Below are 115343 nucleotides of genomic sequence, written 5' to 3'. Positions count from 1 at the left end.
TGTCGTTGGCATGACGTTACCGATTGCCCGTGAATTTGCTAGAGACGGCATTCGTGTTATGGCGATTGCCCCAGGTCTAATCGAAACGCCGTTGTTCGAAGGTTTGCCTGAACCAGCACGAGTCTCCTTGGCAAGTTCCGTGCCATTCCCGAATCGTTTAGGAAAGCCGAGTGAATATGCGCAATTAGTAGAAAGCATTTTAATAAATCCAATGCTTAACGGCGAAGTAATTCGTTTAGATGGTGCCATTCGTATGCAACCAAAATAAGGAGGAGTCTTGATGGGGAAATACCGTTTTGAGACTGATGAGCACGTAATGTTCCGCAAGTCGCTTCGCAAATATTTGGAAAAAGAAGCGACTCCTCATTATGAACAGTGGGAAGAAGACCGTATGATTCCTAAATCTTTTTGGCGGAAGCTTGGCGACATGGGCTATTTAAGCCCACAAGTTGAAGAGAAATATGGCGGACTTGAAGTTGATTTCCGATACGCTGTCATCATAGGTGAAGAGATGGAACGTGTTGGAGCGAGCTTGACAGGAGTTGGATTGCACAACGATATCGTGGTTCCTTATATTGAAGCGTATGGAAACGACGAACAGAAAGCTCGCTGGCTGCCGGGATGTGTAACAGGCGAGCATATAACCGCTATTGCCATGACTGAACCAGGGGCCGGATCTGATTTGGCGGCGATTCAAACAACTGCTGTTCTTGATGGTGATACGTATATTGTGAACGGTTCCAAAACCTTCATTACGAATGGCATCAATGCGGATCTAGTTGTAGTTGTCGTGAAAACCGATACACAAATTGAACCGAAGCATCGCGGAATCAGCTTGCTGGTAATCGAGGAAGAAATGGCTGGGTTTACACGTGGACGCAAGCTGAACAAAGTCGGCATGCACGCGCAGGATACAGCAGAGCTGTACTTTGAAGATTGTCGAGTGCCCGCTAAGAACCTGCTTGGCGAAGAAGGAAAAGGTTTCACTTATTTAATGGAGAAGCTCCAACAGGAAAGGTTGATGGTGGCGATTTCAGCTCAAACCGCTTCTGAAGACATGGTCGAGATGACACTGGACTATGTGAAGTCTCGTAAAGCATTCGGCAAGCCAGTTGGAGCGTTCCAGAACACGCAATTCAAGTTAGTTGAAATGAGCACCGAAGTTGAACTTGGTCATTCATTCCTTGAATCGTTGATTGAAGATCATATGGCAGGGAAAGACATTGTCTCAAAAGTGTCCATGGCGAAGTATTGGCTGACGGAAACTGCAAAGAAGATTTCCGGTGAATGCTTGCAATTACACGGAGGCTACGGCTATATGGAAGAATATAAAATTGCAAGGCGTTATCGAGATATTCCAGTCGCTTCGATTTATGCAGGCAGCAATGAAATCATGAAAGTGATTGTCGCGAAGAAAATGGGGCTGTAGATGAGGGCAAAAGGATCCATGAAGATGATTAAAAGAGGTTCAAAATGAAATTATCAAATGAACTAGAAATTGTAGAAGCCATTTTTAATGACGAGTGGATGATGAATGTTATCAGACAAGCAGCTACACTAGAGTTACCCGACTGGTGGATATGTGCTGGATTCATAAGAACAAAAGTATGGGATGAATTACATGGATTTTCTGAAAAAACCATACTTCCAGATGTGGATGTCATTTATTTCGATTCGGGAAATTTGGACGAACACATTGAAAAACTCTATGAAAAAGAACTAATTAAATTAGACTCAACCATTCCTTGGTCCGTTAAAAATCAAGCAAGGATGCATACTTTGAACAAGGTAGAACCCTATATATCCTCAATAGATGGGATGTCAAAATTTCCAGAGACAGCCACAGCTATTGGCATAACTTTTGATGACAAAGGGGAACTTCATTTATGCGCTCCACATGGAGTCAGAGACTTATTAGCAATGAAAATCTCTCCCACCCCTTATTTTGAAGGATCACAAATATATTTTGATAGAGTTAAGCAAAAGAACTGGTCAGCAACATGGCCCTTAGTGAAAGTAGAGTAAGCGGCAGGGCTTTTTCTGTTGCTTTTTCAATTACTACTATTGTTATCGAATGAATTATCCGTAGCATTCTGACTGCGCGTTGAACGATATTCTAGAATGTTTCAAAGAATGGAATCGCCTTGTCTTTCATACAACGTATCGCAAAGGGATTTAACGCATATCATGATATACTTTCCAAAAACAACGAGGAGGTGTCTCTTATGCCGACCAATATCCCAGCGAGCCTGACGAAAGACTTGGCGCTGACGATTTACAATGCTGGTTTTGCATTAATTCAAGAAATCCGCTCCATTCCTCCACTTTCAGACGATCATATCATCTACTATTCGGACGTACCACAACGGATTGAATCGAATTCCGTTCAGGTGAAAGGTCTAAAAGTCACAGAGCTTACTTACGAATATGACTTGATGGATCGACTCAAGTTGCTGGAGAAATATGTTGGGCATCAAATCAGAATCGTCAATAAGAAAACAGGCGAAGAAAAGACATACCTTCTGTTAAGCGTCCAAAATGGTTTGGTCCTTGCAGACATGCTGACAAGAGAAATCGTTCTTGATGCAGAAGGGGAGATCCGCTTGCCGGACGGTCCGGAAGAAGTGATGTTAAAGCCCACACTCGTTTGGCGTTTTGAAGAACAAACGGCAGAAGATGTACGGGTTACGTATTTAACGCGGGGGCTAAGTTGGGAAGCGGACTATGTGGCACAAGTTAGGGAGAATGATTTTGATTTGACAGGCTGGGTAACGATGACGAACAACTCGGGCATGACGTTTGACGATGCGACAATAAAACTAATGGCGGGGACAGTGAACCGAGCGCCAATTCGTATGCAAAAAACGATGAGTTTTGAGCAGGGTGCCATGGCCGAAGTGGAACCGGAACGTCAGGCATTTGGAGAGTACTATCTATATACGCTCCCTGAAAGACTGACGCTGGAGAATCGACAGCAAAAGCAAGTTCAACTTTTTTCTGCCTACAAAATCAAATCGCACACGGTATATGAAGTGGATGCGTACAGTGCCCATCCAACAGTGTACTTAACGTTCCGAAATGATGCGGAAAACGGCCTTGGATTCCCACTTCCAAGAGGGAGATTCAAATTGTACAAAGAAAATCCAAAGGACGGTTCTTCTGAATTTATCGGAGAAGATTACATCCCGCATACGGCTGCGGGCGAACTAGTCCGCATCAAATCAGGGGAAGCGTTTGATGTCACGGTGGAAAGTGATGTTGTGGCTAAATACAAGAAAGACGGCTATGAGTATGAGGAAGTCGTATACTTGATTCGCAATCAAAAAGACCACCCAATTGAACTTATCATCAATCATGGCACCAGCTATAGCATATTTGATGTAGTTGAATCAACACACGCTTGGAAACGGAAAGATAACGATATACAAATCTTTGTACCGGTTCCTGCAAAATCTGAAGTGAAAGTGGCATTTACGATTCGGTATGACCGGAGAAAAGATGTAAAGGTGAATTAGCATCATGAAACGTATCAGTATGGGCACTCTTATTCTAGCAATTTATACACTACTTGTTTTTTATTTTGGCTATAACACGTATCAGTGGCTACAAACGTGGGCCATGCCGGTTCATCCCGTGTTGTTCGGTCTCTTCTGGTTTGTCTGTGCTTTTGGCTACATCATCGGCAAGTTTAACCATGGACTAAAATATTTCAGTATCATCGGGTCGTACTGGTTCATTGTGATGCAGTACGGCTTGATTTTATTTCCTCTGGCAACGCTTGTTTATTTGATATGGCCTTCCAAGCAAACGATTTTTATTACAGGAAACATCGTGGCGTTTATTTTTCTGATTATTTTCATCGCAGGGACATATATGGCATTTTCACCGGTTGTTCGCTATAAGTCAATACATATCAACAAGGATTCTGGTTCGCTTCGCGAGTTAAAGTTGGTACTAGCATCTGACTTTCACTTAGGTCTTCTTTCCAACAAAAAGCACTTGCAACGTTTTGTGAATTTGGCTAACGCAGAGCAGCCGGATGTGGTGTTGCTTGCGGGTGATTTGGTCGATGATGATCCGATTTGGTTTGTAAAAGACGGGATGTCCGAGGTCATGAGACAGTTGAAGACGACATATGGTGTTTACGGAGTTGTCGGTAATCATGAGTATTACGGACGTAAAATTCCGCTTCTTGTGGAAGAAATGAGGGGAGCGGGCGTCCGCATGTTACTGGACGAAACCATTTGTGTGGAAAATGCGTTCTATGTAACGGGCAGGGAAGATGCGACGAATGGGAAGCGACAGTCTTTGGAGAGTTTGAAGCCAAAGTTGAATGAGCTTCCATGGCTTGTGATGGACCATACGCCTTTTGATTTAGACACGCCTGCTGAGCTCGGAGTGGATGTACATGTATCAGGGCATACGCACCGGGGGCAGATGTGGCCAAATCATTTATTCACACGTCGTTTATTTGAGCTTGATTATGGGTATAAACTTAAAGGTCAGTTGCACGCTTTTGTGTCATCTGGCTTTGGGTTTTGGGGTCCGCCGCTTCGATTGGGTTCGCGTTCGGAGCTTTGGTCAATCAAAATTACAGTATCGTCGAAATAAATATTGGGAAAAGCCCATTAATCTTGTTACGATAGAAGTTGGAAAGAAATTGTTGCTTGGAGGCTGGACATGGAAAACTGGATTACTGATATTATGAGCCAGTACGGCTACATAGGTATATTTTTACTAATCATGCTTGAAAATATTTTCCCACCTATTCCGTCAGAAGTGATTTTGACGTTTGGTGGTTATATGACAACGCAATCGAGTATGACGGAAATGGGTGTCATTTTGGTTTCGACTGCAGGTTCTATCGCAGGGGCTGTGATTCTTTATGGAATCGGTCGAATGTTGGATGTAAAACGCTTGGAGAAAATCGTGGATCGTTATGGACGTGTTTTACGTTTAACGAGAAAAGATATTTACAAAGCAGATAGCTGGTTTGATAAATATGGCATTTGGACTGTATTGTTTTGCCGCTTGATTCCATTGATTCGCAGTCTGATTTCGATTCCTGCCGGGATGTCGAATATGAAATTTGGATTGTTTTTGTTATTTACGACATTAGGAACACTTATTTGGAATACGATTTTAGTATCGGTCGGAGCAGCAGTGGGCGATAACTGGGAATCAATCGTTGGCGTAATGGACGTGTATTCAAATATTGTTTACGTCTTGCTTGTACTTGCAGGACTTGCCGTAATCTGGTGGTATTTACGATTCCGAAAAAGAAGAGCATAAGGAGATATTATGGAACTATTTGATTTGCTTAAAGCGTTAATATTAGGATTTGTGGAGGGGATGACGGAGTTTGCACCCGTTTCTTCTACCGGACATTTAATTATTGTGGACGATATGTGGTTAAAAACATCTGAGTTTCTTGGGAAACCTTCGGCTAACTCGTTTAAAATCTTTATTCAGCTTGGATCGATTTTGGCGGTAATTGTGGTGTTCTGGAAACGTTTATTCAGTTTGGTTGGTCTTTATAAAATGAAAGATACAACTACAGGCTCAAAGTTAAAATTGACGCATGTAATCGTAGGTTTAATCCCGGCTGGTGTGCTGGGGGTATTGTTCGAAGACTTTATTGATGAACATTTATTCCGTACCGAGACGGTATTAATTGGCTTGGTTATTGGTGCGATTTTAATGATTGTGGCTGATAAATTCGGACCTAAAAAACCGAAAACACAGACGTTGGATCAAATTACATACAAGCAGGCATTCACTGTTGGGCTTGTGCAATGTTTATCGTTATGGCCAGGTTTTTCTCGTTCGGGTGCGACCATTTCAGGTGGTGTATTGTTCGGGATGAGTCACCGGACGGCAGCTGATTTTACATTTATCATGGCTGTTCCGATCATGTTCGGTGCTAGCTTCTTGTCCCTTTTGAAAAACTGGGAGGATATAAATCCAAGCGATACTTCGTTTTATGTCGTAGGATTTATCAGTGCTTTCGTATTTGCGCTGATTTCCATCAAGTTCTTCCTGAAGTTAATCGAACACGTGAAATTGACGCCATTCGCAATTTATCGATTGGTATTGGCGGCAGTGTTGTTCGTGATTTATGTTCTATAATGGATTCGAAAACGGTCTCAATATGAGGCCGTTTTTTTGTTTGTGGAAAAGAGGAGAATCCGCGAGTTTTTCTGTGATGCGCAAATAGAATGGTGGAAACAGCGAATAGAGTTAATTTAAGGCTTGAAAGGAAGCAGACTGTTTCTGTCGAATATAATTGGTTAGACTAGCAAACACATTTACATAGGATACGAAATAACGTCTAATTTGCCCCATGGGTAATAAGTGAATACAAAGAATTGAGAAAAGGGGATAGACAACATGACTGAGACGATAAGTATCGATCACCGTACAATCGCGGTTCGATTGTTTAATGAAACATGGGATTTGATGGAGAAGAAAGACCGAACAGGTGATGAGGATTCACAAATGCTGGAGAAGGCATATGCTTCGCTCTATCATTGGCGCCAAATCGGCACAAAGCTTAATTTGGCTAGAGGCTATTGGCAAGTGTCCCGTGTCCATGTCATTCTCGGACAAGGTGATACAGCATATTTTTACGGCGTGGCGGGTACAGAACTATGTGAAGCGGAAGGATTTGGCGATTTTGATTTAGCCTTTGCTTATGAATCCATAGCACGTGCAGAAAAGTGTAGGGGCAATTCTGAGTCAATGAATATTTGGTTGGCACGCGGGCAAGTAGCGGCCGAAAATATCGCGAAAGAACCAGACAAAAAATATTTTTTAAGCGAATTGGCTAGTGTAGATAAGGGTTGAACGAATTCAGCGATGATTCATCGGTTGTAAGAAAAAACACTATATGTTAGATTGGATATTATGTAAAACACAATATATAGTGTACAAACGAAAAAGAGGTACCAGTAATGGTTTAAAAGGGAATTCGGTACATGCCGAAGCTGTCCCCGCAACTGTAAGTGTAAACGACTGTACAAAGTCCACTGTGCATCAGCATGGGAAGGGTACGGAAGGATAATGCACGAGCCAGGAGACCTGCCTTTTTTTTCGATGAAGCAACACTTTCTTCGGGGGTTGAGGAGTGGAAGCGAGCTATTTGTAGCGAGCGAAATTCCATTTTCTCGCAAACCAATTCTACTCCTTTCCATTCTTTCAATCTTGAGCGATGGCTCAGCCGAAGAGGCTGTTCCATCGCTTTTTTGTGTTTCTGAAATTGTTGAATTGGAGTGGGTATACATATGGTACAAAAGGTATTAACAGACAAAGAAATACTGATAGATCAACTGCTGGAGCAGTTTAAAGAGAATGAGTTGGCTCCCTTGTTGCGTGCCCATGAAAAATGGCTGAAGAAAAATCCACAAGCAACCGATGAACAGTGGTCAAAAGCCATGGTAATGGAGTCACTTAGTCATCTAGATGAAGAGCAACCATACTGGACTTTCGTCGCTGCACGTGTTTACTTGGCACAAGTTTACAGCGAACTCGCTGTAAGTCGAGAATGTTCAAGTCAAAATGTGTATAAGGATTTTGAGAAACACCTTCAGCGCTTATCGGACAAGGGTTTATATAATGCCCGTCTCCTGAAGACCTATAGTAAAGAAGAAATCAAAGCATTAGGTGAAGTGCTTGAACCGGAACGCGATGGACTATTCACATATATTGGATTAAAGACATTGATGGACCGTTACGTGGCAAGAGATTACGACCTTTCACCCGCAGAGCTACCGCAAGAACGATGGCTCATCATTGCTATGACGTTAATGCAAAACGAAACCGTGAATCGCTTGGAGAAAGTGAAGGAAGCGTACTGGGCAATGAGTAACTTGTATATGACCGTTGCAACACCAACCCTTTCCAATGCAGGGAAGCCACATGGGCAATTATCGAGTTGCTTCATCGATACAGTTGACGACAGTCTGCAAGGGATTTATGACTCGAATACAGATGTTGCCACGCTATCGAAATATGGCGGTGGTATAGGCATTTACATGGGGAAAGTGAGAAGCAGAGGTTCCTCAATCCGAGGATACAAGGGAGCATCGAGCGGTGTGCTGCCGTGGATCAAGCAATTGAATAATACAGCGGTCAGCGTCGATCAACTCGGTCAACGACAAGGAGCGATTGCCGTATATTTGGATGTGTGGCATAAGGACATCTTGCCTTTCCTAGATTTGAAGCTAAACAACGGGGATGAACGATTACGCGCACATGATATTTTCACAGGTGTGTGCCTACCGGATATTTTCATGGAGAAAGTCGAAGCACGCGAAGAATGGACACTATTTGACCCGCATGAAGTACGTACTGTCATGGGTTATTCTCTAGAAGATTTCTACGATGAAACCCGGGGGGAAGGTGCTTTCCGAGATAAATATGAAGAGTGTGTAGCGAACGAACAGTTATCGAGAGAAGTAATGCCGGCCATTGATATTATGAAACGCATCATGCGCAGCCAACTGGAAACGGGTGTGCCATTTATGTTTTATAGAGACGAAGTAAATCGAAGAAATTCAAATAAACATGAAGGCATGATTTACAGCAGTAACTTGTGCACGGAAATTTTTCAAAATATGAGTGCGACAGAATTTGAATCGATCACGTTGGAAGACGATGTCATAGTCACACGCCGTAAGCCTGGTGATTTTGTCGTGTGTAACTTGTCCTCCATCAATTTAGGAAAAGCAGTTCCAGCTGGTGTGTTGGAAAGATTGATCGAAGTACAAGTACGCATGCTCGACAATGTCATCGATCTGAACATGATTCCAGTGCCACAGGCAGAACGAACAAACGCAAGATACCGTGGAATCGGACTTGGAACATTTGGCTGGCATCACTTATTAGCGCTGAAAGGAATTCGATGGGAATCTGACGAAGCGGTAGAATTTGCGGATGAATTGTATGAGGAGATTGCTTATTTGACAGTGCAAGCATCCATGAATATCTCTCGTGAAAAAGGACCTTATCCATTATTCGTTGGATCAGCATTCCATACGGGAGAGTACTTTGAATCCCGTGGTTACGATTCATTGAAATGGCGTGAACTTCGTCTGGATGTTGCCATGAATGGCGTGAGAAACGGGTATCTCATGGCCGTCGCACCGAATTCTTCCACGTCGATATTGGCAGGAAGTACAGCAAGCATCGATCCTATATTCCAAAAAAGCTATTCGGAAGAGAAGAAAGACTACAAAATTCCGGTAACAGTACCTGACTTGAATCAAGAAACAACATGGTTTTATAAGTCCGCGTACTTCATCAATCAGCATTGGACATTAAAACAGAACGCTGCACGACAACGCCATATCGATCAAGGCGTATCGTTGAATTTATATGTACAAAACACAATTAAGGCGAAAGAATTGCTGGACTTGCATCTGGATGCGTGGGCAAGTGGTTTGAAAACGACCTATTATGTGCGCTCCACATCGGTGGAAATGATGGAATGTGAGTCTTGCTCAAGCTAAGGAGGAAATTGAATGACAACGATTGAAAAACGAAAGCTCATGGATAAAGAGGCACCAAACCGTTCTACCGGCATCGTCAATGGGGCTTCATCGAATGTACTGAACTGGGATGATGTCCGGTTCAGTTGGGCGTATCCGAAATATAAAAGGATGCTCGGAAACTTCTGGACCCCTTTTGAAATTAATATGGGTTCGGACGTGAAGCAGTTCGGCGGGTTGAATGATGCGGAGCGGGAAGCATTCTTGAAAATCATCGGCTTATTGGCATTGCTCGATAGTATTCAAACTGATTTCGCAGGGAAAGTTGCTGATTATTTAACGGATTCCAGTTTGAATGCGCTTATGATAATTTTGGCACAACAAGAAGTGATTCATAATCATTCGTATTCGTATGTGCTGTCGAGCTTGGTGTCGAAACAAGAGCAAGACCGGGTGTTTGATTACTGGCGCACGGAACCGGTCCTGGCAAAGCGAAACGAATTCGTCATGAAAGGGTATGAAGCTTTTTCAGATGAGCCAAATGTTGATTCATTATTGACTGCGATTGTCTATGATGTCATTTTGGAAGGGTTATTTTTCTATTCTGGATTCGCTTTCTTCTATCATCTCGCACGTCATCAAAAAATGGTCGGCACGAGCACAATGATCAACTACATCAATCGAGATGAACAAATTCACGTCGATTTGTTCGTGAAAATTTATCAGGAATTGTTGCGAGAATATCCTCAGTACGATACGCCAGAAAGAGCTCGTAAAGTTGAAAATATTTTCAAAGAAGCGGCTGCACTTGAAATCGAATGGGCACGTGAAGTGATAGGGGATCGAATTGACGGTCTGGACGTCGAGGATGTGGAAGAATACATTTGCTTCTATGCAAATGTCCGCTGTGCTCAACTTGGCTATGAACGACCATTCCCGGCGTATCGCAAAAATCCATTGAAGTGGATCAAAGCCTACGAAGAAGTGGATTTGGGCAAAACCGACTTTTTTGAGCAAAAGTCTCGTCAATATGTAAAAGTCAATGTGCAAGACAATGGGTTTGATGATTTATAGGAAGTTTAGGAAGAACGCTGTTTCATAAGGCGAGTTGAATCTGTAGTGCGATGAGTTTAAGCGATAAATTTGTACAAGTGACCTTTAAATAATCAAAAGAGTAAAAAATAAACATTTTAAGATGTAAAAGGATAATAAAGAAGTCTGGCGAATCCTATAAGAGATACTTAATTTTCATTAAGGAGATGTATAGAATGAAACCAGTACTTCCATATTTAACGTTTTACGGAAATGCCAAAGACGCAGCTGCATTTTATGAAGTAACATTCAGTTTAGAGAACCAAGGGATGCTAAAATATGGGGATAGTGATTTTCCATCACCGCCTGAAGCGGCAGATTACATTATGCATTGTCACTTAACAAATGGAAACTTCAGCATTATGCTTGCTGACTCCTCAACCCCTGGCGAATCAGGTACGACAAATGTTTCATTGATGATTGAATGTGAAAGCGAAGAAGAAGTGAATCGTCTGTACAATGCATTATTAGTGGGCGGTCAGGCAATCATGGAACTTCAGGACACGTTTTGGGGAGCCAAATATGCTAAAGTGCGCGACCAGTTTGGGTACACATGGGATCTGAATTTCGAAAAAGGACAAGCTGAATAACAAACTGTGAAAGATAGTAGGGGCTGCCGATGTTACTGGCAGCCTTTTTTGTTGGGGAAAAATGGGTGAATGGGAATAAAGCTCGCTCAAGTGTTGCACCGGCTCCAGGAAGAACGCCAATGAAGAATCCTAACAAGGAACCCCTAAGTTCATTCATGCCGAATAAAACCGGCAACTCCGATAAAATCCAAGTTCATGCCGAATAAAACTCTGATTAATTTACCCACACCAAATCCGCTCTTCTGTACCAAAAAAAACCATGACAATATTCTGAATAGAAATTATAATGAATAAAGTTTTAGAAAGGGAGAGATAGCATATGAAAAGAACAACATTGGCTTCAGCATACAAATTGGAGGGCATGTTGGGATAAAATGTGAACTCCGATTTGATTTTAACCCAAATCAAAAAATCGGAGGAAATTAGAATTGAGTATACAAAATTTTTATTACACTTTAACAAGTTCACGGTCGTTTTTCATTCAGATGGTGTTCACATTAAATGCCATTTACTATGTAACTCAAGCGGAATTGAATGCTTTGCAACTCGTATTGATCGGTACGATTATGGAAGTGTCTGTTTTGCTGTTTGAAATGCCCACCGGTTTATTTGCGGATCATTTCGGACGGAAAAGGTCACTTGCTTTCGGAACACTCGTCATCGGGTTAGCACATGTTTTGGAAGGCAGTACGCCTGAGTTTTGGGCAATTGCGGTAGCTTCTGCGATGTGGGGAATCGGCTGGACATTCATCAGCGGGGCGGAACAAGCTTGGATTGCTGATGAACTGAACGATAAAAATTTGGAAAAGACGTTCTTACGTGGATCGCAGTTTTCATCCTTGGCTCGCTTTGCGGCGATTCTGGCAAGTGTGACAATCGCAGCGATTTGGTCCGTACAAATTGCAATTATTGTTGCGGGAATCATGCTCATTGTCATGGCGGTATGGGCTTTCATCAAGCTGCCTGAAACAAAGTTTGTTAGAGTTACTCGTGAAAAAGGTGTCTCGGGTGTCACGCATATGGTGAACACCATCAAAGCTGGTATTTCTCAAATTCGCGGGAACACCGTGTTGGTCAGTATTGCGATGGTTACATTGTTTTGGGGGCTCGCCAGCGAAGGCTTCGATCGTTTGTACGGCGCACATTTCATTGTGGACTACCAGTTGTCAGAAAGTGAGACCGTTTATTGGTTCGGTACATTTTATGCGGTCGCGTTTTTACTGAATATCGTGGTCCTTCGTTTCGTCGAGAGACATGTCAAAGGACGTTATGCACATGTATTATTGATTACTAACACCGTGTTGATTGCAACGATGATTGCGTTCGCTTGGACAGGTCATTTCTGGGTGGCGGTAGCCATGTATTGGGTGACAAGTGCACTGAGAAACGTAAACTATCCATTGATGAGCATCGTTACAAATGAACGCATAGAATCAAAAGGGCGTGCCACAACGCTTTCCATGTTTGGTCAGCTTGATGCATTCGGACAGATTGCCGGTGGACCACTCGTTGGCATGCTGGCATTATACACGTCCATTGCAGGAGGGATTACTTCTTCTGCATCGTTAATCCTGCCGGTGCTTTATTTCTTATGGCGGATGAAAAGGAAAATGAAAGTTTCATAGATTGATTAAGTGCCTGGTGCGAATACGTATCAGGTTTTTTATTTTCACAGCGAAGCGAAAAGAGCAAATCAGAAGGTAAATATATGGGGAAATACGGGTGAAAGGGAATAAACGCTGCACGAAAAGGGACAATTCAAAATGCAAGGGAATAAATGACGCAACTACAAAAAAACAGTGCACCATTAAAGGCACACTGTCATTAACTTTATTTATTTCCCGCCTAATATATCAAATAGACCGCCTGCCAAGCTACCTTCACCTTTTGAGCTGCCGCCAGGAATTTGCGGGGCTGCTGCAAAGACTCGGCTTGCCAATCGACTGAATGGCAACGATTGTATCCATACGGTTCCTGGACCACGCAATGTAGCGAAGAACAATCCTTCTCCGCCGAACAACGCCGTTTTTACGCCCGGCACCATTTCAATGTTGTAATCTACTTCCTTCGTCATTGCCACTAAACATCCTGTATCGACACGTAATACTTCGCCAGGTTGTAAGTGTTTCTTATGAATAGTACCTCCAGCATGAACGAATGCGAGTCCATCACCTTCAAGTTTTTGCATGATAAAGCCTTCACCACCAAAGAAACCAGTCCCAAGTTTACGTTGGAATTCAACGCCGACCGATACTCCTTTAGCCGCTGCCAGGAACGCATCTTTTTGACAAATGATTTTGCCGCCCATTTCACTCAAATCCATTGGAATGATTTTTCCTGGATATGGGGAAGCGAAATACACATGTTTTTTGCCAGATCCGTTATTAGTGAATGTCGTCATGAATAAACTTTCTCCTGTAAGCATACGCTTACCGGCACCCATCAGTTTGCCCATGATTCCTCCTCCACCTGAAGAAGAGCCATCTCCGAAAATAGTTTCCATAGAGATGCCGTCTTCCATCATCATTAAGCTGCCTGCTTCTGCAACAACCGTTTCTTTTGGATCGAGTTCTACTTCCACAAACTGCATATCGTCACCGTGTAATTTGTAATCAATTTCGTGGTTGTTCATGCGTCACATTCCTCCAGTAATTTAAATCTACTCATTCATACGCTTCTCGCAACAAAAAGTTTCATCAAACGTCACTATTTATAAATAATCCGTTTTTTCAAAAAATTGAAAGGTTTAAACGACCATGTGTCGAATAAGTAAAGTGAAAGCGTTCTCAAATCGAAAGGGGTAAGGTACATGCAATTGAACAATTACATCGGTGGAAAGTGGCAGGAAGCTGGAGATGCAAAGTACGTTCCTGTGACTAACCCTGCTAATGGAGAAGAGTTAGCGCAAGTGCGATTATCAACTAAAGAAGATGTGAATTCAGCTGTCTTGGCAGCAAAGGAAGCGCAGAAAAAATGGGCGCTGGTCCCTGCACCGAAGCGGGCAGATTATTTATATGAAATTGGTCGTATTATGAAAGAAAAGAAAGAGCATCTTGCACAAGTGTTGACAAAAGAAATGGGAAAAGTCATTGAAGAAGGTCGCGGAGAAGTGCAGGAAGGAATCGATATGGCATTCTACATGGCAGGTGAAGGCCGCCGTTTGTTCGGCGAAACGACGCCATCGGAACTGGCTGACAAGTTTGCGATGAGCGTACGTGCTCCAATCGGTGTGGTTGGACTCATTACGCCTTGGAACTTCCCGGTTGCGATTGCCACGTGGAAATCATTCCCTGCGATAGTTGCTGGCAATACGTTTTTATGGAAGCCAGCAACGGAAACACCGATGATGGCTTATGAAATGGCGAAAGTATTTGAAGAAGCAGGACTACCTGCAGGCGTTGCGAACATTGTATTCGGATCAGGGGCAGAAGTTGGAACTGCGATGATCGAACATCCGGACGTGAAAGTCATTTCATTTACTGGGTCGACTGAGACAGGTCGTTCGGTTGCTGAACGTGGCGGTCGTCATTTGAAGAAAGTATCACTTGAAATGGGTGGTAAAAATGCCGTCATCGTAATGGACGACGCAGATCTTGGATTGGCGGTTGAAGGGATTTTGTGGAGTGCTTTCGGAACAGCGGGTCAGCGTTGTACGGCATGCAGCCGCGTCATTGTGCATAAAGATGTGAAAGAAGAACTTGAAATGCGGCTTCAGGAAGCGATGAAAGGTTTGGCTATCGGTGACGGTATGGACGAATCCGTAAAAATCGGCCCAGTCATTAACAAAAAAGCACTGGAAAAAATCCATAATTACGTCCAAATCGGAAAAGAAGACGGTGCTACATTGCTAGCGGGTGGAGAGATTCTATCTGATGGCGATTTGGCATACGGAAACTACTATGCTCCGACTCTATTCACAAACGTCGCGAGAGATAGTCGCATTGCACAGGAAGAAATTTTTGGACCGGTCGTTTCACTGATTGAGGTTTCGAGTTTAGACGAAGCAATCGAAGTGAATAACAGCGTCTCATTCGGTTTATCCAGTAGTATTTTCTCGCGTGACGTCAACACTGTTTTCAAAGCACAGCGTGATCTGGATACAGGGATTGTGTATGTAAATGCCGGCACTACTGGTGCTGAAATTCATTTGCCCTTCGGCGGGACAAAAGGGACAGGTAACGGACACCGTGACTCCGGCGTGGCAGCACTTGACGTTTATACAGAATGGAAGAGCATTTATGTCGACTTCAGCGGTAAGTTACAACGAGCTCAAATTGATAATTAAGTAGTTTTGAATGAAAGACTGTCAGCATCACATATACATGCAAAGAAAACGTTTTACAAAGGGGATGTAAGAATGAAGGTTGTTGTATTAGGTGCAGGATTAATGGGGAAAGAAGCGGCGCGTGATTTAGTCAAAAGTGAAAACGTCGAAAAAGTGTTTTTAGCAGACGTGCAAGTGGAGCAAGTGCAGGCTTTTAAGGATAAAATTCAATCCGATAAAATAGAAGCAGTTCGGTTAGATGCCAATGATGATGCGCAATTGAAAGAAGTCATGAGCAAAGGCGACGTTGTCATTAACGCATTATTTTATTCATTCAACGAAAAAGTAGCGCGTACAGCAGTTGAAGTGGGCGTTCATTCAGTGGATCTAGGAGGTCACATTGGAGGAGCGACGGATGCGGTGTTAAGTTTGGCTGCTGAAGCACAAGCGAAAGGCATTACTCTCATTCCAGACTTAGGGGTAGCTCCAGGAATGATCAATATTTTATCTGGATATGGTGCAAGCAAGTTAGATGAAGTCAAATCGATCAAACTGTTTGTAGGTGGGATTCCAGTTGAACCGGAAGGTCCATTGAAATACAACATCGTCTTTTCATTGGACGGGGTGATGGACCATTATACGGACACATCACACGTTGTCCGAAATGGTGAATTGATCGAAGTGCCATCCCTTTCCGAAATCGAGCCGATTCATTTTGATGAATTCGGTGAACTGGAAGCTTTCCATACATCAGGTGGAACTTCTACATTGACAAAAACGTTTCCGAACGTGGAAACACTCGAATATAAAACAATACGGTACCCAGGCCACGCAGAAAAATTTAAAGTATTGGTGGATCTAGGCTTAACAAATAAAGCGACAAAAGTTGAAGTGGATGGAAAAACAATCAGTACGCGTGAAGTGCTGAAAGCCGCTTTGACGCCTGGTTTATTACTTGGTGATAAACAAGATGCCGTACTGTTACGTGTAATTGTGTCCGGTGACAAAGATGGGGAACTGGTTAAATATGAATACGAACTCGTGACGAAGAAAGATATGACGGATCAAGTAACCGCAATGGCGCGTGCAACGGCAAACACGATTTCAATTGTTGCACAGATGATCGGCAATGGGGAAATCACAAAACGAGGCGTATACGCACCTGAGCAAATTGTGCCTGGCGATACCTACATTAATGAAATGAAAAAACGAGGCGTACAAATTCAAGAATCCATACAACAATCAACTACGGTTGGTAACGGATAACAGGAGGCACTCATCATGAACTTCGATTTTTCGGAAGAACAACAATTACTTCGTAAAACGGTCCGCCAATATGTGGATGCAGAAATTATTCCCCATATGGCTGAATGGGATGCAACGGGTGGATTTGATCAAAAAGTATGGAAAAGATTAGCCGAACTAGGTTTCATGGGCGTTTGTGTCCCTGAAGCATACGGTGGAAGCGGCATGGACTACAATTCACTTGCAATCGTTTGTGAAGAATTAGAACGGGGAGATACAGCGTTTCGAACAGCTGTCTCCGTGCATATCGGATTGAACTCCATGACGTTAATGCAGTGGGGCACCGAGGAACAAAAGCAAAAGTATTTGGTACCGCAAGCGAAAGGTGAAAAAATCGGTGCTTTCGGTCTTACGGAACCGGGCGCTGGTTCGGACGTAGCCGCAATGGCAACAACAGCGACTCGCGACGGGGAAGATTACGTTTTAAAAGGTCAAAAAACTTGGATTTCCCTTTGTGATAAAGCGGACCATTTCATCGTTTTTGCATATACTGATAAATCGAAGAAACACCACGGCATCAGTGCGTTTATTGTGGAACGCACGATGGAAGGCTTCAGTTCGAAAGCGATTAAAGGGAAGTACGGCATTCGTGCAGGAAATACGGGAGAAATTTTCTTTGATGATATTCGAGTGCCGGCTACAAACCGTTTAGGGGAAGAAGGCGAAGGGTTTAAAATTGCCATGTCGGCTTTGGATAACGGAAGATTTACAGTTGCTGCAGGCGCTGCAGGTTTAATCATGTCGTGTATTGAAGCAAGTGTGAAATATTGTAACGAGCGCGAAACGTTCGGCAAGCCAATTGGTAAACACCAATTGGTACAGCAAATGGTTGCGAAAATGGAAGCTGGCCTTCAAATGAGCCGTCTCCTTGTCTACCGTGTTGGTGAACTGAAAAATAAAGGCGTGCGTAATACGCGCGAGACCTCATTAGCGAAATGGCAAGCATGTGATTTTGCGAACCAAGCAGCAGATGACGCTGTGCAAATTCACGGTGCGTATGGCTATTCGGATGAATATCCAGTCGCAAGATACTTGCGCAACTCAAAAGCACCTGTTATTTACGAAGGAACGCGCGAGATCCATACAATTATGCAAGCGGAATATGTACTTGGGTATCGTGAAGATAAAAAATTATCGAACATGCTGCCAAAATGGCCATTTGAAATCGATAAATAAATGTGTTAGAATATTCTCAACTTGAATGAACGGAGGTGAAGAAAGAATGAAGAACGCTGTGAATGCACGTGGTTTTATACTGGAATTTTTATCCACATCATGTGCGATTACTCATGAAATTTCTAACAACGGGACGGGTCTGTCCAATTTTAGAAAATTACATGCACATCACAGCTGACAAGACATTCTTTCTTCTCCATATGAAAAAGCGCAAAGCGCCGCTCTAGCCCAACACCGGCGCTGTTCGGTAGAAAGGCAATTGCCTTTCTGACCCCTTTTAAGGGGCACACGGGCTGGCGCTTGGAGCTAGACATCGAGAAAAGACTGCTTGCTTTTCAGGCAGTCTTTTTTTGTACGCAAAAATAGATCGACTGCAAATGAAGAATGGATTGCTTCCAGCTGAAATCGAAAGGAAGCGGAAAATATGATATGTACAATACAGGAAATCAGTAAAATGCTAGGTGGAAACATCATTTTTGAGGACTTATCACTGGCAATCAAAACAGGTGATAAATTAGCCGTTGTAGGACGTAATGGTACAGGGAAAACTACACTATTTAAATTGTTAGCTGGTGTAGAAAGTCCTGATTCGGGAAGCATTCATTTCAAAAAAGGAAATCGGACTGGCTACTTGGCCCAGATTCCTTCCTACTCAGAGGAAGTGACGGGGCTCGATGTTCTGACAATGGCCTTTGAAGAACTGCTCAAGATGCAAACGCAAATGACGGACCTTGAAATGAAAATGGCCAGCGCAACGTCTGAAGAAATGGAACGATTGCTTCGTCAATATGGAAATATCCAGGAACAATTCACGCTGCGTGACGGATATTCATATGAATCGGAAATTGATAAGGTCATACAGGGTCTGCAATTGGAAAACTTTGTTGATCGGTCATTCCCATCGTTGAGTGGTGGAGAACAAACAAAAATCATGCTCGGTCAATTGCTACTGACGAAACCAGATTTATTGTTACTCGATGAACCGACGAACCATTTGGATTTGTTTGCCGTGGAATGGCTTGAACAGTATTTGGTTGATTATGAAGGTACGGTCGTCATCATTTCGCATGACCGTTACTTTCTGGATCAGGTCGTCACGAAAGTTGCAGATCTCGAAGAAGGCGAATTGATTTTATATCATGGCAATTATTCATCGTTTGCCATCCAAAAAGAAGAACGCATCATGCGGGAGTTCCAGGAATACGAGGAACAGCAGAAAAAAATCAAGAAAATGCGCGAAGCCATCAAGCGCCTAAAACTTTGGGCAAATGAAGCAGTTCCACCGAATGCTGCTTTGCACCGTCGTGCACGCAATATGGAAAGGGCTTTGGAACGCATGGAGAAAGTACGGAAGCCGCTGATTGATCCGAAAAAAATGACTCTATCATTTGAAGCAGCTCCACGAAGTGGCAAGGAAGTGGTGGTCATGGAACAAGTGTACAAATCTTTCGGTGACAATGTGTTGCTTGCAGGAGCTGACTTTAATGTTAGGTGGAAAGAACGCGTTGCAATCGTCGGTCGAAACGGAACTGGCAAGTCCACTATTCTGAAATTACTGCGGGGAGAACTCGAAGTCGATGCAGGTACTGCACGTCTTGGCAGTAATGTGCGAGTGGGATTCCTGTCTCAACATTTCGAGATTGCCAACCCGAAAGCGCGCCTCATTGATGTCTTCCGAGCGGAAGTCAATGTATTTGAAGGGGAAGCGCGCCACATTCTCGCGAAGTTTATGTTCTATGGACCCGACGTTTTCAAACGGGTTGGAGATTTAAGCGGAGGAGAACGGATGCGATTGCGTCTTGCGCAACTCATGCACCAGAACATCAATTTATTGATGCTTGATGAACCAACAAACCATTTGGATATCGATTCGCGAGAAGTGCTAGAAGAAGCGCTCGAAGATTTCCAAGGGACCATAGTGGCTGTCTCCCACGATCGCTACTTCCTGAATAAACTTTTCCCTCGCACCGCTTGGCTGGATCGGGGAACATTCATTACCTTCGAAGGAGCCTATGAATGGGCACGATCGAAATGGGCAGAGCGTCAGACCTCGTTTGAAAAAGAAGAAGCGGTCAAAAAGGAAGAACGAGTCAAAACTATCCGTGAACGGGAGGAACAACCTCGTTCTTTTGAAAAGGAAATTGCCGATGTTGAAGAAGAACTGGCGACTCTCACTGCTCAAATTGAAGCTGAAGCGGATTGGCAAGAATACGAAAATTTATTAGTGATAAAGAAATCACTAGAAGAACGTTTGGAAGAACTAATGACGGATTGGTTTAAAAACGAGGCGTGAATTAAAAGAGAAGGGAAAGAGTGAGTCAGATGAAATATGGATGTGTCTTGTTTTTGCTAACATGTTGTTTCGTACTGACTGGATGTTCTTCAGCTGCCACTAAAGTTGAGCTTACTGCATCAAGCAAAGCGAGTGAGGATGCATTCATATTGGAGTTGACTTCAATTGCCAAACAGTACAAAGAACATGAAAAAGATTCAATTACTGCCCGTCTGAAATATACTGGGCCGGATAATGAAGTAAGGATTTCGCATGGTGGTTTTACGCCAATCGAATTCTCGGTAAAGGAATTGAACAAAAATAAAGACATAGGCGGAGTTTCTCAGACTATATTAAGCTCCACAACTTTAAAAAAGGATGTGTGGCTAGAAGTTCCTTTTTCGAAGTCCGGGGAAATAACGAAGGATGAATTCATAAAAGAGTATTTCAACAAAGATGGGTTCCCAAAGGGTAAATACGAAATCATCGCAACCACTGATTTTGAAGTCGAGCAGACCGGAGAAAATGTAAAGTTAAAGACAGTTATTGTAATAGAAGTGAACTAGAGAAACGGAATCGCCTTCAGCGGTTCCGTTTTTGTTTCGCTTACTGGTCAATTAAATTGTTTAGAAAACATGAATTTTAGATAAGTGATGCCGAATACTTGATATCCGATTGCGAAATCCAGATATCCTTTCCCGAAATGGAGATATCCATCCGAGAACCCCCGATATCCCCATACGGATTCTCGATAAATCCCCCACCCAGCCCTCATCAGAATAAATAACAATCTATCCCCGTCGAGTATCAGCTTGTCCTAATTGCAAGAATTGCGTTATGCGATTTAATAAGAAATTCATTAAATAAATTATTTTCAAACAATTGAAACTAAATAACACTTTATCGGTCTAATGAAATAACTAGCTTAAAAAAAGAGGAGAGATGGTATTGAAAAAAAGAAGTGTTTGGCTCATGGTCGCTGCTGTGATCGCAGGAATAGTCCTATCGTTTGCGTTTTATATTGATAAAGTAACAGTCAGTGCTTCATCGATTGCGTTGTCTGAGCAAGGATGGAAAGCGAATTTTTCGGAGCCGTTAAAAGCTTCAGCCATATCGGATGGAACGATATATTTGGTTGATCAGCAAGGAAAGAAAACGAATGCGAAATTGCAGCTTACACAAAACGGTCATTCAGTTAAAGTGACCGAAATCAAACCGGGTTCGTATATATTGCACATCAAGAAGGAAGCTATTCAAGGCGGATTCTTCAAATCCATGTCGACCAGTAAATTATCGTTTACTGTTCACAAAGATTTGCAAACTGTAAAATCGGAAAAGCAATTGAAAGATTACTTCGCTAAGTTAAAGAAACAAATGAGTCAGATGTATTCAAGGGAAGAGTCAGCTGAAAGCAAAAACTCGATGGATTCAAGCAGTAAATCTGCTCTTTCAAGCAGTGGAGGAGAAGCTGACCACTCGGAAACGAACAATCAAGTGGAAGGCGTAGATGAATCGGATATGGTGAAGACAGACGGGAAATTTATTTACTCTATATTAAATGGACGTGTAATCGTTACGGATATTCAAAATCCTGCAAACATGAAGAAAATGGCTGAACTGCCATCCGATCCAGAGTTCAATCCAACGCAGTTATTCTTACATGAAAATACATTGATTGTGCTTGGAGATCGGCATGTACCATATGATTATGAGGAAACCTCAGGAGAAGTCTCCAGTAAAATGATGATGCCTGTTAACAGTTCCACAAATGTACGTTTCTATGATGTGAAAAATGCGAAGAATCCGAAACTGATACGGGAAATCGGTGCGGAAGGATACTTGAACGGGGCTAGAAAAACAGGAGACATGTTGTATTTCGTGACCAATGTGATGCCAAACTTCTGGGCAATGGAAGGGGCAAAAGATGTAGAGTTGCGTCCTTACACATTTGACAGTAAGAAAAAGGATAAAGTATCATCCATGGCGCTTTCTGATTTATCCATCTTGCCGGGAACACTGGAGGGGACGTATAGCGTCATTACGGCTATGGATCTTGAGGATCCAGAGCAATCCCAAGTTGTAACGAAAGGGTATCTGGGCGGAAGCAATGCCATGTATATGTCTAAAGAGGCATTGTATTTAACTGCACCTATCTATGTACCTTCAAAGAATGATGATAACAATAATGCCATTGATCGAATTTGGAATCCCCAGGAAACCAATACGGAAATATTCAAATTCAGTTTAGATGGTACTAAAGTTGAGTTTGTATCATCTGGAGAAGTGACGGGCATGCTCCTAAATCAGTTTTCGATGGATGAGCATGAAGGTTATTTCCGTGTCGTCACTACGAAAGGCTTTGCGTGGAATACGGATGAACTTTCTGAGAACAATCTATATATTCTAGATGCCGGTATGAAAAAAGTGGGTTCCATCGAAGGACTTGCGAAAGGGGAGCGCATTTACTCAGCTCGTTTTATGGGAGACAAAGCGTATATGGTGACGTTTAAAGAAACTGATCCGCTGTTTGTGATGGATGTCTCTAATCCATCGGCGCCAAAAGTACTAGGGGAGTTGAAAATTCCAGGTTTCAGTAATTACTTGCACCCATTGGACGAAAATCATCTAATCGGTTTCGGTTACGATACAAAAACGATTCCAGGCGAAAATGGCAGTCAACCTCGAATCATTACTGGCGGCATGAAAATCTCATTATTTGACGTTACAGATTTTGCTAATCCGAAAGAAAAAGACGTAGAAATTTTGGGTGGTCAAGGCACTTACAGCCCATTGCAATACGATCACAAGGCATTATTCCAACACCGAGGCAAAGATTTATACGGTTTTCCTGTGACGTTGTATCAGGGTACTAATAAGGATGGATACGGCCAGTATGCAGGCGAAGGTGCAATGATGTATGAAATAACGGCTGAAGAAGGAATCCAGCAAGTGGCCAACATGATTAAATCATCCAAGCAACAAAACGAAGATTGGGAGCAGCTCGTTCAACGGATGGTTTATGCCGGAGATACACTTTATACTATTTCAATGAAAGAAACGAAGAGTTATGATTTAAATACGTTTAAAGAGATTGGTGTAGTCACATATTAATAACAAGGCAGGCCACTAACGCGATTCGCTTAGTGGTCTGCTTTTTCGTTCGTATTCGCGTCAATTCCGATATGCTGGAATGTGGTGACATCGAATAATCCCGTATCGGTTAATTTAAGTGATGGAATGACTGGCAAACTTAGAAATGATAAGGTCAAAAACAAATGAAAATCGAGCTTCGGATGAATGGTATGGATTGCTTCATGCAAGTTTGCCAGTGATTGTACTGCTTCCTCGAGAGGAACTTTCGTCATCAATCCGGCTATAGGCAATGCAAGCGAAGCCATGATTTGACCATCATGGACAACGACCAATCCACCCTGCATATCCTGCAACGCCTGTACAGCCGCAATCATGTCTTCATCATTCGTACCCAGAACAATCGCATTGTGCGAATCGTGAGCAATGGATGTCGCGACAGCCCCTTTTTTTAGGCCGAAGCCCTTCACAATGCCCAATCCAATGGTGTGTAATTGATGATGCCGTTCAATTACAGCCAGTTTCAATTGATCCCGTTCCATGTTTTGCACGAATGCGCCATCTATAGTTTCAACTTTTTCAACCACTTTGTTGGTAACAATCTGGTCTGGTATGATTTCCATAATATTCGCTTCGGCACCTTGCGGGAGCGGGATAGCCAAATCTTCGACCGTCAAAGTAGGCAAATGAACGGAATGGCGAATTCGAACGGTACAATCCGTTTGAGTTTCAGTAGCTTTTATCATGCGGCCATGCTCCGCCACCTTGACTCCTTTCTTGAATACAGCAGCTACTTTGAAAAGTTCAAGATGATCGAGCAATAGAAAATCTGCTTCGAAGCCCGCTGCCAATGCACCTTTTTGAGACAAACCATAACATTCCGCAGCATTCAGCGTGGCCAATTGAATCGCTTGAAGAGGTTCCATTCCTGCTTTAATGGAGAGACGTATAGCATGATCGATGCTGCCTTCGTCCACCAGTTCATCTAGGTGTTTGTCGTCTGTACAAAATAAAAATCTTCTTGCATTGTGAGGTGTTACCGCAGGAAGCAAATCATGTAGATTCTTCGCAGCAGAGCCTTCACGTATCAACACATACATGCCTTGGGTAATGCGGTCACGTGCTTCATCCGCTGTCACACATTCATGGTCTGTCTGAATGCCGGCTGCGCGATATCCTCGAATCTGTTCGCGTTGCAATCCCGCTCCATGCCCATCAATTCGAAGACCCGCTTCCTTGGTCATCAGGAGCTTTGAAAGCATGCCTTCGTCTCCGCGCAAAACCGCTGGATAATCCATTACTTCTGCAAGTCCGAGTACGGAAGGGTGGGAGAGAAGCGGTTGTAAATCTTCTGCTTCCAGTCTTGCACCTGCATGTTCAAAGGATGTGGAGGGTACACTCGAAGGGAGCATGACAAAAATATCCATTGGGCTTCTTTCTGCATCCTTCAGCATGAATTGGATGCCCTCAACTCCTGCAACATTTGCAATTTCATGTGGATCGGTCACAACAGTCGTTACGCCGTGGGGCAATAAAACATCACCAAAAGCAGATGGGGTGAGCATCGACGATTCAATATGGATATGTCCGTCAACCAAGCCGGGTACGACATAGCGTCCCCCTGCATCCATTTCTTCAATGGCTTCAAATGAGCGAGTAGAATCAATTGCGACAATAAAGCCGTCCGAGACAACGATATCTGCGTTCACCCAAACAAGTGAAAATACATCCGCTACACGTGCATTGCGCAAAATGAAATCAGCAGGCTGTTTTTGTTGGGATACCGCGATGATTTTTTTGAGTGTATCGATTGAACCTTGCATGAAATTTCCCCCTTTATGAAAAGAATTTACTTATAGGTATTGTACTGTCGTATATACGAAATGAATAGTTTATAGAACCGGAAAAGTGAATATGTAATGGATGGCTACTCACGTTTATATCATTGTACTCGGTATGAGCAATAGATTCATGTAAAGTACCAACAATATTTGTTTTTTACTGCACATTTCGTTAAGATTGTGCAAAGGTGATAAGTGAAAGGAGTGGGCAAAGACGTGCTAAATGAGAAGAATGATTTGGCAATAGATTGTTGCCTGCTTGCGGGTCGACTAATGATTGAGAGTGGTGCGGAAACGTATCGGGTTGAAGATACAATGACCCGTATGGCGATTTCACAAGGTCTGATAGGGACCCAAAGCTTCGTCACACCAACAGGAATCATGTTTTCGCTTGGAAAAGATGGCTCGACACGGTTGATGACCATTCGGGACAGGGTGACAGATTTAGAGAAAATAGCACTTGTGAATCAAGTATCAAGAAAACTGGCCACCACTGAACTGACTATCGAAGAAGCATATGAAGAATTACAACGAGTTGCCAGTGCCAACTTAATGTTCCCTTTTCTATTACAGTTTATAGCAGCTGCAGTTGCGAGCGGGTGTTTTCTTATCCTGTTCGATGGTGTCGTGAAAGATGTTCCGGCAGCGACCATTGCAGGTGGAATGGGGTTCGTTGTGGTCACACTAATACATGAATTGACCCGTGTTAAGTTTTTCGCGGAATTCATTGCTGCCTCAATCGTTGGAACCCTGGCTTTTTTAGCGGTTCTGCTGCAAGTTGGGGAAGACTTGAACACTATCATTATCAGTGGTGTCATGCCATTGGTACCAGGATTGCTCATTACAAATGCAGTACGCGATCTTATGGCCGGGCATTTTGTTTCCGGGGTATCAAAAGGTGCAGAAGCATTGTTGACAGCATTCGCAATCGGTGCAGGCGTTGCACTCGTACTATCATTTTAGGAGGGGTGTCATGATTTGGATCGTAAAAGCGGTGTTAAGTTTTATTATCGCAATGTCATTTGCCATTATATTTAATGCCCCTAGAAAAAAACTAGTTGCAGCCGGCTTAGTAGGGATGTGCGGTTGGGTAATTTACAGTGGTTTTACAATGGTTTCAGGTGATGCAATTCAAGCATCCTTTGCAGGAGCTTTTATCGTAGCGCTGGCATCACATATTTTATCTAAACGTTTCCGTATGCCGATGATCATTTTCAGTGTACCGGGCATCATTTTACTCGTTCCCGGAGGACTTGCATACAATGCGATGCGCAACATTGTGGAAAATGACTATTTAACCGCCATCTCTTACGCTTCCAAAGCATTTATGACATCAGGCGCGATCGCAATGGGTTTGGTGTTTGCTGAAGTTTTGATGCAGTTGATATTTAGGTATTTAAGTAGAAAAAAGGCGGCTTCTCAGAATGTTTGAGAAACCGTCTTTTTTATGTCTGAGCAAGGTGTCAAGCTAAACAGGCATTTTGCGCATTTATTTTATAAATTTTCAATTTCGCCAGCAGATACAGGATGACTGATATAGAAACCTTGAATGGCGTCACAGCCGAGTTTTGTCAATAAATCCTGTTGTTCTTTTGTCTCAACACCTTCAGCCAAGACGCGTATCTCCATTGATTTTCCAAACTGAATCATGCCGTGTACTAGTTTTTGCAATTTCTCTTGTTTCGTAATGGACGCGATAAATGATTGATCGATTTTAAGTTCGGTAATCGGTAGCATCTGCATATAACGGAAAGACGCATAGCCTGTCCCGAAATCATCGAGAACAAACCTGATGCCCTCACTTTGAAGCTGATGCATTTGGCGAATGATGGATTGTTCCGATTCCGCTTCCAGTGCAAACTTCTCAGTAATCTCAATTTGCAGTAGATGAGCAGGACAGCCAAATTTCTCTAATGTCTGTCTAACTTGCTTTACCATGTTTTTATCACGGAATTCGCGAATGGAAGAGTTTACGCTCACTTTCATCGGCTTGCCGTTTTTTGCCCAAAGTGCGGCTTGCTCGCATGCCTTCTCCAACATAAAGCTCCCAATATCATGAATCATGCCTGTCTCTTCTGCAACTGGAATGAGATCGTTCGGTGTAACGGTTCCCAGTACAGCGTCTTCCCAACGAACCAGTGCTTCCACTGCATCAATCTTGCCAGTCTTTAAATCAACTTGTGGTTGATACATAACAGTTAAATCTTTATGGTGCAACGCCTCAATCAAACGTTTTTCAATCATGGCCTTTCGGCTTAACGCGACATGATTGGCTTTTGAAAGGCTGACGATATTTCCTCCGCCTTCTTGCTTCACCTTATGGATGGTCGCACTAGACGCTCTCATCATATGTAAAAATGTTGATTGATCTTCTGGGTATCTCGTAATCCCGCCACTGATCGAAATCGGGATAGCTTTGTTGCGAATGTAAATCGGATGCTGCTTCAAGTAACTTAAGAAACCTTGAATAAACCAATCACTCAAAGGCGTCAACACCACAAATTCATCTTCACCCACGCGTGCGATATCACTATCCTGGAAATACATTTTCAGGCGTTTTGCAAATTCCAGTAATAGAGTGGTTTCAGACTCTTCATCGTGCATGTCTCTCAATGTGTAAAACTTATCGATATCTAAAAAGATGAAAGAAAAGTGACGTTCTTCTGCAATAAGTCCGGACACGATATTTTCAAGACGATGGCGATTCATTAATCCTGTCTCTGAATCCACATAAGCAATTTGCTCAAGATGCAATTGCAGGCGTTTTTTATCCGTGATATCTTTTTCCAAAATGGCAAAGTACATAGGCTCATCATTCGTCGCCAAAACAGGGATGGCCGTCATATCTACCCAGTATGTTTCTCCATCTTTAGTCAGTTTTTCAACAGACCCTTGCCAAACGCGGTTGCTATTCAGTGTGTACCATATTGGGTTGACCGATTTCTCAGCTGACTCTTCGGGGAAAAGCTGCCAAAATGACTTACCAATAATACGTTTTGGCGTCCATTTACTTGTTTTCAAAAACAATGTATTTGCATATGTAATTAGCCCATCTGGGTCCAAATAAGTGAGCATAAAGGTTTCATCGATTCCCATTTTAAAGCTAGCTAATTCTTGTGTACTTGATGTTTGATCCATTGTTGGAACATTATTAACTTCAAATAAGAACATGACGCATTGTTCATTATCGATTGTCATTGAATTTAAAACAGCCGAAACATGAACAGCTTTGCCATGTTTTGAATGAATAATGAAATTTTCAAAACGAATTGGGATCTCACTTTGAACCACTTGACCCCACGTTGATTTATGTATGGCTGAACGGTTTTCTTCGAAAAAAGGATAGAATTTTCCAACGATTTCGTCCGCAGTAAAACCAAATGTTCTCTCAGCTTCTCTACTCCACCAAAGTACCGTTGCGTCACTCGCAGTCAGTATCATCGGAAAAGGAACATGGTCCAATATACTGCTACCATTTTCCAATACTTGTTGCATACCTTTCATTTCGCAGGACTCCTTGTTTGTATACTAATAACTCCTATTATAGAGAAGTCTTGGCATCAAGTCATTAAAATAAATAATGTTTTATTCTGAAAAATAAAGGAAAATTCAAGGAGATTTATTGGAGGTGGAAATGAAATGTTTGCAAGTTTTTCATTGAATTCAACTTGAACAATAGTAAGATGAAAAGTAGACTTGTAGATAAAGAGGTGAGTAAATGAATCGCGCAAAAGGAATCGTCTTAATTATTACCGGAGCCATGTTATGGGGAGCGACGGGTCCATTGATGGAATGGATATTATCGAACTCAATGCTGACAGTTCCGTTTATGTTGACGATTCGGTTACTTGTTGCAGGAGTTGTTTTGCTCGCTTTTCTAAAATTAACAGGAAATCAATTAAGACCAATTTGGCGACAGCCATATTGGGTCAAGCGATTGATTATCTTCGCCATGTTCGGCATGCTAGGGGTTCAATATTCATTTGTAGCAGCAATTGAATCAAGCAATGCGGTAGTTGCGACGTTGCTTCAATTTTTAGCACCTATTTTTGTGGTTATATTTGTATCTTGGAGTATGAAGAAATGGCCACCGAAATATCAGTTGATTGGAATTGCCGGAACGTTGATCGGCTTATTCTTCTTATTGACGAATGGTTCATTCACCAAATTACTGTTAAGCCCGGAAGCGTTGGCATGGGGAGTCGCTGTCGGCCTGAGCTTTGCATTTTATACGTTATATCCCGGTTCTCTCATGAAAGAATGGGGTGTTTTGCTAGTGGTTGGTTGGTCGATGCTGATCGGCGGTCTGGTACTGGGAAGTATAAGTCGCGTGTGGCAATCCGACGAATGGGCTTTATTATTGGATTGGAAATTGTCCGTTCTTTTATTGACAGTCATCGTTATAGGCACAGTGGCTTTCATTTTATTTTTGAGCAGTATGAAATACATAAGTGCGATAGAGACCAGTATTTTATCAAGCATGGAGCCACTCACTGCTATGATTATCTCTGTTATTTGGCTGCAACAAGTGTTAGGGAAATGGCAGCTGATGGGGGCTCTCATCATGCTGATTTGTGTCACGTGGCTATCGATTGCAGGCGATCGGAACAAGAAATAAGTTTGCTAGAGTATCATCTATCCTTTTGGGGATAGGTGATTTTTTTTTTTGCCCTTGGCCGAGTGTCAATTCGGGGTGATTCCAACTAAGCAATCGCTCACCCAAAACTCGTATCCAACAGAGAACATTTCATCACAATGAATGATACCTTTTACTCATTCATTGTGGCATAATAGTGAACAATCAGATAATTAATTCGTTTAACGAAGAAGTTTCAGGGGGGCATCTAGTGAAAACCGTATTTTCTTATGTCAGACCATATAAATGGCCAATTGCCATTGCGCTTTTCCTCATGCTAATCGAGCTTTCTGTCGAACTTGTACAGCCACTCATTATAGCCAAAATAATAGATGATGGCATTATGCAAGGAGATCAGTCAGTTATTTGGACGTGGGGAGGAGTCATGATGCTCATGGCTTTCGTCGCTTTCTTGTCTGGCGCGACAAACTCTTTCTTTGCATCGCATGCATCACAAAGTTTTGCTTTTGATGTCCGCAGTGCTTTATTCAAGCAAGTACAGCAGTTTACAGTTGCCACGTTTACGAAGTTCCCGACTGCCGGCTTAATCACGAGGCTTACAAGTGATGTCACCATGGTGCAAAACGTACTCTTTATGAGTTTGCGCATTATGTTGCGGGCGCCTTTACTCGTACTCGGCAGTGTCATTATGGCGTTTATCGTCAATGCCTACCTCGCGATGTTCCTTGTAATCGGGGCACCATTCCTACTGATTTTTCTCTATATTATGGTGAAAAAAGGGGTCAGTTTTTTTGCACTTGTGCAAGTTCGACTCGACCGTGTGAACCGTGTCCTACAGGAAAACCTCCAGGCAGTACGGTTGGTTAAAGCATATTTGCGCGGTACGTTCGAGTCTTCTCGTTTTGAAAAAGTGTCGAACCTCCTCAAAATGGATACAGTGAAGGCGCTTCGCATTATGGAAATCATTCTTCCACTTCTTCTACTCGTCATGAACATCAGTTTGCTGGCAGTTCTTTGGTTTGGTGCTCTTGAAATCCAATCGAACAATGCCCAAATTGGCGAGTTGGTCGCAATCGTCAACTACGCAATGCGTATGACGGGGGCTTTCTCGATGTTCGCCTTTATTATCATGGCATTTGCCCGTGCGAAAGCTTCTGCAGAACGCATGGAAGAAGTGTTACTGGTCAATGAAGGGCTGGAACGCGATGAAGAAACAGGTAAAATGCATGAAGCCCTTGAAGGTGAAATCAGTTTCAACAACGTGACGTTCAGCTACCCGAATTCTTCTGAACTAGTGCTGAACAATATTACATTTGATGTGAAATCTGGCGAGAAATTGGCCATCATGGGAGCTACCGGTGCCGGTAAATCAACTTTGATGCAACTCATCCCGCGCTTTTTTGAAGTAACCTCGGGTTCCATTACAGTTGACGGGAAAGACGTTAACAAATGGCCGTTGGATCAATTACGACAAGCCATAGGGCTCGTTCCCCAGCAGTCACTGTTGTTTACGGGAAGTATTTATCAAAACTTGGCATGGGGCAAAGTCGAAGCATCAACAAAAGAATTGCAACAAGCTGCCAAGCAAGCGCAAATTCATTCTTCTGTTGAACAGTTCGCGAAAGGCTATGATACACGTGTTGGTCAAAAAGGTGTAAATTTGTCTGGCGGTCAAAAACAAAGACTGTCCATCGCACGCGCGTTGGTCCGAAAGCCAGAAATTCTTCTGTTGGATGACAGCACCAGTGCGCTAGATGTGAAAACTGAAGCATTGCTATGGGAGGCATTGGATAAAGAAGAAGCAACCATGCTCGTCATTACGCAAAAAATCCGAACTGCAAAAGGCGCAGACCGTGTCCTTTTACTCGACAATGGACGGATTGCTGCTTATGGCTCTCATCAGGAACTGATAGAAACGTCCGAATTATACCGTCAAATTGCGGAGTCGCAACAAGAACAGGAGGTGGAAGCAAATGCGACAGATGTTAACTAAACCATTTGGCTACGAGCCGGTTCTGACGAAAGAAGATATTACCCCTGTCAAAAAGAAAAAAGGAGAACGGGCAGGGGACTGGCAAGGTGTATTGAAGCGAATTTGGCACCTCGTGGATGAACAACGTGCACTATTGATTACGGTTTTGTTGCTAGTCGTTGTCAGTTCCACTCTAGCTTTAGTTGGGCCTTATCTACTTGGGAAAATTATCGATGAGTATATCGTGCCGGGTCAATTTGCAGGTATGCAAAACATGATGATGTGGTTGATAGGTATTTATTTCTTCCTCTCGGTGTCGATGTTTTTCCAAAACTATTGGATGATCGGCGTTGCGCAGCAAACCATTTATCGGATGCGAACGAATCTCTTCTCCCATTTTCAAAAGTTGCCTGTATCTTTCTTTGATAAACGTCAGCATGGGGAACTCATGAGCCGTGTGACGAACGACATTGAAAACGTCAGTGCCACTTTAAATAGTTCATTTATTCAAGTGTTCTCGAGTATTTTAACGCTAACCGGAACCGTCATTGTCATGCTGACGTTAAGTCCTTTACTGACATTGCTGACCATGACAATCATTCCGGTCATGTTTTTCTCCATGAGATGGATTACAAGACGAACAGGGATACTATTCAAACAGCAACAACAGGCGGTTGGGGATTTGAACGGCATGATTGAAGAAACAATCTCGGGTCAGCGAATCGTCAAAGCTTTCTCACAAGAGGAACGCGTCACTGATGAGTTCATTGTAAAAAGTGAACGCCTACGCCATACCGGATTTTGGGCGTTGACTTATTCAGGTTTCATCCCGAAAGTAATGAACATGTTGAACAATGCCAGCTTTGCCATCGTTGCAGGTGTTGGCGGTTTGCTTGCCCTGAACGGTCACGTATCGATTGGTACTATCGTAATTTTTTCTGAATATGCTCGTCAGTTTACCCGCCCCTTGAATGACCTGGCGAATCAATTTAATACCGTCCTTTCTGCAATTGCCGGAGCGGAGCGGGTATTCGCCATTATTGATGAACCGATTGAAAAAGATGAAGCCACGACTCAATTAGATACTGTGTTAAAAGGAAAAGTCGAGTTCGATCGTGTCTCCTTTAAATATGAACAAACAGATGCTGAACATACGATTCGAAATGTCAGTTTTATCCTGAATCCTGGAGAAACAGCCGCATTGGTCGGTGCAACCGGTGCAGGAAAAACGACCATCATGCAGCTACTGGCCCGTTTTTACGAAACGAATGATGGTCAAATACGGATTGATGATATCCCGATTGACCAATTGGCTCGCCAAACATTGCGCAGTCAAATTGCATTTGTCTTGCAAGATCCATTTTTATTCGAGGCTACAGTAAAAGACAACATCCGTTACGGCCGATTGAATGCAACGGATGAAGAATTGATAGAAGCCGCCAAACAAGCAAATGCACACGACTTCATCATTAAGTTACCAGAAGGATACAACACGGTCCTGACCGCAGATGGAGGGGAAATCAGTCAAGGCCAGAAACAATTGCTGTCAATTGCACGCGCTCTGGTAGCGGATCCCGTCATTTTGCTGTTGGATGAAGCAACTAGCAGCATCGATACAGTGACCGAAATGAAAATCCAGGAAGCACTCGAAAGATTGATGAAAGACCGGACGAGTTTTGTTATCGCTCATCGATTGAATACCGTCAGAAAGGCAGACGTTGTCTATGTAATGGATCAAGGACAACTCGTCGAATCTGGAAGTCAACAAGAGCTCGTGAATCAAAAAGGGCTGTATTACAACATGTTGACGGAATCGCATATATAAAAAAGCTGAGCCTCTAGTATTGAGGCTCAGCTTCTTTTAATTTCACTGGTTTAGCAACTTTGCGTTTTTTCGGCGAAAAACCGCCTAGGAACAATCTACCGTAAGGGACCAGTTTTTGAATGAGTATTGATGCAACAATCGGTACCAACAATCCAAATGCCGTGAATCCAATAATTCCGTAATTGAAGTAATCATTCAATACGATATCTGTGAAAATGTGGAGATACATAATGGCAATTGAGTGCTTTTCAATTTGTTGCAGCCACTTCAATGACATGTGGGAAGCAACCCATTGAAATACTCCGACAATAACCAGAGTCATGGAAATCGGAATGACTAAATCCAACACCACATGTTCATAGCGCAGGAACTTCATACTCAAGTGATAATCCATTACGCCGAACCAATCGAGCGAAATGGCGGACACCGTTCCGATAAGCCCTGTAATCAACCAAGGCTTCGTAACATTCATCCAAATATTCTTCATATAATATCCAAGTGCAAAATAGACAACCGCCATTAGTGCTACGTCGATATTCCAAATCATAGGAATGGTTTGAGAGGCTTTATCAGGCGCACCACCAATTACTTGCATCGCAAACAAACTTTCCATATGAGCGATTAAGTAGAAGACAGTTAAAATCACAATCTGTTTCGTACGATTGAAGTATTTTGTCATCCATAAGAAGAACAAATACGTAAAGAACAACGTTGTGACAAACCAGAAAACTCCGTAAGCACCACGAGCAAATCGTCCTCCAATTACAAGTGTCCAAATATCATTCAAATACCATGATAAATCCATGTTTCCTGAACCGATTTCCATTCCATAGCGAATGACTGTAATCGTTACAAGGAAAAACAAATATGGTACGATTAATTGCATAAAACGTTTATGAATGGCTTGTTTTGAAAGCCCTTTTTCCAGAACAGGTTTAAAAAACATCCCGCTTAAAATAAAGAAGGCAGGCATGTGGAACCAATATATATACTTCCCCAGAGGGAAATCAAGTTGACCTGGGTAATGGCCGATTACGACAAGAATCATTAAAAATCCTTTTGTAACGTCCACCCAGGATAATCGTTTCTTATCCATGATTTAACTCCTCCATAAATTCACACTTTCGCTATTATATAACCGATTGTGAGAGGAAATAAACAGTTGTTACCATAATGAAACACGTTAGTCACAACAATGAAAGAAAGGTGGAAATACTTGTGGACATTGCCATATTGACAGTTTCGTTCCCTTTAGATGTAGAAACATCGAGTGAAATACAGGGACTCCTGCGTGCAAGTGAAGAAATAGAAGGCACCAATTACGACCAAGTCTTAAATATTCCCGTCATGACGGATCCAGTAACTAAAGGCTTTGCAGTGCTTGCATATGCAGAAGACGATGTGGTCGGAGTTGTTTCGGCCATTGATATGATTGGCATTCACTCCTATGAATGGAGTGGACTGGTCCACCCGGAATATCGCAGACAAGGGCTCGGGCAGGCGTTGATAAAAGAATTGCAACATAATTTGGAAGTACGAGGCGCTGAAGGTGAGCTTGCATTGAATATGAAAGAATCCCAAGCCGGTGCAACTTTTCTGCAACACTCAGGCTATGAGTGGAACTTCACTGAAGCGACATTGAAAGCAGACGTGAATTCAGTAGCAGAAAGTCCTGCGGTGGATGTCGTACCATTAACGGATGAAACTCAGGAACTTACACGTATTTTAATGAATGCATTTGGTGATACAGAAGACGAAGTACAAACACTGCTGGATTACAATGCATCCAATCCTTCACGACATGTTTTTGTAGCGAAGCAACAGGGGCAAGTCGTCGGTACTTTAACACTTGTGGAAGATAGAAAAACTCTTTGGGTAACTGCATTGGCTACAGATTCCGAAAGACAAGGTCAAGGCATTGGTTCCGCATTGTTGGCCTTTTCACAAGTAGAAGGAAAGCGAAGAAATTGTGAATCCGTTAAGCTCGATGTGGAAATTGACAACGACAAAGCATTATCGGTTTATAAAAAAGCAGGTTTTAAACCAGTATTGCAAGTTGATTATTACGTGAAAAACCCCATTGCAAATTAAGTTGCAGTGGGGTTTTTCGGTTTTTAGTAACATTATTTTGAATAGAGTCCCTGCATTAATTAGCAGCCACAAAAGGTGGTAATGGGTCTGCAAATGTGGACCAATCACTAGTCATTTCTTCATCTGTCAGCAAACAGGAATCCAGCTGTGCTTCAATAATCTCGCGGTCCATATCGAGACCAATCCAAACCATTTCCGTTTGTCGATCTCCATGTTTTTCGTCCCATCTTGAAGCAACAGATTCATCATCTTGCATGATCATTCTTTGTTCAGCTCTTGGAAGGGAAGCAATCCAATATCCAGCCCCTTGGAATTGGAGGGAATTGCCTGCTTGTGACAGTAATCCAGCCATTTTATTACGTGTGGCGAGCCAGAAAAATCCTTTAGAGCGGACAATTTCCTGTGGGAATGCACTTAACCAAGCATGCCATCTTTCGGGGTGGAAAGGACGTTTTCGTTTGTAAACAAATGAAGTGATTCCGTATTCTTCAGTCTCTGGTACATGCTCTTCATTTAACTCCTTAATCCATCCTGCTGATTGACTGGCTTGCTCGAAGTCAAATAATCGTTGATCCAAAAGCATTGAAGGGTGAACATCACCTTTTTTAATTGGGATTAAAATGGCGTCGGGATTCATTTTCTTCAGGAACGATTGGAACCCAAGTACATATTCTTCAGTCACCAAGTCAGTTTTACTGATCAAAATAATATTGGCAAATTCAATTTGGTCAATCAATAAATCGGATACGTCACGGACATCGTGTTCATCATCCGTTTGTTTGCGTTCAAACAAAGAGTCGCCGCTTTCGTAATCACTCCAGAAACGGAAGGCATCCACCACTGTAACCATGGCATCTAAGCGACAATACAGAGAAAGATCAATTCCCACTTCTTCATCGATATATGTAAAAGTCTGTGCAACTGGAATCGGCTCTGAAATACCTGTCGATTCAATTACGATGTAATCGATATCACCTTGTTTCGCCAATTTTTCCACTTCAATCATTAAGTCTTCACGCAGGGTACAGCAAATACAGCCATTCGTCAGTTCTACCAATTTTTCTTCCGTACGTGAAAAACCTCCGTCCTGAATCAGTTGAGAATCAATATTAATCTCGCTCATATCATTGACAATTACCGCGATTTTCTTTCCCTCTTTATTAGCAAGTAAATGATTCAATACAGTTGTCTTGCCCGCGCCAAGATACCCACTTAACACGGTAACCGGAATTTGAGTTTGCATATGTTCGCTCCTTCATGGTTTAATGTAAATAGTAATGATTACGATTTAAACGATACATGGAATTGTCGAATGATGCAAGGGGAAAAGAAAAAACGTTTCTCTTGGGTAAGAGAAACGTCAGAATAGATTTCACGATTTAGTTGATGTAGCGGGCAATAAAAAATGTTCCCGATTTGGTCCGACTAAATGTAGCTCATGCATCGGACGGGTCATCGCGACATACAAAAGCTTGCGGTCGATTGCATGTTCGCGGAACGGGTTGTTAAACGCCACAACAATAACTGCATCGAACTCAAGACCTTTTGCTAGATGGCTCGGGACAATGAGTAGCTTTTCCTGGTGTATATCCGAATGATCACTCAGCAACTGAATCTCAAGGAAATCATCAAGGTGCTTCGCAACAGCTTTTGCCTCTGTCGTCGTTTTGCAGATAAGAGCAATCGAACGATGACCACGACTTCGGACTTCGTCCATTAAAGTGACAATCCGATTGCCATCAATCATCTTCATCTCGTGGAACTGCGGATCGATGCCATGACGGACGACGGGTTCCACCAATGGTAAGTCTTCGTCCATCTGCATCAAAATACTATTTGCCATTTCCATGATTTCAATTGTCGTTCGATAGCTTTTTTGCAAAGTCGTGTAAGTGGCACGTGGGAATAATTCAATAATCGGCTCCCAGGAAGTGAGGGCCCGGTAACTATGAATGCCTTGAGCCAAATCTCCAACCATTGTAAACATATCCGTCTCCAAGCCTTCTTTGAGGGCGGCCAGTTGAAATACGCTGTAATCCTGGACCTCATCAATGAAGACGACACGCATTTTCCACTTGTCCGAAATGCCTTTAATCTTGGCGTGCATGTAATAAAGAGGTGCCAAGTCTTCTATTTCCCATGACTCCATAGAATGGCTTCGCAGAAACGAGTCTTTCTGTTCCGCTGTCCAAAGTGTGGCATGTTCGTTTATTAACTTTCCATTTGTGACAAACTCACGATACATATTTTTGATGTTGGCTTTTTTAAAACGTTTCATGTAAACATTGGCCGTGGTCTTGGATTCTTTTTCGATTAATGGAATTCGGCGATCGCGCTCATCGATGAATTTCGTCACTTCCGCTTTGCGTTTTGCATCATCACGAACGACCAACGCTTTATCAAGGGCATCTTCGTATTTCTTGTTTAATACATTCAGGATTTCTTTTTTCTTTTGTCGCACATGCGATTGCAAGATCGTCTTGATTCGTTCCAACCGTTTTTCTAGTGGCATATAGGCAAAATCGGACAAGAATAAGTTTCTTAATTTCGAACCACGCATAATGCAGTATTTCTCAATATATATATCTTCGAACTGGTTGGCTATCAATTTTTCATATTCATATAGAAAGGCGTCTACTAACAGTGTATAGGAAAGAGAGCCTTTCATCTGAGATATCCAAAGCATCATTTCATCAGGGTTTTCTTGTTCAGTTAATGCTGAAAGCTTCAAATTCACATCTTTAAGTTTCACTTTTATACCCGTGGCGTTCAAGACATATTCAGAGTAGGTTGTCTGGCATATTTGACCTACACCGAGCTCAGGTAATACATCTGCTATGTAGTCCATAAACAGTTTTGATGGGGCTAAAATCATTAACTTTTCGGCTGGGAAATGTTCGCCCATCGTATAGAGGAAATAGGAAATTCGATGTAATGCAATGGTCGTTTTTCCACTGCCTGCCGCGCCTTGCACAATAATGGGTTGTTTTAAATGAGCACGAATAATTTCATTTTGTTCAGCTTGAATGGTCGACACAATTTCAGTCAAGCGAACATCTGCTTTACCTGAAAGTGCTTCTTGCAAAAGCTCATCATTGGTCGTTAAATCGATGTCGCGTACGGACTGCAATTCGCCTTTTTCAATGGTGTATTGGCGTTTTGAAAATAGGTGACCGGTAAAAGTGTCTTCCCGTACATCGTATTCGATATTCCCGAGTCGCCCATCGTAATACACATTCGCCACTGGTGAACGCCAGTCTACAATAATCGGTTCCTGCGTTTCCCTATGGAATAAAGAAGTTTTTCCGATGTACAGCATTTCGCTGTCTTCGCCGTCTTTTTGGAAATGAATGCGTGCGAAATAAGGTTTTTGCTGAATGGCTTCCAGTCCTTCTTTTTGAGAGCGGGCCATTTCGAAAAACCGTGCGTTAGTTAAAATGTTCATGTAGCTTAAACTGGAATCCAAATAATCTAAATCAGCCATTGCGTGACGAATATTTTCCTGTGCTGATTTCACATCACGTTTCGATTCGTCGAGTAACTGTTGCATATAGTGTTTAGTGTAGGTCAGGCGCTCTTGCTCTTGATCAAAATCAGGATGTTTCTGTGTCATACAGTCCTCCGATATGAAGATTTTGCGTCCTGCGAATATGAAATGTCTAGCTCCAAGCGCCCGCTCACACCTAAGCTTGGGCCCACAGGATGTGGGTCATGAAGGCGTTGCGGCACGATGTCGCGAGTTTAGTCTTCCTTCCTAAACCTCAGGAGAAATCAGGCTTTGCAACGGTTCTTCCCGCGCCGATGACGAGCTAAAAAGGCGCATTGCGCTTATCCGAAGATGTTGGGGTTTGAAAACAGAATAGAATTGTATCATAGTTTGGTATTTCCATGCAATAAGAATTTTCAAAAAATTCAAGTAGTCTGTTAAAGTAGTAAATCTCATGTCATAATACAATTAGATGAGTTGAGTGAAAGTAGAGCCATAAGGGGATTTTAATATGGAAAAGAAACCAATGGACAACGGTCAAAACCGCGCAGCACTTGGAGAAGCGGGACTACATACAGATTTTAAAGAAAACATGACGTACGGGGAGTACCTTCATCTCGATAAATTACTGACAGCGCAAGACGGTTTAACCGATCACCACGATGAACCTTTATTTATTATGATTCATCAAGTTTCAGAGTTATGGATGAAGCTGATTTTGCATGAATTACGTGCCGCCATTAAAAATATTGAAAATGATGATTTGCAACCAGCGTTCAAACAATTAGCGCGCGTATCGAAGATTCAGACGCAAATCATACAAGGTTGGGATGTACTGTCCACTTTGACACCTGCGGAATACATGGAGTTTCGTTCGTCACTTGGCAATGCAAGTGGTTTCCAGTCGTATCAATATCGTATGATTGAGTTTGCACTCGGCTATAAAACGAAGCATGTACTGAAAATCTATGAAAAAGATGAAGCATTGCTGAACACGTTGACAGATGCATTCCATCAACCAGGTTTATACGATGCGGCGATCAGAAAGCTGTCTCGTGCAGGTCTTCCTATTGATGAAGAAATTCTTCAGCGAGATGTATCGACTCCTTATGAGCCAAACGACAGTGTATTGGAAGCATGGAAGACCGTCTACCGGGATGTCGATCAATACTGGGAACTCTATCAATTAGCGGAGAAGCTCGTGGATATCGAAGACTGGCTGCAACAGTGGCGTTTCCGACATATGAAAACAGTCGAACGAATCATTGGCTTTAAGATGGGGACAGGTGGTTCTTCAGGTGTGAATTACTTAAAAAAAGTGCTGGACCAATATTTCTTCCCGGAACTATGGACTTTACGTACAGAAATTTAAGGAGGTCGTCACATGAAGATTTATGCACATCGCGGTGCATCAGGCACGTTTCCTGAAAATACACTCGCTGCATTTGAAGAAGCTGCCCGACTTGATATTCATGGAGTAGAATTCGATGTCCATCTAACAAAAGATGGAGAGCTAGTCGTAATTCATGACGAAACAATTGACCGTACGTCCAATGGTGTAGGTTATGTAAAAGACTTAACGTTAGCGGAACTGCGTGCTTTTGACTACGGTATCTGGTTCGGAAGTGAATTTGCAGGACAGAAGATACCTACTCTAGAAGAAGTATTAGCAGTTTTCCAACAAACAACACATCACATCAATATCGAACTGAAATCAGATATATTTCCATATGAAGGCATGGGGGAGAAAGTGTTGCACGTGATTGAAAAGATGGGAATGGCGGAAAGGGTCGTCATCTCATCGTTTAATCACGAAACAGTTCAGGATTTCAAGAAACTAGCTCCTCATATTGAAGTAGCCATATTAACTATGGAAGTACTGGTGGATGCATATGACTACGCACGTTTCATTCCAGCGGACGCACTGCATATATTCCTTCCGACAGCCATGCGTAAAATGGCGAAAGAGGCATTAGTAAAAGGAGCGATTCTTCGCGTCTACACCGTGAATGATGTTGAGAATGCGATTGCTTTGCGGAAAATTGGTATACATGCAATTTTTACTGATTATCCAGAGAAAATGTTACTAGCGGTCGTTAAAGGCTCTTGAAAAAGGGTTTTAGCGATAAGAATAAAAGGGAATCTCCAGTGATATGGAGATTCCCTTTCGCATTTGTGCAAATAGTCTAGTATGCTTCTTCAATCGTAAAGAAATATTGATTGCCTAAAGAGTCTGTATATAGCAACCCGTAAGTGTTCACAGAGGCAACAGGGAACTTGGTATAGACTAAATTATTGATGCCATTTTTTAAGTTATATTCTTTTTCGTCGATTAAGTCGTTGTAGGAATCCCATACAAATAATTCAACTTTTACAGGTGCCTTTACAACAAGTGTCAATTTTAGATGCGTGTAGTAGGTAGAATAATTATCTGATGAAGAAAAAGTGTACTTGTGATCCACCAGCCAAATCGGCAGGTCATCATTTGTAATTTTCCCCAATACTGTTTGTTCGTTGCCTGAAGTATTGATGACTTTTATTTTATATATTAATTCATCTGAATAGACCAGATCACCATTGTCATCATAACCATCCCATATAAAATGATTAATTCCTTTGTCAGTTTTCTTGTCGCTAATAATAGTCCGTATCTTGGCATTGCCTTCATAAATTTCTATTGTGACATTTGCTTGCTGAGATAATTTATAGAAGATTTCTGCTGTATCATCATCAATAAACTGAACAACAGTAGGATATTGAATTTCAATTTGCGTTAAAGCAATATTCATAATTCCTTTGTATGTCTGGGATAAGTTATATGCATCCACAATTGAAATTTTATAAGAGTACTGTCCGTCTGGAAGTATTGTTCCAGACTGGTCTTTTCCATCCCAAACGAATGATTGATTTCCTTGGGATTTGGGAACATTCTGCTCAATCGTGCTTACCAAATTATCATTCTTGAATAGTTGAATGGTGACGATGCCGGGCTTGCTTAGTTTATAAGAAAAAGTTTGTTTTCCGTCACTTGTAAAAAAGTAATTTGCATCGCCTTCAATAACGGGCTGATTCCAATCCTGAAAGGCGAAAGTAGTGGATTTCAAAGAAGCTTTATTTCCAGCACTGTCAAGAAGCTCGAATAATAAGTGGTAGTTTCCTTCAGCTACAAACTCTGAATTTTCATTTTTTCCATCCCAATTTAATGAATATGCTCCTTTTTTAATGGATTTCTCAGTATCAATTTTTCTGACTTTAACTCCATTATCATTTGCAATATAAGTGGTTAAAAATACGGTTTCACTCACATCGATTTTGCCCATATTCAGCAAAGACCCATTTAACTTCATCAGTTCCGAAGACAAAGCTATTTTTGCTGTTGGAATTATTGTGTCCACGGTGATGCTGAACTTGCGAGAGGTGCCTTTTATTTTGTTGGCATCAACCAGTGACATCTCAAGGCTGTAAACTCCATCTTTTACTCGGTTACCTTCGCTGTCTTTCCCATCCCACTGAACAGTCCTTTGACCTCTTGAAACAGAGGAATTGTTTAAGATGGACTTAATGATCTTATTATTTTTATCTTTAATAAAGGCAGTAACTTTAGCATTCTTATTCAATTCGTAGGGAACAGTTAATTTTCCAGTAACAGTTGGGGAATAGTTGACTGATCCAGATAAATTAATAGATGGAACTATTTTATCAATTACTTTCAAAGTAGCAGATAAATGAAGGTTTTCTCCATTGCCGCTCACTGCAGCTATTATTTTATAAGTACCGGTGGAAGCATACATGCCATTATCCATTCTTCCATCCCATGATGCCGAAAACTTGCCCCCGGACCAATCCTTATAGGAAACGATTTTTTTGATGGTGGTGCCTTTCGAGTTCTGAAGATACAACGAGATTTTTGAACCTTTAACACCTTCAAATGAAAAAGCAGTCTTATTTGATCCATTCATCGTAAATTTTGTAGAGGATAATTTGAGATTTGATATGGCTGAAGTAGTGAATTGAAGTGCCCGATATGCATCAACGCGACCATATCCATAAAAATCGTCCCAGCCTCTATGGTATAAATCGACTGAAGACTTAGTAAGGATTTTTTCTAGCTGATCAGAGGTTAACAAAGGATTTTTAGAAAGAACCAAAGCAGCAACTCCTGAAACAACGGGAGCCGCCATAGACGTCCCGTCCATTGCTCCATATTTACTTCCGGAAAGAGAAGAAAAAATACCTTCGCCAGGGGCTGCTAAATCAATATAACTTCCATAATTTGAGAAATCGGTAATTTCGTCATTCGAATCAGTGGCGCTAACCCCAATAACGCCATCAAGTGCAGCGGGATAACTCAATTCGTAACTTCTTTCATTACCTGCAGCCGCAATAATCAATACATCTTTTGCTTTTGCATATTGTGTGGCGTAATCCATTGCGTAGGTATAGCTCCCACCTAGACTCAAATTGATGATGTCAGCATGGTGGTCAGCAGCATAAATAATGGCTTCACCAACATCATAGCTACTCGCGGAATCCCCTGTAAAAACATTGATTGGCATGATTTTAATATTCGGGGCGACTCCGGCACCTCCCGAATTATTGAAGGATGCCGCTATAATGCCTGCAACATGTGTTGCATGGTCTCCAGAATAAAAGGAGGTTCCTCCGGTTACTGCATTATAAGGAGAGACAAATTTTCCTTTTAAATCAGGATGATTTGTTTGAACACCTTCATCAATTACAGCAACAATAACTCCAGATCTTCCTTTTGTTTGATCCCAAGCACTGGAGGCATGAATTTTCTTTAAATGCCATTGTTTTGAATACGATGGATCCTTTGGTCTAAACGTATTTTCCAATTGATAGTTTGGTTCAACAAATTCGACTTGTTTATGTTTCAATAATTCCTTCGCCACTGCGGATAAATCAGAGCTCTTTGGTGTTGAAACCAGGGCGAACTTTCCATTTACTTGTATCGAAAGTTCTTTTGCATTTACAGAGTCCAGAATTTGTTTCCTTTCGCTCCCTGTAGGTGAAGCTTTGAAGGTTACAATTAATTGATTACTATAAAAGTCCTTGGAATCATCAAATAATGCCTCAATGTTGAATTTAGAAATTTTCGGTTCTACTTTTATTTCTTCAGCTCCGGCAAATTGTGCAGGCAGCCAAAAGAATATGTACGCAAATAAGAAAATCTTTAATTGTTTCTTAATATTCATCCTCCTTTAGATGAATTATTTTATGCTTAAGGACATGAGCCAATGTGGCATCAAAGTGAAAAGAAATGTTTTTAATAACAAAAATAAAAAAAGCACCATCAGCGAGAATTTCCTAGATAGGAAATTCTTGCTGATGGTGCAAAGCATATATTTTTTTCTTGTACCATTATTGAGGAACAGAAGTGTGCTCTCCACTTTACTAATTACCACTTAGCTTTGTGTTCATCGATACTTCCTAGCAATTGTGTGATAGGTAGGCGAGAGCCATCGTCCAAATAAACGAAGCCGTGATAGTAACCGACTAATTGATGGATTTCTGATGTGACGAGACGAGCGTTTATCTTCGCTTCACGTTTGAAAAATGGGGTAAACGTCAAATCGACATCACGTGAAAATTTCGACCGGATATGCCAAGGTTTCATATAATCGGTATCATCATAAGAAAAAATGACATCTTCCGAGATTTTTGACATGTGACCATCGACAAATACTGCGTTTTCCGTCATACCTGTTCCATCGGTCCATTTTCCGCCTAAGTTAAGGCCGATGCGCTGTTTGCCAACACGTTGAGAGGCCATCGCCCAGTTCCACGAAGCTTTTCTTGACCAAACGCCGCGACCATAATCCAGCACGGCATAGCTATCTTCAGGATTAAATGAATAACGCTTGTCCCCAATTTTCACAAAACCGCGCGTCGGTAGAGTATGATGCTTGGCCGTATATTGAAAGAGTTGACGATTCCACGGAATGACGACATTCAAAGTATCGTCATTTTCAGGATGCTCAATATGTAAATCCGCATGGAGCAAATCACCATCAAAGTCGGGAATGGTAACCGTCATATGCGTTTCATTTTGCATATGGAACAACTGAACACTCATTTCATTATTTGAAAATTTCACAGTTTCAAGTACTTGATTCGGCATTTGTACACGTTGACCCAATGGAATCGTAATAGTCTTCTCAAAAAAGCGTTGAGTTTCATAATCAAGGAAATATACACAACAAACCGCTGCGTAATCCAAATGGCGAATGCTTGCTGAAAATAAAATATCTTCACCATACACACACCAGTAATTCCATTTTTTCTTGCGCATAAAATGTCCGGATAAATTACTATCGATTAACGGTTTTCGGGAAAAACCTATTGCTGCAGGGTTCAAATTTCCTTTCGAATCGCATAATGCAATGGGCGTAATAATTTCACGCTCTGCATGTTGTTGCACTTTTTGCATTTCGCCACCCTCTCGCCTCTTGTATCAACTAACTATCATGCTATATACTAATTATTGTACCAAATATTTTGATAAAGGGGTATTAGCTCAGCTGGGAGAGCGTCACGCTGGCAGTGTGAAGGTCGTCGGTTCGAACCCGATATACTCCATCTATAAAAACCACTCATATCAATGGATTGAGTGGTTTTTGTTTTGTTAAAATAACAACATATTGAAATTATTGTGGGGCTGTATTATTGATTTTGTAATCATAATAAGCTGTATTTTTATTGAAATGGTAAAAAAATTAATATATGGACTTACTTAATCGAATCAGATTTAGTAAGTCTTTTTTGTTGTTCATTTCAGAACTGTAGCTATTATACGTAATTATCTGAAAAATCCCTTTATGATGTAAGTTTCTTACAGTAAAATGTAGATATTACCTTTTTGAAATTTTTTATTCAGTGGCTCAATGGAGGGGAATATGAAGGAAACTAGCGGACCATTTAAATTGACCAAAATCCAAAAAGTATTGTTAATACTCACTTTTTTATCTGTAGTAGGAATTATCCTGTACGCTATTTATGGACAAGAAGTACCTATCATAAAAAAAGACGGAACCATTACGGTAAAAACGACTGAAGATGGCGGGAAAATTATTGAAGTTAAAGAAGTGAGAGATATGCCAGTGGAAGAAGAATTTCCGATGGATATGTCTGACTTTCAAGTCGGTCAAGTGATTCATCAAATGAGTCATCAGAAAATCGAGGCTGAAGAAAAGTGGGGGTTCCTCCCTCTAACCGCTGAAAGAGTGGCAAGGTTAAAAGAAGTTGTAGAAAATGGTGATTATCAAAATAAAAGCCGTTATATAAGTATTCTTAATCGATGGGCGGAAAATGATTTCACACAAATAGATAAAGATCACAATACGATTTGGACTATGCAGGGAGGGACTGTCGGCAGGGCTACGGGAATTCTCAGTTATGAAGAAGAAAAACAATTTATTGAAAAATATTACGAATAAAAAAGGCACTCACTTTCGTGAATGCCTTTTCTAAGTGGATGTTAACTGGAAATCGGCAATGATAAAGTGACTTGGGTACCAGCACCAACTTTACTTTCAATGGTTACTTTTCCATGATGATGTTCAATGACTTTGTAGGTTAGCATTAAGCCAAGTCCGAACCCTTTTTCATTGTTGGCATAAAAAGGCTTGCCTAACGGCTGACACCGAGCTTCTGAAATTCCATGGCCAAAACAATCACTTTCAATTCAATCCGATATTTAATAGCTGAATACGATATCATTTTAAGCCTAAGAAAAAGGGTTTATTATATGTGATGGGAAAATAAGAGGATTATTTTGTTAAAAACGGACGTATATAGAAAAGGGTTAGTGAAATCCAGTGAGTGAAATGGTACATTAGTGTAACAGTGAAAGATGGATGATGTGCCTATTCATTCACTGTAAAAAGAATGAAATGAAAGCGGGCGGACAACATAGAGTTTTTTGCATTTTCATTAGAAGAGATCCCATTTGTGCTCATTACATTGATAATTGCTTTTACATTGCATGAATTTATGCATGCTTGGATGGCTTCAGTATTTGGAGACGATACGGCAAAAAGACAGGGAAGGGTAACTCTTAATCCACTAAAACACCTGGATATCGCTGGTACACTTTTGATTTTTATAGCGGGGTTTGGTTGGGCAAAACCTGTTCCAGTTAATGCTGCTTATTTCGCAACGAGACGTATACAATCCATCATTGTTAGTTTGGTTGGCCCTTTCAGTAACTTTGTCCTGGCGTTTATTGGGTTTAGCATTTTTTACTTTTCTCCTCAAAATCAAACAATGGATGAATTTCTAAATGTTTTTGTCATGTTGAATGTAGTGTTAGGCGTATTTAATCTGTTACCACTACCACCATTGGACGGGTATCGAATCATTTCCAGTTTATTTCCTGCTAAAATTCAAGAGAAACTTGTGCCCTTAGAAGCTTACGGCTCCATTTTGTTTTTAATTGTGGTTCTGACACCGATTGGGGATAGTACACTGTTTCCATTCATCGGAAACAGTATAGATATGGTAATGAATTTGTTCTATTCTATTTATGAATGATAATCGGAAGGCCACTCTCGTAATATAAGAGTGGTTTTTTGTTACTTCAGAAAAGCTTCTAATGGGGTAAAACTAAGGGGAGAGGGGAATGAAAATAAGCGCATATAGACTGCCGCTCATCGTCACATAACTAACGGGAATACCTTACAGAATGATAAATGGAATGGCAAAAATAGCGAGTGCGAGTCTGAATCCATTGCGAAGAATGATGGATAGTCACAGTCTTCCATGTCCAATCGACACGATGCTACCAAATACGATTCTTCTCAACTATATTCCTCTCCAATCTTCTATTTCTTTCGTTTTATACATACTCTCTCCGTAAGGAGGGATTTCTATATACAACCGTCAAGCAGCAGTGGATTATGCAAATACATGGTGGAACTCCAATAATCCAGCTTATCCTGTATTTGATGTCGATTGCACGAATTACATTTCACAGTGCTTGCGTGCAGGAGGAGCGCCAATGCGTGGCTATCCAAACCGTAATAAAGGGTGGTGGATTAGAGGAGGCACGTGGAGCTTCAGCTGGAGTACCTCACATGCACTCCGATGGTATTTGGAAACATCCAGAACCGGTTTACAGGCAGTAAAAGTAGCAAGCGCATGGGAGTTGAAACTTGGAGATGTAATCAGTTACGATTTCCAGGGTGACGGCAGATTTGATCACACGACCATCGTGACGGGCTTCAATGAAAACGGTGAGCCACTTGTCAATGCACATACGGTTTTCGCACGCCAAAGGAATTGGCGCTATACAACGTCACCGGCTTATTCAGATGATACGAGGTATATTTTCTTTCATATTAAAGATTCGTTCACATGAAAAAACCCTTGGATTTTCCAAGGGTTTTTCTACTCTTTTACATTTTGCTATATCTAGCTACAAGCACCAATCTGCTCCTACGGTTACTTGTAGCAAAGGAACCCTTGCTTCCAGCGCCTGAGACAGACTAAAATTTCGCTTTTCTATTCAGCTGGTACGTGCCATAATATAGCGATTGTGCCTTCACCAGCATGAACTGCCAGGACCGAACTGATGGCACCTACGCGAACTTCCAAGCCGGGTACTTTCTCATGAATCAGGTTTTTCAATGCTTCCGCTTGCTCCGCAACATTGCCATGCATCAAGTCAATCGAACGTACGTTATCCTGTTCATAAGCGGCAACGGCTTTATCGACTAAGTAGTTGAGCGCTTTCTTTTGGGAACGAACTTTATCAAACGCTTTCAATTCACCTTCTGCAGTAATTTGGATGATCGGTTTTACTTGCAATAAGCTTCCCAAGAAAAATTGAACGCCATTCATGCGTCCGCCTTTATATAGTTGGTTCAAGTTTCCTATTAAAATATAATTGCGCAAGTTTTTCACTTCGTTACGAAGTTGTGCTGCAATTTCTTCCAGTTTCATTCCACGTTCTTGCAAAACGATTCCGCGTTCTACAAGTTTGGTAATGCCTGTAGAAAGAGCAAGAGAGTCAACGCATTCCATATGGACTTCTGCAATTTCTGCACCTGTTTTGGATGAAGATATCGTTCCGCTCAATTTCGCTGATACATGCACAGCCAGAATAGCTTCATAGTTTTCACTAATTTGTTCATAGAGTTTGGCAAATTCACCTGCAGCTGGTTGTGAAGTCTTTGGGAATTCTTCTGCATTCCGAATACGATCATAAAGTTCATCCGAAGTTAAATCAATTCCATCTGCATATTGTTCCTGTCCAAAATGGATGGCTAATGGTACAACATGTACATCGGGGTGGGCAGCAAGTGTATCGCTGATATAAGCGGTACTATCCACAACCCATGCAATTGGTTTTTTTGACATCTAGTAAACACCCTATCTTTAATTAAAAATTTCGACTATTTATTACTATAACATGAAAAGTATTTTCTCGCGATGGTGTATGGTTTAAACAGAAATAAAGCTATTCATTTCATAATGTTACGAGCGTTTCCATTTTTGTTCATCCAAAGATTGTTTGATGTCAAAGCGATGTCGATACATTATGAGAAGTATGGCAAGTACGATTGGCCATGCGTTTTGAAGTTCATTTAAATAGATTACTGATCCAATATACGCAAAATAAGCTATAATCATGCTCAGTGTTGCACTTCGAATGATCGTAAACACCAGTAAAAAGACAATAATGAACGTCAATGCAAATAATAGATTGAATGTCAGGCCAATTCCGACGAAAGTGGCAATGCCTTTTCCGCCTCTACCTTTCAACCAAAAAGGAAAGATATGTCCGCATATGACCAACAGACCACCCATTGCCACTGCCCATTCGGCAAAGCCGAAATAGTTTCCTGCAAAGATTACCAGTACACCTTTCAATGCATCACCTAAAAAAGTGAGCAGAAATGCGAAATTGCCAATCACGGCTCCTGCATTGCGCGCTCCTAAATTACCGCTTCTGTAGTGGCGTAAATCGGTTTTATACAATTTCCCTACCCACCAGGCGGTCAGAATATTGCCCACTAAATAGCTGGCCAAGAAATAAATGATCATGCGAACACCCCGAAAATGCTTTCTTTCTATTATGAAGGAAAAGCAGGGTTTGGGAAATAACAATTAAAATAGGGAGGACCAATAAAGATTGTGATTTTGTTCCAAAACCGTGCACCTTCATATTTTCCCCAAACAAAAAAGCCTACGACTTGTCGCAGGCCTCAAATTCGCGTTCTTCATGAAATGGAACAGTCTTGCTCATCGTCAGTCTCCTTCACTTTCTCCGGCATATTTAGCACGAATATCCAAGAATGTATCGACGTTTTGGAAAAACAAATCAACCAATTTCGGATCGAAATGTTTCCCGCGTTGTTCCATTATATAATTTAATATTTTAGCAATGGGCCATGCTCGTTTGTAAACCCGTTCACTTGATAAGGCATCGAAGACATCAGCGATCGCCGTGATTCTTCCGTAAATATGAATCTCGTTTTCTTTCAATCCGTTCGGATACCCACTTCCATCCCATTTTTATCTGGAATGACAACTCGGTCTATCCCATGTGCTACAATAGTCTGTAGTTGATGATTTTTAAAATTGTGGAGCCAAACCGTGCAACGATCTGTTCCTTTATTGGTTCATTCTGTCGTTTTATAATGTCTGTAACTGCTGTTGCACACTTAGGAGTTGGTTTGTTGCTAATGGGTGCAATCACTCTACTGTTCTTAAGTCATTTATTTTTGGACAGTCGTTTATTTGTTGCATGGTGGGTTAAACAAATCATGAGAACAGAAGGCCAGGAAGCCAAATGGCTCAGCATTATGGTCGATCAGATTTTCCACGTAATTATTTTAGGTGATATCGCACACTTTTGGTTTTAACTATTTGGTGAAAAGGGGAACTTACACACATGAATGAACAATCTTTATCAGTACGCGAAGCAATACTTCAACGTCGCTCGGTCAAAAATTTCAACGGACAACCTGTGGAACGCGAAACATTAATGACAGTTTTGGATGAAGCTAAATGGGCACCAAATCACGGAAATCGTGAGCCTTGGAGATTGGTTGTCGCTTGTGGGAAAGAATTGAATGAACTACATACAGTGTTGCGAGAGTTTGGCGTAACAAAATGGAAAGATCTTTCTGAAGACGAGTTAACGAAACAAATGAAGAAATTCACTACCCCAGGGGCATATGCATTTGTCATTGTTAATGAAGACGTCCGTCAAAAAGAACGGTTGGAAGACTATGCAGCTACAAGTTGTTATATCCAAAATGCTCAACTGCTTGCTTGGGATTTGGGAATCGGTTCATGTTGGAAAACTCCGCCATTCATTGATGCTCCAAAATTCCGTGAAGCACTAGGGGTTAAACAAGGTGAGCGCATCATCAGCATGTTGCAGTTTGGATATTTCGATGAAATGCCAAAAGCAAGACCACGCAAAGATGTTGAGGAATTCGTTACATTTTTCGGTTCAAACGACTAAAAACTAAAAAAATCCCGGTTCTTCGCAGTGATTGCGAGAACCGGGATTTTCTTATGGTCTTATTTCTTCAAATCTTGTGCAGTGAATTGTGCAATTTCATGATAGTAATCGCCAATTACTCGTAGACCTTGATCGAAATTTTCCAAATGGAAATGCTCATTTGGTGCATGGAAATTTTCAGAAGCAAGTCCGAAGCCCATAAGAACGACTGGTAATCCTAGAATTTCATCAAAAGCAGCGACAATCGGAATTGAGCCTCCACCACGGACATAAGCAGTTGGCACATTATATACTTTTTCGTATGAACGGCCAGCTGCTTGAATCGCCGGATGGTCGAAAGGTGTGATAAATGGTTTTCCTTTATCAAACTCCGTAACTTCAACTGTTACCCCAACTGGTTTATGCTTTTCAATATGTGCCGTTAATTTCTCAACGATTTCATCAGGATCTTGATCGGGAACCAAACGACATGTAATTTTGGCTCCTGCTTCTGCAGGAAGTACCGTCTTAATCCCTTCACCAGAGAATCCACCGAAAACGCCATTGATTTCCAAAGTAGGTCGCACCCACGTACGTTCTAAATGTGTAAATCCTTTTTCACCAAATAAGGCATCCACACCAAGTTCTTCTTTTAAAGCTTCTTCATTAAAGTCCAGTTCTGCATAGGCAGCACGTTCCTCATCTGTTATTGCGCGAACGTTATCATAGAAGCCCTCTACTAGAATCGTTCCTTCTGCATCACGGAAAGAATCCAGCACTTCGACCAGTGCGTGAATTGCATTTTGTACGCCGCCCCCGTATAGACCGGAATGAAGGTCACTTTTCGCACCTTTCACTTCAATCTGAACACCTGTTAAGCCGCGCAAGCCGTAACAAACAGCTGGTTTACCTGGTCCTTGCATACCTGTGTCTGAAATGACAATAATATCAGCCGCAAGTTTTTCAGTATTTGCCAAGACATATTCAGGTAAATTCGGGCTACCGATTTCTTCTTCACCTTCGATACAGAATTTCACATTCACAGGAAGAGTACCTTCAGTTTGCATCAATGCTTCCACGGCTTTAACATGCATGTATACTTGTCCTTTATCATCACTTGCGCCGCGTGCAAAAAGTTTATTGTCACGAACTTGAGGATTGAAAGGTTCGGATTCCCACAAGTTCAAAGGGTCAACTGGTTGTACGTCATAATGTCCATAAATCAAAAGAGTCGGCTTCCCCTCTGCATGCAGCCAATCTGCATATACAACAGGATGACCCTTGGTTTCATCGATTGAAACATTTTCCAGACCTACTGATTTCATTGATTCAGCTAACCATTCTGCAGCAGTTTTCATGTCATCTTTGTGATCAGATAATGCACTAATACTTGGAATGCGCAGAAACTGTTTTAATTCGTCTAAATGCTCTTCACGCTTCGTTTCAAAATATGTGTTCAATGATTGTAAATGACTCAATGGGAATCCCTCTTTTCACAAAATTTCGAGAATGGAAATAGTATATCATATTCTATTGATAGTTATATATATTGGAAATGAGACATGGGATTTCGGAATATGCTATGATAAGGCTACTAAAAATTGAGCGAAACTTTTGACTCATATAGGAGGAAACACGGTTAATGGAATTTATAGGTTTAGCCATTAGTTTAATGTTGTCGTTTTTCTTTTCAGGTAGTGAAACGGCACTCACAGCAGTAAATAGGATGAAGGTCCAGCTTCGTGCAGAACAAGGTGACAGAATGTCGCAAAAACTTCTCTTGTTAATCGCGAAACCGGACCGCATGATAACAACGATTCTAATCGGGAATAATATCGTAAATATAGCAATGCCGACGATCTTAACATTAATTGCAATTAATTATGACTGGGATATTGCGCTTGCAACTGCCATCTTGACGATCATTATCATCATTTTTGGAGAAGTGCTACCTAAAACGATTGCAGTTACATTCTCAGATCGAATTGCTTATATTGTTGCACCATTTATTGCAATTCTCGTTCAAATTTTACGCCCCCTGACGTTTTTGATTGCGAAGTTTACCAATGTATTCATTCGCGTTATCTCTAAAGGTGCTGTAAAAGAAGCGACTCTTACCAAAGAAGAACTGCGTTCGATGGTTGATATCGCATCAACGGAAGGAACTTTCGAAGAAGAAGAATCTGAACGTTTAAAAGGCGTTTTGGATTTTCCACATAAAGATGTACAAGATGTATTGGAAACCCACCGCACGGAAATCGTCGGGATTCCAACAAATGCTACATACGAGGAAGTACGCGACGTCATTTTGGAACATTATTACACGCGATACCCAGTATACGAAGAGAGTATGGATCACATCGTTGGCATGTTCTATTCGAAAACATTGATTGAATGGTCAATGGACCCAACAATGGAACTGCACGAATTAATTGACCGTGAACCCTTGTTCGTCGTTCAAACAGTAAGCGTCGAAAAAGTCTTCAAGCAAATGCTAGCGAAGAAAAAACATATGGCAATCGTTCTTGATGAATACGGCGGGACACTCGGTATCATCACACATGAAGATATCATTGAAGAAATGATTGGTCAGGAAATCGAAGATGAATCTGACGAAGATGAAGATATTTTAGTATATGAAATGACGGAAGACCGTCTCATCTGTCATGGGCGTTTGGAAATCGAAGACGTGAATGAAATGTTTAAAGTTGATATTCCAAATGACCACGATACGATTGGTGGATTCGTCCTTCAACAATTGGGGCATATGCCGGATAACGGAGAACAGTTCACATACGAAAATCTTCACTTTGAAGTAAACGAAATGGACTGGAACCGAATTTTGCAATTAACAATTACAATTAAAGAAAAAGATGAAGTGCTGGATGACGAATAGTCATTCAGCACTTTTTTTGTCTAACGTTAAGTTTAGTATGTTGTCTCGTGATCTTACGTTGAACCGCTAAGATGACACATATGTTTTTCTTCAATGTCTTGTTTCGCAGGTCAGACCGCATATCCGCTTGGGCCAACAGGATATGGGGCATGAAAGAGTTGCGAGAGTTTGTTGCACTGTATTTTGCGACGAGTAACCGCAGGTGCAAGGTTTCCTCTGTGCCGAGTAACCGCAGGCACACTAGGAACTTAGCCTTCCATCCGAAGGCATTTGTAAACGAGTATTAAATTCAGTTGCGACTGCGATTTACTCGTCAAAGAGAGCTTGTCCAACGTCGAAGTGATCTACGTAGCCTGCTCCACATTTCTGGCTTACACGTTTGTAAGAGTTTTGAAAGTGAATCCGATAGAGCGTAAGGTTTCTTTTTGGCAAAATAAAGACATCAGCAAGATATGAACGGAGGAAAAAACAAATGAACGGGCAATTGGAACAAGTGTATGAGGAATATAACCGCTATATATATCATTTATGTTTAAAGTTAACACGCAATCAAACAGAAGCAGAGGACTTGATGCAGGAAGTATGGGTTAAAGTCGTTCGCTACGAAGCTTATGTTAAAGATGTGGATCATGTAAAGGCCTGGTTGACGACCATTTGCATGAATACTTTCCGTGATCGTTACCGTAAAAATGTTCGCCGTAGCAAACATGTCATGAATCAACCCGACCAATTGGACGTTCCGATTATGGACTTGATCCCATGTGACACATTGACGGCAGAAGATTTAATGGAAAAACATGATTTATCTGAAATGGTTCAACAAAAAATTGGAGAATTGGATGGTATTTATAAAACGACAGTATTGTATTTTTATGTCCATCAATATTCACTCGTTGAAATTGCCGACTTGATGAAAGTGTCGATCGGGACCGTTAAATCTCGTCTTTTCCGTGCAAAACAACGCTTGAAAGAAATGATGATGGCAGATACAGCTGCTGTCGAATATATACCTGCCTAACGAAATCACAGTCCTTGCGACTGTGATTTTTTTGCGCATTATGGAGAGTGATGTTCTGCTTTCTCAACAAGTTAACTCGCCTAAGAGACGTGTTTGAGCGATAAACCTTTAAGTTTGATTGATAAATCTCCAGTTTGAGCGACAAATCGTCAGTTTGATCGATAAATACCTCAATCTGAGTGATAAATTTTACACAAGCCAAACTTGCTATTGGAAAGCGTCTCAATATTTAAGTCTACTAGGGAATGAAACGAACTCATCTCTCAACCAGGAGCGTAGCGTAAACAAAACAATTTCAATGCATTTGAGTACCAAGTGCAAAAATATATATTCTAATACATCCCAAGTGCGGTTTGTTAAAATTCCAAGAAGGGAATAACGTAGTAAAACACTTGCACGATTCAAGGGGGAAAGGCGTATGGACAACAAGCCGCGCAAACAATGGAGCAAGCGTAAACGAATTATTATAGGTTCGTTGGGCGTATTTGCTCTGATATATATTGCTGCAATCATGTGGCACACGTTTAAACCACTGCCAAAAGGAATTTCATATGCAGGGGAGTTACACAAAACGGACAATATCGAAATGATTACGGATTTAACTTATGCACAAGATCAAAAAGGTAAAGGCATAGTTCATGAAAATCAAATTTTTGATGAAGTATACACCATGATTGAAGATGCCGAAGAGTTTGTTGTGGTCGACTTTTTTCTATTCGATGGCTACTACGATGAGAACGAAGATTTCCCTAAAATTGCAGATACATTATCCATGACAATAGCGAACAAAAAGAAAGAAAATCCAAACATGCCGATTGTGTTTATTACCGATCCCCTCAATCGAGGATATGGCTCTTATGAGAATAAGTGGTTTAAAAAAATGCGCGATGCGGGAGTCGAAGTTGTCTATACTGATTTAGATTCTTTACGCGATTCCACACCTATTTATTCAGGTATTTACCGCACGATGTTCCAATGGTTTGATATTGGGGGCAAAGGGTGGATTGACAATGCAATGGCAAGTGATGCACCTAAAATGACGATTGCATCCTATATGACCCTTTTGAACGTAAAGGCCAATCATCGAAAAGCAGTGATAACAGACAAGGAAGCGATGGTCACTTCATCGAATCCACATGATGCAAGTGGATTCAACGGCAATATTGCCTTAAAAGTAACTGGTCCCGTGCTCAACGATATGTTGGAAGCAGAGGAAGCCGTATCACTCTATTCGGGAGGTCCAGAAATTCCTCGAGTTGACGTAAAAGAAAGTGAAGGGCAATATGAAGTTCAATATGTTACAGAGAGAAAGATATTGGATGCATTACTTAAAGATTTGTCCGATACGAAAGAAGGCGACAAAATATGGCTAGGCATGTTCTTCATTGCCAAACGCGATATCGTGAATGCGCTCGTTGATGCGGCCAACCGTGGAGTGGAAATCAATATGGTTCTGGATCCGAATCAAAATTCATTTGGGCAGGAGAAGTCAGGACTACCCAATCGTCCTGTGGTACAGGAACTGGTGGAAGATACTAAAGGGAAGATTAATGTTCGTTGGTACAACACCGTAATTGGACAGTATCACACGAAAGCGATCTGGATTCAGACCGATGAACATACGATTATTTCAAATGGCTCCGCAAACTATACGGAACGTACATTGGATAATTACAATCTTGAAAATAATTTACGTGTCATCGCACCTAATGACAGCGAGCTCGCAGTTGAAATGGAGGCCTATTTTGATCGCCTCTGGAACAATAAAGATGCTATGTACACGCTCGACATGGAAGAATTCCAAAATGAATTCACATGGTGGCAACGATGGATTTATTCATTCCAAGAAGCAATCAAAGTAACGACATATTGATGTGAGGAAATCCTGCGGTTATGCGCAGGGTTTTTCTTTTTGTTCCCAAGCGTAACACCCACAGATACGTGTCAGTTGGCATGCCAACTAACACAATTTCAAGCACGTCAGAATGTGCATATATAGCGAAATGTAGATAAGTTCGTGCGAATTCTAGATAAGTTCAGGTGAATCCGAGATAACACTTCGGAAAATGGAGATAACCCACAGGGAAATGCAGATATCGACCCGCGAAATCTATATTACCCCATAACACAATAAAAAAAGACCGCTGAACTTCAGCGATCTTTCTGTTTATTTGTTTGAATCGTCTACGTGCACACCCGTTTGGAACCAGTCTTCCACGTTCCAAATTTTCGTAACTAAACCTTCATAGAAGTCAGGTTCATGGCTTACTAATACGATGGTGCCTTTGTATTCGCTCATCGCACGTTTCAATTCTTCTTTTGCATGAATATCCAAATGGTTCGTCGGCTCATCGAAAAGCAACCAGTTGCTTTCTTCCATCATGAGCTTACATAGGCGGACTTTCGCTTGTTCGCCACCACTCAAGCTGTTCATTGGACGAGAAATGTGTTCATTTTTCAAACCAGTACGTGCTAATGCTGCGCGCACTTGGCTTTGTTCCATACTCGGATACGTTTTCCAAATCTCTTCAATCGGCGTTACATTATCCGCTCTTACTTCTTGTTCAAAGTAAGAAATATTTAAGAAATCTCCACGTCTAACGCTTCCGCCGAGTGGATTCACTTTACCAAGCATCGTTTTAAGCAATGTCGATTTACCGACACCGTTCATCCCGACAAGGGCAATTTTTTCACCGCGTTCAATTGAGAAAGACAATGGCGGCAATAATGGCTTGTCATAGCCAATCAATAAGTTTTCAGCTTCCACTACGTAGCGACTAGGGCTGCGGGATTCTTTGAAACCGAATTGAGGTTTTGCAGCAGTTTCCGGACGATCGATTCGCTCAATGCGGTCAAGTTGCTTCTGGCGGGACTTGGCACGGCCAGTTGTTGAATAGCGTGCTTTATTTTTTGCAATAAAGTCTTCTTGCTTTTTAATGAAGTCCTGTTGTTTTTCATAAGCGTCGATATGTTGGCGTTTATTGATTTCTGCAAGCTCAAGGAATTTTTCATAAGATGCCGTGAAGCGGGACAGCTTAGAGAATTCCAGTTGGAAAATGACATCAACGATTCCGTTCATAAATTCCGTATCATGCGAAATAAGCAGGAAGCAATGAGGATAATTCTTTAGATAATTCGTTAACCAGCCAATATGTTCTTCATCTAGATAGTTGGTAGGCTCATCCAGCAACAATACTTTTGGTTTTTCAAGAAGTAGTTTTGCCAACAATACTTTCGTTCTTTGGCCACCTGAAAGAGCGGAGACAGGACGGTCCAATCCAATCGCATCAAGACCAAGACCACGTGCGATTTCTTCTATTTTCATATCAAGCGTATAGAAGTCACCTGCATCAAGTGCATCTTGGATGTCCGCCATTTGCTCAAGTAAATCTTCCAATTCCTCAGGTGTTGCTTCACCCATTTTGCTAGTGATTTCATTCATTTCCGCTTCTTTTTTGTAAAGCGGCAAGAACGCGTCACGCAAAGTATCGCGCATCGAACGACCTTGTTCCAAACGAGTGTGCTGATCCAAATATCCGTAGTGGGTACCAGGTAACCATTCCACACGACCAGAATCATAGATGGTTTCGCCCGTAATGATGCTCATCAATGTAGATTTTCCTACACCGTTTGCACCAACCAGTCCAACATGTTCGCCTTCAATTAGGCGGAATGATACGTCTTTAAATAGTGTGCGGTCACCAAATGAGTGACCGAGATTTTCAACTGTCAATAATGCCATGATTCCATTCCTCCATAAAGAAAGCTCGCCGGCGTGTTACAGCGCCGCGAGCTTTTTGTTTAGTTCTGCGAGTTGTAGTTCCATATTAGCTAAACGTTGCTCGGCTTTTTCGACCATGCCAGGGTGTCCAGTTGACTCCAGCTTCTCCATGTCGCCTTGCAAACGTATATAATCCATTTTCAGTTCGGCAATTTGTGCTTGAATTTCTTGTGAAGTCATGTAAGAGAAACTCCTCTTTTTTCACCTATTGTATCACATGAATAGCTTATCTGGTGATTTCTCGTGCTTCTTCTTGGATGATTTTTTCTAAAAATTGTTGCATGTTCGCATTGTTTAAATGCATTTTTAAGCCCAACTGTTTTTTAATTGCCCGTACGCTTCTATTAGGATGGAGAATTGTCTCCATCACGGCGTTTTGCAAATGGGATTGTTTCAATTTGCGTCCCAGACCTAAATAAATGAAACCATTTCCTTCCTTCGGGAAAGCATGCTGCGCTTCTTTTTCATCTTCTGCGATGACAATGCATGGTTTACCAATTACTGCGACGTGGTAAGGAGTGAAGCTAGCATCACAAATAACCAAATCGGATTCGCTGATCAGTTGGATTGGATCATCACATTCTACAATACGTGTTTGTTTTCGTCCCAATGCCATCAGTTTCAAATCATCGCGACTGTGTCGGTAACTCGAATGTAGGGCGACTGTAATGGCAAGTGGGATTTGTAAATGCAGCAAATGACGAAGTGTACGGTAAGACAAGTTATCTGCATCTTCATCTGCAAATGTCACAACGACGTGGGGAAGAGGCAGTGCTGATGCATGCTTTAGGCCGGAATTCGCGTATGGCTCCAATTCGTCAGGCACCACAAAACCTGTGGATCCTATCACATAATGGGAAGGAACTGGCTCACGGTCTTCGCGGTACAAAGATTGAACTACATGAGTTGCAGCTTTTCCGCCTTCTCCAAAGTCGTCAAAATGCAGGGTAATCGGAACATGCGAAGCGTACATTTTTCCTTCATCAAAATCTGTATCATAGCCATCGGTAATAACCATATCAGGCTGGTGTTCAATCAATAACTTCTTCAAATCAGCGATTCTTGCATATGAGAGAGGGGCAAAGCCCTGTTGATCGAGGGTACGAAGAACCACTGTTTGTTTTTCAGGGGCTGCAAAAAGAATGCGATGAGAAGCCAGTAACTTCGCAATGTGGACACACCTCGTGACAGGATAGCCAGCCCGTCCAATCGTAAATAAAATGGTTTTTTGTTGAATTTGGTTGCTCATTTCATTCCCACCTTTCATCTTCTATTTAACGTATGGGAACTACAACCTCTGTATGAGTAAATATTAGAATTTGCAGGTGCGTATGGTAAACTCAAAACACTAGATTACAAGAATTGAGTGATGACATTGGAAAAAAGAACTGCGATGATAGCAGGAGCTTCAGGACTTACAGGTTCACAACTCGTCAAGTTTCTTTGTGAAAACGAGAATTATGAAAAAGTCACGATTATTGTCAGGAATGCAATTTCCTTCAGCCATCCGAAGTTAGTCACGAAAGTCAAAAACCTGAATCAAGTGACCAAGGATGACTTTGTTGGGGTAGATGATTTCTTTTGCTGCTTAGGTACGACGATGAAAAAAGCGGGATCGAAAGAAGCATTTGAACAAGTGGATTTAATCGCACCCATCCAGATGGGCAAATTTGCACAATCACAAGGGGCAAAGCATATGCTGGTCATTTCGGCAATGGGGGCAAATCCTGAATCGAATGTCTATTACAACCGTGTAAAGGGAACGATGGAAGATAAAGTTTCGATGCTTTCACTTCCGCACGTTTCCATTTTTAGACCGTCATTATTGACCGGGAATCGAGAAGAATTCCGTTTAGGGGAGCGCTTTGGAGAAATCACAATGACTCTGTTAAAACCGGCTTTTCTAGGTCCTTTGAAAAAATACCGTTCGATTGAAGCGAAGCAGGTGGCATTTGCCATGATGAAAATAGCTTTGCGGACACCTTCAAGAACTGTCGCTATTTATGATTCAGAAGCAATTGCACAAATTAAATAAAAAAAACGTCCACACGCTACTTGCGCGACTGTGAGGAAGAAACAGTGCTCCTGTACATCATGAAAGAATATGGGGAATTGAAATTTACACCGACAAGAAAGAACTTCAATCCATTTCTGGTGATACGGCTGTGAGTTTGATCCCGCCAACTAAAGAAATCGTAAAAGTGCAGGAACGGCTTGAAGCGGATTGTGCGACACAGTCTCCGTCAAAAGAATGAACTTGTGTAGTTTCAACACCCGGTGCTTAGGGCAAGGATTTTCTTTTTGATAAAATGAGGATATAGGAAGTTCAAATTCCTTTTTGTACTTCTAATAGAAAAGCGTTTGAAGGAGAATGGACATGAAAATTTTACTTATCGACGGGACCATTATTGGCTCCAAAACAGGTGCGATTTTGGATCAAGTGAAAATATATATTGAACAATTGAATAGTGAGCTCGATCTTGAAATTATGAAGCTGGCCGATTTTGACCATCAATTTGTCGATGGTCGACCACTGGGTGAGTACAACGATGATATGCGTCGCCTCATTCGCGAGTTCGAAGAAGCGGATGGCTACGTGTTGGCAACACCGATTTTCCAAGGATCGATTCCAGGTGTTCTGAAAAATGCATTCGATATGCTGCACCCGCGAACAATGCGGTACAAACCGGTTTCAATTGTCGCCAATGGCGGAACGTTCCAGCATCACTTGGTCATTGAAAACCAATTGAAGCCCATCCTGGATTACTTCCGTTGCCTGGTGACACCAAATTACGTGTACACAACCGGCAGTCATTTCGGTGAGGGTAATGTTATCATCGATGAAGATGTACATGATCGCTTGCGTGAACTTGCTCGCGTATTTGTGCAGTACGTCGAAATGGGCAAACACTTATCAAAAGAAACAATTGACCAATCTTAAAAGACAGTTAGACCACTTTGCGAAATCCATGCGAAGTGGTTTTTTTGTTGGAAATTAGTGGGTGAAAGGGAATGAGGTCTTTGCGAAAGGGAATAAACCTATCGTGAAGAGGAATAAATCAAATTGCCCCCCAGCTCGCACTAAACAGCCACCACCGTTTTCCGTTATAATAGATGAATGTAAGAAAGGGGCGGACACTTTGTCAAAATCAGTAGTACTTGCAGAAAAACCATCCGTAGCACGCGATATCGCCCGCGTCCTCGGTTGTCATAAAAAAGGAAACGGCTTTTTAGAAGGAACACAATACATTGTTACTTGGGCACTTGGCCATTTGGTCACGCATGCTGACCCTGAACAATACGATAACAGCTATAAAGAATGGAAACTAGAGGATTTGCCGATCTTGCCTCAGCCATTCAAGCTGGTGCCGATTAAACAAACGATGAAGCAATTTAATGCTGTTAAAGCACAACTGAACCGACCGGACGTTAAAGAAGTCATTATTGCGACTGACGCGGGACGTGAAGGGGAACTGGTTGCACGTTGGATTTTAGAAAAAGCGAAAAGCCGTAAACCGGTGAAGCGATTGTGGATTTCTTCGGTAACGGATCAAGCGATTCAAAAAGGATTCCGTGAACTGAAAGACGGCCGAGCCTATGAACATTTGTATGAAGCAGCAGTTGCACGAGCGGAAGCCGACTGGGTGGTTGGTATTAACGCAACCCGTGCACTAACAGTGAAATACAATGCGCAATTATCGACGGGACGAGTGCAGACTCCAACTCTCGCAATGATAGCAGCACGCGAGAAACAAATTCGCGACTTTAAATCTAAAACATATTACGGTTTGCAAGCATTAACGAAAGAGGCAAACTATACATGGTCATTTGGCCCGAATAATCAGTCGAGCAATTTCAATAAGGACCAGGTCGAGCAAGTTCTGAAGAAATTGGACAAGAGCAAAGAAGGAAAGATCAAGTCCATTCAAACAACACCTAAAAAGCAACCTGCACCACCATTGTTTGACTTGACCGAACTTCAAAAAGAAGGCCATCGTCTGTTTGGCTGGTCAGCGAAAGAAACGCTGTCCACGTTGCAAGGGTTATACGAACGCCATAAAATCGTGACGTATCCACGGACGGATTCGAAGCATTTATCAAGCGACATGAAGTCGACCTTGAAAGAACGTATTAAAGCAGTAGATTTGCAACCTTACAGAGCTGCGACGAACAGTATTTTGCGTTCAGCGAATATCCAACCGCAAAAAGGAGTAATTGACGATGCAAGAGTGAGCGATCACCACGCGATTATTCCGACTGAGGAATCGCCGGTCATGCAAAATCTATCAGACAAAGAACGAAAATTATATGACTTAATCGTTAAGCGATTTTTAGCCGTTTTCCTGCCTCCTTATGCATATGATCAAACAGTCATTACACTGGAAGTGCTTGGAGAAACATTTACGGCAAAAGGAAAAACCGTCCGGGATGAAGGATGGAAACGTGTCTATCAAGACAAAGAAGACGACACAGAAAGCACGTTGCCTCCTGTACAAAAAGGAGACACGATTGAAATTCGTGCTATCTCCATGACACAAGGTGAAACGAAACCACCTGCCCGATTCAATGAAGGGACATTACTTTCTGCGATGGAGAATCCTTCGTCATTTATGGCTGGGGAGTCTAAAGACATTATCCAGACAGCAGTCGAAACGGGTGGACTTGGAACAGTGGCAACACGCGCTGATATTATTGAGAAATTATTCAATAGCTTTGTCATTGAAAAGAAAGGCAAAGATATCTACACGACTTCCAAAGGAAGACAGTTGCTTGAATTGGTCCCTGAAGATTTAAAATCCCCGTCCTTAACGGGTGAGTGGGAACAGCGATTGACGAAAATTGCAAAGGGTACGATGAAAAAGGAACAATTCATGAAAGACATGGTAACCTTTTCAAAAACGGTTGTGACGCAAATCAAACAAAGCGATCAAAAGTTCAAACATGACAATGTCACGGGTAAGACCTGTCCGACTTGTGGAAAGAATTTGCTTGAAGTAAACGGCAAACGTGGCAAAATGCTTGTATGCCAAGATCGTGAATGTGGCTACAAAAAATCGGTGTCCATGCAAACCAATGCACGTTGTCCAGTGTGTCACAAACGGATGGAAATGCGTGGTGAAGGAGATGGCAAACTGTTTGTTTGTAAATGTGGTCATCGAGAAAAATTGTCGGCCTTTGAAAAACGTCGTGAATCTTCAGGTGGAGCAAAAGCCAATAAGAAAGATGTACAGAAATTCTTGAAACAACAAGATGAACCTCAAAATACAGCAATGGCTGAAGCACTGAAGAAATTATTGAATCAGGAATAAAGATTTTTGTAAAGCGAGGAAATGTCTATGGCCAAGTCTTCCAAACCAACAAAAACAAATGCAGTCCGCTTACTGGATCAACAAAAAATCAGCTATGACTTATTTGAATATGAAGTATCCGACGGACAAATCGATGGTGTTTCTGTTGCGCATAAAATTGCACAGCCGGTTGAAAAAGTATTTAAGACACTGGTTGCTACTGCAGGTCCAGGGAAAGTATCCGTTTTCCTGGTGCCAGTAGATCAGGAACTAAATTTAAAAGCAGCCGCTAAAGCTGCCGGAGAAAAGAAAGTTGAAATGCTTCCGGTAAAAGATCTGCTAGGGGTGACTGGCTATATACGCGGAGGCTGTTCACCGCTTGGAATGAAAAAGCTATTTCCCACGTTCATCGATGAAACTGCGAAAGAACTTGATACGATGATTGTCAGTGCCGGCAAAATCGGAATGCAGATTCATTTGCATCCAACTGATTTAGCATACTGCACCAAAGGGGTATTTGCTTCTTTGACCAAATAGGAATAAATTTATATAACACTTAAAACATAATGCTGATATACTTTTCAGTATTGATTCGAATCCATTCATGCGAAGCATGAGTGGATTTTTTACGGAAAGAAGGCACTTTTAGATGACAAACACAATTTACATACGATGGAGTTTCTTTCTAGTCGGGTTAGTAGTGCTGTCTCTTGGCATTGCGATGACCATTAGAGGAGAAATACTTGGTATAGCACCATGGGATGTTATGCATGTAGGACTTTTCATTAACTTTGGCTTATCGATTGGCATTTGGTCTATTGTAACCGGTTTATTGATCGTACTTGCCACTTCCCTCTATTCCAAGCGCTGGCCACCAATAGGCACATGGCTCAATATGATATTAATCGGAGTTTTTATCGATATGTTTCTTTGGTTATTGCCGATTGTAGACAATCCAATTGCCGAAATCGGATTATTCATTGCAGGTGTAGCAATCATGGGGTTCGGGGTTGGGATGTATATTGCGCCAAATATTGGGGCTGGGCCTCGCGATTCACTCATGTTGATTCTTATTGAGAAGACGGGGTGGACAGTCAAACGTGTCCGTACGTTACTTGAGTTGATTGTTGCAGTCATTGGCTGGCTTCTCGGAGGACCTGTAGGGGTAGGGACTGTAATCATTGCGTTGACACTCGGTTATATCGTGCATTTTACATTGCCACTATCACAAAAATGGATTGAAAAACTAACGACAGTTTCTAAATAATCAAGGAAAGCGGGCACTCTTAGTGGCTGCTTTTTTTCATGTTTTGTCATCCCATTTCATATAGTAGATGCAGTCAACACAATGAAAGGGATGAGTCGATGAACGGAACAATCACGCATCAGTTTGGACGTGCTTTTACAGGACAAGGTGAAAAAAATATTTATGCCGATTTGATCAACGAAGCACGGAAAGTCTATTTTATTAAATCTCCCCCGACATTCAAACTGTCGGAATTATTCAGACAAGTTGGCTATCACTACGTAAAAAGAGGCTACGATATTGAGTGGTTTTACGATCCTTTGCATGCAGATACACTTGAAGCCACTTTTGTAAGAGGCAATCGAATCCTATTTATACAGGCTGCACATCCAGTTTCTTTTGAACCTAAATATTATGGCAGTACCCATCACGTTATTTCATTCTATGAGGCTTATGACGAAAACAAGTTGCGTGAACACGGTGGCTTTTTACGGGAAAAGACGTTGCACAGTGAGCAGTGGCTGGCAAAAGCATTGCAAACATTAACAAATGCGAAAAAGATTCACGACGAATGGGAAATTCCATATGTAAATGGGATGGACTGGAGTGGCTTTGATGAGCAAGCGAACACACTGTTCGATGAAACCTTCACCACGCTTAAATTCAATAAAACCCCTCATCGAACTCATCGATTGATGGGCACGTTAACTCCTGAAGGCGCAAAAGATCATTTCGCTTCCTTAACAAAAGGAGTAAAAAGGCGCATATTCATCAAAGGGTATCCAGGTGGCGGAAAATCGACATTGATGAAAAGCTTTGCCGAGAAAGCAGAGAGCTTAGGGCTTGATACCCAGTGGGGCTGGTGTGGACTCGACTGCAACAGCATTGATTATGTGTGGTTACCTGAGCTGCAAACTATACTGTTCGATAGCACCGCTCCGCATGAATATGAGCCTGAACGATCTGGAGACGAAATTTACGACGTTAAAAAATTCCGCGAATTAAATGAAGAAGATCAGAAATTAGTAGATGGAATTGTTGCTCGATACAAAGAAGAAATTTTGCATGCAACCGAATATCTACAAGTATATTGTACGGATGACGAAACAATAAAAGAGACATTGGATGCGTGTGTAAATAATTTTAAATGGCAGGAAATTGAGGATGATCTCTTCCAAAAGTTAGATAATTCTTCTATATATAAATGATTTTTTAAATGAACGCGGGCTCAAATTGAGCTCGTTTTTTTGTGTCCGTGGTTCAAAAAGTTAACTTGGTTATGAGACTTGTTTGATTAATAAATAGCTGACTTTGAGCGATAAATCTCCAGTTTGATTGATAAATCCATTAATTTGAACGTTAAATTTTTTACAAGCCAATATAAATTCCTTTTGTCGTAACAGAATGGAGCTTTGCACTTTTCTAATGCGCTTATGTTAAAATGTAATAGATTATAATACACCAGCGATTTGCCAATGATAGTGGTGTGGCACATAAATTCGCTTGAGAGGAAGATGTTTTTTGTCTAAAGTATTAGATGCTTTTTTACAAGAAAATTTACAAGAATTACGTGATCAAGGTTTATACAATGAAGTCGATCCAGTAGAAGGCCCGAACGGAGCAAAAATCCAAGTTCGCGGTAAAGAACTTATCAATTTATCTTCAAATAACTATTTGGGATTGGCAACAAATGAAGAATTGAAACGCATTGCAAAAGAAACAATTGATAAATACGGTGTTGGAGCAGGTGCGGTCCGCTCGATTAATGGAACACTTGACCTTCATGTGAAGTTAGAAGAAAAGCTGGCGGAATTCAAAGGAACGGAAGCGGCAATTTCTTATCAATCAGGCTTCAACTGTAACATGGCTGCTATTTCAGCCGTTATGGATAAAAATGACGCTATTCTTTCAGATCAGTTGAACCATGCATCCATTATTGACGGCTGCCGACTATCGAAAGCCAAAATCATTGCGTTTAAGCACTCTGATATGGAAGATTTACGTGCGAAAGCAAAAGAAGCACAAGAATCAGGTCTTTATAATAAAGTCATGGTGATCACGGACGGAGTATTCTCAATGGATGGAGACATTGCGAAACTTCCGGAAATCGTGGAAATCGCGAAGGAATTTGATTTGATCACATACGTGGATGATGCACACGGATCAGGTGTTACTGGTAAAGGAAAAGGAACAGTTAAACATTTCGGATTGGAAAAAGATATCGACTTCCAAATGGGAACATTATCTAAAGCCGTGGGTGTAGTAGGCGGATATGTTGCTGGTAAACAATCATTAATCGATTGGTTGAAAGTTCGTTCACGTCCATTCCTATTCTCAACAGCCGTGCCACCAGGTGATGTTGCGGCAATTACGGCAGCATTGCAAATGATTATCGACTCAACAGAGCTTCACGACAAGCTTTGGGATAATGGCGATTATTTAAAAGCAGGTCTTAAGAAATTAGGATTCGATATCGGTGCTTCTGAAACACCGATTACTCCTTGTATCATCGGCGATGAAAAACTGACGCAACAATTCTCCAAACGACTGTTTGAAGAAGGCGTTTATGCGAAAGCGATTGTCTTCCCAACTGTACAAAAAGGGACAGGCCGTGTTCGTAACATGCCTACTGCAGTCCATACGAAAGAAATGTTGGATGATGCACTTGCCATCTATGAAAAAGTCGGTAAAGAACTTGGCGTAATTAAGTAAGACAGATGAACACTCGAATGTGTAAAAGCGTTCGGGTGTTTTTTTATATGAAGTGATGAATTATCTTTAGAAAATGACTCGGTGATGGGGGATGGGCTTGTGACATATGAAGAAGTAATGAATTATCTAAAGGAAGTTGGTACGGAGCAAACAAAGAAGACATTTGTCAATCATGGAGCGACTGGTGAATTTTACGGAGTCAAGGTAGGTGACATGAAGAAGATCTTGAAGCATGTAAAGAAAGATCAGGAGTTGGCATTGAAGTTATACGACTCAGGAGTTTCGGATGCCATGTACTTGGCGGCCCTAGCTATCGATCCAAAACTGATGACGAAAGATCAATTACAAAATTGGGTGAAGGCAGCCTATTGGTCTATGCTATCTGAGTACTCGGTCGCTTGGGTAGCGTCTGAAAGCCAGTTTGCTATGGAACTGGCTAGAGAGTGGATGCAATCCGACAATGAAATGGTTGCTTGTGCGGGGTGGAGCACATATACGAACTACTTGACCTATGCAGGAGCCAGTGAGTTAGACTTGCAGGAAATTTCTCGATTGCTGGAAGTAATAAGAGTAGGCATTCACCAGGCACCGAACCGGGTACGTTACAATATGAATGCTTTTGTTATCTCCGTTGGTGGATACGTACCGGAATTACGGGAAGATGCTCAACACGTGGCAACTGAAATCGGCAAAGTACATGTGGATATGGGAGGCACCGCCTGTAAAGTCCCACTTGCTTTCGATTACATCGAAAAAGTTATTGCGCGTGGTGAACCAAAAAAGAAAAAAACAGTGAGATGTTAAGAAGAGTTAGAAAACTAGATGGACCTCGACGTGGTAAGATGCGTCGAGGTTTTTTGTTGAAGGCTGAATAGTAGGTTTCAATAGAATTTCGTCGTTGCAACTAATCATTTACCTTCTAATTTTCACAAAAAAACCCACGCGAATGAACGTTTCGCGTGGGCAAATCATAGTTACATATGCTTGTGTGAGTGGACGACAACATATTTTTGTAAACCACGTGACGAGTCAATCGCTTTTTGATATTCGGTTTTTGCCAAAGTCTCGTTCCCTTCATGATGAGCGATGAATGAGTTCATGACATGGTTCATCCAAGGTTTTTCGAACGATCCTATATGTGGCATCACTTCTTCAATGTCCCCTCTTTTAGCGGCTATATTAGCTAAATAATAGGTACGCAATGACTTTTTCTTGATTTTTTCTGCACTGATTCGAGCAGCATCATAGTCACCGAGGAATATGTCCAGAATAGTCGTATAGACTTGCTGCATTGAGGGCTGTTTGTACTTAGTTAAGATGGTCTGCAGGCTCTCTTCGACTTCTTGACGGTTCCCATGGGCCAAAGCAAGAGGAAAGGCAAAAACGGCCTTTTTACGGTTTTTTTGCAAAAACTTTTCGATTCTATTCAGATCATTAGACCAGTAAATGGCATGGAGTGGCCACAATATAGAAGGGAGAATGATGGTAAAAAAAACAATCAATAAAATTGCCCCAAATGGGAATTGTAGAAAGGACAGCACAAGTGTCACGATAAAAACCAAACTGTATGTAATGGCCAGTGATTTGATGTTCATAATAAAACTTCCTTTTTTCTATTACTATACCAAACGATTGATAAGAGCTGAATGGAAAAAAATAGGGGGAATTGGAAGGGCCGGCGAAAAAACACTTACCAATGATGTGTATTGTACTTTCATGATGAACACACTATAATGAATACTGATTAAAATGTAATCATATCAACGTTGTATTGAAATAATATGTATCCCTGAAAAGTACAAGTGTTTATTTGACGAGGAGGAAATTCAATTGAAAAAAATTATGATAACCGGTGCTTTAGGTCAAATTGGATCGGAACTAATTACAAAACTACGTGAAATTTATGGGGCAGATAATGTTTTGGCGACAGATATCCGCAAAACAGATTCGCCGGTTGTAGAAAACGGGCCGTTTGAATTGCTGGACGTAATGGATGCAGAACGCATGCACACGCTAGCGAAGGATTTCGGCGCAGATACAATGATGCACATGGCAGCATTGCTATCAGCTACTGCTGAGGCTAAGCCGCTACTTGCTTGGAATTTAAATATGGGCGGTTTGGTGAATGCACTTGAAACATCTCGCGAACTAGGACTTCAATTCTTTACCCCAAGTTCTATCGGCGCATTTGGTCCTTCAACACCTAAGAAAAATACGCCACAAGATACATTGCAACGTCCAACCACCATGTACGGCGTGAACAAAGTGTCAGGTGAATTGCTATGTGATTACTATTTCCAAAAATTCGGGGTAGATACGCGTGGTGTCCGATTCCCTGGGTTGATTTCATATGTTACGCCTCCAGGTGGCGGAACGACAGACTATGCAGTAGATATATATTACAAAGCATTGTCTGAAGGGAAATACACGTCGTACATCGAACAAGGTACATATATGGATATGATGTATATGCCAGATGCACTACAAGCAATCGTCGATTTAATGGAAGCGGATGCATCGAAACTTCAGCATCGCAATGCCTTCAACGTTACGGCTATGAGCTTTGAACCTGAAGAAATTGCAGCATCGATTCGCAAGCACATTCCTACGTTCGAATTATCTTATGACGTAGATTCAGTGCGTCAGGAAATTGCCAACAGCTGGCCGGATAGCATTGATGCAACGGCAGCTAAAAATGAGTGGGGCTTCAAAGCAAAATACGATTTAGACGCAATGACAGCGGACATGCTGGCGAAATTAGCGGAAAAATAAAACGAATTTAGAATGGCTGATGTTTCCTGTTAAATGGAAACATCAGCTTTTTCGTGATAAGAAATAGTCGATGGAACCAAACACGATTAGATATTTCTAAACCGAGCATATACTTGTCCATAACGTGCATGGCATCCTAAAAATAAGATAGAGTACGTAAACGAACTGATTGAGCCTTCTTGCTTTGAAGTTGTTTGAATATCCACTATTGGTATGCCTGACGAGAAGTGGGGAGAAATGGTCGCGGCAATGATTGTTTCTAAAACTGGCGAAACAATGAATGAAGAAGAACTTCTAAGCTATTGAAAGAAAGACTTTTGATTTCCAATTGGGCCAGATGTTTAGAAAAACGAAAAAGCTGTCTCCAACTCCGCGATATTGCGGCATTGGAGACAGCTTAATTTAATTTAGAACAATAAATGAGCGACACCTGCGATGATAGGTAATGCAATCACAGTGCGCAACAAGAAAATCACAATCAAATCCAGGAAGTTGACAGGGATTTTTGAACCAAGTAACAATCCGCCGACTTCAGACATGTAGATCAACTGAGTAACCGATGTTGCCGCAATAACGAAACGGGTCATTTCAGATTCAATCATTTGTCCGCCCAAAATAGCTGGGAGGAACATGTCTGCAAAACCAACGACCATTGTTTGTGCTGCTTCTGCGGCTTCTGGAACACCAAGAACCATTAGCAACGGTTCAAACGGTTTGCCTAACCAAACAAATATATCTGTGTAAGTCGCAAGCATCAACGCAATCGTACCAAATGCCATCACGACTGGTGCAACACCCATCCACATATCCAATACGTTTTTTAAGCCGTCGGACATGAATTTAGTGAATGAACGGTTTTTATCTGCCGTTGTCAAAGCGTTTTCCAGGCCATGACTTACAACATTATAGCCCTCAGGCAATGTTTCTGCATGCTCATCGTATGGACGTCCATCTACGTATTCTTCAGGTTTGCGTGATAAAGGGTAAATTCGAGGCATGATGAATGCCAAAACAACCCCAGCTCCAAGAACTGTCGCATAAAATGGAAGGAAATAGCTACCCAGTCCAAGCTCTTCAAGAACGACAATCGAGAAAGTAATCGACACCACTGAGAACGTAGTTCCAATGATTGCTGCTTCTTTTTTCGTATAAAAACCATCTTCATACTGCTTACTTGTCAATAAAACACCAATTGTACCATCGCCAATCCAAGAAGCAAGCGCGTCAATTGACGAACGGCCAGGCAATTTGAATAGAGGACGCATGACTTTTACCATCATCGTTCCGAAAAACTCCAGCAAACCGAAGTTTAGAAGAAGTGGTAATAGTAATCCGGCAAATAGGAAAATAGTGAACAAGAATGATAGTAAACCAGTAGGTGACAGCAACAATCCACCAGTATCTTCACTTCTTATTGCTTCTGGTCCGATATTCGCAACGACCATGACAGCAAAAATTGCCCCAATGACACGGACGATCGTCCAGAACCAATTCACTTGGAATAGTTTATCGAAAAATGCCTGATCTTCAGGGTTCGAATCTTTTTTAAATTGATATACGAGCGATCCAATCGCTGCCAAAATCATGACAACGGTAACGGTCCAAGGCATGATTGGCTCTACTACTCCAGCGACCATATTTGCCAATATGGCTACAGGAATCTTCCATTCGCCCTCGATTTTGAATGGAATCATGAATAATAATATTCCAATAATTGATGGTATTAGAAACAATAACCATGTGGAAAGTGAAAACTTCTTCAAAAATGGGTCCTCCTAAGATGTATAATTATTCAACTTCTCTAGTAATGATACTTGCCGAAGCTCAAAAAGTCCACATTTGTATGTATTCCTTATAATTCCACAACTTAAACAATAAAAATCCTGAAAGACCCATTTTATGTGGAATCTCCAGGATTTCATTAGGAAATAATCATTTACTTGTAGAGTTAGAATGTTTCTTCAAAATCTTCATGCCAGCGGTAATTATAGAACCGCTCATAGGTAAACCAGTTCTCAGCTTCAGGTTCTCCTTCTGCCAAGCGTTTCTCCATTTCCGCCAACATCCAAGCTGTCTGGGAAATATGTGCACGCATTGCGCCCATCTTTTGATCTCGTACTTCCTGAATATCATGAACGACATCAGGTTCTCCAAGATCATCCTTTGTATTATTTGCAAACGCCACCGCATACAATTTCGGACGCAGATTCTCATCCATACGGCGAACAGCACGTACGACCGCACGAGCCGTCGCTTCATGATCTGGATGCACTGCGTAGTTCGGATAAAACGTAATGATGAGTGATGGGTTCGTTTCTTCAATCAGCTTCGTCATCATTTGAACCATTTTTTCATCATCTTCAAACTCTACAGTTTTATCCCGCAAACCCATCATGCGTAAATCGGTCAAGCCCATCGCTTGTGCGGAAGCAATCAATTCATCTTTACGGATATGTGGTAAAGACTCACGTGTCGCAAAAGGTGGATTTCCTAAATTACGTCCCATCTCGCCTAATGTTAAACAAGCATATGTAACCGGAGTTCCCTGTTTGATATACATGGAGATGGTACCGGAAACGCCAAATGCTTCGTCATCTGGGTGAGGAAATACAACGAGTACGTGTCTTTCTTGTGTTAAAGTCATATGATTTCCTCCTTCTTAATACGTAAATGGCGTTTCGCTGATTTGAAGCGCAACTGCCAATTTTCCTGATTGATCGTGTCCAGCCATCAACAAACGACCGTACTCATCCAATTCAAAATGAGTGATCCCCTGTGCATACACCCAGCCATGTGGCAATTTTAAGCCAACACGGTGAGGGCTGTAACCCGCGACTTTTCCTAATTCATACTTCACGACAATATTACGTATGAATGCCCCTGCATTAAACACAGTCTCGTCAAAATGAGATGCATAAGCACCATTCGTCGTTTCCAAATGAAGATAAACATCTTTATCTGCAAAGGAATTTAACAATTCCTGTAACTTTGCTACATGTACTACGTCCACTTTTTTATCCCCCTCTTAACAACAAAACTTCTAGACATAAGTATAGTGAATTTTGCTGATTAATGCGATTAGCATGCTCATGGAAAAGTGGAAAACGCCACTCTAGCCCGACTCCGACGGTGGAAGAAACGAAACGAAAACTTGTTTTCGATTGAGTTTCTGAAGCGGAGGTGCGGGCTGGCGTTTGGAACTAGACAGTAGGAAAAGTGGAAAACGTCACTCTAGCCCGACTCCGACGGTGGAAGAAACGAAACGAAAACTTGTTTTCGATTGAGTTTCTGAAGCGGAGGTGCGGGCTGGCGTTTGGAACTAGACAGTAGGAAAAGTGGAAAACGTCACTCTAGCCCGACTCCGACGGTGGAAGAAACGAAACGAAAACTTGTTTTCGATTGAGTTTCTGAAGCGGAGGTGCGGGCTGGCGTTTGGAACTAGACAGTAAGAAAAGTGGAAAACGCCACTCTAACCCGACTCCGACGGTGGAAGAAACGAAACGAAAACTTGTTTTCGATTGAGTTTCTGAAGCGGAGGTGCGGGCTGGCGTTTGGAACTAGACAGTAAGAAAAGTGGAAAACGCCACTCTAACCCGACTCTGACGGTGGAAGAAACGAAACGAAAACTTGTTTTCGATTGAGTTTCTGAAGCGTAGGTGCGGGCTGGCGTTTGGAACTAGACAGTAGGAAAAGTGGAAAACGCCACTCTAACCCGACTCCGACGGTGGAAGAACGAAGACAATCGTGAAAGAATAAGGATCGTCTAAAATTTCTTCGTTCCACGAAATAGAAAAATATGGTATTATTAAACTATCTGATTTTTTAGAGAACAGGAGGAAGGTAATATGAAAGGATTTCTCAAGTGGGTTATCCAGCTCGTAGCTGCATTGGTGAGTATTTTGCTCATAAGTGGAGCACCTGTGCTGATTGCCGGCTTACAGCAGGGGGAATTATTATGGAAAGAATACATAGAAACGATTCAATTGCATGCAACATCTCTAATGAATATTAGTGAGTTAAGTGTGGCCCATTTCGTTGGGCGTGGCGAAATACGGGAAGTCCCAATATTCCCACAGCTTCTGGAAAATATCACTTATTCACTTCAAATATTATTTTTGGCACTGGTTGTAGCTGTGGTGTTCGCATTAATCGGCACTTTCATCACGATGCTATTGCGCGAAAAGGCACGCGCACGTGTCAAACTTTTCTTTTATTTCCTGGAATCAATGCCTGACATACTAATCATCGTGCTTGCCCAATTGCTTGTCGTAATTATTTTCCAGAATACAGGGGTACTCGTGTCCAAAATTGCAGTGATTGGTGACGATCGCATATATTGGCTACCGGTTCTATGTCTGATGATTTTACCGATGATTCAATTGTACCGATTGAGCATGCTGACATTCGAAGCAGAAGAGCGGAACATGTATGTTGAACTGGCAAAATCTTTAGGCTTCGGAAAAGCATTCATCTTATTCATGCACATTTTCCGCAATGCCATCATCAGTGTGTTTTTCCAATCGAAAAAAACGATGTGGTTTATGCTATCCAATCTCTTCATTCTCGAACTGATGTTCAATATTCCTGGCGTTATGTTGTACATGTATGAAAACTTGAGCGGCACATTGTTCTTAGTGACAATCATAAGTTTCTTCCTGCCAATTTTCCTTTTGTATAGCCTTGGGGAATGGTACTTTATTCATCGATTAAAAAGAGGAGGTGTTGTTGGATGAAATCCGTTTGGAGACAACCTTTATTTCTCATTGGATTCAGCATCATCGCTTTCTTTTTAGTCGGCAGTTTTGTGTTTGAATGGATTTTCGGAAGTGTTCCAAAGCAAACGTTTTTCATTGAAGAAAATGGTCGTGCAGTGGAAGGACCACCAATTTCACCAAAATGGATGCATCCGCTCGGAACGGACCAATTTGGCTACGATATGTTGGCAAAAATCATGATTGGTGCCAAATACACGATTATTGCAGCCATGGCAGTGGCATTTTTGCGAATGTTGATTGCCATTCCATTAGGCTTTGCACTTGGGACTTATTTGCAACGTCAGCGCTCATGGATTAATGGATTAATTGATCCGATTCATTATGTACCCATGACCATATTTGCCGTGCTATTGTTGTCACCAGTTCTTTGGATGCCGCCAGAAGGATTCTCGACGACCATTACAGAAAGGTTAGTCATTCAGGTCGTCATTATGGCTTTCATGACGGTTCCGATTGTGGCAGCATTGGTAGGCAATGAAGCCAACCTACTGTACCACCAGGAATATATATTGGCGGCACGTACACTGGGAGCCAGTCGCAGACGTCTGATCATCCGTCACTTATTCCCCCAAATGCGTGAAAAATTGTTGGTTCTTTACGGACAACAAGTGGTGGAATCGCTGATCGTCTTTGCCCATTTAGGGATGCTTCAATTGTTTTTAGGTGGAACAGACGTTGATTATGACGCTATGTTCGGCGATCCCCCTAGATCCATTTCATACGAATGGGCAGGGCTTTTCGGTAACTCTTTCCGCTACCTGCAAGGCGCTCCTTGGTTGCCCCTGGGTCCAGCCATCAGCTTTGCTCTCGTTATTTTGGCAATCGCAGCCATGATTGAAGGCTATACTCGGGCAACGAACGGTCAAGTCAAATTGCCGAAACGCAAGCGAATGGCCTTTGTTTCAGAAGAAACCATCGAGTGGAACCAACAACAGCTCAAAGAAAAAATGAATTTTCTTCAAAAAACCGCTAAATGATAATAATGAACACCACAACGTTTGCTGGAATCCAAGCAGTCGTTGTGGTGTTTTTGGTTACAAACAGGAGCGAAGAGGAATAGGGATAATGATTTAAATGAAACTTTCTAACTATTTTGCAATTATAATCAAACCGTTTACGAACTCCCTTCGTTTCCTCTGATAGTACCGTTAAAAAATATATATAAAATGGAGGGAGAATCATGAAGAAGACCGTATTTCTATCAGCTTTACTGCTCTTTGTCATTACGGCTACCGGATTGTCAGCCTATGCAAATATGGACCGTAAGCCGACGTCCCAGGAAACACCAAATTCCAGCCAAAGTGATCATGTCATCCGGGTGTACGGACCAGGCGGACCACTTGGACCGATTAAGGAAGCTGCTGAACATTTTTCAGCTGAAACGGGAATCAAGGTGGAAGTAACAGCTGGACCAGAAGGCAAGTGGATCAGCCAGGCAAAGGAAGATGCAGATATTATTTTCGGTGGCTCCGAATATATGCTGCAGGACTTCATCTTTAACCACCCCGAAATGATCGACACTACATCACGTACGGAGCTTTACCCGCGTGCTGCAGGAATATTGGTGAGGAAAGGAAATCCTAAGAAGATTGAAAGCCTGGAGGATTTAACGAATAATGGAGTAAAAATAATTGATGTGAATGGGGCTGGCCAGCTTGGACTTTGGGAAGATATGGCAGGCAGAAAAGGGCTAATCGAAGGCATTTCCCAAAATATTAACCTTTCTGTAAAGTCGAGTGCCGAAGCCATTGAACGATGGAAATCGAATTCCAGTCTAGACGCCTGGATTACCTATGAATCATGGCATTACCGGCTCCAGGATGTGACCGACCTGATCGAACTGCCCGAAGAAGAAAAGCTCTATCGTGGAACGCCGATCGTCCTGACGAAAATCACCGATCAGAAAAAAGAGGCACAGCAATTTATTGATTATTTAAAAACGGAAGAATCTCACCAAATCTTTCAAAAATGGGGCTGGAAGTAAGGGTAAGCCTTAAATCTAAAAAACTTGGAGGAACAAACATGAAAAAAGGAATTTTTACGCTCACGATACTTTCGATTATTTTTGCTTTGGCTGCCTGTGGAAATAGCACTGAGGAAAAAAAAGAGACGGATCAACCCGATCAAGCCCAAACGGAACAAGCCCCGGCTGACAGCCTTCAGCTTTTGGAGAATGAGAAAGCTGGAGAGTACCTGACGGATCCACAGGGAATGGCCCTGTATTACTTTAAAAAGGACCAAGCAGGAAAAAGCAATTGCAGCGGAGACTGCCTAGCAAACTGGCCGTCATTTACCCAAGAGGATTTCGCCGTCCCGGAAGGTTTTGACAAAAAGGATTTCGATACAATCACAAGAGAAGATAACGGGGAGAAGCAGGTCACGTACAAAGGCTTTCCTCTCTATTATTTTGCAAAAGACCAGCAAGAAGGGGATGTAAAAGGACAAGGAGTAAAAGATGTATGGTTTGTCGTAAACAGCGAAACAGAATTTGAATAAGCCTGTCCAGGGAACGATCAGTCGCGGTCGTTCCCATCCTTATTTTTAAAATAGTATAATGGCAATATATTTTTTTCCAATAGCAGGGAGTGCCACATGAAAGAAAATTACGATGCGGAATTAATGAGATTGGTAAACGAAAAATACGGTCACGCATTAGAGGAGCTTTATGATCGATATATAAAGCTTGTTTACGGCTTTGTTATGAAGTTTTGTAATGGGAATGAGGAAAAAACGAAAGAGATTATTCAGGTGGTCTTTTTGAGGCTATGGACAACAAACAGCCATTACGATCCTGCTCAAGGCAACTTTGTAAATTGGCTCCTCACGATTACTCGCAATATTTGCATTGACTACCACCGCAAAGAGAAGAGACATACGCAACACTATCAAGAGGAACATGAAGAGATAGCCGACCTTGCCAATGCAATCGAGCAACGAGTAAATACGAATAATATTGAGATGGCGAAAAACAAATTGCCGACAGCGCAAAGAAAATTAATCGATTTGCTTTATTGGAAAGGGTATTCTCTTTCAGAGATCGCCAAGCTGGAACAAGAGCCGCTCGGCACGATTAAAAGCAGGCTACACCAAGCTCTTAAAGGTTTGAGGAAGCATCTGGAATTGGAGGATATAAAATGAGAAGGGATTGTGAACATATAATTCCATATATAGCAAATGAGCTCAAGGAGAGCGAACGCATGTCCTTTGTTGAACATTTAAAGAATTGTACGGAGTGTAAGAAAGAATATCAGGAATTGTCCCAGGCCTGGCAGGCTATGCCGTTTGATTATACCGAAATCGAGGTGCCTGAATCGCTAAAAGGCGAGGTGATGGGGTTTGTTTTTGATCATAAAACGAAAAGCGGTACGGAAACATTCATGGCTAAGATGAGCAAGCTCGCCATGATGCTCAAAAGCCATTTCACCCCAGTTTCAACCAGTATCGTGGCCGTATTGTTGCTCGCGATTATTGGCCTTGGAATAGCGAATGTACAGGAAAAAAATCGCCATGCCGAAAATATACCCATTGAGATTTTAACTGGCATTCCCTTAAAAGCAGCCAATCAAAGCCACCCGGGAACAAACGGCATCGCATATATTGTCCAGCAGGGATCAGAGAAAAATTTGGTGGTGCAGGTTCACGAATTACCCGTCGTCGAAGGTTCACAGGTTTACCAGGTTTGGCTGCTGAAAAACGGCACGAGGGAAAATAGCGGCATATTCAAGCCGGACGAAAATGGATCCGGAATACTGACCTACCAGCTCGCAGAAGGGCAGACTTTTGATCAAATCGGCATCACCGTCGAACCGGACGCCAACAGCAGCCAGCCAAGGGGAGAAAAAATAGCCGGGTCATAGATGGTAACAAAAAAGGACCGTTACATTTTAAATATCTGGCCAACCTTATATTACGAACGGGTGCTAATGTTCAAGAAACTTACCCAAAAATGATCAAACTTTTTTATGAAAATTCCATCTGTAATCTAAACTGTAGAATCCATTTTGATCGATCTTTTTTCAAAATGGATTCTTTGAATTTGCCGCAATAAAGCAAGTTCATGCGTTATTTTTGATCAAACTTTATTCTAAAGACACAGGTTTCACTTCTACAAGTAACCTATTCCAACTAAACCTGCGATTTTTCCAACTAACCACAAAAACTCCATAAAAAAGCCACTCTATCTAAAGAAAGAGTGGCTAGATTGATACTTAAATTTCTGAAGTTGTAACTTCTGGTGCGCCGAAACGGTTTTTAGCTCCGTGCATAACCGGACCAACGTATTCGTTTAATTTCCAGCCGTTAGCGATTGCAGCAGATACGAATTTCTTCGCTTCCAAAACAGCTTCATTTACTGGAAGACCGTTTGCTAAGTTTGCTGTCACTGCAGCTGCGAATGTACAACCAGCTCCGTGATTGTAAGACGTGTCCGTTTTTTCTGATTCAAGTAGAGTAAATGTTGAACCATCAAAGAATAAATCAACGGCTTTTTCATGCTTCAACTGCTTGCCGCCTTTGATGACTACATTTGTAGCGCCTGCTTCATGAATCTTTTCAGCAGCACGTTTCATATCGTCAATTGTTGTTAATGTTCCAAGACCTGAAAGTTGTCCAGCTTCAAACAAGTTAGGAGTGACAACTAATGCACGAGGCAATAATGATGAGACCATTGCTTCCACATTTTCAGGGAAAAGGGCTTCGTCTTCACCTTTACACACAAGAACCGGGTCAATAACTACTTTTTCTAAACCAGAGCGATCGATTGCTTCCGCTGCTGTTTTAATAATGTCAACAGTTGGCAGCATCCCTGTTTTGATGGCATCAACGCCAGTAGAAAGAGCTGTTTTCAACTGTGCTTGTAATGTTTCAACAGGAATCGGATGAATTCCGTGGCTCCAGCCTTTATCAGGATCCATTGTCACGATAACTGTCAGGGCATTCATGCCGTAAGTACCGTGCTCTTGGAATGTTTTTAAATCTGCTTGTATGCCTGCACCACCAGAAGTATCAGAACCAGCGATGGTTAATGTTTTTTTCAAAGACATGAATGGATTCCTCTTTTCAATAAGTTTCTGTGTTCTATCGTACCAAAAACTCACAATAATTCAATTATTGGAGCTTATCCGCCCGGAGTAGTTGGATGGAAATAAAGGCTAATCCAATCGTGAAAATCAGCGAAAATCCTCCGGTAATCCAGTAATTCTGTGAAAGGAGTCCGAAACTAATAAAAGCAAATAACAATACGACAAGCAACATTCCGATAGTAAAGCAACCAAATCCAAGTGATTTTGCACGTTCGGGCACTTGGCTTTTTTCTTTTGTCGAACGCTCCACGTTTCGCATTTTCTCTCGCCACTGGTAATCCGCCATTTCACATCACCTCTAAAAATATCCTATCATTCGCCTCAAGGTTGTACAATTTGAAACTTTCCATTATCGTAAACGTACTAGAATCATTGACTAATATAGTAGAAACGGGGAGAACGATGTCAAAAGATCAGCGAATTAAGGATATTGAACGATTGCTTGAAGAATTAAAAGCTCAGGACGAAACAGCCGTTACGCTGGAAAGTGTTCAGCCACGTTCATCTGGATTTTGGCAACTTGGCTCACTTTTTAAGTCCATGTGGAAACGGAAAATGCTATGGTTTATTACAGTTATGATTGTACTGATTATTGCAGTTCCAGTTATAACTTTTTGGATGATTAAAGGCAGTACGTTCACGGAAAATAAAGGGGCTTTTTTGGAGCAAATTCAATCGATAAATGAACTCGCAACAGCAGAGGCTTACACGAAAGCTATAATTAAAAGACAGGACAATAAGATTTTTGGACAAGAAATCGGCCTCGAACTGCCAGGGACAAAACGTCAGTTATTGGTCGTTATTCCTGGTTCAGTGAAAGCGGGCATTGATTTCTCAAAAGTCGAAGCGGAAGATATTGTACTGGATGAAGAAGCAAAAACTGCAACGCTAACTTTACCGAAAGCAGAATTTTTAGGTAGACCCGAAATATTATTCGATCAAGTCGAAGTATTTTCATATGAAGGATTGTTCCGCGAGAAAGCTGACATTACCGAGGCTTACGAATTGGCTGCAGAAGCGGAAAAATTGATGATTGAAGAAACAACTGAACAAGGAGTTTTGCAAATTGCTGAAGAAAATGCCGCTCGGTCCGTTTCTGAAATGTTTTCCTTGGTGGAGTATAATGTAACCGTTGAATTTGAGGAGTGAGTATCTTGGAAAAAGAGATATTTGATAACGACTGGCAACAAGTACTTGAACATGAATTCGACCAACCGTACTACTTGAAATTACGGGAGTTTTTGAAAGAGCAATATGCACATGAAACCGTTTATCCACCATTGGATGAAATGTGGAACGCTTTTAAAGAAACTTCTTTTACCGATGTTAAAGTGGTGATTGTCGGGCAAGATCCTTATCATGGTCCGGGACAAGCCCACGGCATGAGCTTTTCTGTCAAACCAGGGATCAAGCATCCTCCAAGCCTTCGAAATATGTTAAAAGAACTCCAAGATGATATCGGCTGCGAGATTCCTAAAGATGGTACGTTGACGAAGTGGGCGAGCCAAGGCGTTTTCTTATTAAATACAGTCCTAACTGTGCGAGCAGGTGCTGCACATTCGCATAAAGGACAAGGTTGGGAACTCTTTACGGATGAAGTCATACGCAAACTTTCGGAGAGGGAAAAGCCTATTGTTTTCGTGTTATGGGGAAGACCTGCGCAATTAAAACGTAAGTTAATTGATACGTCCAGACATGCAATTATTGAATCCGTTCACCCAAGCCCCCTCAGTGCCCATAGAGGATTTTTCGGTAGTAAACCCTATTCCAAAATAAATGAACAACTATCACAATGGGGATTAGACCCGATAGACTTTTGTTTGAAGTAGATTTCATGGTAAAGTGTAGTCTGACAAGAACAATCAGTAAAAGGAGAGTGACCGAACGTGATTCCATTAAGTCGTGTTGTCACCGAGATCGAGAAACATGTCGCAGTGGCAAAAGGTAAAGGTGACGAGCAAAGCATCCGTGAATCCTTGGTCGCGATTCGAGCTTTATGTGATGTTGTATTAAGTGAACAGCCTGATGTCAAACAACAAGTCATGCCGATTCAATATGCACAACCAGTGCACACGGTACAATCCACTTCATCTGTACCTTCCATTTCAGCTGGCGAACGTATGAAGGAAGACGACGCGAACGGTGATTCTTTATTTGATTTTTAACTGAATAAGAATTTATAAAGAGTACAAAAAGAGCCGGAGAGATCAACGGAATCAGTGGGCAGCGGAACGTATATTTTATACGTGAGCAGCTGAGCCGCAAGCATTGAAGAAATCCGACAACTATTAATTGAGGACATTTCAACAACTCATATGAAAGAAGGAATAATTATGCCATTTTTTATCATCGCAGGTGCCGTTAATGCATTTTTGGCCGTTGCATTTGGAGCTTTTGGTGCACATGCACTGAAAGAAAAACTATCCGAGAAATACTTAGCGATTTGGGATACAGCAGTCCAATACCAGATGTATCATGCGATTGGATTAATCGTCATTGGGATTTTGATGAGCTCGAATATCATTGGCAATGTGTCGCAACTTAGCTGGGCGGGCTATTTAATGTTAGCAGGCATCGTGATTTTCTCTGGCTCACTTTATGTATTGAGTCTAAGTGGCATCGGCATTTTGGGTGCCATCACACCAATCGGAGGCGTAGCATTTCTTGCAGCCTGGGTACTTGTGATTGTCTCTGCAGTCAAACATATGAATTGAAATTTTGCGTCCTTCCAAGTGAAGGGCGTTTTTTTGTTGGATAAAAATTGTAACGAAAATACCGACGAAACGGTCTAATGTTTTAGTGTTAGGGGGAATAGCTTTGAAAAAAATCATCATATTTATCACTTTAATCGTACTCCTTAGTGCATGTAGTCAAGCCAGCATTCAGGAACCAACATTCGAAGATTTGAAAAATCATGTACATATTGTAAAAAGTGCTACCGATAAAGGTCTGTTCGTAAATCACACAACTTATCAATATAAAGAAAATGTGAAATTGAGAACCAAACAAGGAGATAAAATTGAACCATCTGATATTCAAGCAGGGAGCTTAATTGAATATGAGGATACAGGGGTGGTATTGGAGTCCTATCCGAGTCAGGGGACAATCAAGTCAGTTACTTTATATGACGATCAGTTCAGTAGGAAAATCGAAAAGGGAATTGCCCATTTCTTAACTGAAGATGCCATTAACGCAACGATCGGTTACAAACTTGTAGCACTTCAGAATGATTTGCTCATCATTGAGTTTACGGATTACGATGATACTGAAAAAGCCTATACGGCAACGATTGATTTGGAAACGTTCGAATATGAAGTGACTCCACTTTAAGGATAGAAAGATTCAATCAAAAAACGAATCTTTCTAAAACCCCCATATACGTGTGGAAGAACCAGAAAAATTCAGAATCAAATTCGAAGAACAAATGGAAAAGTGGTTGCCTGATAAACATATTCCGTGAACATCAAAATTCCCTTTCACAAAACAAAGTGGAAGGGAATTTTTGATGAGCAAATGAATGTTTGAAAAATAAGTTCCAAGTTAGAGACCTAGTTCCACTTTCTTTCATCGAAGATTAAAAGTAATTGATTTCTTCATCAAACGTTACGTAATCCAAATAAATCAATGGAATTAAATAACGTTTTCCTGTCCCTGGCTCACTGACAATTAAATGATCACGGCCTGCTGCTTCGATGATGCCTTTCACAACTTTGGCATTCCATTCACGATTGTTTTCGAATGTTAAATAGACAGTCGCAAGTTTGCCTTTGTTTAAACGTAAAATGTTTTCGATGTAGGATTCTTCACCAGCTGGTGGAGAAGTTGGGCGTCCTCCTGCGGGTAATGTAGAAGGTTGCATTTGTTGTGGAGGCATCATTTGTTGTTGCGGTTGTTGCGGTTGTTGCATTTGTTGAGCATAAGCAGGATTCCAATAATATTGTACCAAGAAATCATCCTTTCCATTTTAAAGATTTGGGCAATCGGAGGGGCTAGGCGAAAAGAAGCAATGAGATTTATAACGACCTGTGTTCGGTTGGTTATACCATGTGGGAGGACATCCCCCCGGTGGTTCGAAAAACCATAAAGAACGTGTAGCAGGGTGGAAACGTTCACCAGCAATCACACGACGGGCAAGTGCCTTGTCTTGTTCACGGGCACGTTGGTAGAAATAAGATTTGGTCGTCGCTTCAAATCCACCTGGACTCTGAAAAACCATTTGCTGCACGTTGCGAATATCATTGAAATCGAGACAAGTCGCAAGCACTCGATTCACACCGACGTTACCGACCATAAGCATTCCTTCCTTGCCTTCACCCTCTGCCTCTGCACGCATTAAACGGGCAAGAGTTTCAATATCTTTTTCAGTTGCCTGGATTACCGCCACAGCACAACCTCCTCGCAACTTATTATACGTAGCACTTGGGAATTTAGAACAAAAAAGGCTACGCATTTTTGCGTAGCCCTGTGTTTTATACAGTTAAAAATTCAGTTGTTTTGTCTGCATCCAGCAATGTTCCCACGAAGAATGAGCCAAACTCACCGAAACGTGCACTTACTTCGTCAAAACGCATTTCGTAAATTAATTTTTTGAATTGAAGGACGTCATCCGAGAACAACGTAACACCCCATTCAAAGTCGTCAAATCCGATAGAACCACTGATGATTTGTTTCACTTTTCCAGCGTATCCACGGCCAATCATGCCATGGCTTCGCATCATCGATTTACGGTCTTCCATCGATAACATATACCAGTTGTCATTGCCTTCACGACGCTTGTCCATTGGGTAGAAACAAACATATTGAGAACGTGGAAGCTCTGGATATAGGCGACTACGAACATGCGGATTTTGATAAGGATCTTCACTGGATTCGCCTGCCAAGTAGTTTGAAAGCTCAACAACAGAAACGTAAGAATACGAAGGAACAGTGTATTCAGCAATTGTTAATTTGTTGAATTTCGCTTCAATTTGTTGAAGCTCATCCATCGTTTCGCGTAATGTCATTAGCATGAAATCTGCTTTTTGACCAATAACTGTGTAGAAAGCATGGCTGCCAGTTTTCGCTTCATGTGCAACATTTAATTCTTCTAAAAATCCTAAAAACTCATTAACAGCTGCTGTACGATCCTCAGCTGATAATTGTTTCCAAGATGTCCAATCCATCGTGCGGAAATCATGTAATGCGTACCAACCATCTAAAGTTTGCGCTGCTTCATTCATGTATGGGACACTCCTTCATCTAATTAAATATTCAAGTTAAGTTTAGCATAAAGCCTTTAAGAAACCTATATTCTCACCATTCACACATGATGAGATATGACAAATTCGTGTTATTATGAAGGGAAAAGGGGAAAGCGCCAATCTAGCCTGACTCCGGCGCTGGAAGGCTCGATGCGAAAGCCCGCTTTCGCAAGAGAGACTGAAGCTTAGGTGCAGGCTGGCGCTTGTAGCTAGACATATAGAAAAGCGGAGCAGGGTGTGAAAGACCGACTCCGGGGCTGGTAAGGCCGATTCGAATGCCTGTATTCGCATGAGAAATGGAAGGAAGGCTAAAATCCCGACATCGTGTCGGAACGCCTTCATGACCCACATCCTGTGGGCCTAAGCTTAGGTGATGCCTACCCTGCGCAGCTAGACACCAACATAAGCGAAGAAACACAATTAACTTAACTAAAAAACAGCCTTAACATACCGAAAGGACGGATGCCGTGTGACGAACTTATTTGATGAAATCAAAAAAAACATTACCGATAAGCAGATAAGAATTGTTTTGCCTGAAGGAACGGACGAGCGTATACTTCAAGCCGCAATTAAATTGCATAACGAGGGAATTGTGACGCCTATTTTAGTGGGTTCACATGATTTGGTGAAAGTAGCAGCGACGCAAGCTGGGATTGATTTGACGGGAATCGAAGTAATCGATCCTGTTCATTTCGAAAAGCTTGATGAACTCATTGAGAAATTCGTGGAACGCCGTAATGGTAAATCTTCGCCAGAACAAGCGCGCATTCAACTGAAAGACGTCAATTCATTTGGCACAATGCTTGTTTACACAGGTTATGCCCATGGCTTGGTAAGTGGTGCAGCGCATACGACAGCTGAAACAGTACGCCCTGCATTGCAAATTATCAAAACAAAACCGGGCGTGTCCAAAACAAGTGGGGCATTTATTATGGTGCGTGGGGACGAGCGTTATATATTTGCGGACTGTGCCATTACGATTGCACCGACAAGTGAAGACTTAGCTGAAATCGCTGTGGAAAGTGCCAAAACGGCGAAAGCGTTCGGAATCGAGCCGAAAGTAGCGATGCTGTCCTTCTCGACAAAAGGGTCTGCCGTTTCACCGGAAACCCAAAAAGTAGTCGAAGCCACGAAGCTCGCGCAAGAAAAAGCACCTTCAGTCATTATTGATGGAGAATTTCAATTTGACGCAGCATTTGTACCTGCTGTTGCGAAGAAGAAAGCACCCGGTTCGAGTATTCAAGGCGATGCGAATGTTTTTGTTTTCCCTTCACTTGAAGCAGGGAATATTGGCTACAAACTAACGGAAAGACTTGGCGGATTTGAAGCGATAGGTCCGATATTACAAGGATTGAATATGCCCGTGAATGACTTGTCTCGTGGCTGTTCGTCTGATGATGTATATAAATTAGTATTAATGACCGCAGCTCAAAGCGTTATGGCAGGGGAATAAAGATGTCTGGGCTTAATGACTTATTTGTAAATAAAGAATGGCGATTTTGGGATCAGTCCATGAGCGGCAGATCGAAATCCGCTCTTGAATCGTTTGCAGCGGACGATATGTTGTGTGAACGAGTTGGAAAAGGCGAATCCCTTCCGACCATCCGAACGTGGGTACACGAAAATACAGTAGTTCTCGGGATACAGGATCACCGCCTACCTCATATAGGAGATGGGCGTGATGTATTGCAGGAACATGGTTTTCAATCCATCGTCCGAAACTCGGGTGGACTTGCCGTTGTGTTAGACAGTGGGGTTCTGAATATCTCGATCGTTGTTTCTGAAAAGAATAATGCAATAGATATCAATGCGGGATATGATATCATGCTCGAATTCGTTCGACATCTGTTTCCGCAAATAGCTGAATCGATAGAGGCATATGAAATTGTAGGTTCATACTGTCCAGGTTCTTATGATTTGAGTGTGGGGGGCAAGAAATTCGCTGGCATTTCACAAAGACGATTACGTCATGGCATAGCGGTTCAAATTTATTTATGTATTGAAGGGAGCGGAGCAGAGCGGGCAGCTTTGATTCGTGACTTTTACGAAGCGGGATTGAAAGATGAACAAACTAAATTTGTTTATCCGATGATTGTGCCAGAAGTTATGGCTTCGGTCAGCGAAATCATCGGAGAAACTGTCACCGTTCAAGATACAGTCATACATGCGCAACGATTAATGAACCATTTGATGCGAAATGTTCACATGCAATCACTGCAGCCAGACGAAACGGATTTATATATGTACTACTTAACCCGAGTTGTTGAACGCAATCAAAAAATGTTGGCTAAAATAGAGGCATAAGCCTACTAGATATATATGAACGTCCATGACTATTCGCTGTAGTAGTTTTTTTGATGTACTGACTGGAAATAGTAAACGATAGAGTCAACAAAACCGTGAATAGACACTCGATAGAACACTACAAAACAGAAAACCACCAATCAGTTGATTGGTGGTTCTTTCGCTACTAGATTACCATTGCGTTCCATTTGGAATACAGGTGAGATGTTTTCAGCATCATCATTCAAAGTCACTAAACGGCGAGCTCGGTTCATGATGTGAACAAACTGTTCGTAATCTTCGCGTATCGTCGAGTTCTCATTTTCCAATCTCGCGATATCACGTTCTAATTGTTTGATTTTTTCTTGAGAATGAGATAGTAGTGCGCGCCAGCGATGAGATTCGCCTTCGCCAGTGCCATTTTGTTGCAGACGTAACAAGTAGGCGATGACCACGTCAAGTGATAGTGCCGATAACGGAATTTGGACGCGTTCCTGTGGTTGTTCTTCGCTGCCTACGAGAAACAGAGATTGCCCTCTGCGACGGTATTCTTTCCCAAGCACACGCATTTTTTGCTTGCGATCTTTTTTTGCTTCACGCAAGTCTTTCTCGTATTCTCTTCTTACAACTGCATTCCAACGAAATCCACAAGCCGCTGCTGTTCGATTCAAGGCATCTCCTGCTTCTTCAAATGCATTTAATTGCGTACTTCCTTCGCGAACGTGTCGCAGCACGGTTTCTGCCAATAATTCATCATTTTCATCTAACCAAGCATCTTGTCTAATTTTTACCATAAATGTCCCTCCTGAATTGTTAATAGTTTTGCTGTTCTACTTCAAGCTTGTACAAGATTCGCAGGTTTTATTCATTCAACATTTAGATTCACTTGAATCAGTATGGAAAAATAAGATACAATGACCTGTAGACTTCTACTCTCAAAAAGAAAGGGTTGTTGGCAAATGGCAAACGAATTCAGAGTTTGCGATGATTGTCAGGCCGTAAATTTAAAAACATTAATTCCTAAGTTAAAAGAAATCGATCCTAACGCATCGATTGATATTGCGTGTCAGTCTTACTGCGGTCCAGGACGTAAAAAAACATTCGCGTTTGTAAACAACCGACCTGTAGCAGCGCTTTCTGAAGACGAATTAATGGATAAGGTACGCGCCAAGCTAAAGGCATAATCTCGCTACTTCGATTAAAAGTTTAAAAATAGCTATTCATACTTTCGCCGCCTTCCCTGAAGGAGGCTTTTTCTTTATAATAAAAGGTAAATATAAGAGAAGAAATTAATATAAAAGTGTCATTTTGTCTAGCTATATGCGCCAGCTCGCTTGCCCCTTTAGGGGTCGGAAAGGCGAAAAATTCGCCTTTCATTCTTCCAGCGCCGGCGTCGAGCTAGAGTTGCGCTTTTCGCTTTTCTAATGAGAAGAGGTGTCCATGTGAGTTATGCAACGCAAAAGTTGGCTGAAGAAAAAGTATTTAAAGACCCGGTACACCGATACATACATGTCCGCGATCAAGTGATTTGGGATTTGATTGGCGCGAGAGAATTTCAGAGATTGCGACGTATCAAACAACTCGGCACAACGTATCTCGTTTTCCACGGGGCTGAACATAGCCGCTTCAACCACTCACTGGGCGTTTACGAGGTTGTAAGACGCATCATTGACGATATATTTACAGGCCGACCTGAATGGGATGAATCTGAGAGACTGGTGGTTCTTTGTGCAGCACTTCTTCATGATCTCGGTCATGGTCCATTTTCACATGCGTTTGAACATGTGTTTGATCTGGACCATGAGAAATTCACGCAGGCTATTCTACTTGGAGACACTGAAGTAAATGAAATACTAAAACGTGTGGCTCCGGAATTTCCCCAACATGTGTCCGATGTCATTGCCAAAACATACGGCAATAAACAAGCGGTAAGTTTAATTTCAAGCCAGATCGATGCAGATCGCATGGATTATTTACAACGTGATGCGTATTTTACAGGCGTAAGTTACGGGCATTTTGATATGGAGCGTATTTTACGTGTCATGCGCCCGCGCGAAGATCAAGTCGTCATTAAACAAAGCGGCATGCATGCGGTAGAAGATTACATCATGAGTCGCTACCAAATGTACTGGCAAGTGTATTTCCATCCGGTGTCCCGCAGTGCGGAAGTAATTCTAACGAAAGCACTTCACCGTGCCAAAGAACTGAGTGAGAGTGGTTACACTTTCGCGTATGAACCGCGTCATTTCAAGACGTTCTTTGATCAAACATTTTCATTGGCTGATTACATTGCACTCGACGAAGGCATTGTTATGACGTACTTCCAGGAATGGGTGCACGAAGAAGATGAAATTCTCTCTGATCTATGCGACCGCTTTGTGAATCGTCGTTTATTCCAATACATTGAATTTGACCCGGCAAAGGATTACAGGAAACTGGCGGAACTCGAGAAATTGTTTAATAAAGCGGGCATCAGCCCTGCTTACTATTTGGTATTCGATTCGTCATCAGACTTGCCATATGATTTTTATCGACCAGGTGAGGAAGGCGAACGTGTGCCGATTCATTTATTGATGCCAAACAACGAACTACGTGAGCTATCGAGGTCTTCTGAAATCGTTGAAGCCATTTCAGGCAAACGAAGAACGGATCATAAATTGTACTTCCCCGAAGATTTATTGACAGAAGATACAAAGAAAAAAGCCGTGAAGAAGAAAATTTTAGAGTTGCTTTACGGACAAGCATAGAATAGGAGGTTGCCTTAATTGTTAGAGGAACATGCGAAAATTGTCCAGTTCATCACGCTGGCGGGAGAAGTAACGGGGCGTAAGAAGCTCCAAAAAATGGTGTACATTGCGAAGAAAATGAACTTTCCATTCCAGGAAAAATACCAATTCCACATGTATGGGCCTTATTCAGAAGAGCTGACTTTACGTGTAGAGGAATTATGCAATATGGCGTTCTTATCTGAGAAAAAAGAAGACAAAGGGTCGTACGTGCAATATACGTACACATGTACCGAAGAAGGAAGCCAGTTTTTATCAACAGTGGATGGCTATCATCCAAAGCTCGATTTATGTATAGAGCGCTTGAATGATAAAAGTTCACGCTTTCTTGAAATGGTCTCAACTTTGTTATACTTCGACCATCTAGAACGCACAGAACAAGTAGAGAAATTGCATGTCGTTAAAGGGAAATTAAATTTTACGGAAACAGAAATTGAAGCGGCCTTTGACTTTATCAAGAATCTTCAAATGTGTATTCAGTAACACATATGAAAACATATAAAAGCAGAGCAATTCACATATGAATTCGCTCTGCTTTTTCTTTTTCTAAAAATGCACCTTTTAATAGGGTTTTATCCTATAATTGTAAAAAGTGAAAAGGGGTAATAATATGCAAAGAATTTTTACCAAAAGATTATTATTGAGAGAATGGCAAGAGACCGACTATAAAGATTTATATGAGTATGCAAAAAGTGATTTGGTTGGACCAAACGCAGGTTGGAAACCTCATAAAGATGAGAAAGAAAGCAAAGATATTATTCAAATGTTTATTGCAAGTAAAGATACGTATGCAATAGAACTTATTTCTGAAAATAAGGTGATCGGCGGAATAGGACTTCATGACAGAAAGCCAGATGAACTATTATCACACTTAAGTCAAAAAGAAATAGGATATGTCTTAAATCCTAATTATTGGGGGAATGGATTTGTCCCTGAAGCTGTAAATGGCTTACTTAAATACGGATTTGAAGAATTAAACCTAGATATCATTTGGTGTGGACATTATGATTTCAATCATAATTCTAAAAGGGTCAATGAGAAATGTGGATTCCAATACAAATTCAATAAAAAATTGATATTGGAAAGGTTAGATGGAAAAGAAGTCACCTGCCTATATTATTGTATTAATAAAACAGATTATGAGGTCGCTTCCCCGATTTAAAACTTATAAAAATAATGATCTTTAATATAAACACTTTGTCCGTTATTCCAAACGTTTGCGTACATAAATTGGCCAATGAAAAAAGCTAATTACATGGTCTAATGTAATCAGCTTAGGTCAATCATAATAAAGTGGGAATCCACATTATTAACTTATTTATCGCTAAACAGCTTTCCAGCTACTGCGTAATGATTTTTTGGCATATCTTCGATAAAGACAACTACGTTTTCAACAGGAGCATTTGTTGTTTCAGCAACAGCAGCGGTTACTTTTTCTACAAGCGCGCGTTTTTGATCGTCTGTGCGACCTTCAAGCATTTTTACAGTTACGTATGGCACTGGAGTTCCTCCTCTTTCACAAAAGTTTATCTATTCGTTATAATAACAGAACGGAGGGGACTAGCGTATGACAAATGAAGAAAAACCAAAACAAAAGCTTGGATTCACAATCATAAAAAATGATCCAACAGATGGTCACGGTGGTTTCGGTGTAGGTTCTTTGACACTTGAACATGTATCACCGGTCATCATTGACGTCGAAGAAAAAACTGCCAAAGTTGAAATTGGTGCCATGCATGCAAGAAGCGATACGGAACGCGGGATCAAATTCACAACGAATCGTGAAGATTCTGAAGGTGGTAAATTATTTTGGCTTGTATGGGTTACCATTGACCACAAAGCAACAGGACCCTACTATGCAGGTGTGACCGGATGTGAAATGGTCATCAACCGTGAAAAGCGCAGAGGATTCAAGATTCTGGCTGACCACGTAAACAAGATGGACAAATCAATGAAACGTCATATCATTGTTGACCAAATGGACGATTCATCTAAGGAAATATTGCGGGACTTTTTACAATCGCATAACCCAGAAATGTGGGCACGTAGTGAAGAAAAACTTCATCATGAATTGAATTCCTAATATTGTCAAACAGTTGTACAAAATGTGACATTTTCATGCACCTCTGTTCAATGGTTGAATATGTCGAAAAAAGCAAGTACACTTGAAACATAGCTGACAAAAAGTGAGCTAGGACAATTGGAAACGCGTCTGTACATGAGCGCCGTGAGACATTTGTGTCAAACCCAAGCCAAATGCCTCATGTTTCTCATGTCAGCGCCAACCAAGAAAAAAGCTTTCTGTTTCATCGGATAATCATTTCCGAGAAAGAGAAAGCTTTTTTATTTGTTTTTAATAGTTATTGGAAAAGCCTTATTGGTCCCCTCGAAAAGTTCATTCGAGGGGTATTTTTGTTGGGGGAAAATGGCTGTAAAGAAATAAACTCTGATTGAAAGGGAATAAACCTTAATCGTCATCATCGTTTCTAAAGAAAGAAAACGGGAACAGTGACCATGGATCGTCGCTATCCATTTCAATAACTTCATCGGCATCCTCATTTGTTTTCACATCTTCCAACAATTGTTTCTGTAGCTTCGGATCGGTACAAAGCCGTTTTGGTATGTCTTCTTTTTTTACATACATTAAGCGCTGTTTCGTACAGGCTGAAACTGCCAGACCGCCAGTTTCGATATCCACAATGACACCGGTCACACCTTTAGGAGGCAAGAATGGTTCGGCGGTTACGCCTTGATGAACTCTCTCCATGTAATCAATCCAAATATTTTTCGTTGCTTGTTTGTCTTCTGCTAGCTGGAGCTGCTTGCCGGCGTCATATCCATTCCAAACACCCGTTGTTAAAGTTGGGGTATATCCAACGAGTACTTGATCGGAAATCGTCGTTCCCGATTTGGCCGCATATGGTCGCGTTTGTTTTCCGCGAATCGACAATCCGGTTGCCGGCGCATAATCGTTGAAAACGGGGTCAAACATGCCGGTCATTAAGTGCGTTAAAATAAACGCATCTTGAGCTGACATGACACGGTCATCATCATCCCGTTCTTTCGGGTCTGCTTCAAAAACGACTTCGCCATGACTGTCTCTAATTGATAGCACGGTCCGAAACGGTTGATCGATGCCGCCATTCGCTATTTTATTAAAAGCGCCAGTCAAGTCTTTCAACGTCACTTCGGACGTGCCGAGTGCCATTGCTGGCGTTTCCTGCACGGATGTTTCAACTCCTAAGCGCTTTAATAACGATTCAAACGGTTTATAGCCTACCTTCTCAAGTGTTTTTACGGCATATATATTATCTGAAATGGCTATTGCCTGTGCCAATGAAATCGGATGATTCGCAAACTCGCCGTTAACATTTTTAGGCTCGTATTGCGAACGGCCATTGTCATACGTGAAAATGGTGCGCTCGCTCTCAAGGAATGTCAAAGGGGAGAACCCTTCTTCAAGAGCCGCTGCATATAACAGTGGTTTGATGGTGGATCCAGGTTGGCGTTTTGCCTGAGTCACACGGTTAAATGAACTTTCCGAATAAGAGCGCCCACCGATTAATGCCGTTACATAACCTGTTTCAGGTTCCATACTGACAAATCCTACTTCCAGGCTGTCTTTCGGCATCCAGTCAGCGACTACTTCTTCTGCGACTTTTTGATGTTGGGTGTTCAACGTGGTTTCGATTGTCCAGCCACCTTCAGCGATGGCGCGTCCTTTTTTGGCTAAAATACGATCCGCTTCAGCCCATGCTTCGTCGAGGAAGTAAGGTGCTACCGATTTAGTTCCCTTCCATTCCTCATTTTTCAAAACAATTTGCTCATCACGTGCACGTCGCACGGCTTCTGTTGATACCATTTCCTGTGATTCCATTAAGCCAAGGACTATGTTTTGGCGTTTGTAGGCGTTCTCTTCATTGATCAACGGTGAATAAATACTCGGACCTTTTGGAATCGAAATGAGCAAAGCTGATTCAGCCAACGTCAGGTCCTTACTTGGCTTGCCAAAATAAAAGCGGCTTGCGGCTTCCACTCCGTACATGCCATGACCGAAGTATACCGTGTTTAAATAACCTTCCAACAATTCATCTTTCTCATAAAAGGTTTCCATGCGGTAAGCAAACAGAGCTTCTTTCGCTTTACGAGTCCAAGTTTTATCATGGGTTAAATATAGATTTCGGGCATACTGCTGAGTAATGGTACTCGCGCCCTCCACTTTTTTCATGGCTTTTACATCTTTTAATAAAGCCGTCGCAATTCGTGTGTAATCGAAACCATGATGCTCGTAAAATTCCTGATCTTCAACTGCCAAAATGGCGTCACTTATAAAAGGGGACATCTCCTCTAACTTCACCCAGTAGCGTCTTTGCTCGGCAAAACGGTCCCCAATGGAATGACCGTTGCGATCTAAAAACACGGTTGCTTGAGGGACGGCAAGAGATGGTGGACCAAGAATTTGTGCATATATACGCAATGCCAAAAGAATAGTGCACAATGCACTGATTGACACAATGGAGTACCAGATAACGGATCGAAGCTTTTGGTGCTTTCGTTTTTTTTGTTGTAAGTCAGCTCGTCGCAATTGCTTTCACTCCGTTCATCCATACTTTTTAGTAGTATGGTAAATTCATGGGAGGATTAAACGCGTGAATAGAGAAAATGACAAATGCAAAAACGAGTGGTATATCATTTTTAGGCAGCTAAATGATTCTGTTACCAAATCAAAAATAGAACTGTTAAGAAATAATAGTTGCACTTTTGTCAAAAACATCTATACTTTTTCTGTATTTGTTTTTCGGCAGACCGCGTTCACTTTCGCTACATGCCGGGAACGGATCCACTAACCTCGTAAGTAAAGGAGAATGCATTATGGCTGGATTTTGGTTTACAGAAAAACAAACCGAGAACTTTGGCATTACGATGAAGGTGAACCGTACCTTGCATACGGAGCAAACGGATTTCCAATTGCTCGAAATGGCGGAAACGGCTGAATGGGGCAATATGTTATTCCTGGACGGCATGGTAATGACTTCGGAAAAAGACGAATTCGTATACCATGAAATGGTGGCACACGTGCCTTTATTCACACATCCAAACCCAGAGAACGTTTTAGTTGTCGGTGGCGGAGACGGTGGGGTAATTCGTGAAATCATGAAACACCCACAAGTGAAAAAAGCGACACTTGTAGACATCGATGGCAAAGTTATTGAGTACTCGAAAAAATATTTACCAACAATCGCATCAGAATTGGAAAACCCACGTGTCGATGTACAAGTAGGAGACGGTTTCATGCACATTGCTGAATCTGAGAACCAATACGATGTCATCATGGTAGATTCAACAGAACCTGTAGGTCCAGCAGTGAACTTGTTCACAAAAGGCTTCTATGCAGGTATTTCAAAAGCGCTAAAAGAAGATGGAATTTTCGTTGCACAGTCGGACAACCCTTGGTTCACACCAGATTTAATCAAGCAAGTTCAAAAAGACGTGAAAGAAATTTTCCCTATTACTCGTTTATATACGGCAAACATCCCTACGTACCCAAGTGGTCTTTGGTGCTTCACACTTGGATCGAAAAAATACGATCCTTTGACAGTAGAAGATGCACGTTTCCACGAAATCGACACGAAATACTACACGAAAGAATTGCATAAAGCAGCATTCGTGTTACCGAAGTTCGTGAAAGATTTAGCGGGGGAATAATTAATGAGATTTGATGAAGCCTATTCAGGCAATGTGTTTATTAAAAGTCATCCAAATTACGACGAATCACAAGCTGTCATTTACGGCATGCCGATGGACTGGACAGTTTCCTACCGTCCAGGTTCACGATTCGGTCCACAACGTATTCGCGAAGTGTCAATCGGCCTTGAAGAATACAGTCCGTATTTGGATCGTGACCTTGACGAAGTAAATTACTTCGATGCAGGGGATATTCCGTTACCTTTCGGGAACCCGCAAAAAAGTTTGGACGAAATCGAAACGTTCGTGACAAAATTGTTAGCTGACGGAAAAGTTCCAGTCGGAATGGGTGGCGAGCACTTAGTGTCTTGGCCAGTTATGAAAGCTGTCGCTGCAAAGTATCCGGATTTGGCAATCATTCACATGGACGCACATACTGATTTACGTGAATCTTACGAAGGAGAAGCACTTTCACACTCCACACCAATTCGTAAAATCGCCGATCACATCGGTCCAAAAAATGTTTACTCATTCGGTATTCGTTCAGGCATGAAAGAAGAATTTGTCTGGGCAAAAGAAAACGGCATGCACATTTCAAAATTTGAAGTGCTGGAGCCGTTAAAAGAAGTGTTGCCAACATTGGCAGGGCGTCCAGTATACGTAACAATCGACATTGATGTACTTGATCCTGCACACGCACCAGGTACTGGAACAGTCGACTGCGGAGGTATTACATCTCGTGAATTACTGGCGTCTATCCATGCGATTGCAGGTTCCGACGTAAACGTCGTTGGCTTCGACTTAGTGGAAGTAGCGCCAATTTACGATTCATCTGAACAAACTGCAAACACTGCAAGCAAACTCATCCGTGAAATGCTTTTAGGCTGGGTAAAATAAATGCGTAAAGCGCCACTCTAGCTCGACTCCGAAGTTGGAAGCAAAGTTTACTGTGTGCCAAGTAACTGCAGGCACACCGGGAGGCTAAGTTCCTAGCCTCGTGTCGGAACGCCTTCATGACCCACATCCTGTGGGCCTATGCGGAGGTGCGACCTGGCGCTTGGAGCTAGACAATAATAAAAGCGTGATGCTCTCATTTCTGAGAAGCATCACGCTTTTTTATTTGTGAAATGAATGACGCGATTACGTCCGTTCGCTTTCGCCTCATACATAGCTGAATCAGCAGCACTATAAAGTTCCTGAATCGTTGAGCCATTATCCGGATAGGAACTGACTCCCACGGATACCGTAATTGAGACTTCCAGGTTATCTGAAACGAGGAATGGGGTGCTTGCCACACTGGAGCGTATGCGTTCACCTAGATAAAGTCCCATTGCAGGAGGGGAATTAGCAATCAATACGGCAAATTGTTCGCCGCCATTTCGTGTGACGTATCCCTCATTTTCCGAAACGAGATCCTTCAGACGCTTGCCAAGTTCCCTTAATATTTCATCGCCCGCTGGATGACCGTAAATATCATTCACTTTTTTGAAAGAATCGATATCGATGGAAATCATGCTGAAAGGCTTGGTTGATTCTGTAATGTAAGAATGTGTCAGCTGATGGAATTTGCGATTATTATAAAGACCAGTCAGATAATCGGTCTCTGATAATAATTCAGTATGACGGATTTTCTTAAAATGCTCGTTTAATTCGATTAAAATGAACAGTACAGTAAAGAATGAAAAGGCGGAATAAATGATATAGTACAGGACTTCGTGAACGTTATTCAATGCTGGATACATGATATAGACGATTAAAAGAGCAGTTTGAGCAGTTGCATAATAAAAATAAAGATGAGCATTTCTAAATGTCATCCTATATTTAAAACTGAACGCCCCAATCACAATTCCCATGAGGATAACGTTCAATCCTGCAAGAATTCCAGTCGTAGTGAATTCCTCCATGATAAACATCCGTGTCACACCAATAATCAGTCCGCTGATGATAGGAGCAATCGGTCCGCCAAAAATTCCGGAAATCACAATTACTACGTGTCTTGCATCAAGTATAATCAAATCAGACAGATTGACAGCGGATTCCATCAAGATAAAACCAGCCAATCCAGCAATAATTCCAATGATATAAGGATGTGTTTTCGGGAAAGGGAAATTCGATCGCACAACATCTTGGAAGGGCCAATAGGACAAAACCGCGAAAGTGAATAAAATACAAAAGTTAATAAGTAATTCGAAAAGCATGACTTTTCCTCCGTGAGAAATTCTAGCGTTAGTATAACATACCTAAAAAAACGATTAAGTAAATTTTAACAAATTATTACAATAGCGATGTCCTTTAAAACGACATTTGAAATAAAGTATATAAATCACTTATAATAAAAAGGTTATAGAAAAGCGTAAAGCGCCGTTTTAGGTCGACGCCGGTGCTGGAAGGTCCGATGCGAAAGTTCACTTTCGCCTGAGGAACTGAAGCTTAGGTGCGGCCTGGCGCTTGAAGCTAGACATAGAAAAGCGTAAAGCGCCGTTTTAGGTCGACGCCGGCGCTGGAAGGTTCGATGCGAAAGTTCACTTTCGCCTGAGGAACTGAAGCTTAGGTGCGGCCTGGCGCTTGAAGCTAGACATAGAAAAGCGTAAAAGCATTTCCTTGGTAAGGAAATTAAACAAAATCACAAGGAAGCGGGTGGACTTGTTATGAATACAAAAGTAAAAGTAAGGTTGAAAACGACCATCCGGCAACCTAATGAAGAACCGGAAATCTATGAATTATGGGCAACTGGCACTTTGATTGAAAAAGATGAGACATCCTATTTAAAATATGCGGAAGTTCAAGATGACAAAGATGTGAACACCACTGTCAAAATGGGTGAAACCGAAGCCCTGGTACTGCGAAGCGGCGGAATTAATATGCGTCTCCCTTTTATTAAGGACTCAGAGCAGACAGGCAGTTACGATAGCGAATATGGCATGTTGATGGTGACAACCAATACACGGCAGATGACGTTTGAACAAAATGAACACGACGGCCATTTTGTCGTTCAATATGATTTAGACGTGAGCGGGCAACCCGTTGGCGAATACACACTTGAATTTCATTACACGGAGGGATCGCAATGAACGCAGTAGAACAAGTTCAACAATCCATTAAAGAAGCATTACAGAAAGCTATATTGAAAGCCGAATTAACTGATTCGGAAGGAATGCCTGGCATTCATTTGGAATCCCCACGTGATAAAGCGAATGGTGATTATGCTACAAACATTGCGATGCAGCTGACGAAGCTTGCGAAGAAGCCACCTCGTGCTATTGCTGAAGCTATTTTGGAAAACCTTGATACAACTGGCACAGTTATCGAGAAAATCGAAATTGCCGGTCCAGGATTTATGAACATCTCAATTCGCAAAGATTACTTGGCGGACGTGGTGAAAGCTGTCTTGGAACAAGGTGCTGATTATGGCCGTTCAAAAGCTGGCGCTGGTGAAAAAATTCAAGTGGAGTTCGTTTCGGCGAATCCAACAGGTGATTTGCATTTAGGGCATGCCCGTGGTGCATCAGTCGGAGATTCATTATGTAATGTATTGGATTTTGCAGGCTATGACGTGTCACGTGAATACTATATCAATGACGCCGGGAACCAAATCAACAACTTGGCACATTCATTGGAAGCGCGCTACAAGCAAGCATTGGGTCAAGATGCTGACATGCCTGAAGATGGCTATCACGGTCAAGATATCATTGATATCGCAAAAGAAATGGCAAGCGAGCATGGCGATGCATTGCTTCAGAAGTCTGCTGAAGAACGCTTTGCATTCTTCCGTTCACATGGTCTAAAAGTGGAACTTGCAAAACTTCAAAAAGATTTAGCCGATTTCCGAGTTAGCTTTGATGAGTGGTATTCAGAAACTTCTCTATACGAAAACGGCAAGATTGAAGTCGCTTTGGATAAATTACGTGCGAATGGTCACGTATTTGAAGAAGAAGGCGCAACTTGGTTCCGTTCGACAACATTTGGCGATGACAAAGACCGCGTGCTGATTAAAAACGACGGTTCATTCACTTACTTAACACCTGATGTTGCATATCATGAAGACAAAATTGCACGCGGTTTTGATAAATTAATCAACATTTGGGGAGCGGACCACCATGGTTACATCCCACGTATGAAAGCGGCAATCCAAGCACTTGGATATGATCGCGGTACGCTTGAAGTAAGCATTATTCAAATGGTTCAATTGTATAAAGACGGCGAAAAAATGAAGATGAGTAAACGTACTGGTAAAGCCGTCACGATGCGTGAACTTGTTGAAGAAGTTGGTTTGGATGCCGTTCGTTACTTCTTCGCAATGCGTTCTGGCGATTCACATATGGACTTCGATTTAGATTTAGCTGTCTCACAATCAAATGAAAATCCTGTGTATTATGCACAGTATGCGCACGCGCGTATCAGCTCGATTTTACGTTCTGCTGAAGAGCAAGGATTCAGCGCTTCGAATGCTCAATTAGATTTATTAAAAGCTGAAAAAGAAATAGATGTTCTGAAGAAAATGGGTGACTTCCCGCAAGTTGTGGCTGATGCAGCGAAAATCCGCTCACCACACCGCGTTGCGACATACATCCAAGAACTTGCAGCAACCTTCCATAGTTTCTACAATGCAGAAAAAGTATTGGATGCAACGAACGAAGACATGACACGTGCACGTCTTGCCCTTATTACGGCAGTCCGCACAACCATCGCAAATGCCCTACGACTGATTGGTGTAAGCGCACCTGAAAAAATGTAATTCTAATAACCAAAGCCATTTCACTCGAAAGATGTGGAATGGCTTTTTTGGTGCCCGGCACCGCATGCAAATTTAACGAAATTCAGATAAGTGAATGCGAAATCTAGATAAACGTATTCGAATTCGAGATAAAGCCTCATGAAATGCAGATAACGCAACTTGAATTCCAGATATCCACCCGCGAAATGGAGAAATCTTCAATTTCACACAATCCGAGTCACCCACAAAAACCTTCTCGACACCCATCAGAAATCCTGTATAATGAAAAATGAATTACATAGCCCTAACACGAAGGTGCTCTGCTTCAATCGCAGAGTTAAAAGGGAAGTCGGTTCAAATCCGACGCGGTCCCGCCACTGTATGTGAGAGGAAGCGCATCAAGTCACTGAAGCAAACTTAGCTTTGGGAAGACGCGCAACCACTGATCACAAGCCATGAGACCTGCCTACGTGCGCAACACCCGCAACCCTACGAGGATAGGAATGGTGTGAATCAGCTCGTGCTCATTTTAGCAAAAGCCTAAATTCAACCAACCATCTTCCGACAAAAAGCGGAGGATTTTTTTGTGTCCAAAAACATAAACATCAAGGAGGAAATCAACAATGAAAAAGATTTGGCAATTATGGCTCGCAACTGCGCTTGCAGCGATATTATTAACAGCATGTGGGCAGGAAGAAGCAAAACCTGCAGACAGCAAAACACAAGATACAGAAATTGGACAAGAGGCTTCCCAATTTCCTCTAACAATTAAGGATGTCACTGATAATGAAATCACATTGGAAGAAGCACCAAAAGCAATCGTTTCAATGATTCCAAGCAATACAGAAATTTTGTATGCTCTTGGCTTAGAAGAAGAAGTAGTGGGAGTTTCGGATTACGATAACTACCCAGAAGAAGTTGCTTCTAAAGAAAAAATTGGTGGACAAGAATTTAATGTAGAAAAAATTATTTCTTTAAATCCAGATTTAGTACTTGCACATGAATCAGGTCTTGGTGTAGGTGAAGCTGGAATTAAACAATTGCGTGATGCAGGGTTAAACGTGTACGTTGTGAAATCTGCAGTAAGTTTTGATGAAGTGTATGACACGATGACTACTATTGGCCAAGCGACAGGTAAGATTAAAGAAGCTGAAGAAATGGTACAAACAATGAAGGATGAAGTAGCAACGATTCAAGAAAAGGCTTCAACCATTGAAACGAAGAAAAAAGTATTTGCAGAAATATCTCCATCTCCAGAAATTTATACAGCAGGTAATAACACGTTTATGAACGAAATGATCGAAATATTGAACGCGGAAAATATTGCATCAGATCTAGAAGGTTGGATCATGATGGACCCTGAAGAAATTGTAAAGCGTAATCCGGATGTAATATTAACAACTTACGGAAATTATGTACCAGATGCAGCGGAGCAAGTTTTGACTCGTGAAGGTTTTGGTACAGTTACAGCTGTGAAAAACAAGGCAGTAATAGATGTGGATGCTGATACGACAAGTCGTCAAGGTCCGCGTTTAACAGAAGGCTTATTAGAATTGGCAAAAGCAATTCATCCTGAGGTCTTCAGTGAATAAAACCTGGTTTGCCTATGTAGCTTCTGTATTCGTACTGATTGCTGCTGTGCTAGTTGGGGTAACGGCTGGATCGGTTTCGATTCCTATGCAAGTCTTGTGGAATCCTAACATGGATGAAGCTGCATCAAACATACTTTGGAATATTCGCATACCTCGTGTTGTGCTAGCTGGTTTAGTTGGTGCATCACTTGCTATAGCGGGAGCAGCTTTCCAAGGATTGTTGAAAAATCCATTAGCGGATCCATATACGTTAGGAGTGTCGTCCGGTGCCTCAGTTGGCGCCGTGGTGACACTCTTTTTCGGAATTTCTGTACCCTTTCTAGGCTTGTTCACATTGCCAGTCTTCAGTATGCTCGGTGCTTTTTTAACGATGGTTACTGTTATGAGTTTTGCCAAGCTCATAGACCGCGCGATGAAGATGGAAACGATCATTCTCACAGGAATAATATTTAGTGCATTTTTGGGATCTGTCATCTCTCTTATGATTTCACTTTCAGGTGAAGAGCTCCGTCAAATTATTGGCTGGTTGCTTGGTAGTGTGTCAATGCGAGGTTGGCCCTATGTCACAATGGCATTACCGTTTATGACGATCGGTTTTTTACTATTATGGCTAAATCGACGCGAGCTTAATGCATTAGTTTTTGGCGAGGAACGTGCCATGCATTTAGGTGTAAATGTGAAACGACGTAAAATGATGATTTTAACAGGAGGTTCGATTTTAACTGGTGCTGCGGTATCGGTTTCTGGAACCATTGGCTTTGTTGGTCTCGTCGTTCCACATATGACACGTATGTTGTGGGGATCGGATCATCGTCATGTATTACCCTTATCATTTATAAATGGTGCTTCATTACTCATTATTTGTGACTTAGTGTCACGAACCATAATTTCACCGTCTGAGCTACCAATAGGCGTAATTACAGCCTTTATTGGTGCACCAGTGTTTGCGTTTATTTTCTGGAAACAACGAAGAAAGGTGAGTGCGTAATCATGCTAAAAGTCGAAGGATTAACAGGTGGTTATCACGACTCACCGATTGTAAAAGACGTGTCTTTTCATGTTGGTAAAGGGGAAGTTCTTGGGATATTAGGTCCAAATGGGAGTGGAAAGTCGACCTTACTGAAAATCATTAGTGGTGTACTTCCTTTGAAAGCAGGTACGGTCAAATTAGGTAGCAAACCAATCGAAACATATACTACAAAAGAACTCGCTAAGCATATGGCTGTGTTACCTCAATTACACGCACATGCTTTTTCATATACAGTGCGAGACACGATTTCTCTTGGGAGATACCCTCATCAAAGTGGATTCTTTTCATCTTGGTCTGAGAAAGACGAGCAAGCAATTCAAGATGCAATGCAGCTAACCGACGTGAAAATGTATGAGCATGTCTATCTCGATCAGCTTTCTGGAGGAGAACAACAACGTGTTTTTGTGGCGCAAGCACTTGCACAGCAAGCAAAAGTGTTATTACTGGATGAGCCAACAAACCATTTAGACATTGCACATCAACAACAATTGTTGGACACGATTAGAATGCAAGCCACTAAGAATGGATTAACAATCATCTCAGTATTTCATGACATAAATTTAGCTTCCTTGTATTGCGATCGGTTGTTATTAATGGAAGATGGCGAAGTGAAAATAATTGGTGAACCGCATGCGGTACTAAAACAAAAACAGCTAGAAAGTGTCTACAAAGCTCGGGTAAGAAGCCACCCACATCCAGAACAACCGAAACCACAAATTACATTATTGCCAAATTTGAGTGAATTGCAGGAAGAGCACATCATTAAGAAAGACCATTTTGCTGTGTCAAATGAGTATGTGGTCATGCAAGCAAACTTCCCATTAAAAACAGTATCATCAGCAGTTGTAAATCCTGGGTTTGGTTGGTACCGTACGTTTGTTAATCGTCATGTGAAAGCTGATTATGAATGTGACGATAGCACAAATGAGATGTTTGATTATCTGCAAGCACAAGGATTTCCGACAACAGATACAGTGGGAATGATGACGGCTGTTCAAACGAAACATGTGGTCATTGAAGAGTATGATGGAACTTTTGGATCCATTATCATTGCCGTTACAGCGGGCGTAGGAAATGCAGTGGACGTGTCAAAAGCATTTGAACGTGAAGATGAACCTTATGTAGGCACGATTAATACCTGGATAATTGTCAATGGGAATTTATCTGACGAAGCATTCATTCAAGCCATGATTACAGCGACAGAAGCAAAAACAAAAGCTCTTCAAAACGAAGATGTAAGAGACTCTATAACAAATACACTTGCAACTGGAACCTCCACGGACAGTTTACTTATAGCGGCTACTCAAAAAGGGGAACTTTTACCGTATGCTGGACCTATTACAGAGCTAGGGAAATGCATTGGGCGAGGCGTTTTTGAGTGTACTACACTAGCTATCAAACGTTATAAAGTAGCGAAAGGAATGTAAGTATGTCTGCTCATATAATCGCGCTTACTTTTGGCTTACTCCTTGATCGAATAATAGGCGATCCATCCAATTGGACACACCCGGTTCGATGGATTGGTAGATTAATAACAAAATTAACTACTTTGTTGAATAAAGGCCGTCATCGTAAAATTAAAGGTATAATCCTTTTGATATCGGTTGTTGCGGTTACATTCGCTAGCGTATTTGCCTTGGTGTTCACAGCATACGAGATTCACTTTGTTTTTGGAATCGTTGTTGAAAGTATTTTGTGTGCAATAGGGTTTGCCCAAAAAAGTTTGAAAGACGCAGCGATGTCCGTTTATCAACCACTAGTTAATGGTGACTTGAAAGAAGCTAGAATGAAACTATCATGGATTGTCGGTCGCGATACTGAAAAGTTATCCGAATCAGAAATTACACGAGCTGTGGTAGAAACTGTCTCAGAAAATACAAGTGACGGGATAACAGCTCCACTTTTCTTCGCATTTCTTTTCGGGGCACCTGGGCTTTGGTTATATAAAGCAGTGAATACCTTAGATTCGATGGTGGGTCATGAAAATGAGAAGTTTCAAGACTTTGGTTATGCTTCTGCCAAAATGGATGATGTGTTGAACTATATCCCGAGCAGAGTCACAGGCTATATCATTCTTACATGGACAAAAAATTTTAGTAAACAAACCCTTAGCACACGATTAGCTAATTGGTGGAAAGATGCCAAAAAGCATCCAAGCCCAAATAGTGGGTACTTGGAAGCTGCGACTGCCTATCAACTTGGCGTGCAACTTGGAGGTCTTAATATGTATAAAGGAATTCCTTCTAACCGTCCACGTATGGGAATTTCAGAAAACCCGCTTCGAGCAATTCATATTTTATATACAATCCGTCAAATGCATATCGCTATATTTCTGTTTTGGGTAATGATGATGGTTATCGGGGGTGTTTTAAGTGGCATTACCTAACCATGGTGCAAATCCACATCATCTATATAAAAGTTTGGGAATTAATCCTCCCGAACGAATGATAGACTTTAGTGAAAACGTCAATCCATTCGGTCCCCCTACCTCAATACAAACTGACTGGTACAAATTCCAACCGTTTATGATGGGGTATCCAGATCCACTTGGTGAACCTTTTCGAACAGCAATCGCTGAGTATCACAACATCTCGCCTTACTCCATTTTCGTTGCAAATGGAGCCGCAGAAATATTTTCATTGCTTGCACAAAGGTACAGAGGCAAACGAGCGATAATCGTTCACCCAACTTTCTCTGAATATGAAACGACTTTAAGAGCACGCGAAGTGGAAATTGTGAACTTGCACATGACTGATATCATTACGGGTGAATACCCGATTGATGAAATGAAAATGCATATGCAACAAGCCGATGTCCTATACTTATGTACACCGAATAACCCAACTGGCACATTGCTAAAACGCAAAGTGTTAGTGGATTTAGTAGAATACGCGAAAAAAGTAAACTGTGAAATCGTATTGGACGAAGCCTTCATTGATTTCATTTCAGAACAATCATCATTAATTTCTGATATGAATTTTAGTCATTTGATTATTGTTCGCTCAATGACAAAAATGTACGCAATGCCTGGTCTAAGGCTAGGATACATGGCAGCAGCCCCTTCCATAGTCAAAGAAATTCGACAACTGGCACCACATTGGAATGTAAATAGGATAGCAACTGAAATTGGCTCTCTCGTATTAAAAGATGAAGAGTTCCGGCAGAAAACAATTCTTCATAGCAAAAACATGCTGCTCGACATGAGTGCTTTTCTAAAAGCAAAAGGTTGCGAAGTAACACAATCACAAGCCAACTTTTTATTGTTTAAGTTACAACAACCAGACAGTGAATTTTTCCAATACTTTTTAAGACAAGGGTTGGTTTTAAGACATACCGAGAATTTTCAAGGACTTGACGGTCAATGGTACAGAATTGGTATGAAGACCGCAGAAGATATGGAAATCCTTAAAAAGGAGTTAACAGTATGGTTCGAGGCACGCTAACATTTATCTCTGGCGGTGTACGAAGTGGAAAAACGGGTTTTGCTGAAGAATGGCTAATGAATCAATCTTGTTCGCGACTAATCTATCTCGCGACGGGCGTTGCCAACGACAGTGAAATGGAACAACGCATCAAACGACATCAACAGGATCGAAAAGACTATAAAAACAACTGGCTGACGATTGAACAACCTCGTCAAATAGAAGAAGTTCTGCCATCCATCCAACCTGGTGATGGGGTTCTGATTGACTGCATCACTACGTGGTTAGCTAATGAATTGTACGAAGGATGGGCAATGGATGACCCATGCTTTAAACGTGAAAACTGCATGCATGAAAAAGAGAGACGTTTCCATGAAACGATTAGTTCGTTGCTGAAAAACGGGACAACCGTAGTCGTCATTTCTAATGAAGTATTAGATGAGCCTATTTCGAAAATTCCAGATGTAGTAATCTATCAGCAATGGCTGGGAATGCTCCACCAGTGGCTCGTCAAAGAGAGTGATTATGCATATGAACTTACATATGGACTAGCAAAGAAGTGGAAGTAAGGGGGAATACATATGCACGGTATTATGATACAAGGGACAGCTTCTAACGTCGGAAAGAGCATGATCTGTACAGCACTTTGCCGGTTATTTGCAAATGAGGGTTTTCATGTAGCACCATTTAAATCTCAAAATATGTCGACCTTTTCTACAAAAATAGGTAATGGATTAGAAATCAGTACCGCTCAATTTGCACAGGCAGAAGCGGCGAAAGTTCAACCTCTTCCACAAATGAACCCTATTTTATTAAAGCCCTCTGGACATATGTCTTCTGAAGTATGGTTGTTAGGTGAAAAAGTGGAGGAAATGTCCGGGGTAGCGTATCGTGAATCTTTTTATGATCATGGTTTGACAGTTATCAAACAATCGCTTTCGTTTGTGAGTGAGCACTATGATGTAGTTGTGTTAGAAGGAGCTGGAAGTCCAGTAGAAGTAAACTTAACTGACCGAGAACTTGTCAATATGAAAATTGCTGATTTAGCGGATGTGCCAGTATTGCTTGTTGCTGATATTGAACGTGGTGGAGTTTTTGCAACAATCGTTGGGACTCTGGAATTATTGTCTTCAAATCATCGGGATCGAGTAAAGGGGATCATTATTAATAAGTTTCGTGGAGATAAGGAATTGTTTCAGGAGGGCGTATCATTTATTGAGTCCTACACAGGAATTCCAGTTCTCGGCGTTATTCCATTTATGGATAACCACGAAATTGAAGAGGAAGATTCTTATATTACTCAACATGATTCAATTTCAAACAAGTCTGGTGAAGATAAATATGATGAATGGGCTCTTCATGTTGCATCCCATTTAGATTGGGAAAAAATAAAGAATATGGTGAAGCTACCATGATACGCGGGGTATTGCTTGCTCTACAATTTTTTACCATTATCCCAATTAATAAAGAACTGAATATGAATCGGAAATCAGTAACGATGATGTTTGCCACTCTCCCCTGGATAGGGGGGGCATTCGGGCTGATCACTTCAATTGTTTGGTTGTATCTTGATGTAAGTCCTCTTTTTTTAGCATTTACCATCGTGTTAATCGGTATTGTGCTTTCAGGTGGACTGCATCTGGATGGATTTGCTGATACGAGTGATGCCTTTTTTTCTTATCGTAACCAAGATAAACGCCATGAAATATTAGACGATCCACGGATTGGTGCTTTTGGCACAATGGCTATACTATTTCTTATTGTGGGAAAAATCGTTTTGCTTGCAGAGATAATTACGCAAAACGGGATGAAGTGGGAGTGGTTAGTGGTTACCCCATTTTTAGCGAGAGCAACAATGGTTTACTACTTTCTCATTACACCTGAAGCAAAGGATAAAGGATTGGCAGCTTTCTTTAAAAAACGCTATGACCACAGAATGTTACTCACAGCAACATTCATTTCAATTGCTATAGGCCTTGGATTTATCGTTATTGTCGGTGTGGAAATGTTATTTGCCATCACCACACTTGTTGCTCTGTTAATTTGTGCACATGCATATAAACTTTGGACGAAAAAACATTTCGGAGGGGTCACGGGAGATGTCTCAGGTGCTTTCGTTGAAGGGATGGAAGTGATATTATGGCTGTTGATTTTCGTCTTACTTTAATAAGGCATCTGCCGACATTAGCGAATGTTGAAAGACGCTACATCGGTTGGAGTGACGAATCAATTAACCAGTTGTCATATGTAGATATTCAAGGGATTTTGTCCCCGGAGATTATTTACGGAAGTGACCTAAAACGGTGCCATCAAACAGCTTCCATTTTTTATCCTAAATCATCCTACCAAAGTTCACCAGCTTTTCGTGAGATGTCCTTTGGTGACTGGGAGCTAAAGACTTATGAGGACTTAAAGAAAGATGCCAACTATCAAAAGTGGGTGTCTAATCCAGATAAAATATCCCCTCCAAACGGTGAGTTTTTACACCAGATGGCTACACGCGTTCTAATTGGTCTAAAAAGTATTCCTTGCAATCATCCAGTTGTAGTAACACATGGTGGACCTATTCGTTTTGTGCTCCATAAGTTTGCACCAGATGTGCGTGATTTTTGGTCAAGGGATGTCAAACACGGGGACAAATGGACATTACACTGGGACAGTCGTAAGAGCTTTGAGGAGGAAAGAAGATGCAAGTCTATATCGGTGGAGCGAATAACGGCAAGCGATCGTATGTCAGACAACTCGTAGTTGAACGAGAAGTGCAATGGATTGAATGTGCAGATAATAAGGACTTGCCAAAAGCGAATGCTCAGACAATCGTTCTTGCTGGGGTGGAAGCTTTTGTTGAGCATCATATAAACAGTCCAGAAGAACGGGTCATTCAAGATTTCATGAAAACATTAAATACATATCGCGCACAAAGTGATGTCATAGTGATTGTGACAGAAAACGGACGTGGAATAGTACCAATCGAAGCCGAAACACGTGAACTTCGAGATCGATGTGGCAGGTTATGCCAACAGATTTTCAAAGAAGCAACAAACGTTACACGTATTTGGTATGGCTTAACTGAATCATTAAAATAGCACTTCAAATCACTTCAAGGGGGACAATCAAGTTGAGAATATATACACGAACTGGAGACAAAGGACAAACAAGTTTAATTGGGGCACGCGCAGATAAAGATGATCCACGAGTTGAAACTTATGGAACAATTGATGAAGTGAATTCGTTTATTGGCAAAGCAATGACAGAACTAGATCCAACCATTTTCACGGACTTGCTTACAGACTTAGAAGCAATTCAAAATGAATTATTCGATTGTGGCGGAGATTTAGCAAACGTCAAGCCAAATCGGACATATAAAATGACAGAAGAGCCAGTAGAAGTATTAGAGAAACGAATTGATGAACTAATGGAAGAACCGCCAATGCTCGAACGATTTATTTTACCAGGAGGATCACCAGCTGCCGCAACTCTGCATATCGCGAGAACTGTAACACGTCGTGCTGAAAGACAAATGGTGACCTTGATGAAAGTAGAAGAAGACATACCTACTGTAGTGCAACGTTATTTGAATCGCTTGTCAGACTATTTATTTGCTGCTTCACGAGTAGCCAACTCGCGGGTCAACGTACCAGACAACGAATACGTGCGTTCTGCAAAAGTTTTTAGAAATGGTGGACGAGCGAAAAAAGTGGAGGAATAATCGATGAATGTTCGTTTAATAACAGTAACCGCTTTGATTGCAACTTTATGTGCGATTGGTGCGCTCTTCAAATTACCTGTGGGAATCGGTTCGGCAGCTTTAGACGCAGTGCCTGCTTTAGTTTCCATTGCAATTTTACCACCTGTATTTTCAGGAATAGCGGCATCGGTCGGTCATTTAGTGTCTGCTTTATCAATAGGAATGCCATTAGGACCATTTCATGCATTAATTGCAGTAGAAATGTTTGGGATACTGTGGATTTTTGCAGTACTTCATCAAAAAGGATGGGTTAGATGGAAATGGCTTTTTTTCATTTTAGCTAATAGCGTAATTGCTCCGCTACCATTTTACTTTTTGATTAGTCCTGCTTTTTTCTATGGAGCTGTGCCATCATTATTACTTGCTTCATGTTTAAATGCAGTCATTGCATTTTTATTAGAACCAGTAATGAAGCGACTATTTCAGAGAGTCGTTGTTAAATGAGAAATGCGCTGAAATTGGCTAACGGATTTGTCGTTACAACTGATAACTCTGGAGGTATAGGTGAAAAACAAGCCGATCTTGTATTTGCACCAAATGATGTCGTCAGTTATTTTGCAGCTCGTGTAGCATTACTCGAACAGTGGGCTGCAAATGCCCAAGTGGAATCTGTAATTATCCACAACTTTTCAGGTGAAGCTGCATGGCAAGGTTATGTTCAAGGTGTTAATCGAATCCTGAAAGACTTAGATTTAGAGCGTATTTTAGTAACAGGCAGTAGTGAAACTAATATGGACCTTTTACAATCCGCTATGTCAGTTACAATGATTGGTCATTGCAGAGAAGTTTTTAAGAGTGATGTTACTTGGTTTATTTATGGCCAACCCTTTGTGGGTAATGAAGTACTTGAGAATTCTAAAGTCATAGCTGACTTGAAAAAAGTGAAGTTAGCAATAGATGGTGGTTTTGTGACGTCTATCTGGCCAGTCGGATCAAAAGGGATTCAGGAAGAGGTCAGGATTCTGTTTGCAAATGATAAACTATTTGTTCATTCGGATGTGGATGTCGAAAAGTCAGCTGGACCTTGTACTGTCGTTTTAGTTGGTGTCAAAAAAGAATCAATCGAGCGAGCATCAATTCATTTTGGTAATGAATTGAGAGAATTAACGATAAATCATTAATCCTTCAGACACAGCTGAAGGATTTTTTTTCTTTCCAGTTTTTAGTAAAAGGAAGCTAAGATATAGCTACTTAGTATGTTCTGCTAATGAATGGTGACACCTCATTTTTAGATTTGGAGGATATTCATTTCACTGAAAACTTCTAATATTTCCTATTGACTGAATGCTCATTCAGTTTTAAACTATAACTTAACATCGACAATAATCCATCAATCTACTAAACTATGTCATTAGAAAGATTAACTATTGTTTAACAAAGGGAAGGGGAGAGAGCGATGAACCCGTTATTAATTGCAAACTGGTTTTTATTCTTAGTTGTAACCGCTTACGCAGTTGGTCTTTTTACTTATTTGCTGAAGACACGCTATGAATACATCAAACTCGGCAAGAAAGAGGAGTTTGAAGATAACTTCAAAGAGCGTATGCGAAAAATTATGGTCAATGTATTTGGTCAAAAGAAATTATTGAAGGATAAGAAAAGCGGAATCATCCATGTGATGTTCTTCTACGGATTTCTTCTTGTACAATTTGGGGCAATCGATTTCATCTGGAAAGGCTTGAAGCCTGGGTCACATTTACCTTTAGGGCCATTGTATCCTGCATTCACATTCTTCCAGGAAGTCGTCACACTGATGATTCTTGTTGCGGTCGTGTGGGCATTCTACCGTCGCTACATAGAAAAATTGGTGCGTTTGAAACGTGGATGGAAATCAGGACTAGTTCTTATATTCATCGGCGGTTTGATGGTTTCCGTATTAGTCGGAAACGGCATGGGAATGATCTGGCATGATCACGCAGCGACATGGGCGGAGCCAGTTGCATCTTCTATCGCAACGATTTTTGGATTCCTGCCTGAAACAGCAGCCATTACGATTTTCTATATCATGTGGTGGGTTCATTTGCTATTCCTGCTTACATTCTTAGTGTACGTGCCTCAATCGAAGCATTTCCACTTGATTACAGGACCTGCAAATACGTACTTCAACCGTACGGATAACGTCGGAAAACTTCGTCCAATTAATTTTGAAGAAGCTGAAGATGAAGAATCGGAAGAAGAAGCGTCATTCGGTGTTGGTAAAATTCAAGATTTATCACAAAAGCAATTGATCGACTTATATGCTTGTGTAGAATGTGGACGTTGTACGAATATGTGTCCAGCTACAGGAACAGGCAAAATGCTGTCACCGATGGACTTAATTACAAAACTACGTAACCATTTAACAAATACAGGTGCTGTATTGACGCAACAAAAACCATGGGTTCCTGCAATGGCCTTCGCCAATACGCAAGGAAATCAATTGGCAGTGGCAGCTCGTGTGGATGGAGCAGTCATCGAAGATATTTATAACCCAGCATTAATCGGGGACGTTATTACAGAAGAAGAGCTTTGGGCGTGTACTACTTGTCGTAACTGTGAAGACCAATGTCCAGTAATGATCGAACACGTATCCCACATCATCGACCTTCGCCGTTACTTAGTCATGACAGAAGGACGTATGGACGGAGATGCTCAACGTGCGATGACAAACATCGAACGCCAAGGAAATCCTTGGGGGCTTAACCGTAAAGAAAAAGAAAACTGGCGTGACGCACGTCCAGACGTGCACATTCCAACAGTGAAAGAAGTTTCTAAAGCTGGTGAAGAATTTGAATACTTGTTCTGGGTGGGCTCGATGGGTTCATTTGACAACCGTTCACAAAAGATCGCCTTGGCCTTCGCTCGTTTAATGAACGAAGCAGGCGTGAAATTCGCTATTCTAGGAAACAAAGAAAAGAACTCTGGCGATACACCACGTCGTTTAGGAAATGAATTCCTATTCCAGGAACTTGCCGGATCAAATATTTCCGAGTTCGAAAAAGCAGGCGTAACGAAGATTGTCACAATCGATCCGCATGCATACAATATCTTTAAAAACGAATACCCAGACTTCGGATGGAATGGAGAAGTCCTTCACCATACCGAAATGCTGTTTGACCTTGTACAACAAGGTCGCTTGAAACCGCAGCATACAATCAATGAAACCATCACGTTCCATGATTCATGTTACTTAGGACGTTACAACGACGTATACGATCCACCACGTGAAATCCTGCGAGCAATCCCAGGCGTCAAACTTGTGGAAATGGAACGTAACCGCGAAACAGGCATGTGCTGTGGAGCTGGAGGCGGCATGATGTGGATGGAAGAACATGTAGGGAACCGTGTGAACGTAGCACGTACAGAGCAAGCACTTGCCGTCAACCCAACCATGATTTCATCCGGATGTCCTTACTGCTTAACAATGCTATCCGATGGAACGAAAGCTAAAGAAGTAGAAGAAACAGTAGGCACATACGACATCGCAGAATTACTAGAACGTTCTGTACTCGGAGACTACATGCCTCCAGTAGAAGTGGAAGAAGAAGAACCAATCCTTCAATAGATTGATAAATTAGTAAATATTCGATACAATAAAATCAAATCAAAGAGGGAGTCGTAGCACTCCCTTTTCGTTTGAAGTAAAGTCGAGCGAGCGTTCAGTCAATAAAAAACTCGAAGAGTTTTTTATTTGCGACGAGTAACCGCAGGAGCAAATAGTTACTGCGAC

109 protein-coding genes, 1 tRNA gene, 1 pseudogene and 2 riboswitches (1 of these 113 running past the window's edge) are annotated in these 115343 nt (G+C 41.6%); of the genes and pseudogenes, 82 read left to right on the top strand and 29 right to left on the bottom strand.

Features of this window, described 5'->3' with window-relative positions; translation table 11 throughout:
- From HMPREF1210_RS09260 to HMPREF1210_RS09200, 13 genes are all read left to right on the top strand, one after another.
- Positions 1 to 268, top strand: the 3' portion of a protein-coding gene (locus HMPREF1210_RS09260; protein WP_016428400.1) for a 3-hydroxyacyl-CoA dehydrogenase. The gene continues 503 nt to the left of window position 1, outside the view; the window shows 268 of its 771 coding nt (coding positions 504–771); its start codon lies beyond the left edge, outside the window; it ends in the stop codon at positions 266 to 268.
- A gap of 12 nt (positions 269 to 280) precedes the next feature.
- Positions 281 to 1429 carry an acyl-CoA dehydrogenase family protein gene (locus tag HMPREF1210_RS09255; RefSeq protein WP_016428399.1) on the top strand — a complete coding sequence of 383 codons (1149 nt, stop codon included), beginning with the start codon at positions 281 to 283 and terminating at the stop codon, positions 1427 to 1429.
- A gap of 44 nt (positions 1430 to 1473) precedes the next feature.
- The gene (locus HMPREF1210_RS09250; RefSeq protein ID WP_016428398.1) at positions 1474 to 2025 is read left to right on the top strand and encodes a nucleotidyltransferase family protein; all 552 of its coding nucleotides are present in this window, start codon (positions 1474 to 1476) and stop codon (positions 2023 to 2025) included.
- A gap of 200 nt (positions 2026 to 2225) precedes the next feature.
- Complete coding sequence (locus HMPREF1210_RS09245; RefSeq protein WP_016428397.1) at positions 2226 to 3515, top strand: DUF4139 domain-containing protein; 1290 nt, start codon at positions 2226 to 2228, stop codon at positions 3513 to 3515.
- A 4-nt stretch (positions 3516 to 3519) separates the two neighbouring features.
- Positions 3520 to 4611, top strand: coding sequence for a metallophosphoesterase (locus tag HMPREF1210_RS09240; protein ID WP_016428396.1), 1092 nt, complete (start codon positions 3520 to 3522; stop codon positions 4609 to 4611).
- Positions 4612 to 4680: 69 nt separating this feature from the next.
- A complete protein-coding gene (locus HMPREF1210_RS09235) occupies positions 4681 to 5292 on the top strand; it encodes a DedA family protein (RefSeq protein WP_016428395.1) in 612 nt (203 codons plus the stop codon).
- A 9-nt stretch (positions 5293 to 5301) separates the two neighbouring features.
- Entirely contained in the window at positions 5302 to 6129 is an 828-nt protein-coding gene (locus HMPREF1210_RS09230; RefSeq protein WP_016428394.1) for an undecaprenyl-diphosphate phosphatase, read from the top strand.
- Positions 6130 to 6390: 261 nt separating this feature from the next.
- Positions 6391 to 6846: a hypothetical protein gene (locus HMPREF1210_RS09225; RefSeq protein ID WP_016428393.1), complete on the top strand. Its 456-nt coding sequence runs from the start codon at positions 6391 to 6393 to the stop codon at positions 6844 to 6846.
- A gap of 79 nt (positions 6847 to 6925) precedes the next feature.
- Positions 6926 to 7103, top strand: a riboswitch (cobalamin riboswitch).
- A gap of 180 nt (positions 7104 to 7283) precedes the next feature.
- Positions 7284 to 9509 carry a ribonucleoside-diphosphate reductase subunit alpha gene (locus HMPREF1210_RS09215; RefSeq protein ID WP_016428392.1) on the top strand — a complete coding sequence of 742 codons (2226 nt, stop codon included), beginning with the start codon at positions 7284 to 7286 and terminating at the stop codon, positions 9507 to 9509.
- A 12-nt stretch (positions 9510 to 9521) separates the two neighbouring features.
- Entirely contained in the window at positions 9522 to 10562 is a 1041-nt protein-coding gene (locus tag HMPREF1210_RS09210) for a ribonucleotide-diphosphate reductase subunit beta (RefSeq protein ID WP_016428391.1), read from the top strand.
- Between the two features lie 194 nt (positions 10563 to 10756).
- Positions 10757 to 11170, top strand: coding sequence for a VOC family protein (locus tag HMPREF1210_RS09205; protein ID WP_016428390.1), 414 nt, complete (start codon positions 10757 to 10759; stop codon positions 11168 to 11170).
- A gap of 29 nt (positions 11171 to 11199) precedes the next feature.
- Positions 11200 to 11376 (top strand): hypothetical protein, encoded by a 177-nt coding sequence (locus tag HMPREF1210_RS18040; RefSeq protein WP_016428389.1) that lies wholly within the window; start codon positions 11200 to 11202, stop codon positions 11374 to 11376.
- A 222-nt stretch (positions 11377 to 11598) separates the two neighbouring features.
- Entirely contained in the window at positions 11599 to 12795 is a 1197-nt protein-coding gene (locus HMPREF1210_RS09200) for an MFS transporter (protein ID WP_016428388.1), read from the top strand.
- Positions 12796 to 13004: 209 nt separating this feature from the next.
- On the opposite strand, the gene HMPREF1210_RS09195 is transcribed toward HMPREF1210_RS09200, so the two are convergent.
- The gene (locus HMPREF1210_RS09195; RefSeq protein ID WP_016428387.1) at positions 13005 to 13802 is read right to left on the bottom strand and encodes a TIGR00266 family protein; all 798 of its coding nucleotides are present in this window, start codon (positions 13800 to 13802) and stop codon (positions 13005 to 13007) included.
- Between the two features lie 177 nt (positions 13803 to 13979).
- Here HMPREF1210_RS09195 and HMPREF1210_RS09190 point away from each other — a divergent pair, with 177 nt between their 5' ends.
- The 7 genes from HMPREF1210_RS09190 (at position 13980) to HMPREF1210_RS09165 (ending at position 23298) form a co-directional block, all read left to right on the top strand.
- Positions 13980 to 15455: an aldehyde dehydrogenase family protein gene (locus tag HMPREF1210_RS09190; RefSeq protein WP_016428386.1), complete on the top strand. Its 1476-nt coding sequence runs from the start codon at positions 13980 to 13982 to the stop codon at positions 15453 to 15455.
- Positions 15456 to 15527: 72 nt separating this feature from the next.
- A complete protein-coding gene (locus HMPREF1210_RS09185; protein WP_016428385.1) occupies positions 15528 to 16700 on the top strand; it encodes a saccharopine dehydrogenase family protein in 1173 nt (390 codons plus the stop codon).
- A gap of 15 nt (positions 16701 to 16715) precedes the next feature.
- Positions 16716 to 17915 (top strand): acyl-CoA dehydrogenase family protein, encoded by a 1200-nt coding sequence (locus HMPREF1210_RS09180; RefSeq protein WP_016428384.1) that lies wholly within the window; start codon positions 16716 to 16718, stop codon positions 17913 to 17915.
- 25 nt (positions 17916 to 17940) lie between these two features.
- Entirely contained in the window at positions 17941 to 18093 is a 153-nt protein-coding gene (locus tag HMPREF1210_RS18555; RefSeq protein WP_369757916.1) for an RAxF-45 family protein, read from the top strand.
- A gap of 246 nt (positions 18094 to 18339) precedes the next feature.
- On the top strand, positions 18340 to 20208 hold the full coding sequence (abc-f, locus tag HMPREF1210_RS09175) for a ribosomal protection-like ABC-F family protein (protein WP_036659496.1): 1869 nt from the start codon (positions 18340 to 18342) through the stop codon (positions 20206 to 20208).
- A 20-nt stretch (positions 20209 to 20228) separates the two neighbouring features.
- Positions 20229 to 20753: a hypothetical protein gene (locus HMPREF1210_RS09170; protein ID WP_016428381.1), complete on the top strand. Its 525-nt coding sequence runs from the start codon at positions 20229 to 20231 to the stop codon at positions 20751 to 20753.
- Between the two features lie 376 nt (positions 20754 to 21129).
- A complete protein-coding gene (locus HMPREF1210_RS09165; RefSeq protein WP_036659492.1) occupies positions 21130 to 23298 on the top strand; it encodes a beta-propeller domain-containing protein in 2169 nt (722 codons plus the stop codon).
- Positions 23299 to 23327: 29 nt separating this feature from the next.
- Here HMPREF1210_RS09165 and ade read toward each other — a convergent pair whose 3' ends face one another.
- Positions 23328 to 25100, bottom strand: a complete 1773-nt coding sequence (gene ade / locus HMPREF1210_RS09160; protein WP_016428379.1) for an adenine deaminase — start codon at positions 25098 to 25100, stop codon at positions 23328 to 23330.
- A gap of 234 nt (positions 25101 to 25334) precedes the next feature.
- Here ade and HMPREF1210_RS09155 point away from each other — a divergent pair, with 234 nt between their 5' ends.
- Both HMPREF1210_RS09155 and HMPREF1210_RS09150 read left to right on the top strand, forming a co-directional pair.
- The gene (locus tag HMPREF1210_RS09155; protein ID WP_016428378.1) at positions 25335 to 26081 is read left to right on the top strand and encodes a threonine/serine exporter family protein; all 747 of its coding nucleotides are present in this window, start codon (positions 25335 to 25337) and stop codon (positions 26079 to 26081) included.
- A gap of 10 nt (positions 26082 to 26091) precedes the next feature.
- A complete protein-coding gene (locus tag HMPREF1210_RS09150) occupies positions 26092 to 26550 on the top strand; it encodes a threonine/serine exporter family protein (RefSeq protein WP_016428377.1) in 459 nt (152 codons plus the stop codon).
- Positions 26551 to 26612: 62 nt separating this feature from the next.
- Here the strand turns inward: HMPREF1210_RS09150 and HMPREF1210_RS09145 are convergent, their stop codons facing one another.
- Positions 26613 to 28622 carry a bifunctional diguanylate cyclase/phosphodiesterase gene (locus tag HMPREF1210_RS09145; RefSeq protein ID WP_016428376.1) on the bottom strand — a complete coding sequence of 670 codons (2010 nt, stop codon included), beginning with the start codon at positions 28620 to 28622 and terminating at the stop codon, positions 26613 to 26615.
- Between the two features lie 214 nt (positions 28623 to 28836).
- Between HMPREF1210_RS09145 and HMPREF1210_RS09140 the strand changes: the two genes are divergently transcribed.
- The 3 genes from HMPREF1210_RS09140 to HMPREF1210_RS09130 all read left to right on the top strand — a co-directional run bounded on the left by HMPREF1210_RS09140 (position 28837) and on the right by HMPREF1210_RS09130 (position 33512).
- Positions 28837 to 29736, top strand: coding sequence for a DMT family transporter (locus HMPREF1210_RS09140; RefSeq protein ID WP_016428375.1), 900 nt, complete (start codon positions 28837 to 28839; stop codon positions 29734 to 29736).
- A 229-nt stretch (positions 29737 to 29965) separates the two neighbouring features.
- The gene (locus HMPREF1210_RS09135; RefSeq protein WP_016428374.1) at positions 29966 to 31708 is read left to right on the top strand and encodes an ABC transporter ATP-binding protein; all 1743 of its coding nucleotides are present in this window, start codon (positions 29966 to 29968) and stop codon (positions 31706 to 31708) included.
- The gene (locus HMPREF1210_RS09130; RefSeq protein ID WP_016428373.1) at positions 31689 to 33512 is read left to right on the top strand and encodes an ABC transporter ATP-binding protein; all 1824 of its coding nucleotides are present in this window, start codon (positions 31689 to 31691) and stop codon (positions 33510 to 33512) included. Before HMPREF1210_RS09135 ends, HMPREF1210_RS09130 begins: the two co-directional genes overlap by 20 nt.
- 13 nt (positions 33513 to 33525) lie before the next feature.
- Here the strand turns inward: HMPREF1210_RS09130 and HMPREF1210_RS09125 are convergent, their stop codons facing one another.
- On the bottom strand, positions 33526 to 34608 hold the full coding sequence (locus HMPREF1210_RS09125; protein WP_016428372.1) for an acyltransferase family protein: 1083 nt from the start codon (positions 34606 to 34608) through the stop codon (positions 33526 to 33528).
- A 122-nt stretch (positions 34609 to 34730) separates the two neighbouring features.
- Here HMPREF1210_RS09125 and HMPREF1210_RS09120 point away from each other — a divergent pair, with 122 nt between their 5' ends.
- Complete coding sequence (locus HMPREF1210_RS09120) at positions 34731 to 35603, top strand: GNAT family N-acetyltransferase (RefSeq protein WP_016428371.1); 873 nt, start codon at positions 34731 to 34733, stop codon at positions 35601 to 35603.
- A gap of 55 nt (positions 35604 to 35658) precedes the next feature.
- Here the strand turns inward: HMPREF1210_RS09120 and HMPREF1210_RS09115 are convergent, their stop codons facing one another.
- The gene (locus HMPREF1210_RS09115; RefSeq protein WP_016428370.1) at positions 35659 to 36846 is read right to left on the bottom strand and encodes a GTP-binding protein; all 1188 of its coding nucleotides are present in this window, start codon (positions 36844 to 36846) and stop codon (positions 35659 to 35661) included.
- 129 nt (positions 36847 to 36975) lie between these two features.
- Positions 36976 to 39216, bottom strand: coding sequence for an RNA polymerase recycling motor HelD (gene helD / locus HMPREF1210_RS09110; RefSeq protein ID WP_016428369.1), 2241 nt, complete (start codon positions 39214 to 39216; stop codon positions 36976 to 36978).
- Between the two features lie 385 nt (positions 39217 to 39601).
- Here helD and kynA point away from each other — a divergent pair, with 385 nt between their 5' ends.
- Complete coding sequence (kynA, locus tag HMPREF1210_RS09105) at positions 39602 to 40462, top strand: tryptophan 2,3-dioxygenase (RefSeq protein WP_016428368.1); 861 nt, start codon at positions 39602 to 39604, stop codon at positions 40460 to 40462.
- A gap of 12 nt (positions 40463 to 40474) precedes the next feature.
- Positions 40475 to 41200, top strand: coding sequence for a glycerophosphodiester phosphodiesterase (locus HMPREF1210_RS09100; protein ID WP_016428367.1), 726 nt, complete (start codon positions 40475 to 40477; stop codon positions 41198 to 41200).
- Between the two features lie 76 nt (positions 41201 to 41276).
- Here the strand turns inward: HMPREF1210_RS09100 and HMPREF1210_RS17355 are convergent, their stop codons facing one another.
- Both HMPREF1210_RS17355 and HMPREF1210_RS09090 read right to left on the bottom strand, forming a co-directional pair.
- Positions 41277 to 44306 (bottom strand): S8 family serine peptidase, encoded by a 3030-nt coding sequence (locus HMPREF1210_RS17355; RefSeq protein ID WP_016428366.1) that lies wholly within the window; start codon positions 44304 to 44306, stop codon positions 41277 to 41279.
- A 203-nt stretch (positions 44307 to 44509) separates the two neighbouring features.
- Positions 44510 to 45541 carry a DUF2804 domain-containing protein gene (locus tag HMPREF1210_RS09090; RefSeq protein ID WP_016428365.1) on the bottom strand — a complete coding sequence of 344 codons (1032 nt, stop codon included), beginning with the start codon at positions 45539 to 45541 and terminating at the stop codon, positions 44510 to 44512.
- 76 nt (positions 45542 to 45617) lie between these two features.
- Between HMPREF1210_RS09090 and HMPREF1210_RS09085 the strand changes: the two genes are divergently transcribed.
- Positions 45618 to 45690 (top strand) — tRNA-Ala (locus HMPREF1210_RS09085).
- A gap of 317 nt (positions 45691 to 46007) precedes the next feature.
- Positions 46008 to 46547 (top strand): DUF6241 domain-containing protein, encoded by a 540-nt coding sequence (locus HMPREF1210_RS09080; RefSeq protein WP_016428364.1) that lies wholly within the window; start codon positions 46008 to 46010, stop codon positions 46545 to 46547.
- Positions 46548 to 46588: 41 nt separating this feature from the next.
- Here HMPREF1210_RS09080 and HMPREF1210_RS17670 read toward each other — a convergent pair whose 3' ends face one another.
- Positions 46589 to 46768, bottom strand: coding sequence for an ATP-binding protein (locus tag HMPREF1210_RS17670; protein ID WP_231391127.1), 180 nt, complete (start codon positions 46766 to 46768; stop codon positions 46589 to 46591).
- A 293-nt stretch (positions 46769 to 47061) separates the two neighbouring features.
- On the opposite strand from HMPREF1210_RS17670, the gene HMPREF1210_RS09075 reads away from it, so the two are divergent.
- Positions 47062 to 47643, top strand: a complete 582-nt coding sequence (locus HMPREF1210_RS09075; RefSeq protein ID WP_016428362.1) for a site-2 protease family protein — start codon at positions 47062 to 47064, stop codon at positions 47641 to 47643.
- Positions 47644 to 47974: 331 nt separating this feature from the next.
- Positions 47975 to 48469 (top strand): amidase domain-containing protein, encoded by a 495-nt coding sequence (locus tag HMPREF1210_RS09070; RefSeq protein ID WP_369758004.1) that lies wholly within the window; start codon positions 47975 to 47977, stop codon positions 48467 to 48469.
- Positions 48470 to 48612: 143 nt separating this feature from the next.
- Here the strand turns inward: HMPREF1210_RS09070 and HMPREF1210_RS09065 are convergent, their stop codons facing one another.
- The 3 genes and pseudogenes from HMPREF1210_RS09065 to HMPREF1210_RS09055 all read right to left on the bottom strand — a co-directional run.
- Positions 48613 to 49470 (bottom strand): DegV family protein, encoded by an 858-nt coding sequence (locus tag HMPREF1210_RS09065; protein WP_016428360.1) that lies wholly within the window; start codon positions 49468 to 49470, stop codon positions 48613 to 48615.
- Positions 49471 to 49587: 117 nt separating this feature from the next.
- On the bottom strand, positions 49588 to 50157 hold the full coding sequence (locus tag HMPREF1210_RS09060; protein ID WP_016428359.1) for a glycerol-3-phosphate acyltransferase: 570 nt from the start codon (positions 50155 to 50157) through the stop codon (positions 49588 to 49590).
- A 204-nt stretch (positions 50158 to 50361) separates the two neighbouring features.
- Positions 50362 to 50616, bottom strand: a pseudogene (locus HMPREF1210_RS09055) (HD-GYP domain-containing protein); the annotation flags it as partial.
- Between the two features lie 65 nt (positions 50617 to 50681).
- Here HMPREF1210_RS09055 and HMPREF1210_RS18035 point away from each other — a divergent pair.
- Complete coding sequence (locus HMPREF1210_RS18035; RefSeq protein ID WP_147640297.1) at positions 50682 to 50978, top strand: hypothetical protein; 297 nt, start codon at positions 50682 to 50684, stop codon at positions 50976 to 50978.
- Between the two features lie 29 nt (positions 50979 to 51007).
- Positions 51008 to 51586 carry a nitroreductase gene (locus tag HMPREF1210_RS09045; protein WP_016428358.1) on the top strand — a complete coding sequence of 193 codons (579 nt, stop codon included), beginning with the start codon at positions 51008 to 51010 and terminating at the stop codon, positions 51584 to 51586.
- Positions 51587 to 51645: 59 nt separating this feature from the next.
- Here the strand turns inward: HMPREF1210_RS09045 and HMPREF1210_RS09040 are convergent, their stop codons facing one another.
- Positions 51646 to 53043, bottom strand: a complete 1398-nt coding sequence (locus HMPREF1210_RS09040) for a dipeptidase (RefSeq protein WP_016428357.1) — start codon at positions 53041 to 53043, stop codon at positions 51646 to 51648.
- Positions 53044 to 53207: 164 nt separating this feature from the next.
- On the opposite strand from HMPREF1210_RS09040, the gene HMPREF1210_RS09035 reads away from it, so the two are divergent.
- From HMPREF1210_RS09035 to HMPREF1210_RS09025, 3 genes are all read left to right on the top strand, one after another.
- A complete protein-coding gene (locus HMPREF1210_RS09035; RefSeq protein ID WP_016428356.1) occupies positions 53208 to 54461 on the top strand; it encodes a hemolysin family protein in 1254 nt (417 codons plus the stop codon).
- Between the two features lie 472 nt (positions 54462 to 54933).
- Positions 54934 to 55479, top strand: a complete 546-nt coding sequence (locus tag HMPREF1210_RS09030; protein ID WP_016428355.1) for an RNA polymerase sigma factor — start codon at positions 54934 to 54936, stop codon at positions 55477 to 55479.
- A gap of 418 nt (positions 55480 to 55897) precedes the next feature.
- A complete protein-coding gene (locus HMPREF1210_RS09025) occupies positions 55898 to 57352 on the top strand; it encodes a phospholipase D family protein (protein ID WP_016428354.1) in 1455 nt (484 codons plus the stop codon).
- A 294-nt stretch (positions 57353 to 57646) separates the two neighbouring features.
- On the opposite strand, the gene HMPREF1210_RS09020 is transcribed toward HMPREF1210_RS09025, so the two are convergent.
- The 3 genes from HMPREF1210_RS09020 to HMPREF1210_RS09010 are packed head-to-tail and all read right to left on the bottom strand — an operon-like array spanning position 57647 to position 60509.
- Entirely contained in the window at positions 57647 to 59221 is a 1575-nt protein-coding gene (locus tag HMPREF1210_RS09020) for an ABC-F family ATP-binding cassette domain-containing protein (protein ID WP_016428353.1), read from the bottom strand.
- A 36-nt stretch (positions 59222 to 59257) separates the two neighbouring features.
- Positions 59258 to 59440, bottom strand: coding sequence for an SE1832 family protein (locus tag HMPREF1210_RS09015; RefSeq protein ID WP_016428352.1), 183 nt, complete (start codon positions 59438 to 59440; stop codon positions 59258 to 59260).
- Between the two features lie 46 nt (positions 59441 to 59486).
- The gene (locus HMPREF1210_RS09010; protein WP_016428351.1) at positions 59487 to 60509 is read right to left on the bottom strand and encodes a hypothetical protein; all 1023 of its coding nucleotides are present in this window, start codon (positions 60507 to 60509) and stop codon (positions 59487 to 59489) included.
- Between the two features lie 120 nt (positions 60510 to 60629).
- Between HMPREF1210_RS09010 and HMPREF1210_RS09005 the strand changes: the two genes are divergently transcribed.
- The 8 genes from HMPREF1210_RS09005 to HMPREF1210_RS08970 all read left to right on the top strand — a co-directional run bounded on the left by HMPREF1210_RS09005 (position 60630) and on the right by HMPREF1210_RS08970 (position 69310).
- Positions 60630 to 61295 carry an NAD(P)H-binding protein gene (locus tag HMPREF1210_RS09005; protein ID WP_036659484.1) on the top strand — a complete coding sequence of 222 codons (666 nt, stop codon included), beginning with the start codon at positions 60630 to 60632 and terminating at the stop codon, positions 61293 to 61295.
- 342 nt (positions 61296 to 61637) lie between these two features.
- Positions 61638 to 62201, top strand: a complete 564-nt coding sequence (locus HMPREF1210_RS09000) for an NADPH-dependent FMN reductase (RefSeq protein WP_016428349.1) — start codon at positions 61638 to 61640, stop codon at positions 62199 to 62201.
- Positions 62202 to 62400: 199 nt separating this feature from the next.
- Positions 62401 to 64569, top strand: a complete 2169-nt coding sequence (locus HMPREF1210_RS08995) for a DNA topoisomerase III (protein WP_036659482.1) — start codon at positions 62401 to 62403, stop codon at positions 64567 to 64569.
- A 27-nt stretch (positions 64570 to 64596) separates the two neighbouring features.
- Positions 64597 to 65085, top strand: a complete 489-nt coding sequence (gene ybaK / locus HMPREF1210_RS08990) for a Cys-tRNA(Pro) deacylase (protein ID WP_016428347.1) — start codon at positions 64597 to 64599, stop codon at positions 65083 to 65085.
- Between the two features lie 112 nt (positions 65086 to 65197).
- Positions 65198 to 65815 carry a YitT family protein gene (locus HMPREF1210_RS08985; RefSeq protein WP_016428346.1) on the top strand — a complete coding sequence of 206 codons (618 nt, stop codon included), beginning with the start codon at positions 65198 to 65200 and terminating at the stop codon, positions 65813 to 65815.
- 98 nt (positions 65816 to 65913) lie between these two features.
- Positions 65914 to 67002, top strand: a complete 1089-nt coding sequence (locus HMPREF1210_RS08980; RefSeq protein WP_016428345.1) for a hypothetical protein — start codon at positions 65914 to 65916, stop codon at positions 67000 to 67002.
- A gap of 313 nt (positions 67003 to 67315) precedes the next feature.
- On the top strand, positions 67316 to 68506 hold the full coding sequence (locus HMPREF1210_RS08975; protein ID WP_016428344.1) for a glycine C-acetyltransferase: 1191 nt from the start codon (positions 67316 to 67318) through the stop codon (positions 68504 to 68506).
- A 99-nt stretch (positions 68507 to 68605) separates the two neighbouring features.
- Positions 68606 to 69310, top strand: a complete 705-nt coding sequence (locus HMPREF1210_RS08970; protein ID WP_016428343.1) for a DNA alkylation repair protein — start codon at positions 68606 to 68608, stop codon at positions 69308 to 69310.
- A 170-nt stretch (positions 69311 to 69480) separates the two neighbouring features.
- Here the strand turns inward: HMPREF1210_RS08970 and HMPREF1210_RS08965 are convergent, their stop codons facing one another.
- On the bottom strand, positions 69481 to 70101 hold the full coding sequence (locus tag HMPREF1210_RS08965; protein WP_016428342.1) for a hypothetical protein: 621 nt from the start codon (positions 70099 to 70101) through the stop codon (positions 69481 to 69483).
- Between the two features lie 235 nt (positions 70102 to 70336).
- Between HMPREF1210_RS08965 and HMPREF1210_RS08960 the strand changes: the two genes are divergently transcribed.
- Positions 70337 to 71278, top strand: coding sequence for an L-threonine 3-dehydrogenase (locus HMPREF1210_RS08960; RefSeq protein WP_016428341.1), 942 nt, complete (start codon positions 70337 to 70339; stop codon positions 71276 to 71278).
- A 407-nt stretch (positions 71279 to 71685) separates the two neighbouring features.
- On the opposite strand, the gene HMPREF1210_RS08955 is transcribed toward HMPREF1210_RS08960, so the two are convergent.
- From HMPREF1210_RS08955 to HMPREF1210_RS08945, 3 genes are all read right to left on the bottom strand, one after another.
- A complete protein-coding gene (locus HMPREF1210_RS08955) occupies positions 71686 to 73041 on the bottom strand; it encodes a YjiH family protein (protein WP_016428340.1) in 1356 nt (451 codons plus the stop codon).
- 185 nt (positions 73042 to 73226) lie between these two features.
- Positions 73227 to 73922: a bacillithiol biosynthesis deacetylase BshB2 gene (gene bshB2 / locus HMPREF1210_RS08950; protein ID WP_016428339.1), complete on the bottom strand. Its 696-nt coding sequence runs from the start codon at positions 73920 to 73922 to the stop codon at positions 73227 to 73229.
- A gap of 15 nt (positions 73923 to 73937) precedes the next feature.
- The gene (locus tag HMPREF1210_RS08945; protein WP_016428338.1) at positions 73938 to 74288 is read right to left on the bottom strand and encodes a YojF family protein; all 351 of its coding nucleotides are present in this window, start codon (positions 74286 to 74288) and stop codon (positions 73938 to 73940) included.
- An 835-nt stretch (positions 74289 to 75123) separates the two neighbouring features.
- Here HMPREF1210_RS08945 and HMPREF1210_RS08940 point away from each other — a divergent pair.
- The 6 genes from HMPREF1210_RS08940 to HMPREF1210_RS08915 all read left to right on the top strand — a co-directional run bounded on the left by HMPREF1210_RS08940 (position 75124) and on the right by HMPREF1210_RS08915 (position 79910).
- Positions 75124 to 76011 (top strand): ABC transporter permease subunit, encoded by an 888-nt coding sequence (locus HMPREF1210_RS08940; protein WP_016428337.1) that lies wholly within the window; start codon positions 75124 to 75126, stop codon positions 76009 to 76011.
- Complete coding sequence (locus HMPREF1210_RS08935) at positions 76008 to 77030, top strand: ABC transporter permease (protein ID WP_016428336.1); 1023 nt, start codon at positions 76008 to 76010, stop codon at positions 77028 to 77030. The genes HMPREF1210_RS08940 and HMPREF1210_RS08935 overlap by 4 nt, the downstream gene beginning before the upstream one ends.
- A gap of 203 nt (positions 77031 to 77233) precedes the next feature.
- Positions 77234 to 78037, top strand: a complete 804-nt coding sequence (locus HMPREF1210_RS08930; RefSeq protein ID WP_016428335.1) for an extracellular solute-binding protein — start codon at positions 77234 to 77236, stop codon at positions 78035 to 78037.
- A 38-nt stretch (positions 78038 to 78075) separates the two neighbouring features.
- Entirely contained in the window at positions 78076 to 78549 is a 474-nt protein-coding gene (locus HMPREF1210_RS08925) for a hypothetical protein (protein ID WP_016428334.1), read from the top strand.
- A 96-nt stretch (positions 78550 to 78645) separates the two neighbouring features.
- Positions 78646 to 79191 carry an RNA polymerase sigma factor gene (locus tag HMPREF1210_RS08920; protein WP_016428333.1) on the top strand — a complete coding sequence of 182 codons (546 nt, stop codon included), beginning with the start codon at positions 78646 to 78648 and terminating at the stop codon, positions 79189 to 79191.
- A 59-nt stretch (positions 79192 to 79250) separates the two neighbouring features.
- Positions 79251 to 79910: an anti-sigma factor gene (locus HMPREF1210_RS08915; protein ID WP_231391071.1), complete on the top strand. Its 660-nt coding sequence runs from the start codon at positions 79251 to 79253 to the stop codon at positions 79908 to 79910.
- A 351-nt stretch (positions 79911 to 80261) separates the two neighbouring features.
- Here the strand turns inward: HMPREF1210_RS08915 and pdxK are convergent, their stop codons facing one another.
- Both pdxK and HMPREF1210_RS08905 read right to left on the bottom strand, forming a co-directional pair.
- Entirely contained in the window at positions 80262 to 81095 is an 834-nt protein-coding gene (pdxK, locus tag HMPREF1210_RS08910; RefSeq protein ID WP_016428331.1) for a pyridoxine/pyridoxal/pyridoxamine kinase, read from the bottom strand.
- A 64-nt stretch (positions 81096 to 81159) separates the two neighbouring features.
- Entirely contained in the window at positions 81160 to 81420 is a 261-nt protein-coding gene (locus HMPREF1210_RS08905) for a hypothetical protein (RefSeq protein WP_016428330.1), read from the bottom strand.
- A gap of 116 nt (positions 81421 to 81536) precedes the next feature.
- Between HMPREF1210_RS08905 and HMPREF1210_RS08900 the strand changes: the two genes are divergently transcribed.
- The 5 genes from HMPREF1210_RS08900 to HMPREF1210_RS08880 all read left to right on the top strand — a co-directional run bounded on the left by HMPREF1210_RS08900 (position 81537) and on the right by HMPREF1210_RS08880 (position 84464).
- Positions 81537 to 82283 (top strand): DUF4230 domain-containing protein, encoded by a 747-nt coding sequence (locus HMPREF1210_RS08900; protein ID WP_016428329.1) that lies wholly within the window; start codon positions 81537 to 81539, stop codon positions 82281 to 82283.
- A gap of 5 nt (positions 82284 to 82288) precedes the next feature.
- Positions 82289 to 82963 (top strand): uracil-DNA glycosylase, encoded by a 675-nt coding sequence (locus HMPREF1210_RS08895; RefSeq protein ID WP_016428328.1) that lies wholly within the window; start codon positions 82289 to 82291, stop codon positions 82961 to 82963.
- A 57-nt stretch (positions 82964 to 83020) separates the two neighbouring features.
- On the top strand, positions 83021 to 83299 hold the full coding sequence (locus tag HMPREF1210_RS08890) for a YwdI family protein (RefSeq protein WP_016428327.1): 279 nt from the start codon (positions 83021 to 83023) through the stop codon (positions 83297 to 83299).
- Positions 83300 to 83467: 168 nt separating this feature from the next.
- Positions 83468 to 83848 (top strand): DUF423 domain-containing protein, encoded by a 381-nt coding sequence (locus HMPREF1210_RS08885; RefSeq protein WP_016428326.1) that lies wholly within the window; start codon positions 83468 to 83470, stop codon positions 83846 to 83848.
- Positions 83849 to 83951: 103 nt separating this feature from the next.
- Positions 83952 to 84464: a membrane lipoprotein lipid attachment site-containing protein gene (locus tag HMPREF1210_RS08880; protein ID WP_016428325.1), complete on the top strand. Its 513-nt coding sequence runs from the start codon at positions 83952 to 83954 to the stop codon at positions 84462 to 84464.
- A 244-nt stretch (positions 84465 to 84708) separates the two neighbouring features.
- Here the strand turns inward: HMPREF1210_RS08880 and gerQ are convergent, their stop codons facing one another.
- The 3 genes from gerQ to hemQ form a co-directional block, all read right to left on the bottom strand.
- Positions 84709 to 85080: a spore coat protein GerQ gene (gene gerQ / locus HMPREF1210_RS08875; protein WP_016428324.1), complete on the bottom strand. Its 372-nt coding sequence runs from the start codon at positions 85078 to 85080 to the stop codon at positions 84709 to 84711.
- Between the two features lie 18 nt (positions 85081 to 85098).
- Positions 85099 to 85518: a cell wall hydrolase gene (locus HMPREF1210_RS08870; RefSeq protein WP_016428323.1), complete on the bottom strand. Its 420-nt coding sequence runs from the start codon at positions 85516 to 85518 to the stop codon at positions 85099 to 85101.
- An 85-nt stretch (positions 85519 to 85603) separates the two neighbouring features.
- Positions 85604 to 86353, bottom strand: a complete 750-nt coding sequence (gene hemQ / locus HMPREF1210_RS08865) for a hydrogen peroxide-dependent heme synthase (protein ID WP_016428322.1) — start codon at positions 86351 to 86353, stop codon at positions 85604 to 85606.
- A 490-nt stretch (positions 86354 to 86843) separates the two neighbouring features.
- Between hemQ and pta the strand changes: the two genes are divergently transcribed.
- Positions 86844 to 87827, top strand: coding sequence for a phosphate acetyltransferase (gene pta / locus HMPREF1210_RS08860; protein ID WP_016428321.1), 984 nt, complete (start codon positions 86844 to 86846; stop codon positions 87825 to 87827).
- A gap of 2 nt (positions 87828 to 87829) precedes the next feature.
- Positions 87830 to 88678 carry a lipoate--protein ligase family protein gene (locus tag HMPREF1210_RS08855; RefSeq protein WP_016428320.1) on the top strand — a complete coding sequence of 283 codons (849 nt, stop codon included), beginning with the start codon at positions 87830 to 87832 and terminating at the stop codon, positions 88676 to 88678.
- A gap of 140 nt (positions 88679 to 88818) precedes the next feature.
- Here HMPREF1210_RS08855 and HMPREF1210_RS08850 read toward each other — a convergent pair whose 3' ends face one another.
- Complete coding sequence (locus tag HMPREF1210_RS08850) at positions 88819 to 89451, bottom strand: RsfA family transcriptional regulator (RefSeq protein WP_016428319.1); 633 nt, start codon at positions 89449 to 89451, stop codon at positions 88819 to 88821.
- Between the two features lie 165 nt (positions 89452 to 89616).
- Here HMPREF1210_RS08850 and HMPREF1210_RS08845 point away from each other — a divergent pair, with 165 nt between their 5' ends.
- The 4 genes from HMPREF1210_RS08845 to HMPREF1210_RS08830 all read left to right on the top strand — a co-directional run bounded on the left by HMPREF1210_RS08845 (position 89617) and on the right by HMPREF1210_RS08830 (position 92605).
- On the top strand, positions 89617 to 89841 hold the full coding sequence (locus HMPREF1210_RS08845; protein ID WP_016428318.1) for a DUF1450 domain-containing protein: 225 nt from the start codon (positions 89617 to 89619) through the stop codon (positions 89839 to 89841).
- A 258-nt stretch (positions 89842 to 90099) separates the two neighbouring features.
- Entirely contained in the window at positions 90100 to 91404 is a 1305-nt protein-coding gene (locus HMPREF1210_RS08840; RefSeq protein WP_016428317.1) for an HD domain-containing protein, read from the top strand.
- An 18-nt stretch (positions 91405 to 91422) separates the two neighbouring features.
- Complete coding sequence (locus HMPREF1210_RS08835) at positions 91423 to 91926, top strand: YwgA family protein (protein ID WP_016428316.1); 504 nt, start codon at positions 91423 to 91425, stop codon at positions 91924 to 91926.
- A 127-nt stretch (positions 91927 to 92053) separates the two neighbouring features.
- Entirely contained in the window at positions 92054 to 92605 is a 552-nt protein-coding gene (locus HMPREF1210_RS08830) for a GNAT family N-acetyltransferase (protein WP_016428315.1), read from the top strand.
- 152 nt (positions 92606 to 92757) lie between these two features.
- On the opposite strand, the gene HMPREF1210_RS08825 is transcribed toward HMPREF1210_RS08830, so the two are convergent.
- A complete protein-coding gene (locus HMPREF1210_RS08825) occupies positions 92758 to 92943 on the bottom strand; it encodes a 2-hydroxymuconate tautomerase (protein ID WP_016428314.1) in 186 nt (61 codons plus the stop codon).
- Positions 92944 to 93010: 67 nt separating this feature from the next.
- Between HMPREF1210_RS08825 and HMPREF1210_RS08820 the strand changes: the two genes are divergently transcribed.
- Positions 93011 to 93526, top strand: a complete 516-nt coding sequence (locus tag HMPREF1210_RS08820) for a YwhD family protein (protein WP_016428313.1) — start codon at positions 93011 to 93013, stop codon at positions 93524 to 93526.
- 384 nt (positions 93527 to 93910) lie between these two features.
- Here HMPREF1210_RS08820 and HMPREF1210_RS08815 read toward each other — a convergent pair whose 3' ends face one another.
- Positions 93911 to 96028, bottom strand: coding sequence for a transglycosylase domain-containing protein (locus HMPREF1210_RS08815; protein WP_016428312.1), 2118 nt, complete (start codon positions 96026 to 96028; stop codon positions 93911 to 93913).
- 287 nt (positions 96029 to 96315) lie between these two features.
- On the opposite strand from HMPREF1210_RS08815, the gene speE reads away from it, so the two are divergent.
- Entirely contained in the window at positions 96316 to 97149 is an 834-nt protein-coding gene (gene speE, locus HMPREF1210_RS08810; RefSeq protein WP_016428311.1) for a spermidine synthase, read from the top strand.
- Positions 97150 to 97152: 3 nt separating this feature from the next.
- Entirely contained in the window at positions 97153 to 98025 is an 873-nt protein-coding gene (gene speB, locus HMPREF1210_RS08805) for an agmatinase (RefSeq protein ID WP_016428310.1), read from the top strand.
- Between the two features lie 209 nt (positions 98026 to 98234).
- Here the strand turns inward: speB and HMPREF1210_RS08800 are convergent, their stop codons facing one another.
- Positions 98235 to 99326, bottom strand: a complete 1092-nt coding sequence (locus tag HMPREF1210_RS08800) for a diguanylate cyclase (protein WP_016428309.1) — start codon at positions 99324 to 99326, stop codon at positions 98235 to 98237.
- A 450-nt stretch (positions 99327 to 99776) separates the two neighbouring features.
- On the opposite strand from HMPREF1210_RS08800, the gene HMPREF1210_RS08795 reads away from it, so the two are divergent.
- From HMPREF1210_RS08795 to HMPREF1210_RS08720, 16 genes are all read left to right on the top strand, one after another.
- Positions 99777 to 100199, top strand: a complete 423-nt coding sequence (locus tag HMPREF1210_RS08795; RefSeq protein WP_016428308.1) for a DUF1934 domain-containing protein — start codon at positions 99777 to 99779, stop codon at positions 100197 to 100199.
- The gene (argS, locus tag HMPREF1210_RS08790; protein WP_016428307.1) at positions 100196 to 101863 is read left to right on the top strand and encodes an arginine--tRNA ligase; all 1668 of its coding nucleotides are present in this window, start codon (positions 100196 to 100198) and stop codon (positions 101861 to 101863) included. Before HMPREF1210_RS08795 ends, argS begins: the two co-directional genes overlap by 4 nt.
- Before the next feature lie 275 nt (positions 101864 to 102138).
- Positions 102139 to 102327: riboswitch (cobalamin riboswitch) on the top strand.
- A gap of 138 nt (positions 102328 to 102465) precedes the next feature.
- The gene (locus HMPREF1210_RS08785; protein WP_016428306.1) at positions 102466 to 103434 is read left to right on the top strand and encodes an ABC transporter substrate-binding protein; all 969 of its coding nucleotides are present in this window, start codon (positions 102466 to 102468) and stop codon (positions 103432 to 103434) included.
- Positions 103427 to 104422, top strand: coding sequence for an iron ABC transporter permease (locus tag HMPREF1210_RS08780; protein ID WP_016428305.1), 996 nt, complete (start codon positions 103427 to 103429; stop codon positions 104420 to 104422). The genes HMPREF1210_RS08785 and HMPREF1210_RS08780 overlap by 8 nt, the downstream gene beginning before the upstream one ends.
- A 2-nt stretch (positions 104423 to 104424) precedes the next feature.
- Positions 104425 to 105891, top strand: a complete 1467-nt coding sequence (locus HMPREF1210_RS08775; RefSeq protein ID WP_016428304.1) for an adenosylcobinamide amidohydrolase — start codon at positions 104425 to 104427, stop codon at positions 105889 to 105891.
- A gap of 2 nt (positions 105892 to 105893) precedes the next feature.
- Complete coding sequence (gene cbiB / locus HMPREF1210_RS08770; RefSeq protein WP_016428303.1) at positions 105894 to 106850, top strand: adenosylcobinamide-phosphate synthase CbiB; 957 nt, start codon at positions 105894 to 105896, stop codon at positions 106848 to 106850.
- On the top strand, positions 106837 to 107907 hold the full coding sequence (locus tag HMPREF1210_RS08765) for a histidinol-phosphate transaminase (protein ID WP_016428302.1): 1071 nt from the start codon (positions 106837 to 106839) through the stop codon (positions 107905 to 107907). Before cbiB ends, HMPREF1210_RS08765 begins: the two co-directional genes overlap by 14 nt.
- Positions 107889 to 108455, top strand: a complete 567-nt coding sequence (locus HMPREF1210_RS08760) for a bifunctional adenosylcobinamide kinase/adenosylcobinamide-phosphate guanylyltransferase (protein ID WP_016428301.1) — start codon at positions 107889 to 107891, stop codon at positions 108453 to 108455. Before HMPREF1210_RS08765 ends, HMPREF1210_RS08760 begins: the two co-directional genes overlap by 19 nt.
- Before the next feature lie 12 nt (positions 108456 to 108467).
- Entirely contained in the window at positions 108468 to 109301 is an 834-nt protein-coding gene (locus tag HMPREF1210_RS08755) for a cobyric acid synthase (RefSeq protein ID WP_016428300.1), read from the top strand.
- The gene (cobS, locus tag HMPREF1210_RS08750) at positions 109298 to 110053 is read left to right on the top strand and encodes an adenosylcobinamide-GDP ribazoletransferase (RefSeq protein ID WP_016428299.1); all 756 of its coding nucleotides are present in this window, start codon (positions 109298 to 109300) and stop codon (positions 110051 to 110053) included. The genes HMPREF1210_RS08755 and cobS overlap by 4 nt, the downstream gene beginning before the upstream one ends.
- Positions 110026 to 110634: a histidine phosphatase family protein gene (locus HMPREF1210_RS08745; RefSeq protein WP_016428298.1), complete on the top strand. Its 609-nt coding sequence runs from the start codon at positions 110026 to 110028 to the stop codon at positions 110632 to 110634. Before cobS ends, HMPREF1210_RS08745 begins: the two co-directional genes overlap by 28 nt.
- Positions 110574 to 110972, top strand: a complete 399-nt coding sequence (locus HMPREF1210_RS08740; protein ID WP_016428297.1) for a bifunctional adenosylcobinamide kinase/adenosylcobinamide-phosphate guanylyltransferase — start codon at positions 110574 to 110576, stop codon at positions 110970 to 110972. The genes HMPREF1210_RS08745 and HMPREF1210_RS08740 overlap by 61 nt, the downstream gene beginning before the upstream one ends.
- 32 nt (positions 110973 to 111004) lie before the next feature.
- Positions 111005 to 111595 carry a cob(I)yrinic acid a,c-diamide adenosyltransferase gene (locus HMPREF1210_RS08735; RefSeq protein WP_016428296.1) on the top strand — a complete coding sequence of 197 codons (591 nt, stop codon included), beginning with the start codon at positions 111005 to 111007 and terminating at the stop codon, positions 111593 to 111595.
- A gap of 3 nt (positions 111596 to 111598) precedes the next feature.
- Positions 111599 to 112078 carry an ECF transporter S component gene (locus tag HMPREF1210_RS08730; RefSeq protein ID WP_016428295.1) on the top strand — a complete coding sequence of 160 codons (480 nt, stop codon included), beginning with the start codon at positions 111599 to 111601 and terminating at the stop codon, positions 112076 to 112078.
- The gene (locus HMPREF1210_RS08725) at positions 112075 to 112755 is read left to right on the top strand and encodes a hypothetical protein (RefSeq protein ID WP_016428294.1); all 681 of its coding nucleotides are present in this window, start codon (positions 112075 to 112077) and stop codon (positions 112753 to 112755) included. Before HMPREF1210_RS08730 ends, HMPREF1210_RS08725 begins: the two co-directional genes overlap by 4 nt.
- A 275-nt stretch (positions 112756 to 113030) precedes the next feature.
- Positions 113031 to 115178 (top strand): (Fe-S)-binding protein, encoded by a 2148-nt coding sequence (locus HMPREF1210_RS08720; protein WP_016428293.1) that lies wholly within the window; start codon positions 113031 to 113033, stop codon positions 115176 to 115178.
- Positions 115179 to 115343: the final 165 nt, after the last annotated feature.

Source organism: Paenisporosarcina sp. HGH0030 (assembly GCF_000411295.1).
Classification (GTDB): domain Bacteria; phylum Bacillota; class Bacilli; order Bacillales_A; family Planococcaceae; genus Paenisporosarcina.
This window is presented reverse-complemented; position numbering and strand designations above follow the sequence as displayed.

Coding starts and splice junctions, on each gene's coding strand:
- HMPREF1210_RS09255 (WP_016428399.1), top strand. CDS start 281: ATGGGGAAATACCGTTTTGAGACTGATGAGCACGTAATGTTCCGCAAG.
- HMPREF1210_RS09250 (WP_016428398.1), top strand. CDS start 1,474: ATGAAATTATCAAATGAACTAGAAATTGTAGAAGCCATTTTTAATGAC.
- HMPREF1210_RS09245 (WP_016428397.1), top strand. CDS start 2,226: ATGCCGACCAATATCCCAGCGAGCCTGACGAAAGACTTGGCGCTGACG.
- HMPREF1210_RS09240 (WP_016428396.1), top strand. CDS start 3,520: ATGAAACGTATCAGTATGGGCACTCTTATTCTAGCAATTTATACACTA.
- HMPREF1210_RS09235 (WP_016428395.1), top strand. CDS start 4,681: ATGGAAAACTGGATTACTGATATTATGAGCCAGTACGGCTACATAGGT.
- HMPREF1210_RS09230 (WP_016428394.1), top strand. CDS start 5,302: ATGGAACTATTTGATTTGCTTAAAGCGTTAATATTAGGATTTGTGGAG.
- HMPREF1210_RS09225 (WP_016428393.1), top strand. CDS start 6,391: ATGACTGAGACGATAAGTATCGATCACCGTACAATCGCGGTTCGATTG.
- HMPREF1210_RS09215 (WP_016428392.1), top strand. CDS start 7,284: ATGGTACAAAAGGTATTAACAGACAAAGAAATACTGATAGATCAACTG.
- HMPREF1210_RS09210 (WP_016428391.1), top strand. CDS start 9,522: ATGACAACGATTGAAAAACGAAAGCTCATGGATAAAGAGGCACCAAAC.
- HMPREF1210_RS09205 (WP_016428390.1), top strand. CDS start 10,757: ATGAAACCAGTACTTCCATATTTAACGTTTTACGGAAATGCCAAAGAC.
- HMPREF1210_RS18040 (WP_016428389.1), top strand. CDS start 11,200: ATGTTACTGGCAGCCTTTTTTGTTGGGGAAAAATGGGTGAATGGGAAT.
- HMPREF1210_RS09195 (WP_016428387.1), bottom strand. CDS start 13,802: ATGAACAACCACGAAATTGATTACAAATTACACGGTGACGATATGCAG.
- HMPREF1210_RS09190 (WP_016428386.1), top strand. CDS start 13,980: ATGCAATTGAACAATTACATCGGTGGAAAGTGGCAGGAAGCTGGAGAT.
- HMPREF1210_RS09185 (WP_016428385.1), top strand. CDS start 15,528: ATGAAGGTTGTTGTATTAGGTGCAGGATTAATGGGGAAAGAAGCGGCG.
- HMPREF1210_RS09180 (WP_016428384.1), top strand. CDS start 16,716: ATGAACTTCGATTTTTCGGAAGAACAACAATTACTTCGTAAAACGGTC.
- HMPREF1210_RS18555 (WP_369757916.1), top strand. CDS start 17,941: ATGAACGGAGGTGAAGAAAGAATGAAGAACGCTGTGAATGCACGTGGT.
- abc-f (WP_036659496.1), top strand. CDS start 18,340: ATGATATGTACAATACAGGAAATCAGTAAAATGCTAGGTGGAAACATC.
- HMPREF1210_RS09165 (WP_036659492.1), top strand. CDS start 21,130: ATGGTATTGAAAAAAAGAAGTGTTTGGCTCATGGTCGCTGCTGTGATC.
- ade (WP_016428379.1), bottom strand. CDS start 25,100: ATGCAAGGTTCAATCGATACACTCAAAAAAATCATCGCGGTATCCCAA.
- HMPREF1210_RS09150 (WP_016428377.1), top strand. CDS start 26,092: ATGATTTGGATCGTAAAAGCGGTGTTAAGTTTTATTATCGCAATGTCA.
- HMPREF1210_RS09145 (WP_016428376.1), bottom strand. CDS start 28,622: ATGAAAGGTATGCAACAAGTATTGGAAAATGGTAGCAGTATATTGGAC.
- HMPREF1210_RS09140 (WP_016428375.1), top strand. CDS start 28,837: ATGAATCGCGCAAAAGGAATCGTCTTAATTATTACCGGAGCCATGTTA.
- HMPREF1210_RS09130 (WP_016428373.1), top strand. CDS start 31,689: ATGCGACAGATGTTAACTAAACCATTTGGCTACGAGCCGGTTCTGACG.
- HMPREF1210_RS09125 (WP_016428372.1), bottom strand. CDS start 34,608: ATGGATAAGAAACGATTATCCTGGGTGGACGTTACAAAAGGATTTTTA.
- HMPREF1210_RS09115 (WP_016428370.1), bottom strand. CDS start 36,846: ATGCAAACTCAAATTCCGGTTACCGTGTTAAGTGGGTATCTTGGCGCG.
- helD (WP_016428369.1), bottom strand. CDS start 39,216: ATGACACAGAAACATCCTGATTTTGATCAAGAGCAAGAGCGCCTGACC.
- kynA (WP_016428368.1), top strand. CDS start 39,602: ATGGAAAAGAAACCAATGGACAACGGTCAAAACCGCGCAGCACTTGGA.
- HMPREF1210_RS09100 (WP_016428367.1), top strand. CDS start 40,475: ATGAAGATTTATGCACATCGCGGTGCATCAGGCACGTTTCCTGAAAAT.
- HMPREF1210_RS17355 (WP_016428366.1), bottom strand. CDS start 44,306: ATGAATATTAAGAAACAATTAAAGATTTTCTTATTTGCGTACATATTC.
- HMPREF1210_RS09090 (WP_016428365.1), bottom strand. CDS start 45,541: ATGCAAAAAGTGCAACAACATGCAGAGCGTGAAATTATTACGCCCATT.
- HMPREF1210_RS09080 (WP_016428364.1), top strand. CDS start 46,008: ATGAAGGAAACTAGCGGACCATTTAAATTGACCAAAATCCAAAAAGTA.
- HMPREF1210_RS09065 (WP_016428360.1), bottom strand. CDS start 49,470: ATGTCAAAAAAACCAATTGCATGGGTTGTGGATAGTACCGCTTATATC.
- HMPREF1210_RS09060 (WP_016428359.1), bottom strand. CDS start 50,157: ATGATCATTTATTTCTTGGCCAGCTATTTAGTGGGCAATATTCTGACC.
- HMPREF1210_RS18035 (WP_147640297.1), top strand. CDS start 50,682: ATGATTTTTAAAATTGTGGAGCCAAACCGTGCAACGATCTGTTCCTTT.
- HMPREF1210_RS09045 (WP_016428358.1), top strand. CDS start 51,008: ATGAATGAACAATCTTTATCAGTACGCGAAGCAATACTTCAACGTCGC.
- HMPREF1210_RS09035 (WP_016428356.1), top strand. CDS start 53,208: ATGGAATTTATAGGTTTAGCCATTAGTTTAATGTTGTCGTTTTTCTTT.
- HMPREF1210_RS09030 (WP_016428355.1), top strand. CDS start 54,934: ATGAACGGGCAATTGGAACAAGTGTATGAGGAATATAACCGCTATATA.
- HMPREF1210_RS09025 (WP_016428354.1), top strand. CDS start 55,898: ATGGACAACAAGCCGCGCAAACAATGGAGCAAGCGTAAACGAATTATT.
- HMPREF1210_RS09020 (WP_016428353.1), bottom strand. CDS start 59,221: ATGGCATTATTGACAGTTGAAAATCTCGGTCACTCATTTGGTGACCGC.
- HMPREF1210_RS09015 (WP_016428352.1), bottom strand. CDS start 59,440: ATGACTTCACAAGAAATTCAAGCACAAATTGCCGAACTGAAAATGGAT.
- HMPREF1210_RS09010 (WP_016428351.1), bottom strand. CDS start 60,509: ATGAGCAACCAAATTCAACAAAAAACCATTTTATTTACGATTGGACGG.
- HMPREF1210_RS09005 (WP_036659484.1), top strand. CDS start 60,630: ATGACATTGGAAAAAAGAACTGCGATGATAGCAGGAGCTTCAGGACTT.
- HMPREF1210_RS09000 (WP_016428349.1), top strand. CDS start 61,638: ATGAAAATTTTACTTATCGACGGGACCATTATTGGCTCCAAAACAGGT.
- ybaK (WP_016428347.1), top strand. CDS start 64,597: ATGGCCAAGTCTTCCAAACCAACAAAAACAAATGCAGTCCGCTTACTG.
- HMPREF1210_RS08985 (WP_016428346.1), top strand. CDS start 65,198: ATGACAAACACAATTTACATACGATGGAGTTTCTTTCTAGTCGGGTTA.
- HMPREF1210_RS08980 (WP_016428345.1), top strand. CDS start 65,914: ATGAACGGAACAATCACGCATCAGTTTGGACGTGCTTTTACAGGACAA.
- HMPREF1210_RS08965 (WP_016428342.1), bottom strand. CDS start 70,101: ATGAACATCAAATCACTGGCCATTACATACAGTTTGGTTTTTATCGTG.
- bshB2 (WP_016428339.1), bottom strand. CDS start 73,922: ATGACTTTAACACAAGAAAGACACGTACTCGTTGTATTTCCTCACCCA.
- HMPREF1210_RS08940 (WP_016428337.1), top strand. CDS start 75,124: ATGAAAGGATTTCTCAAGTGGGTTATCCAGCTCGTAGCTGCATTGGTG.
- HMPREF1210_RS08935 (WP_016428336.1), top strand. CDS start 76,008: ATGAAATCCGTTTGGAGACAACCTTTATTTCTCATTGGATTCAGCATC.
- HMPREF1210_RS08930 (WP_016428335.1), top strand. CDS start 77,234: ATGAAGAAGACCGTATTTCTATCAGCTTTACTGCTCTTTGTCATTACG.
- HMPREF1210_RS08925 (WP_016428334.1), top strand. CDS start 78,076: ATGAAAAAAGGAATTTTTACGCTCACGATACTTTCGATTATTTTTGCT.
- HMPREF1210_RS08920 (WP_016428333.1), top strand. CDS start 78,646: ATGAAAGAAAATTACGATGCGGAATTAATGAGATTGGTAAACGAAAAA.
- HMPREF1210_RS08915 (WP_231391071.1), top strand. CDS start 79,251: ATGTCCTTTGTTGAACATTTAAAGAATTGTACGGAGTGTAAGAAAGAA.
- pdxK (WP_016428331.1), bottom strand. CDS start 81,095: ATGTCTTTGAAAAAAACATTAACCATCGCTGGTTCTGATACTTCTGGT.
- HMPREF1210_RS08905 (WP_016428330.1), bottom strand. CDS start 81,420: ATGGCGGATTACCAGTGGCGAGAGAAAATGCGAAACGTGGAGCGTTCG.
- HMPREF1210_RS08900 (WP_016428329.1), top strand. CDS start 81,537: ATGTCAAAAGATCAGCGAATTAAGGATATTGAACGATTGCTTGAAGAA.
- HMPREF1210_RS08885 (WP_016428326.1), top strand. CDS start 83,468: ATGCCATTTTTTATCATCGCAGGTGCCGTTAATGCATTTTTGGCCGTT.
- hemQ (WP_016428322.1), bottom strand. CDS start 86,353: ATGAATGAAGCAGCGCAAACTTTAGATGGTTGGTACGCATTACATGAT.
- HMPREF1210_RS08855 (WP_016428320.1), top strand. CDS start 87,830: ATGTCTGGGCTTAATGACTTATTTGTAAATAAAGAATGGCGATTTTGG.
- HMPREF1210_RS08850 (WP_016428319.1), bottom strand. CDS start 89,451: ATGGTAAAAATTAGACAAGATGCTTGGTTAGATGAAAATGATGAATTA.
- HMPREF1210_RS08845 (WP_016428318.1), top strand. CDS start 89,617: ATGGCAAACGAATTCAGAGTTTGCGATGATTGTCAGGCCGTAAATTTA.
- HMPREF1210_RS08830 (WP_016428315.1), top strand. CDS start 92,054: ATGCAAAGAATTTTTACCAAAAGATTATTATTGAGAGAATGGCAAGAG.
- HMPREF1210_RS08820 (WP_016428313.1), top strand. CDS start 93,011: ATGACAAATGAAGAAAAACCAAAACAAAAGCTTGGATTCACAATCATA.
- speE (WP_016428311.1), top strand. CDS start 96,316: ATGGCTGGATTTTGGTTTACAGAAAAACAAACCGAGAACTTTGGCATT.
- speB (WP_016428310.1), top strand. CDS start 97,153: ATGAGATTTGATGAAGCCTATTCAGGCAATGTGTTTATTAAAAGTCAT.
- HMPREF1210_RS08800 (WP_016428309.1), bottom strand. CDS start 99,326: ATGCTTTTCGAATTACTTATTAACTTTTGTATTTTATTCACTTTCGCG.
- HMPREF1210_RS08795 (WP_016428308.1), top strand. CDS start 99,777: ATGAATACAAAAGTAAAAGTAAGGTTGAAAACGACCATCCGGCAACCT.
- argS (WP_016428307.1), top strand. CDS start 100,196: ATGAACGCAGTAGAACAAGTTCAACAATCCATTAAAGAAGCATTACAG.
- HMPREF1210_RS08785 (WP_016428306.1), top strand. CDS start 102,466: ATGAAAAAGATTTGGCAATTATGGCTCGCAACTGCGCTTGCAGCGATA.
- HMPREF1210_RS08775 (WP_016428304.1), top strand. CDS start 104,425: ATGCTAAAAGTCGAAGGATTAACAGGTGGTTATCACGACTCACCGATT.
- cbiB (WP_016428303.1), top strand. CDS start 105,894: ATGTCTGCTCATATAATCGCGCTTACTTTTGGCTTACTCCTTGATCGA.
- HMPREF1210_RS08760 (WP_016428301.1), top strand. CDS start 107,889: ATGGTTCGAGGCACGCTAACATTTATCTCTGGCGGTGTACGAAGTGGA.
- HMPREF1210_RS08755 (WP_016428300.1), top strand. CDS start 108,468: ATGCACGGTATTATGATACAAGGGACAGCTTCTAACGTCGGAAAGAGC.
- cobS (WP_016428299.1), top strand. CDS start 109,298: ATGATACGCGGGGTATTGCTTGCTCTACAATTTTTTACCATTATCCCA.
- HMPREF1210_RS08745 (WP_016428298.1), top strand. CDS start 110,026: ATGGCTGTTGATTTTCGTCTTACTTTAATAAGGCATCTGCCGACATTA.
- HMPREF1210_RS08740 (WP_016428297.1), top strand. CDS start 110,574: ATGCAAGTCTATATCGGTGGAGCGAATAACGGCAAGCGATCGTATGTC.
- HMPREF1210_RS08730 (WP_016428295.1), top strand. CDS start 111,599: ATGAATGTTCGTTTAATAACAGTAACCGCTTTGATTGCAACTTTATGT.
- HMPREF1210_RS08725 (WP_016428294.1), top strand. CDS start 112,075: ATGAGAAATGCGCTGAAATTGGCTAACGGATTTGTCGTTACAACTGAT.
- HMPREF1210_RS08720 (WP_016428293.1), top strand. CDS start 113,031: ATGAACCCGTTATTAATTGCAAACTGGTTTTTATTCTTAGTTGTAACC.